The sequence below is a fragment of the Rothia mucilaginosa genome (genome assembly GCF_901875305.1).
Classification (GTDB): domain Bacteria; phylum Actinomycetota; class Actinomycetes; order Actinomycetales; family Micrococcaceae; genus Rothia.
This window is the reverse complement of the sequence record NZ_CABFLY010000007.1, coordinates 1-115,343: the sequence shown is the minus strand read 5'-3', so window position 1 is coordinate 115,343 and position 115,343 is coordinate 1. Positions and strand designations below refer to the sequence as shown.

The following is a 115,343-nucleotide window of genomic DNA, read 5'->3' as shown; positions in this document are numbered from 1 at the left end:
AAGCCCGATTTCGCGTGGCGCGGCATCGGCCTACGCGAAGCCTCCAAGCTCGCCGCATGGACCCTCGCCTCCGGCATCATCTCAAACCTGGCCTTCCTCTACATGACCAAGGTCGCTGCCGGCATCGTCGGCCAGCGCGAGCACTACGCCGCGATGGGCATCCAGATTCCGGGTTTGCAAGCCCTCAACTACGCTTCCATGCTGTACATGCTGCCGCACGGCGTTATCGGCATCTCCATCGCCACCGTGCTCTTCAACCGTATGAGCGCCTCCGCTATCGCCGACGACAGCGACAGCGTCATCTACGCCCTCTCCCACGGCCTGCGTAACGCCGCCGTTGCCACCGTCTTCTGCATGGTCGGACTCATCGTGCTGGCCGGCCCCATCGCAGTACTGTTCAGCGGCGGCGACCCCATTGCGGCCACTATCATCGCCCGCCTCATCGTCATCACCGCGCTCGGCACCCCCACGCTCACCATCAACTACCTCTACAGCCGCGTGCTCTACGCCCGCGAAGACGCACGCACCCCCTTCCGCATCCAGGTATACTCCGCCATCATCATGGTCGTCATGAGCTTCGCAGCTTCCATGCTCGACGCCCAGTACACCGTGTACATGCTCGCCTGGATCTACCCCATCCACAACATTCTGCTCATGTTCATCAGCCACTACATGGTGCGTCGCCGCCTCGGCTACTACGGCCAGCGCGGCATCGTCAGCGTCTACGCGCGCACGATTCTCGCCTCGCTCTTCGCCGGCGCGATTGCCGCCATCGCCCTGTGGCTGCTCGGCGGATACCAGCTCGACGGCTTCGCGTGGTCCTCCAAGATCACCTCCATCATCACTCTGGTGGTCTGCGGCTCGGTCATGGGCCTCGCCTACCTGGCGGGCGTGCAGATTTTCCGCGTCAAGGAAGCTAACGCGCTCCTGGCACCCATCACCTCCAAGCTCGAACGCCTGGCCCGCCGCTAGGCCCGCAGGCGCCCGGTACGTCACGAACTATCACTCAACCACGGCCTATTGCAAAGCCGGGTAGAATCTATTAGCAGAGCCCGCCATACGGCAGGCACCTTGAAACCACCTCGGGAGAACACGTTGTCGCAACAGATTCCGGTCGGATCGGTCCTCGGCGGCCGCTACGAAATTACCGCCCACATCATCATTACGGCAGAGTCCGATATGGTGCTCGAAGGCATCGACCAGATCCTTAACCGCAAGGTCTCAATCGTCGTCGCCTCACCCAGCCGTAGCGCCCTGCTGGAGGCTAACTCCCGTGCGCTCGCCACCAATTCCCGAGGCAACATTCAGATTCTCGACCTGGGCATCACCCCCGAGGGAAGCCGCTACCTGGTCACCTCGCACATCCGCCCGGATACCCTGCTCGACACCCTCCTCGTCGAGAACCACGCGCTCTCCAACGCAGAGGATGCATTGGGCACCGAAATCTTCGGCGATTCCGATGCGGAGCGCTCCCCCAACTCCTACGAGAAGGTCTCCTCCGGCACCGCCAGCCAGGAAACCATCAGCGCTTCCAAGAGCTGGAACTCCGGTGAGAGCGGCACCGTGACCGCCTACTCCGAGCCCACCAGCATCTACGAGGATGAAGAGGACGAAGACGAAGGCGGCAGCCGTGGAACCTGGGCCGTCGCCCTAGCCGCCGTCCTGCTGCTGGTCATCGTTGCAGGTGGCGTGCTGACCTCTCTGGGTGCCCTGGGCTCCAACCAGGCAGCTGCGCCGCACACCCCGAAGGCTTCGGCCAGCGAGACGGCCAGCGCAGAGGCTTCCCCCTCGGCCACCTCGACCGCCAAGGCCTCGAACGCACCCGCGAAGATCGCATCCGTGGCGCGTTTCGCCCCCTCGGAACCCACGTTCATGAGCGACATGGATTCCCTGATTCCGAACCTGACCGACGGCAACGCCAACACCGCCTGGATTAGCTACGGCTTTGGTACCGCCAACTACGCCGGTTCCATCAAGGACTTCGGCCTGGCAGTGAAGCTACAGACCCCCACCGTCGTTTCTAAGCTGACCATCCAGCAGAACACCGGCACCGGCGGTTCCTTCACCGTCTACACCAACAGCTCCGCATCTCTGAGCGGCGCGGTTGAGGTCGGCAAGGGCACCTTCGAAGGCAAGGATGCGGTCGTCACCCTGGACACCTCCAAGCAGAGCGCGGAAAAGGGCGCCTACGTGATCATCGTGGTCAACGAGCTGCCCCGCCTCTCCCTGCCGATTGGAGCTTGGAATTACGGTCTGCGCATCAACGAAATCAAGGTGGACTAGTAGCCGGTAGAGACTCATCCTCGGATGATTCATCCTCTCTTTTGTGGCGGGGTCGCGAACCGATGTGTACGGTTTGCGACCCCGCCCTTTTGTTACCCTTTGTGTCCCTTTATGGCGTTCGAGACGCTCGCGAGCCCGCACCACGAGGGATATCTGGATAAGGGTCCCCCAAGATGGAATAATCAAGGGTAATGCCCCGTTACACGGGGGTATACGATAAGACCTTCTACAGAAGAGATACGCAATGACTGAGAACCTGGGAGGCCTCTTCGGAGGCGCCGCTCTGGGCAATCTGAACCTCGCCTCCGCATCCGCAGAGGAAGCACCCACGAAGGCCGAGGTAGAAACCGACTCGACGATCCACGACGTCATCATCGTGGGTTCCGGCCCCGCCGGCTACACCGCCGCAATCTACGCTGCACGTGCCAGCTTGAAGCCGGTCCTCTTCGCCAGCTCGCTCGCCCCCGGCGGCTCCCTCATGAACACCACCGAGGTGGAAAACTTCCCCGGATTCATCCAGGGTATTCAGGGCCCCGAGCTTATGGACAACATTGGCCAGCAGGCTGAGCGTTTCGGCACCGACATTCGCTACCAGGACGTCGACAAGGTCGAACTGACCGGCGACGTGAAGAAGGTGTACACCGCAGACGGTGCGGTACACCTGGCCAAGACCGTCATCATGACCACCGGTTCTCAGGTGCGTAAGCTCAACATCGAGGGCGAGGATCGTCTCTCCGGTTATGGCGTTTCCTGGTGCGCCACCTGCGATGGCTTCTTCTTCAAGGACAAGGAAATTGCTGTGGTCGGCGGCGGTGACTCCGCGCTGGAGGAGGCTCTCTTCCTGACCACCTTCGCATCCAAGGTGTACCTGGTGCACCGCCGCGACGCTTTCCGTGCCTCCGAGATTATGCAGGAGCGAGTCTTCAAGAACCCGAAGATTGAGGTTGTCTGGGACTCTGCCGTGACCGCTGTGCACGGCGAGAGCAACCTGGAGGCGGTAACCCTCACCAACACCAAGGATGGCTCGGAGAGCCGCTTGGAGGTCCAGGGTCTGTTCATTGCTATCGGTTCTGACCCTCGCGTGGAGCTCGTTCGTGATCAGTTGGAGATTACCGAGAACCACACGATTGCGGTTCAGGGTCGTTCTTCGAAGACTTCCGTTCCCGGCGTGTTTGCCGCGGGCGACGTCATTGACCCGACCTACCGCCAGGCTATTATCGCTGCGGGCTCTGGTGCCGTCGCGGCCCTGGACGCCCAGCACTACCTCGAAAACCTCTAAGAACTGACGGAGAGTTCCTCTCCCCCACACGAAAGGAGAGTCCTGTGAGCAACGCACAGCAGGCAACCGATGCAACTTTTGACGAGCTGGTACTCGGCAACGACAAGCCGGTTATCGTTGATTTCTGGGCCGAATGGTGCGGCCCCTGCCGCATGGTGGGTCCCATCATTGACGAGATTGCCGACGAGTATGCCGGCCGCGTCGACGTAGTCAAGGTGGATGTTGAGGCCAGCGGTGACACCGCTATGAAGTACGGCATCACCTCCATCCCGGCCATCTATCTCTTCAAGGGCGGCGAGGTCGTTAAGAAGACCGTGGGCGCCAAGACGAAGTCCGCCCTCCTTGCTGAGTTCTCCGAGCACCTGGGTTAATCTCAAGAGGCTAGAGAAATCCCCCGGTAATGTTTCACGTGAAACATTACCGGGGGATTTCTGCATATTCAACTGATTTCAGTTGTTATAAGTACTTTTCCAATGGGTATTACCCTGAGAAATCAGAGTCCAAAACACGGATAATACGGTTCAAGTCCTCCACGTTGGCAAACTCAATCGTCATCTTGCCCTTGCGGGCTCCCAGAGAAATCTTCACGGAAGTATCGAGCTTATCGGCGAAAGCCTCCGCAATGTAGTCCAGGCGCTCGCGATGCTTCTGCGGCCGGGGAGCCTTGCGCACTTTAGGCTCCTCCGCGCCGGAGGTGGCAGCCACGAGCTCCTCGGTGGCACGCACCGACAGTCCCTCATTCACGACCTTCTGAGCAACGGTCTCGATCTGCCCCTGGTCACTCAGGACCAGGAGCGCACGGGCATGGCCGGCTGAGAGAATCCCTGCGGCAACGCGACGCTGCACGAGGGCTGGCAACTTCAGCAGGCGAATCGTATTCGAAATCTGGGGACGGGAACGACCAATGCGCTTGGCGAGCTGCTCCTGGGTGGTGTCGAATTCCTCCATCAGCTGCTGGTAGGCCGCCGCCTCTTCGATGGGGTTTAGCTGGCTACGGTGCAGGTTTTCCAGTAGGGCGTCACGCAGTAGGTCTTCGTCATCGGTCTCGCGAATAATCGCGGGAATCGTCGAGAGGCCAGCCGCTTGGGTAGCGCGCCAACGGCGCTCGCCCATGACCAGCTCGTACTTCTCTGCCCCATGTTCGCGAGAGGGACGCACCACGATGGGCTGCAAGACACCAATCTCGCGCACCGAGTGGATGAGCTCCTCCATATCCTGCTCATCGAAATCGGTTCGCGGTTGCTTGCGGTTGGGGTGAATATCGCGCACATTGAGCTCAGCAAACTGAGCGCCGGGCACCGGCACCAGGTTAGACTCCTCCTGCTCATCTGCACCGGGCACAGGGACATCTTCGCCAAAGAAGAAATCCACCGGGCGGCGGGTCAGGGTCGTGTTGCGCAGGGCTGCACCCATATCGACGCGAGACTTTTTCTTCGATGTTTCACGTGAAACATCCTGCACAGAATCGGTGTGGCGAGGTTCAGATTGAGCGGGCTTTACAGGCTCCTTAGGGGCCTCCGACTTAGGAGCTCGACGAGGCTTCTCAGGCTTAACCTCATGAGCCATCTCAAACAGGCCGTCACTCACAGGCTCACCTACGGGAGCGGGAGCAACCACCTTCGACTGCGGGGTGACCTCGGGCGCTACCTCTTGCTTGGCCGCCTTCTTCTCGGCGCTTCCAGAATTCTTCGTGCTCTGGGGAATCAGGGCCCCCAGACCACGGCCCAAACCACGTCGCTTCTCAGCCATCGTCACTCCTTTGGACTCCCGGATGAGTCCGCTCATTTTACTTCTTTATCTAGTGTAGACGAATCACGCGACATTCAGGGAGAGGTTTAAGGAGCATCCAAAAATTTTAAAATATATCAAAGATAAAACCATTACAGGGTGTTTTCTAAAGAATTTTAGCTTTTTATCAATAGAAACATCCCCTCCACACACCTCATAAACAGTGTGGAGGGGATGTTTAAAATACGGATAGCGACATCACGTCCCGTATTCAAAATACAGATTAGGCCAAGCGACTCGAAAGCTCCTGAGCAGCCTCTCGATAGGCACGAGCACCGGTCGAGGAGGAATCATAGGTAATAACGGTCTGCTGGTAGCTGGGCGCCTCGGAGATGCGCACAGAGCGAGGAATCTTCACACCCAGGGTTTCCTGCGGGAAGTGTTCGCGCACCTCCTCCGCCACCTGGAACGCCAGGTTGGTACGGGCATCGTACATGGTGAGCAGAATCGTGCTAATGCGAAGCTTCGAGTTTAGGTGCTTCTGAATCATCTGAATATTCTTGAGTAGCTGGCTCAGGCCCTCGAGGGCGTAGTACTCACACTGAATCGGAATTAGGATTTCCTCGGCGGCCACGAAGGCATTCACGGTAAGTAGGCCGAGGCTCGGCGGGCAGTCGATGAATACGTAGTCGAGGCGAGGCATCCCCTGCTTCTCGCGCCACTCCGTGTAGTCCACCAGCGCGTTCTTGAGGCGAGTCTCTCGCGCCACGAGAGAGACCAGCTCGATCTCAGCGCCCGCAAGGTCGATATTGGCGGGCGCACAGAATAGACCGGGCATATCGGGGCATTCCTGAACAATTTCAGCGAGAGGCTTGTCTTCAATGAGCACATTGTAGACGCTGGGCACATCCACGCCGTGCTCGATACCCAGGGCAGTCGATGCGTTGCCCTGCGGGTCATTATCGATGACGAGGACGTTCAGGCCGGCTTCTGCGAGCGCGGCGGCAAGGTTGACGGCGGTGCTGGTCTTTCCAACGCCACCCTTCTGATTCGACACGGTAAAGACACGCGTATGCACAGGCTTGGGGAGTAGATCTGCGGCCGCTTTCTGGGCGTGATGAGTCATCGGGTGCCTTCCGTAATCCGAGTCGTAATTCGCATTGATGTTTCTGGGAGGGGTGCCTCAGGTAGGTATGGTCTACATCAGTACCCACCGTAGGAGCTAACATGAACCCCCACGTGTGCCAGGCGCCAATGTTTCACGTGAAACATTGCAGTCTTGGCTACGCGTGATGTTTCATGTGAAACACCGCAGTGCACAAGCACGCTCCTGAGGGCTACACAGGGTGCGGCAGATCGCCTGTCGCCATCCAATCATTGCCGACCTCAGCCTGAAGTTCAACCCCTCCTTCAAGGGTACCCGTCGCGGCGGCAATACTCCACGTGAGGAGTCATTCTGGATACATGCGCCGGATACAGGTGCGTCAGACGTAGAAAGGTGGCGCCGCACCGAGCGAGTGTTTCCACTCCCCTGGCGCAACGCCACCTTTCGATAAGCGTCCGCAATCCTTCACGGGGTATTTATATTTACGTTTCTGCAATACCCCAACCCTGCAGTACTAGAGGCGTACGCGCACCACCGTGGTCGGCTCCTCCAACAGATCTGCACCCGCCGTCAGAATCTCAGTCTCGCGGGCGCCGTAGCGGTTCAGTTTCTTCTTCGCCTTGGTAATCTCCTCAGCGGCACTGCGCCCCTTCAGGGCCAACAGCTCGCCGGTGCCGCGCAGAATCGGCAGGGTAATATCCAGCAAGCCCACCAGAGCGGACACGGCGCGGGCGGTGACAACATCCGCATCCACGGCCCCCACGGCCTGCTCGGCACGCGAGCGCATCACGGTCACGTTCTCCAGCCCCAGATCCTCAATCACCTCGTTGAGCCAGATAACGCGACGCTCCAGCGGTTCAATCAGGGTCAGCTTCAAATCCGGGCGGGCTATGGCCAGGCAAAGGCCCGGCAAGCCCGCACCCGAGCCAACATCGGCCACAGAGGTATTCGGAGCAATATACTCCTGCACCACGGCACAGTTGAGCACGTGGCGGGCCCACAGGCGCGGCACCTCGCGAGGACCGATCAGGCCACGCTCGATGCCGGTCGTCGCCAGGTGCTGTACGTAGCGCTCCGCCAGAGGCAAGCGCTCACCAAACACGGCCTCGGCGGCGGCGCGTTCGTTCTCGTTCAGAGTTACCTTCGTTTCCTCCACCTTAGACTCCTACCTCGGGGAGAGAAATCACGACGTGGCGACGCGGACCCTCACCCTCCGACTCGCTGTACAAGCCGGCGGCGGCTACCACGTCGTGCACCACTTTGCGCTCGTAGGGGCTCAGCGGCTTCATGTGCTCGTCGCGGCCGGTGGCTCGCACCTTCTCGATAGCCTCGGCGGCAATCTTCTCCAGGTACTCGCGACGCTCAGCACGGTAACCTGCAATGTCCAGAATCAGACGCGAACGGGTGCCGTTGCCAGCCAGAACGGACAGGCGCACCAACTCCTGCAGGGCATCCAGCACCTCGCCGTGGCGACCCACCAGGTGACGCAGCTCTTCGTTGTCATCGTCGTCGTTGACGACCGAAAGATAGATGCGGTTATTACGCACCTCAATGTCAATGTCGCCATCCAGGTCGGCAATGTCCAGGAGCTCCTCGAGGTAATCGGCGGCAATATCGCCTTCTTCCTCGATATCGTCGATCTCCTCGTAGCCTTCGGCGGCTTCGTCCACGAACTGCTCGTCGCCGAGCTGCTCCTCATATTCCATAGCTTCAGTCACGATAATCCTCGGGTGTTTGCGGGTTTTAGGGGTACAAAGTATCTCATACACGGCGCCGGGCCCGCGCCTTACGCGGCGTGAGCCCGGCCCGAATGGGAGGAAAGCCTACTACTTTCCGTTTTGCTTATTGCGCTGCTGCTTCTGACGCTTCTTACTTACCGGCTGCTGGCGCTGACCGGCTGCGGCACGCTCGCGAGCCTCCTGCAGGTCCTTCTCGTGCTGCTCGCGGGTCTTACCCACCGGAGGCAGGCCCTTCGCTGCACGGCGAGCGTTCAGCTCACGCTCCGCCTGAGAACCGGGGGTCGGGTTATTGCGGATAACCCACCACTGCTGACCCAGCGACCAGAGGTTCGAGACGGTCCAGTAGTACATCACACCGAGGGGGAAGTTAATACCGGAAACAGCGAAGATGATCGGGAAGATGTACATAATCATCTGCTGCTGACGGAACATCGGGGAGTTCAGAGCAGCCTCAGACATGTTCTTCACGCTCAGCTGCTTCTGAATGTAGAACTGGGTGGCACTCATCATCACAATCATGATGGCAGCCTGAACCACCGTCGCGGTGGCGTCACCGGCACCCGGGTGCATCATGGTCGCAAACAGCTGAGCACCAAAAATCTGGGAGTCGTTGAACTGGTGCACCAGTTCAGCCGGCAGCATGAGCACGCCCTGGTTGCTCTGCGCCGCGGTGGGAACGCCCATCAGCACCTGGTACAGACCGAAGAAGATCGGCATCTGAGCCAGAATCGGCAGGCAGGATGCGAAGGGGTTCGTACCGTGCTTACGGTACATTTCCATCTGCTCCTGAGCCATCGCCTGGCGGGAGAGCTGGTCCTTCTTACCCTTGTACTTCTCCTGCAGCTTCGCCATATCGCCCTGCATCGCGGTCATACCGCGCATAGCCTTAATCTGCTTGACGAACAGCGGGATGGTCAGGGTACGCATCACCAGAGTCAGGAAGATGATGCACAGAACCCAGGTCAGGCCGGAGGCGGGGTCCATACCCACCGCGGTGAACAGCGTATGGAACAGCCATAGGACCACGGAGACGATCCATTTAAACGGCCAAAGAATCATGTCGATAGGATTCACGAAGAATACTCCTTAAAGACCTTACAAAGTCGGTAAGTCGAAGGCGCCGCCTATTCGGGGCGGGCGCAAGAGGTGTGAGATGGCATATAACGGTCGGGGTGGTTGAGCAGAACAATCTTTGGTTCCGCTCCCGGGGCGAAGACTCGCCGCCCCGCAGGAACCGGATCAACACCACCGGTCGCCCAGGGAACGCACCGCAGGATGCGCCGCACCGTCAGAGAAAGCCCACCCAACGCACCGTGAGTTGTAAACGCTTCCAGGGCGTACGCCGAGCAGGTCGGGTAATAGCGGCACACGTTCCCGTAGAGCGGGGAAACGACCGTACGATAGGCCTTCATGCACGCAATCAGCAGGTTCTGCGGCAGAACATAGAGGGCCTGCAGAAAAGATTCAGGATGCACGAACTCGTTGGGGGCTAATGCCAACAGCTCGTCGGGGCCAATGAGGGGCTCCCTGGCGCTATACGTGCCGCTGTGATGGGGGTGAAAGCATTCATCGCGGCGTGAAGTACGGGAGTGGCTCATTGCTCTCCCTCGGTCGATGAGGGTCGGTTGAGCTTGGCGAGAGTCGTTTCGAGGGCAGATTCGTAGTCTTTGCGGAGCTGATTCCAGTCTGCCTGTGCGGAGGCGGGAAGCGCCCGCACCGCGATGGCGTACCCTTCCGGATGCGCGGCGCAGGTGAGCGCGGCAAGCTCACGCAACCGGCGCTTAACCAGGTTGCGTGTCACCGCGTTGCCCACCGCCTTCGACACGATGAAACCTACCCGGGTTGTTTTTCCGGGATTTTTCGCCGTAGATATAACGATGTTCCGGCGTCCACTGCGGATGCCGGAACGGAAGGCGTGGGAGAATTCAGCGCCGGTGCGCATACGGTGCTGTTGAGGCAGCACGTCTCCCCCTTTACATAGTGGGGAGGCCGGCAGGGCCGGCCTCCGTATTTCTACGCTTAATGATAGTTCGCCCGCCGATGCGTGTGCATTGGCGGGCGAACTATATGCCGTAATTAGGCCGAGAGCTTTGCGCGGCCCTTACCGCGGCGGTTCGACAGAATCGCGCGGCCTGCACGGGTGCGCATACGCAGACGGAAGCCGTGCTTCTTGGCGCGACGGCGGTTGTTCGGCTGGAAAGTACGCTTGCTCATACTTTGTCTCCTTGATTTTTGCGGTTCGTGCCCTCACGGGGTATCGGAACCGTACGCTTCTTGGTGCACGGAGGTATCGCGACTATTCGCGGTAGGCGGTGCACACACAACAGCACAACTTTAGAAGAGTGGCGGGCGTAAATCAAGTTCTTTTCGCTTTTTTCCGCGTGATTCCGGGCTCCTTTGAGATGAGTGTCGGGGCTGGTGGGGGACGGTTTGTGGCGGTTGGGGTTGACGGAGGGCGCCGCGGGAAATGGTGGAGGGGATACACAGGATTCCGTGCAGCTGCTTCACCATCTCGACTTTTCCTGGGGATAACACAACGCGACAGCCATCCACCGCGGTGCATATCCTGTCAGTACAACACTTTGGATACCACTTATCCACAGGTGCACACGCTCGCAATATTCCCCGTCATAATAGGAAAGACGTCGATTTCTCCACCCTTTTCCACCTTTCATCCACATCTGTAATTACAACTTTTCCACCGTGTGGAAAACCGTTGTGGATAACGTCAATCGCCTGTGGATTAAGCGGGTAGAATCTTAATGACCTGCGGAAGGTTTCGGCATTGTTGGCGCTCGTTTGAGTAGTCAGCATCTTCTGCGGCAGATTGAGCGGAGGTAAAGACCCCTATGACCGAGTCACTTCAGGCGCGCTGGGCGCATCTGCTGTCTATCCTGAGCAGCGACCCGAACGTCACGGCACGTCAGCGTGGCTTTGTGAATCTTGCCCGCCCCCAGGGCCTGATGGGATCTTCGCGCCTCATCATCGAGGTGCCCAATAAGCTCACCCGCGCCGTGTTTGAGGAGCAAATTACCGCCCCCTTCCGTGCAGCATTGCACGAGGCATTCGGCCCCACCACCACCGCACTTTTTGATGTGAATGAGACAATGGTTCCCATTGAAAGCGCAAGTCAGGACGTTAATGAGTCGGAGCAAGCCGCACCCGTCGAGCCTACAACTGTAGCGGCGCACCAGGTGCCTGCTGAGCCTTCTGATTACCCCGGTGGTGTGCCCTACGCCGAGCCGACCCATCGTGAGCCCCCCACTGGTTCCCGAGCTTTCGAGTACTACACCGAGCCGCATCCGGGTCCGGATTCCGAGGCGCACGTTCCAGCTGATGAGCGGGTGACTCGCCCCTCGTTGCAGACCCTAGAGGCGGAGCGAACCGCTTTCCACACCGCGCATCATAAGGCTCCTGTTGAGGCTCCGGCCGCACCGGCTGCACCCCCGCACGAAGACCCGGAAAACGCTCCGACGTGGGATAGCTCTGCCCGACTGAACCCGAATTACACCTTCGACACCTTTGTGATTGGCCAGTCCAACCGTTTTGCCCATGCAAGCGCCTTCGCCGTAGCTGAGCAGCCCGGCATCGTGTACAACCCGCTGTTCATCTACGGCGGTTCGGGTCTGGGTAAAACCCACCTGCTACACGCGATTGGCCACTACACCAAGTACCTTTACCCAAATCTGCGGGTTCGCTACGTGAATTCCGAGGAATTCACGAACGACTTCATCAACTCGATTCGCGACGACGAGGGTTCGTCGTTCAAGCAGATTTACCGCAACGTTGATGTGCTTTTGATCGACGATATTCAGTTCTTGGCGGGTAAAGAGGCGACGATGGAGGAGTTTTTCCACACCTTCAACGCACTCTACAACCACCAGAAGCAGATTGTGATTACCTCTGATTTGCCGCCGAAGCAGCTGACCGGATTTGCCGAGCGGATGCGTTCGCGCTTCGGCTCGGGATTGAACGTGGATGTGCAGCCTCCGGAGTTGGAGACCCGTATCGCGATTCTGCGCAAGAAGGCTCAGAGCGAGATTCTGCCGGTGCGCGATGACGTTATGGAATACATTGCTTCCCATGTCACGGCCAATATTCGCGAGTTGGAGGGCGCTCTGATTCGCGCGAGCGCCGCCGCCTCGATGAAGAAGCCTCCGGAGCCCATCACGCTGGCTGAGGCGGAGACCTATCTGAAGGATTTGCTGTCCGATACGGGTGGTGCCGAGATTACCTCGGCGCTGGTGCTCTCGACGGTGGCGAAGTATTTCGACGTGTCCATTGAGGATATGCAGTCGAAGTCTCGCACCCGCACGCTCACGAACGCCCGCCAGGTGGCGATGTACCTGCTGCGTGAGCTGACTGAGATGTCTCTGCCGCGCATCGGTAATGATTTGGGCGGCCGCGACCACACGACCGTGATGCACGCGGTGCGTAAGGTGAGCGCACAGATGGCCGAGCGACAGACGATTTTCAATCAGGTGACCGAGTTGACGAACCTGATTCGCCAGGAGCAGCGCGCTGCCGGCTAGGCTCACGGGGCCGTACGTATCCTCTATACATCTCTGACAAGGTGTTTTATAGGGGATGCGGGGGCGGCTCGAGGGGTAAAGGGGTGTTTGCGACCACGAATTATTAGGTGGCAGATTCCCAAAATAGGGGGTGTGGATAAGCTGTGCTTTAACTCCGGCGCTCGTGTGGACGTTAAGTGCATGAATATTCAAAAGATGTGGAAGAGAGTAAATGTATAAATATCCATACACAATGCATCCTCAGCCCAAGGGGAATTCCTCCACTTAATATCCACAGGCTACTTCCGCGTCATTGCGGGGTTTCAACGGGTTTTCCACCGTTTCCACAAGCGTTAATAATACTACTGTACTTAAAGAAAAAATCCTCTCCATAACATGAAGCATTGCCCCGCCCCGGGGCTACCGGGAAGTTTGATATGCATTTTGGGCTGCTCGGAGCATTCATCCGGTATGGTTTCTGGAAATACTGAGCAAAAGTAAGCGCTTCACTGGTTCCTTGCCCCTGTTGGTTTTGGTGAAAAACCCACATCTTCGAAGGCGTAATTTCGAATCTATTTTCGATGCTTTTTAAGGGATTTTCCGCAGTTCTTTGTAATTACAAAAATGCGCAGCTAGTGACCCGAACAGACCAGCCGCATTCCTCGTGAATCCCTGTAATTACAATTCGTCTGGATTCCGGTAGGATGGATAGACGCGCGCGCACGGGCACCGCGCACTGGAGCAGGCGAAACCTTCCGGCTCTCTCGCAGTTCATCTTTACGTGCGCCACAAACCAAATCTCTACCACCGTGAAAGGCGCCTTCTCGATGAAATTCACCGTTGAACGCGATGTCCTCGCCGAAGCAGTCGGCTGGACGGCACGCTCCCTGCCCTTGCGTCCTACCTCCCCCGTGCTCAACGGTCTGCTGATTACCGCCTCCGCAGGCGAAGTCAGCATCGCAAGCTTTGATCACGAGACCAGCGCCCGCCAGGTTATCGCCGCCGATGTTCAGGCCGAGGGCGTGTGCCTTGTTCCCGGTAAGATTCTGGCTGAGATTTGCCGTTCTCTGCCGAACGCCGAGGTTGAGTTCACCGCCGATGAGTCCGTGATTCGCCTGCACTGCCGTTCCGCAAACTTCCAGCTGGCCGGCATGCCCGTGGCCGATTACCCCGAGCTGCCTGAGCTGCCCGAAGTCTCAGGTACCGTCGACGGCGCCGAATTTGCCGAAGCCGTCAAGCAGGTTCAGATCGCGGTATCCAAAGACGAAACCTTGCCCCTACTGACCGGTATCCGCGTCGAGATCAACGGCGACACCATAACCCTGCTCGCCACCGACCGCTACCGTCTGGCCATGCGCGAAATCAAGTGGAACCCCACCAACCCCGATGTTCAGGCAGCTGTGCTGCTGAAGGCCAAGACCGTTTCCGAGGTCGGTAGCACTCTCTCCGGTTCCGGCGAGCTCTCCATTGCGCTACCCGCAGCCGGCGAGCTGATCGGTTTTGCCGCCGGTACCCGCCGCACCACGAGCGTTCTGATGGACGGCGACTACCCCAACATCCGTGCGCTCTTCCCCGAGCAGACCCCCATTCACGCGGTGGTTCGCACCTCCGACCTGACTGAGGCGGCTCGCCGTATCTCGCTCGTGGCTGAGCGCAACACCCCGCTGCGCCTGAAGTTCACCCAGGGCTCGGTCGCCATTGATGCGGGCCGCGGCGACGAGGCTCAGGCCTCCGAAACCCTGCAGGCTCACCTCTCCGGCGACGACATCACCGTGGCGTACAACCCCTCCTACCTGCTGGACGGCCTGAAGGTGTTCGGCACCGAGTTCGTGCGCTTCTCCTTCACCGATGCGCCCAAGCCCGCCGTGATTTCGGGCCAGGACGAGCCGCTGGCTGAGGACGACCGCAACTACCGCTATCTGCTGATGCCGGTGCGTCTGCCCTCGAACTAGTAGCTTGCCGCCCCGCGCGCATCCCGAGGCTCTGCCCAGGGAAGGCTCGCGGGGCTGTGCTTTTCCCCGTCCGCGCCTATCCCTCCCCTCGACCGAACCGCACGAAAGGAGCCGTCCGGTGTACATCGACCATATCTCGCTACTGGATTACCGCACCTACGCGCTGCTCAATCTGCCTCTGTCGGCCGGGGTGACGGTTTTTCTGGGTTCGAATGGCGTGGGAAAAACAAATATTGTGGAGGCCATTGAGTACGCGGCGGCCCTCTCTTCGCATCGGGTGAGCCACGATGGGCCGCTGGTGCGAGTGGGCGCCGCTCGAGCCTACATTCGTACCCGTGCTGTGCGCGGCTCGCAGCAGACCGTGACCGAGTTTGAAGTGGCACCCGGCCAGGCGAACCGTGTGCGCATTAACCGGGCCGCCCCGGTGCGCGCTAAGGAGGCCCTGGGGATTGCCCGCACGGTGCTGTTTTCTCCCGAAGATTTGCAGTTGGTGAAGGGCGATCCCGCCGGTCGTCGTCGATTTGTGGATGAGCTGGCTGTCTCTCTGCGCCCCGCGGTGGCGGGGTACCGTAGCGAGTATGAGCGGATTTTGCGGCAGCGTAATTCGCTACTTAAGTCGATGCAGCGCCGCGCTCGCGACGAGAACGCGCTGAGCACCCTCGCCGTGTGGGATGACCAGCTTGCATTGATGGGTGCTCAGCTGCTCTCTGCACGCTTTCGCCTGCTGCAGGGCCTACTCCCCCAACTGCGTCGCGCCTATGCAGGTCTGACGGACGGTTCTAAAGAAGTGGGTTTCACCTACGAGTCCACCGTCTTTGCGAGCATGGGTGAGCGTTCTCTCGAACACGCGGCCCTTATGAGTATCGAGGATTTAAGGGAGGCGCTTCTGCATGGTTTTGCTGAGCGGCGCGCCGAGGAGATTGAGCGCGGTGTGACGCTGGTGGGCCCGCATCGCGAGGATGTGACCCTGCTGTTGGGTGGTCTTCCGGTTAAGCATTTTGCCTCGCACGGTGAGAGCTGGTCGTTTGCATTGGCCCTGAAGTTGGCTTCGTGGTTTGTTCACGTGGAGGATGATTCTTCGCCGGGGGCCTCCCCCATCCTGATTCTTGATGATGTCTTTGCCGAGCTCGATTCGGCGCGCCGCCATCGCCTGGGCGCTATGGTTGCCGCTGCGGAGCAGGTGCTCATTACGTGTGCCGTGCTTACGGATATCCCGGAGGAGCTAGGGGAATACCGCCTGGTGTCTGTGACTCCCGGCCATGCGGAGTACGTGCCGGTGCCCGGCGCCCGCGGTGGGGAATCCGAAATCCCCCGTGTAACCCCTGCCGAGGGAAGCGGCGAAGTGCAAACCGAGAAACCTGTTGTCGGTGAGGATCATGAGTAGCCACCCCGGAGAGGATTCCACTTCCCTTGCCGCACCTTTCGGTGACTCCTTGTCGAGGCCTTCCCCGACCCCCGATTTTCGTGAACTCGACGGCACTGTTTCACGTGAAACATCGATGTCTGGCGGCGAGGTTGATAGCTTCGGTGAGTTCTATCGAGACGAGGTGGACGCCCCCGCAGCCCTACTGACCCGTATGCGTGTGGCCGCCCAGGAACGCGGTGAGGCGCCCCTCAATGCTTTCTCGGCGCGGAAGATTATGCGCGAGTTCGGTGCTGCCATGTCAGGAACTGCCCCTAAGAAGCGTCGCGAGCGCGCGCAAGGGTGGGATCCCCGCGTTATGGGTGGGTACAGCGGCCCCGGTGAAAGCTCCCGCGATCCCAAGCTGCTCGGGGGTGTCGTGAGCTCCCTGATTCGCTCTCGAGGCTGGAAGGAGCCCGTGGCTGTCTCGAGCGTACTGGCTCGCTGGGCTGAACTTGTTGGCCCTGAAATTGCCGCGCACACCAAGCCCCTCAGCTTCGAGAACTCCATCGTTCAGGTGCAGTGCGACTCTACTGCATGGGCCACTCAGCTACGCCTGATGCACGGGCAACTAATCGACCTCTTCCGCCGCGAGCTGGGTGAGGGTGTGGTGGCGCAGGTGCGTATCCTGGGTCCGAATAACGGCCGATGGAACCAGCGCGGGTATCGACGTGCCTCCGGTATGCGTGGGGTGCGCGACACTTACGGGTAGGAGAGTCGGCGGTGTGCGCGGAACGAACCTTTGTCTCGACACCGGAATAGCCGGAAGGTTGCAACCTTGGAAGTGCCCGCATCCCAGCCGCTTATTCGGGGTGTATCCCCCCTCACCGGGAAGGGGGTTGAACGTCTCTCAGAGGCCGTTACAGGCGTTTGAGAGGGTGGAATATGGGTGAATTACCCCAAATATGGCGCTCTGGATGGCTTTAACACCCCCTTGCTCGGTAAAATAAAGGGGACAATGCGTTAAATGCGCCCATATGGGCGTTACCGGCACCGCGAGTCATATGAAGGCGCTTTAAGTGCCGCGTCGAGGCGTTCTAGGCTCCCCTCGTCGCCGATTTGGCTCCTATGACGGGCTGGTGCCGCAAACTGACATTTGGAGCCTATTCAAGGAGTTCTCCCTCGTGGTACCTGAGCAACCCCATGAATACGGTGCATCCGATATTACCGTGCTGGAAGGTTTGGAGGCGGTTCGTAAACGCCCCGGCATGTACATCGGCTCGACCACCGAGCGCGGTCTGCACCATCTGGTCTACGAGGTCGTTGATAACTCCGTGGATGAGGCGCTCGCCGGTTATGCCTCCGAAATCGACGTGACCATCCAGGCTGATGGCGCGGTGCGCGTCAAGGATGACGGCCGCGGCATTCCCGTGGATGAGCACCCCACCGAGCACAAGTCCACCGTTGAAGTCGTCATGACCGTGTTGCATGCCGGCGGTAAGTTTGGTGGCGGCGGCTACTCGGTCTCCGGCGGTCTGCACGGCGTGGGTATCTCCGTGGTGAATGCCCTGTCGACCCGCGTGATTACCGAGGTGCACCGCCAGGGCTATGCATGGCACATCTCCTTCTCCAACGGTGGCGTGCCCGACGCTCCCCTGCGCCGCGGCGAGCCTTCCGATAAGACCGGTACGATTCAGACCTTCTACCCGGATCCCGAGATTTTTGAGACCGTCGAGTTCGATTTTGAGACTCTGCGCGCTCGCTTCCAGCAGATGGCCTTCCTGAACAAGGGCCTGACCATCACCCTGACCGATGAGCGCGAGAAGTTTGTTGCTGATGAGGTGACCGAGGACGAGAAGAAGACCTCGACCCTGAACCGCGTGGGCGCTAACGCCGAGGGCTACACGACCGTCACCTACCGTTACGACAACGGCCTGTTCGACTACGTGCACTTCCTGAACGCCGGCGCGAAGACCATCGTGAACGAAGAGATTGTCTCCTTCGAATCCGAGGATTCCGACCGCAACATGAGCCTGGAAGTGGCCATGCAGTGGACCGGTGCGTATAAGGAATCCGTCTACTCTTACGCGAACACGATTAACACTCACGAAGGTGGTACCCACGAAGAGGGTTTCCGTGCCGCGCTGACCTCCCTGGTGAACCGTTACGCCCGCGATAACAAGCTGTTGCGCGATAAGGACGATAACCTCACCGGTGAAGACGTGCGTGAGGGTCTGACCGCGGTCATCTCGATTAAGATTTCCGAGCCGCAGTTCGAGGGTCAGACGAAGACCAAGTTGGGCAACTCGGAGGCGAAGTCCTTCACCCAGCGCGAGGTGAACGATCACCTGAGCGACTGGTTCGACCGTAACCCCGCCGTGGCTAAGGACATCGTGCGTCGCGCGATTACCGCAGCCCAGGCGCGCATCGCCGCCCGTAAGGCACGTGAGACGACCCGCCGTAAGGGCTTGCTGGAGACCAGCTCCATGCCGGGTAAGCTCAAGGATTGCTCCTCGAAGGACCCGTCGATCTCTGAGATTTACCTGGTGGAGGGTGACTCTGCGGGTGGTTCAGCGGTTCAGGGTCGTAACCCGAACACCCAGGCTATTCTGCCGTTGCGCGGTAAGATCCTGAACGTCGAGCGCGCTCGCCTGGATCGTGCCCTGTCGAACGCTGAAATTCAGGCAATGATTACCGCCTTCGGTACCGGCATTGGTGATGACTTCAATATCGAAAAGGCTCGCTACCACAAGATTGTGCTCATGGCTGATGCGGACGTGGACGGCCAGCACATCACGACCCTGCTGTTGACCTTGCTCTTCCGCTTCATGCGTCCGCTGATTGAGGCTGGTTACGTGTACTTGGCTCAGCCGCCGCTGTACCGCATCAAGTGGTCGAACGCTCCGCATGATTACGTCTACTCTGATGCTGAGCGTGATGAGGCTCTGGCACGCGGTGCGGCAAATAACCAGCGCTTGCCGAAGGATAACGGTATTCAGCGTTACAAGGGTCTGGGCGAGATGGATTACACCGAGCTGTGGGATACCACCATGGATCCGGCACGCCGCACCCTGTTGCAGGTGAAGATGGAAGACGCGGCTGCCGCGGATCAGATTTTCTCGGTGCTGATGGGCGAGGACGTTGAGGCTCGCCGTGAGTTTATCCAGCAGAACGCAAAGGACATCCGATTCCTCGATATCTAACCCGCACGGCATATTCCTTATGGGGAATATGTGGAGCAGGTTATATAACCGAGTGATTTATTGAGGGAAATAATGAGCGAAGAACAGCAGAACGAAGTGACTGGGGCTGACGTTGTCGGTACCGGTGACGCCGAGATTGTGGATCACCACGGTCACATCGAACAGGTGGACCTGCAGACCGAAATGCAGCGCTCCTACCTGGACTACGCGATGGCCGTCATCATCGGTCGTGCCCTGCCGGATGTCCGTGACGGCCTTAAGCCCGTGCACCGTCGCGTCATCTACGCAATGTATGACGGTGGTTACCGCCCGGACCGTGCTTTCAACAAGTGCGCCCGCGTGGTCGGTGACGTCATGGGTCAGTTCCACCCCCACGGCGACAGCCCCATCTACGACACCCTCGTGCGTCTGATTCAGAGCTGGATTATGCGTTACCCGCTGGCGCTGGGACAGGGTAACTTTGGCTCTCCCGGTAACGATGGTGCTGCGGCTCCCCGATACACCGAGACGAAGATGGCCCCCATCGCCCTGGAGATGGTGCGCGACATCAACGAGGACACCGTTGATTTCCAGCCGAACTATGACGGCAAGTCTCTCGAGCCGACCGTTCTGCCCTCTCGCATCCCGAACCTGCTGGTTAACGGCTCCTCGGGTATCGCCGTGGGTATGGCGACCAACATCCCCCCGCACAACCTGCGCGAGGTGGCCGAGGGTGTGGAGTGGTTCCTGAAGAACCCGCACGCTACTAACGAAGAGCTGCTGAATGCTCTCATCGCCCGCATCAAGGGCCCTGACTTCCCGACCGGTGCGCAGATTTTGGGCACCAAGGGCATCGAAGATGCGTACCGCACCGGCCGCGGTTCGATTACCATGCGCGCCGTGGTTAACGTTGAGGAAATCCACGGACGTACCTGCCTGGTGGTCACCGAGCTGCCCTACCAGGCGAACCCGGATAACCTGGCCATCAAGATTGCCGAGCTTATCAAGGACGGCAAGGTCACCGGCATCGCTGACCTGCGCGATGAGACCTCGGGTCGTACCGGTCAGCGCCTGGTGATTGTGCTCAAGCGTGATGCTTCCCCGAAGGTTGTGCTGAACAACCTGTACAAGCACACCCAGCTGCAGGAGAACTTCTCCGCAAACATGTTGGCCATTGTGGATGGCGTGCCCCGCACCCTGTCCCTGGATGCGTTTGTACGCCACTGGGTCAACCACCAGCTGGACGTTATTGTCCGCCGTACTCGTTACCGTCTGCGCCAGGCGGAGGAAGAGGCGCACATCCTGCGCGGTCTGCTCAAGGCCCTGGATGCCCTGGACGAGGTCATCGCTCTGATTCGCCGCTCCCCCACCGCGGACGAGGCGCGTACCGGCCTGATGGAGTTCCTGCAGATTGATGAGGCTCAGGCTCAGGCCATTCTGAACATGCAGCTGCGTCGTCTGGCTGCCCTGGAGCGTCAGAAGATTCAGGATCGCCACGATGAGCTGATGCGCATGATTGCTGAGTACAACGCGATTATTGCTTCGGAGACTCGCCAGCGTGAGATTATCTCTGAGGAGCTGGGCGAGATTGTGAACCGCTACGGCGACGAGCGTCGCACCCAGATTATGTACGGCTACAACGGCGACATGTCCATGGAAGACCTCATCCCTGAGGAGGAGGTCGTGGTGACGATTACTCGCGGCGGCTACATTAAGCGCACCCGTAGTGATCAGTACCGCAGCCAGCACCGCGGTGGTAAGGGCATTAAGGGTGCCTCTCTGCGTGGTGATGATGTGGTGGAGCACTTCTTTGTGACGACTACACACAGCTGGATTCTGTTCTTCACGAACCTGGGCCGCGTGTACCGAGCGAAGGGCTATGAGTTGCAGGAGGCCGGCCGCGACGCGAAGGGCCAGCACATCGCGAACCTGCTGGAGTTCCAGGGGGGCGAGCGTATCGCTCAGGTTATGGAGCTGAAGAGCTACGAGGATGCTGAGTACCTGGTGCTGGCAACTCGCGGCGGCATGGTGAAGAAGAGCCGCCTGAGTGATTACGACACGAACCGCACCGCGGGTCTGATTGCTATTAACCTGCGCGAGGGTGACGAGGTGGTCTCGGCCTTTACTGTTTCGGCTGCCGATGACATCCTGCTGGTTTCTCGTAACGGTATGTCCCTGCGTTTCCACGCGGATGATGCCTCGTTGCGCCCCATGGGTCGTTCGACTTCTGGTGTGACCGGTATGAAGTTCCGCGATGGCGACGAGCTGATTTCTGCCAACGTGGTCACCGAGGGCTCTTATGTCTTTGTAGTGACTGAGGGCGGCTACGCGAAGCGTACGAGTGTGGATGAGTATCGCGTTCAGGGTCGTAATGGTTTTGGCATTAAGGTTGCTAAGCTTGTGGAGGATCGTGGCGCCCTGGTGGGTGGCCTTATCGTGGATGAAGAGGACGAGGTCCTGGTCGTGATGTCCAGCGGCAAGGTTGTTCGTTCGAACGTGGATGAGGTTCCTGCGAAGGGACGCGATACCATGGGTGTTATCTTTGCAAAGCCCGGTGAGGGCGATTCGATTATTGGTGTTGCCCGTAACCAGGATCGTCAGCTGGACGACAGCGATGATGAAACCACTGAGAATGCCGAGGCGGCAGAAGATGTTTCTGTTGCTCCCGGCACGGATAACGAGGGTGAAGCGGCGGCTGCCGACCTCACCGCTACTGGAGGTAACTAATGAGCAGCACTTCCGCGAGCTCCTCTTCCGCGTCAGCGCAGCGTTCGGCAGCAGCTGGTGCGTCTAAGAAGGGGGCCCCTAAGTCTGGTGCCCGCCGTCCCGCTCAGGCACGTTCGGGTCAGGCCCGTCCCGGTGCCGCTAAGCGTCCTGCCGGCAAGCGTCCGGTGAATGCTAAGCGTCCGACGGGTTCGCGTCGTCAGCTGGTTCGCCCTGCGCCTCGTTCGAAGATTCGTCGCGCACGTTTGGTGGTGCAGAAGGTTGATACCTGGTCGGTGGCGAAGCTGATCTTCTTGCTGTCGATTGCTCTGGGTATTGTGACTGTTGTGGCTTCGGTGATTCTGTGGTTGTTCCTGCAGGCTTCGGGTGCTTTTGCTGGTGTGAACCAGCTGATTAGTTCGCTGGGTACCGGTTCGACCACTGTGGATATTTCGCAGATGATTTCGCTGGGTCAGGTGGCTTTGGTAACCACGATTTTTGCTGTGGTGAACACTGTGGTTTTCACTCTGTTGGGTATGATTGCCGCTATTCTGTATAACCTGGCTGCAAAGCTGGTGGGCGGTGTGACTTTGACTCTGAGCGACGAGTCTTAAGAACGCTCGACTATGAGTTTGAATTGGGCGGTATCGTCTCCGTGCGGAGGCGGTGCCGCCCTTTTTTGTGCTATTTTCCGTGCTCTGCGGGGTTGTGGGTGGTACGGTTCGCCTTGATGTGGAACCCCCTCACATATATGTGATGCATAACATATCATTTTGATTTGGTGTTCCCGCCAAACACCTGTATAGTTATATCTCGTTCTACGGAAGGAATTCCGCAGAGGGAGGGCGTATAGCTCAGACGGTTAGAGCGCTTCGCTGATAACGAAGAGGTCCCAAGTTCGATTCTTGGTACGCCCACTCCACACTGTGAAAGGCAGAAATGAAGAAGGTTTTTCTGATGATTGCGCTTTCAAGTGTTGTCGTGATGGTGCTGGTAAAGCGCCAGAATGACGAGGTTGCTAAGGCCTGGAAGAATAACTAAACAGTGGTTTCCGCTGAAGCGGGGGCGTGGCGCAATTGGTAGCGCATCTGCTTTGCAAGCAGAGGGTTAGGGGTTCGAGTCCCCTCGCCTCCACTTTCCGGTGATTACAGCAAGAGGGAAACGCCTGGTCCCATTCCGAACCCAGAAGCTAAGACTCTTCGCGCCGATGGTACTGCACTTTTGTGGGTGTGGGAGAGTAGGTCGTTGCCGGTTTATTTTTGAAGAAGACCCCGTATCGAAAGATACGGGGTCTTTTGTTGTATGTGCTGCCGGTGTGTCTACTGTGCCAGTCGTGGAGCTGAATGGTGGGTGGTGAGGGGGAGGGGGTAAATACTCGATGGGGCACGGATGCGAGGCGGGTAATAGACGCGCATCACAAATAGAAATCTGGGAACTGCCTGAAAGTGAACACTAGATGAACTCACCTCGGCACTTGGTATGCGGTATGCCGCTCGTCGTCCCGGTCTGGCAGAGAATCCACATAAAACAACTTAATGATGCTGGCGGGTGCACCGTTTTTGCCTAGTGATAGCGGGTTTTTTGGGGTGGTAAATGAATAAGTCCATAAAACACGCACCCAATCGTGTGGGTTTGCGTGTTATTTCGTGTTAAAACCGAATACTTTCGATTTTTGTGGAAGCGACAGATAATTTTCTTGTGACTACAGAACTCATTATTCTCGTGATCGTGGTGCTGACCGCGCTCGCCTTCGACTTTACGAATGGCTTTCACGATACCGGTAACGCGATGGCTACGTCTATCGCTACCGGCGCGTTGAAGCCGAAGACAGCCGTGGCTCTCTCCGCATCCCTGAACCTGGTGGGTGCCTTCCTCTCTGTTGAGGTGGCTCGCTCGGTCGGTAATGGCATTGTGAACCTGGACCGTATCGATGTGACATCGAACGGCTCAGCACTGATGCTGATTGTCTTTACCGGCCTGGTGGGTGGCATCCTCTGGAACGTGCTGACTTGGTTGCTGGGCCTGCCATCCTCTTCGTCACACGCACTTTTTGGCGGCCTGATTGGTTCCGCCCTGGTGGCCATCGGTTTTGATGGTGTGCAGTGGATGGGTGTGCTCTCCAAGATTATTGTTCCTGCGGTTCTCTCCCCCGTCATTGCTGCAATCGTGTCGGCAACCGGCACCTGGCTGGTGTACCGTATCGCGGCTCCGGTTGCTGATGAGCGCAAGCACAGCGGCTTCCGCAAGGGTCAGGTGGCTACCGCATCCCTGATGTCTCTGGCGCACGGTACGAACGATGCGCAGAAGACCATGGGCGTGATTTTCTTGGCTTTGGTGGCTTCGGGTTCTCTGAAGAGCGATGACGCTATTCCCCTGTGGGTGAAGGCAGCCTGTGCACTCGCTATTGCTTTGGGAACCTACTTGGGAGGCTGGCGTATTATTCGCACCCTGGGCAAGGGCATCGTTGAGGTAGATACTCCGCAGGGTGTGGCCGCAGATGGTGCCTCCGCCGCGATTATCCTGACTTCTTCGCACTTTGGTATGGCGCTGTCCACCACCCACGTGGCCTCCGGTTCGATTCTGGGTAGTGGCCTGGGTCGAAAGGGCGCCGAGGTGCGCTGGTCCGTGGCGGGTCGTATGGTGGTCGCTTGGTTGATTACTCTGCCTGCTGCCGCAATTGTGGGTGCTCTGACCTGGCTGATTGGTACTGGTATGAATAAGCTGACCGGCACCCAGTTCGTGGGTGAGATGACCGTATTTGCTCTGCTGGTTATCTTCTGCTTCTGGATGTGGCGCCATTCCCAGAAGGACAACATTGACGCCTCGAATGTGGCCGGCGACTGGGATGAGAAGGAAGGCGCCGCAGTCACCGGCGCTGAGACATCCGCTGATCAGACTCTTGCTACTGAGAAGGCAGGTTCGTAAGCCATGGCATATCTGTTGGATATCGTGAACAAGATTATTCCGGTACTCATGGCCGGTCTCTTCTTTGGTGCGGGTCTTCCGGCGCTGTATGCGCTCGGTCTCCGCTTTGTAGCGGGCCGCACTGAGTACACGGCGGATGGTCAGTTGGTGGAGATTGAGCCGCCGAGTACGGTGGCTAAGATTGCCGCTGGGGTTGTTTTTGCTATCATCGTAGCAATCGTAATCATCGCCATTCTCTGGGTTGCTAAGGACTTTATTCACCACACGTTCGGCTGGAATATTTTCGGCGTCACCGGTGGAGGTCACTAGAACCGTGAAACACACAGTGAATATGATGATGACAGTATCGAAGGAGGGGCTCAATGCCTGATAAGGGCATCATCTCTCGAGTAATCGACTGGCTGAGCGTTGGGTATCCCAAGGACGTCCCTGTTCAGGACCGTGCCGCCGTGATGGCCATCCTGAAGATGCGTCTGACGGATGAGCAGTTGCAGGAAGTGGTCCGCCAGCTCATGCAGTCCCGTGCCGCTCGTGGTGAGGCGTATGTGAGTGACCAGCGAATCAACGAGTATATTCGTCGCGTGGTTGACCACACTCCGACCCCGCAGGATATTGACCGAGTAGCTAAAATTCTTGGCGCACACGGCTTCCTGATTGCGGAGAATCACGTGAATGAGGATGCTGAGCCTGCCGGTCGTACGGAGTACGTGCCGTACGAGGATCCGACCACCGGTGAAATCCGCATCGCGGAGCTGGCTGCTGAGTCGGCGAATGTTGCATCACCGCAAACCGCTGGGTCGGATGACTAAAATTCGAGGGTTGGCTGAATAGACAACCAAGAGGCCTACGGGGCGAGTATTTCGCACCGTAGGCCTCTTCTATGTTGAGGCTCTCAAGTGAGGGTCCGCAATCTTGGTGCCTAATCGGTGTATTCTTACTCCACTATCTCTCACTCTGGGTGGTTTTTGACCGCCGCTCACCTTTGGAGGCCCAATGTCTTCTTCGCAGGTTCCTGAATCTCAGCATCCTGAAAAATCTACCGGCACGCGAGGCCGCTTCGCGGCCGTAGGGGACGCCGCAAAGCGGCATGGGCGCAACCTGGTGGTTCCCCGCCGCTCCCTGCTGTTGACTGGAGGCGTTATTCTGGCGGGTGGGCTAATCGCAACGGCACCGCGCATTGCAGCCACCGGCCTCTTGGGCGAGGATGCCGCAGCTACGGTTTCTGTGGAGAAGCTACTGGCCCGCCGTGAGCATCGAGTGCGGGAAAAGATTGATACCCGCTATTTGCGTATTGAATCGCTGGGGCGCATCAATGTGGGCAAAGAGAAGAAAGAGCAGAACCTGCGATTGGTGGGCTCCCTGGCGCTCACGGAAGCCGCGCAGGCGGATTTGCCGGCTGCTGCGGAGGCGCTGACCCAATTATCGGTTTACGGCTCAATACAGCGTCTGAGCGTTACCTACGGTGGTGTAGACCCGTTTAATGACCCGCAAGGGCGTGGTCAGCGAGCTGATACCCCTGTTCCGCCGTTGCGTGTGAACGACTCGGCCACTCTTGATCGGGAGCAGTGGCTCAAGCTTCTTAATGCATCCGCGGCTCTGGGAACCAACGCGGACTATACCCAGGGTGTTGCCCTGGCGGATGAGCTACGCCTGGCTGCAGTTATCGAAGAAGGCGAGTATGCTGACGTGGCCCGCCGTTTCCGAGCCTTCGGTCATCTGGGTGCCTCAGAGGACCGGGTGAAACAGGTGCGGCTCTACGCTCGGATTGCGCTCTCCAAGGCGGTGAGGGTACCTTCGGGGGCTGAAACGAAGATTGCTGTTAGTGTTGCGGAGGCTGCCCGAGTGGCGGTAGCCGCCGATGCTCTAGACAAGGCGGTTACGCCCGCTGATTTGAGTCTCCTGACAGCTTTCACACTTACGTGGAATGCTCGTCAAGAATATCCGACGGATGGACGGAATGATGCTCTTAGCCTGGGGTTTAAGGCCCCTTCATCGAAGGATGAGCAGGTGAGGGAGAAGCTAAAGGAAGCTATGCGCCGTTACCTGAAGGAGCAGTCGGGGCCGCTGAGCGCGGTGTCTAAGCGTGAGGCCAGCATGCCCGGTGAGGTTATCAAGGGGTCGTAATGCGACCTGCCCCTTTTCTGAAAGATGGTAAGCAGTGCTGTGACGGGTCTTACGAAAAAAATTTCCGTGAGGATTTGGTGATGTGCGAATCGCTGGTATAGACTGGTTAAGCACCACGGGGGCGTGGCGCAATTGGTAGCGCATCTGCTTTGCAAGCAGAGGGTTAGGGGTTCGAGTCCCCTCGCCTCCACTTTCCGGTGATTACAGCAAGAGGGAAACGCCTGGTCCCATTCCGAACCCAGAAGCTAAGACTCTTCGCGCCGATGGTACTGCACTTTTGTGGGTGTGGGAGAGTAGGTCGTTGCCGGTTTATTTTTTGAACCGAGGACCCCATGTCGAAAGGCATGGGGTCCTTTGCATATCCGGGATACCGCTACGGCGAAGCACGGAGGCGGCATCGCACGCGAACATGGCCGCGCATCCGCGTATATCCCGCACACGCGAAACGGCCGCCCTTCGAATGGATCTCCGGAGAGCGGCCGTTGAGGCTAGATACGTGCTTGAGACAGAAGAATGTTTAGGCGTTCTTCCAAGGGTCCTCAACGGGGCGAGCCGCGTTGTAGGCGGCGGCACCTGCGACGCCCAGCGCTACAACCAGGCCCAGGAAAGCCAGACCCTTGCGGGGACGCTTGCCGCCGTTACGCTCAATACGAGCCAGTTCCTTCTCAGCAGCGCGAACGGTCTTCGCGGTGACCTTACGTGCCTTCTTCAGTGCCTTCTTGTTACCGGTCAGCTTCTCAGCGAACAGCTCAGCGGTCTTGCCTTCCAGCGAGGACTCAACAGCAGCCAGGGACGAAACAACAGCCTGGGCCTTAGCAGCCTTGCGGGCCTTACGCTTCTTGCAGCAGAACATGGGGTGACCTCCATCGGTTGGGCGCCGCGGCGGCAAAACCGTCGAGACGCGCGTAGTGTTCACCTCTCAGGATATTCAATTCCGGCCTAAAAAGCCCGCCCGACAGTGCGCCCGGGGCGAAAAAACACGTTGTATGGCGAATGAGCGCCAGCCCGTGCCACAATAGAGCCATGACTAATGCAACTGCTAAGGCAACTATCCACACCAACTACGGTGACATCGTCGTGAACCTGTTCGGTAACCACGCACCCCTGACTGTCGAGAACTTCATCGGCCTGGCCGATGGCTCCCGCCAGTGGAAGCACCCCCGCACCGGTGAAATCATGAACACTCCCCTGTACAAGGACGTCGTGTTCCACCGCATCATCAAGGACTTCATGATTCAGGGTGGTGACCCCTTGGGCATGGGTGTTGGCGGCCCCGGCTACCAGTTCAAGGACGAGATTCACCCCGAGCTCTCCTTCTCCAAGCCCTACCTGCTGGCAATGGCTAACGCCGGCCCCGGTACCAACGGTTCCCAGTTCTTCATCACCACCGTTGAGACCCCCTGGCTGAACGGCCGCCACACCATCTTCGGTGAGGTCGCTGACGAGGCATCCAAGAAGGTCGTTGACGCTATTGAGAGCGTTGAGACCGGCTTCCAGGACCGCCCGGTCAAGGACGTCGTCATCTCCTCGATTGACGTCGAGAAGCTCTAAAACGCCTTCAGAAGGCTCGTGGAGCGTTCTACCTAAAGTGCAGAGAAAGCACATATAGTTCCAGGGGCCCGCCAGGATTCTTCCGGCGGGCCCCTGCACTTATAGGCCTGTACACCGTTCTGAACCATCCGGCACAACAATCTTTGGAGATTCAGTGGAGAATTATCCCAACTACTCCGGCTACGGGCAGACCCCCACGGTCTGCGCCAACCACCCCACCCGCGCCAGCTATACCCGGTGCGGGCGATGCAACCGGGCGATCTGCGGCGAATGTCAGGTGAACCAGGGAGCCGGTACAGTCTGCCCCGAATGCTACCGTGAGCTCAACGGAGGCACCTCAAAGCCTAAGGGCTCCTTTATTGCCCGTCACTGGTACCTTACGTACACGCTCATTTTGATAACCGCTGCGATTTACGGTCTGCAACAGATCATCCCCAACCAATGGGTGGTTAAACATGGCGCCATCTGGTGGCCCTACGTCCAGCACGGCGAGTACTACCGCATCATCAGCTACGGTTTTCTGCACGCACAAAATGACCCGATGCACCTGGTGTGGAACATGATTAACCTGTTTATCTACGGTGTGTCCCTTGAACGCATGATGGGTCGCTGGAAGTTCCTTGTCGTGTATCTGGGCTCAATCGTCTTTGGAGCCTTCGGCGTGTATGTATTGGCTCCTGGAACCAGCGTGGTGGGTGCCTCCGGAGGTATTTTTGGTCTCATGGGTTCGTTCATGACCTTGCTGATCATCATGAAGCAGAAGGACACCGCCCGCGTATTTGCCCTCATCACCGCGGCGAACGTTATCTACAGTCTTTTGACGCCGTCAAATATCTCCCACGCATGCCACGCGGGAGGCTTTGTGGGCGGTGTGCTACTGACTCTGCTGTTCGTTCCGTTCGTGAAGAAGCCCGAGTCTTCGGAACCGCCGCAGCAGAGTCCGCAGCAGTAGCTCAACGGCCGATACTGAGCCTCAGACCCGAGGAAATTCGCCACGAGAGCAGGTTATCCACAGAGGTTTTCCACACTGTGCATAACTACATTCGTGTAATTCCATGAGTGTGAGTAGATGTTTAAAACCTGTGGATACAGGCTAAAACAGTCGAATCACACCGCATGAATTACATCGGTGTAAGAGTTTTCCCCAGATTTCTCCACAGACGTGGAAAACCTTAAGTACCAGGCTGTGTGTAATTACAAAAAATTCCCCGGCGCAAAGCGCCGGATAAAACCAAGAGGGCCCGGAAGGATTTGTCCTTCCAGGCCCTCCGTACGTCGCGCCCCTTACGGGACGAAGAAGCGGTGGGTGCAAAACTAGTTCGCCTGAGCCTCCGCCTCCTCAACCTCCTCAGGAGTGAGCTCCACACCGGTGTACAGACGGAACTGCTCAGCAGCCTGCAAGGCAATCACCTCGCCGCCGTGAATCACTTCCTTACCCGCCGCACGAGCCGCACGAATCAACGGAGTCTCAACGGGCATGGCCACCACATCAAAGACCACCTGAGCCTCAGCGATAGTTTCCTCCGGGAAAGCCAGTTCCTCGCTCTCCTCACCACCAGCCATGCCAATCGGGGTCACGTTCACCAGAATCGGTGCGCGCAACTTACCCACCTCCGGGGCCCACGCATACTCATAGCACGCAGCCAAAGCCGGACCGGTCTGCTCATTACGCGCAATAATCATGCCCTGCGCAAAACCAGCATCAAAGAAGGCACCGGCCACAGCGGCGGCCATACCGCCCGACCCACGCAGCAGGAAGGGCAGAGAAGGATCCACGTTGTGTGAACGCAACAGCGAAGCCACCGCAATCACATCAGTGTTGTAGGCTTTCAGAAAGCCGTCAGTGTTCACAATAGTGTTCACTGCACCAATCACCGCAGCCGAGTGGTCCAGGTCGTCCACCAGGGGAATTACCGCCTGCTTGAAGGGCATCGACACCGAGCAGCCACGAATACCCAAAGCACGCACACCGGCGATAGCACCCTCAATATCGGTGGTAGTCATCGCCTTATACAGGTAATCGAGCCCATGCTTCTCATACAGGTAATTGTGGAACTTAATACCGTGGTTCGACGGGCGGCCCGATAGAGAAATGCAAACAGTCGTATCGCGATTTAGCGGAGGACGACCCATCTTAAGCCTCGCTACCGGAATCGAGAGTATTCTCAATCAGCTTCTTCACCTTATTACGGCTCACCAAGTCAGCCACCACGAAGTGGGTATCGCCGGTATCAACCGTAGGCACAATGGCGTTGCCCTCGTTAAGCGCCTTGACATGCTCCTCAGCCTGCGAATCCTCCCAGATATTAACCCAGGTAGCGTGGTCACCGAGCTCGCCCAGCTTAGAATCCAGAGCCTCGCAATAAGGGCAACCGGGACGCCAATAAATAACAACACCGCCGTTCTTCATCACTTCGCGGGCCTGTTCCTGGCTGGACTGCTGACGTTCGAGCATCGTTCCTCCGTGTGTTGGATGCGCCGGACAAATCGTGTGAACCACGAGGGAAAACCCAGCCCGGGCGCGCTAATACTTACCGCTTAAAGCATATCCCGGCCAGCAGAATTGAGCTTACGGATTTTCTAAAGGGGAACTTCTGCCGACGAATGATTACCAACAAACAGGAAAGCGGAAGTGTTAACGGCGCACGCCCCGTGCTCCAAACCGAATGGGTAGGGAACGCGGGGCGTGCACAGAGCGCGAGACATCGCGAGTACCTGTGAGAGTGAGAGATGAGAAGGAGAGCGATACATGGCATAAACATGCCGCTGCTGAGTGATGCCTCGGGTACAGCATCGATGGGAAGCACCCGAAACGAGGTGGAAACCCCACCATTGGAGGTTGAGTGAAAAACTAGAGGGGACGACCCGCCAAAAAAGCCGCCCACCGGATGCGGTGGTGCTCAACTGCATCCGAACAGAAGGGCTCTCCAGGGCTGTAAGCCCCAATCATGCGGAGCTCAATACCCTGGAGAACCGGGGGATTCCATACGTGGAATCCCGAAATAACCGCAAAATGCGGAACGAAGCTTACTTGTCGCCGAGCTTCTGAGAAACTTCGTCAATCTTGCTGTTGATGACGTCCTCAACCTTTGCAATGTGCTCATTGCTCACGACGTCTTTACCAGCCTTGTCGTTAATCGTCTCCTGAGCCTTATCCAGACCGTGTTCAACGGCTTCCTTGACCTTGCCGAGGTTCTGCTCAACAGCGTCCTTGAAGATGTCGAGGCCCACGAGGGTCTCCTCTCTGCGCGTTTGCGCGCTCTCAAATGAGGGATATTCCAAATTCGCGAGGGAACTGGAATGCGATAGGCGAAGGGGCCTGCTGCTTACCTCGCTGGGCGGGTGCCGCGGTGGAACTTTACGGTTCACGGGCTGACCTTCTCGATAAGTTTACCCACGCGGGAAAGTGCTAAAAACCAGGTTTTAACGCGGAGAATTATTTCTTAATCGCCAACAGAATAATTGTGGCTTATCCAGAGGTTATTGTGATGCGAGGGAGCGAAGCGGCGAGATAAAACTCGCAGGAAACTTTCAGATAAGAATAGCGTTCAACACCGCTATACCTATCTACAGGACGGGCTAATACCCGAAAAACGGGGCTCCCGCGAGCCTCAACACCAACCGCGACGAAGACACCTCGCAAGCACCTAATTCACAGGAATATCGGTCATATCGGCCGCCGCCGACCAGTCATGCGAAGCCGCAAAACCCGCCGTCATCGGCAAAAACCGCGGGGCCGCATAGCCGTGCAGCGCATAACTCGTCGCAACCGCCTGAGCCGCCTCCTCCAGGCGCTCGGTCGAGATGAGCGCCATCACCGCACCACCAAAACCACCGCCCACAATGCGCGCACCCAACGCCCCATACTCCAGGCACACACGCACCGCCTCGTCAATCTCCGGGCGAGAAACACACAGCTCATCGCGCATCGATACAAACGACTCCGTAAAGATACGGCCAGCCTCATTGAAAGCCACCAAGCCCAGCTCATCAGCATGTTGCAGAAGATAGCTCGCACGACCCACCAACGTCATATCGTGAAAAGCATGACGCACCCAGCCGCGCGGGAACAAACAAGGACGCCCCGAATCCTCCAAAGCATCCAGGGCACGGTTCACCGAAGAATCCACCAGCTCGGCACGCCAAGCCTTCGCGGAACGCGCATCCATGCCCTCACACGAAAGATCCTCAGGCAGAGCATCACGCAGAAAATGCAAGCCCAAGGCCTCAGCACACGCCTCAGAGGCCGCGCGCCGCGCCGTGAATCCACCGTCCGTCAGCTCGTGCGGGGTGTTCGTATCAATCACCAAAAAGCTCAGACCGTGCTGGGCAATATCCACCCGCACCGGCTCAATCGAAAAGTCTCGAAAATCAATCACCAATGCCTGCTCCGGATGCGAACGCAACGAAGCCGTCTGATCCAGGCCACCCGTCTGCGCACCAGCCACCTTATTCTCAGCCGTAATACACACCTGAGCCAGACGGGCCCGCAGATCATCATTATCAGCCGCCGCCTCATCTGTTTCCGGACAGTCCGGACGCAAAGGGCAAGAAAGCTCAAGCAACGCAAGCGCCGTCGAACACTCCAAAGCCGCCGAAGAAGACAAACCACCACCCACCGGAACACGGGAATTGATAAGAAGGTCCGCTCCGAACGCGTCGGGGAGCATGATGTCGCGTCCGCCCTCCTGATTCATCGCCCAAGCCACGCCCGCCACATACGTGAACCAACCCTTCAAATGACCAGGCTGAATATCACGCACCACCACCGTGCGCTCATCCCCCGGCATCTGCAGCGAGGAAGCGCGCAGCACCCCATCACGGCGCAGAGCACCCGCAATATATGTGCGGTAGGGCAGAGGCATCGGCAAACACGAGCCCCCCAGAAAATCAATGTACTCGCCCAGCAGGTTCAGGCGGCCCGGCGCCGACCACACGCCGTCCGGCTCATAGCCGTAGGCGGTAATAAACTCCTCACGGACGCGGGCAATCTCCGCGCTGTGGCTGGGGAAGGCCGCCCACTGGGCGGTAGCGGTCATGGACATCGGGACACCTCGCTTGCGCCCCGCAGGGCATACGGAATCTGTGCGGTACCTCTTTGCGCCGAATGCGCCCGGAACGCGCAACATAGTCTAGAGGTATCCCCTCTAGACTACGGCAGAAGGGCCACCCGGCTCGAGTCATGAGCGGTTTTGGGGCGGTGCCGACAGTAAACACTCGGATACCGTGTCACGCCACGGGAGGCGAAACACAACGCAAAAGCCCCGCACCATAACGATGCGGGGCCTGCACAATAGATGCTGAGAAAGCAAATACGAGGGTTAGCTCTCCTGAACGTACGGGGGCTGCACGACCATCATCACGTCAATAGCCGACTGCAAATCCCTGCGATAACGGTTAAAAGCATTCTCGATGAGCGGAACATCGCCGCTAGCTACCGCCTCCTGAGGAGAAATGAGCGGCAACGTCTGGTACTCTTCCACCAGACTCAGTGCGGTGTGGGTCAGCAGACGGGCACGGCGCAACGCCTCCGCGTGACCCATGCCCAGCGACTGAAATTCGTGAGCCATAGCCACCACCGGCTTCAGCTCCCGCGGGTGCAGAGTCAAGCTTAGACGGACCACCTCGGGGCACTCACGGATGGGGTACAGCAACGAGAAGAGCGTGTCACCGCGACGAATCATGGAAGCGCGCACGGCCTCTACCGTCGGCTCAGCCTCTTCATACATCGACTTCGGGGCGCGGGCCAAGATATAGTCCGCCAGCAGGATGAGCAGTTGCTGCTTGTTCTTCACGTGGTAGTACAAGGCGCCGGGAGCCACGTGAAGCTCCTGAGCGAGTCGGCGCATCGAAAGGTCCGCCAGGCCGTAGGTCGCCAAGACCTCGTAGGCGGTATCTAGAATCTTTTCACGGGAAAGTACCACATCTCTATTTTAGGGTGTTTGATGTACTGCCCCCGACATCATGCGCCGACTGGAAAACAGGAAAAGCGTAAATCATGCGAGAGAAGCATCGTAATAATTGGTGATTCTCACGGTTGAGAGATAAATGTTTCGCGTTCTATAAGCAACTTCAATATTAGGTGCACTTAAGAATATAGGTAGCGCGAGACATACCACGCTCTGGGCATAAAAATGCGTTTAAAGCCCCTAAAAACCGCCAATGCAGGGGAACCTTGCGAGCGCACTTATAGCGCGCGGGTGTTTAATAGCCGTTATGAGCAATGCATTTTCTGAACTAATCGAGCGGGCAGGCTCCGAACAGCCCCTGACCCGCGATGAGATCCACACCCTCCTGGTGGACGGGGAGGGCCAGGACTTCGCCCTCATCGAAGCTGCCTCCGTCGTACGCCGCAACGAATTCCGCAACATGATTGCAGTCCACACCGAGAACGAGGAACTTGCCGACGCTCTAGGCACTCGCTCCATCGCCGTGGACTCCTACGACGTTCTTGACATCTCCCGCGACATCGACTCTGAGGAACTGGCCGAAGCTATTGAGCGCATTGCCGCTTCCCCTGCTGTTGGTGTGACCGTGCTCCTGCCGAAGAACGCAGTGCCCATGATGCTCATGCGTGTGCTGTCGATTCTGCGCCTGGCTGCCCCCTCTAAGGTGATTCACCTGCCCGAGGGCTACGAGCAGTCCCTGCGCTCGCTGACTTCCCTCGCAATGCACGTGGTCAGCGCCATTACCATTACCGACGATATTGAGCAGTGGCCCATGGTCAACGAGATTCTGAAGTCTCTGCGTCACGGCGGCATCGTTATCTCCGGTACCGGTGGGCGCGATGCCCTCGCCGGCTACCTGCGTTATCTTTCCGACCTGGGTGTTGATCTGATGGGTCACCGCGAAGCCCGCGGCTCTGCATGCGGCTCCGTGGGCGGCGGCTGTGGCTGCGGCTCGGGTGGATGCGGCGGCCACGAGGAGCCTTCCTCCGGTGGTTGTGGTTGCGGTGACGGTGGATGCGGTTCCTCCGCTGAGGCTGAGGGCCACGGCCACTCCCACGGTGAGGGCGGGTGCTGCGGTGGCCACGACGAGCCTGAACCCGTTGCTGAAGAAGCTCCCGCTGGTGGCTGTGGATGCGGTGCTGGTGGTTGCGGCTCTAAGTAGCCCACCAAAGCAGCTCTCCTCGAGCAATATATTCTAAATATAGAAAGTTTCCCCTAGGTGCCTCATGCTAAACAGAGGTGCCTAGGGGAAACTATATATTCCGTATTGGGTATTGGGCTGTAAGGTGAAAGAAAAGGGGGATATGAGCGCCAGAATCACCTCACCCCAAAAGCCGTGTATCGCCCTCCGGTAGAGTAGTAGATATAGCCGACTGAACCTAGCCGTGCGAAAGGAACAATACCGGACCAATGCTTTATCTTTCCGTCATCGTCATCATTTTGCTGGCGACCGTGTTCATGGTCAGCGTGGGTGACCGTCTAAACCTTCCCTGGCCGGTCATGATGACCCTGCTGGGTGCCGCCGCGCTCTTCATCCCTAACCGTCCGGAGCTGACCATCGACAGTGACATCATCCTGCCGATCTTCCTTCCGCCGCTACTGTGGGCTATTGGTATCAAGTTCTCCTGGGGAACCCTGCGCCGCCGCTGGAAATCCGTCCTGCTCTACTCGGTCCTGCTGACCTTCGTCTCCGCCCTGGCTATTGCCGGTGCCGCCATGTGGTGGGTGCCCGGCATGACTATCGCCGTCGCCCTAGCCGTCGGCGCTGCCGTCTCCCCGCCCGACCCCGTCGCCGTGGAGGCAGTCGCCGAGCCCGTCGGCATCCCCCGCCGACTCATCGGCACCCTGCAGACCGAGGGTAGCTTCAACGACGCTATTGCAATCGTTCTCTTCCACGCCGCAATCCACTCCATGACCAACGGACATCACATCGACCCGCTTTCCGTCCTCAAAGACTTTGCACTCGGTTCAATCCTCGCGGTCATCATCGGCTACGTCTTCGGCTGGCTTGGCGGCTACGTGCGCCAGCGCGCCCACGACGTGGTCACCAGCAATGCCGTGACCCTTGTGATCCCCTTCGGCGCCTACCTCGCGGCTGAAAGCGTGCACGCCTCCGGCGTTATTGCCGTGGTTATCGGCGCTATCCAGTTCACCAGCACCAAGTACATGGCGGCACTCGAAGCGGAAGAACGCCTCTCCTCCACCTCCTTCTGGCAGCTGATCGAGCTGCTCATGACCGGCGTGGCCTTTGGCCTCATCGGCCTGCAGGCAAGCAACATCATTGCTACCGCCGACTCCACCCGCATTACCAGTCTCTTTGTCGACGGAGCTATGGTCGCGATGGCAGCCATCCTTGTGCGCCTCGTCTGGTTCACCCTCATATGGCTTGCGGGACGCAAGAACCCCATCCACGAGGGAGCCCCCGAAAGCTTCGCCGAAGTTATCGTCATGACCTGGTCAGGTATGCGCGGCCTCGTGACCCTGGTTCTGGCCTTGTCTATTCCTGTGGTCAACGGCACCGAACAGATTCGCCAGGACGCTATCGTCATGATGATTTCGGTCCTCTTCTTCACCCTCGTGCTACCCGGACTCACCCTGCCTCTGCTCGTGAAGGTTCTGGGCGTACGGGCCAACCACGAGGAAGAAACCGCGGTGCCCGAGTTGCTCAAAATTGCTCAGGCCGCCGCCTTGGATGCGCTACAGGCCGAAGCTAAAACCACCACCGACCCCGAAACCTATGCCCGTCTGAAGGAAATGTGCGCCGCCATTACCCGCCGTGACGAAATCAGTGAGGCGCTACCCGAAGAGTACAAGCAGCATATGCAGAGGCTGAAGGATAAGCGCAGTGACTTCGTGCGATTGCGTGACGCCGCCCTGACGGCCGCGCAGAATGAGGTGATTGCGGCTCAGGACCGCTACGATGCCCACGACGTGACCCGTGTGGTCCGCAAGCTGGATATCCTGGCCCAGGCGGAGAGTATCCGCTCATCGGGTGCGTTCATTCTGCCCGCTATGACGGCCGGTGCGGTGGCACTGGAGCGTTACAACCTGTGGAAGCAGTATCAGGATGCCCCGAGCACCCAAATCATCCCGGTTGTGAAGAACGCGCCTTCTTCGCCTCTGCCCTCCGCGGGGGAGAGCGCCTAACCCTCTCAGGGAGGCTAACAGCAGGACGGCAGGTCTGCCGGTGCTTGTGCCGGGGTAGATATGCCCTGGAGCTGGGAAAAGGAAGACTAACGCTCAACCATCACCTAAAATGAGACAGGAAGCGTTGAACACGCTGTAGCTCTCTCAAACTCACATTGCATTGAAAGTAGACATGGACTTCAAGACTCTCTCGCCCGCGTACCTGACCTCCCTTGGCGCGATTTTTTGTGGTGCGCTCTTGATCGGCTCCTCAACCCCCTGGGTTCTGTGGCTGGGATGGATTCTGCTGATTGCCGCCTTGTGCCTGAACGTTGTGGCGGTGCTGCTCTCGGTCGGTAAGGCGAAGGGTGACCCCGTTCCGGCGCTTGTGACGAACCTGGACGGGCTGGAGTCTACCGTTGAGACCCGCATCCGTGAGCGTGCCGAGCAGCGCCGCGAAGACCGCGAGCGCCGCGAGGAAGAAGAAGCTCGCGCTGCCGAACAGCCTTCGGAGGTGCAGGATCAGGAAGCCGAACAGGATCACTCCGCGACGGCTCAGGACGAGGCGCGCGAAGAGGAACCCACCGAGTCCCAGCCGGTCGTGCAGGCTCCCGCTGGTCGCCTGGGCGTGCTACCTTCTCGCGCCCGCGCCGCCGGTCGTGCCCCGAAGCCCCGCTCGAACGTTCGCTAGGTGGGCGTCATGAACACGAAGTTTCTGCTGTCCCCGGCGTACCTGGTCTCTATTGCTCTGTTGCTTGCGGGTGCGGTGCTTTCGGGTGGCCGATTCATGCTCGTCGGGTGGATTTTGTGCATCTTGGGCGTGGGCCTGAACGCCATGACTCTGGTGGTGCTGACCAACCGCGAGCAGCTCTACGCGATGGATGCTCGCGCGGCCGCCGGTGCGGTGCGCCGCGGTTTCTCGGAGCGTTCGGCACCCGTGGTGCAGCGCGTTAAGCCCGCCTCTGAAGGGCCTGCTGAGGGTCCCAAAGAGCAGGGTACCTCGGCCGTAGAGGAGAGTCGCTAAAGCGTCTCCGGTCGCGGGACTGACCTCGGTTCGGAGGTCGACCCAATAGCTATCGTGAAGGACCCCTTCGAGCTAAAAGGCTCGAGGGGGTCCTTCACATCATTTATTGGTCGCCGGCACGACAAGCGTAGGCTCCGTGGTGGCGCCGGTCTGGCGGCACTTCGCCAGAAACCGCAAATTTTAAAAATTACTCGACGCGCTAACGCGCGACAGGGGCACCTGCCAAATCAGATATTCATAATTCTGGACACTTACAACACGCTAAGCCGCGTTCAACGGCCACGCCCCGGCCGGTGTCGTCCGCTACTCCTGGATACCCCACATTTCGCGGGCCAGGCGGGCGATATGAATGGTCAGATAGGTCAGCTCGTCCTGGGTTAGCGAATGGTTCAGCTGCATCTGCAACACCAGCAGAACCCTCTGCGCGCAGGCGAAGGCGCGAGGCGCGTCCGCGCGCAGGGCCGCTAGAAGGCTCGGCTGTGAGACGCTATCAATTTCTGGGGATTCGCCCTCGCGGCTCGCCCGTACGAACAGGTACCGCAGGTGCGTGATAAAGCGTGCCGCGCTCACAGAGTCCGGGTCGAGTGTGCGTTCGTAGCTGGCCTCGATAATCTCGAAAACCTGCGCAAACACTTCCGTCATGCGGAACGCCTGTGACATGTCCGCCGTCGCAAATTGCGCGTTGACCAGGTGTAGTGCCAGCGGAATGGCTTCGCCGGGATCCACCTGAACCTGCAGGTGCTCGTGCACCGCGGCAATTACCGAGCGACCGTACTCTACCTCGCGCGGGTACAGGAGCGTCACCTCGGGGGCGAGCGGGTAGTCCACCCGCACCCCCTCGCGGGCACGTATCACCGCGTAGTGCAGGTGGTCGGCCAGCGGAATAATGAAGGAGTTCGAGAGCTCCAGCACCCCGTCAGCCCGCACGCGCGATTCCAGTCCCGTGGCAATAGACAGGATTTCGGCGGGAATCTCGGAAAGGGTGAGGCTGAGGCGCTCACCCGACATGCCCCGCTCGGGTACAAAAGTTTGCTCAATCGCGGCAGAATCAACAACCTGGCCTTTACGCTTACCGAAGGCAATACCGCGACCAATCACGACGGCCTCCTGGCCCAGATGATTCACGGTGAGGGCGACATTGTTGTTGTAAATACGGCTGATGCGCATACGCCCTCCTTTGCGATGATGCGACGGTTGTGCGATGGTCGTCTATTGGTGCGTAACGTTCGGGAAAAACACCGATGGTAGCGCCTCGACACGTAATTGAGTGTTACCTAATCTAGTACAAATTTTACAGAAGAGAGCGGCCGGCTGAAGAAGGCACAGACTGGTTTGCCGGAAGATTGCCGGAAGAGAAACTCCGCAATCTGTGCCTCAGCTGTGACCGACACATGCGTTCCGTATGTTTGTCGCGAAAATATACATTCGGCGCACCCGCGTGAGAATCCTCGCGGTACCCTAGACCTATGAGCAGTAAAGCAACCGAAATCGCCAAGAACCTTCCCGCCCTCGAGCACCCGGACGGCAGCCCCATCCGTGCCCTCGTCGTCGACGATGAGGAGATGCTCAAGGAACTCGTCAGCATGGGCCTGAAAATGATCGGCTGGGATGTGCAGTCCGCCGGAGACGGCCCCTCCGCCCTGGCTATTGCCCGCGATTGGCGGCCCGATGTGCTGGTGCTGGACATCATGATGCCCGGCTTCGATGGCCTGGAGCTGCTCAACCGCATCCGCAAGTTCTACCCCGAGGTGCCCTGCCTGTTCCTGACCGCTAAGGATTCGGTGGACAACCGCATCGAGGGTCTGGCGGCTGGCGCCGATGACTACGTGACCAAGCCCTTCTCGATGGAAGAAGTCATGATCCGCCTGCACCGCCTGGTGCAGCGCTCCGGCGTTGCCGCCATTGACGACGCGGAGCTGGTGGTGGGTGATCTGGTACTGAACCAGGACACCCGCGAGGTCACCCGTGGTGGCGAGCAGATTAACCTCACCGCAACCCAGTTCGACCTGCTGCGCTACCTCATGGAAAACGCGAAGCGAGTGGTGTCGAAGAGCCAGATTCTGGATAACGTCTGGAACTACGATTTCGGCGGCCAGGCCAATATTGTCGAGCTGTACATTTCGTACCTGCGTAAGAAGATTGACGTTGGTCGCGAGCCGATGATTCACACGGTGCGCGGTGCTGGTTACGTGCTGCGTCCGGCGCTGTAATTCGACGTAGTTTTTCAAGGTATCGGAACGGGCTGATGCTGTCCGTTCTGCATTATCTGCTCAGATGGCGCGGTATGTTCCGGAGTATCCGACTATCCCCGGAAATACCGCGCCATATCAGTTGTATTCCGTATTGAGAATGTAGAAAGAAAGGTGTTTATGAGTGCCTACACGCCCGGCGACTCCGGCTCCCCCGATGCCGAGCCCACCCGTCGCCTCCGCACCAGCGATACTCGCGCTGAATGCACCGGTATTGGGCACGTCGCCTCCATGAAACACCTCTACATTCGCTTTCGTGCGGCCTGGCGTAGCATGAAGAACCCCGAGGCTTCCCCCGAGGAAATGGGGTACGTGCCGCACCTGCGCTCGCGCCTCATTGCCATCCTGGTGATGGCGCTCGGCGTAGCCTGCCTCATCATTGGTCTGTCGACCTATGTCACCTTGCAGAACTCCCTCTACCAGCAGGCCGAGAGTAACCTCGAGGAAACCAGCCATCGCGTGGCGCACCCCACCTCACGCGACGGCAAGCAGCAAGAAGTGGAATGCGACAACCTGAAGAAGGATAAGTCCACCTTCGCGCCCGGTCAGGCTTCGGGAACCCTCATTACCTGCGTGGACTCCGAAGGGTCGATAGAAATCGCCAGCAAGCTGGGTAGTGACGGTACCATCCGGAGCCTCTCGCCCAACGACCAGGTAACCCTCGGGACGCTGGCTCTGAACTCCAGTAAAAGTGAAGAGCGCGAGGTGACCTTGGAGGCGGGCACCTACCTTATCCAGATCACCCCAAAGGCAAATAGCAGTTCCGACGCCCAGGTGGTCGGCATTCCCCTCAGCAACGTGCAGCAGACCCTCACCATCTTTGTGATTGTTGTGTCTATTGGTTCAATTGCCGTGATGGTGGGTGCGGGCGTGGCTGGATCCTATATTATTCGCCGTACCATGAAGCCGCTCGAACGCGTTTCTGCTGTGGCGACGGATGTGGCGCACCTGGACCTTGAGGAACACACGATTTCATCGGCTGTGCGCGTGGACCCTCGTGATTCTGATCCTCGTACTGAGGTTGGCGCGGTGGGTTACGCCCTCAATCAGCTGCTGGATAATGTGAACTCGGCGCTGGAGGTGCGTGAACGGACTGAGCATCAGATTCGTGCCTTCATTGCGGATGCCTCGCATGAGCTTCGTACGCCGCTGGCGGCCATTAAAGGCTACTCCGATATGCTCCGATGGACTGAACCGCTCAGTGAGTCGGGTCAGTCTTCGCTCGCGCGTATTGATTCGCAGACCGAGCGCATGTCTCGCCTCGTGGAGGATTTGTTGACCCTCGCGCGCCTGGATGAGGGGCGCGAGCCTAAGCTGGAGACCGTGGACCTGACGGAGCTGCTCGTCGAGTGCACTTCGGATATGCAGGCGGCTGCCCGCACCCATGTGTGGCATTTGGATGTGCCTCACGAGCCTGTCGAGGTGGTGGCGGACCGCTCGCAGATGCAGCACGTCATTCTGAATCTGCTTTCAAATGCGCGTAAGCACACGGATGAGGGAACGCGTGTGATTGCGGGGCTTTCGGTGGATCATGCTCACCGGGAGGCGGTGGTTTCGGTGGCGGATAACGGACCGGGTATTGATCCGGAGTTCTTGCCGAAAATTTTTGATCGTTTTACGCGCGCGGATAAGGCGCGTTCCGGTTCGGAGGGAACGACTGGCCTGGGTTTGGCGATTGTTCAGGCTATTGTGCAGGCGCATGGCGGTTCGATTCAGGTGCAGAGTCAACCTGGGCATACTGTCTTTATGGTGCGGTTGCCTCTGGAATCCGCCGAATCGTAGGGTGCGGCGGGGTCGGGGCGGTAAATCCCGGATGAACATTGCCGTGTAAAGTTTCAAGCTACACCTGAGAGTTATTTCCCAGAGTGCAGATATGTGGTGAATCTAACCCGCTTATTATTTGCTGGCAGTGCAAATTGCACGTATTGTGAAACTATGGCAAAACTCGTTGAATCCCCCGCAAACATTGCAGATAAGCGCTCTGCCCGCAAGGCGGAGAATCGCATCGCAATTGTCGAAGCTGCAGAATCCCTCGTCCTTGAAGGCGGCTACGGTGCGCTGAACGCCGAAGCGCTCGCCGAACGCGCCGGCGTCTCCCGCCGCACCATCTTTAACCATTTCGCGTCCGTCGACGACGTGTTGGTTACCCGCCTTAACCAGTACTTCAACCGCATCTTTGAAGAATGCGACTTCACCATCTCCGGTGAAAACGCAAGCATGGAAGCCGAAATGCTCTCCATCGCCCGTAACGTTTTCATGAGCAGCACCCTGGAGGAGTACATCGCTCCCTTCGCCCAGCTGCTCTACGCGCTCGAGATGGACAGCCCCGCAAAGTTCGAGGAATACTCCCACGTCATCCTAGAACGCACCTACGACATCTTCTTGGAGAAGTACCTCGAGGCCTACCCCGACCTGCCCTACCTGCGCGTCGCCGTGTTCGCCTCGAACCTCTCCGAAACCATCGGTGAGGGCGTCTACTACTACCTCACCCGCGCCGAAGAAATGACTGCCAAGGTCGCGGCAGAAGCACCCGAAGGAACTCCCGTTGAGGCGCTCGCCATTGAAGCATTGCGTCAGTGTGTGCTTGAGGCCCTCGGCTACCTTGGTCGCCTGGTTCAGGGCGAATTTGCGGCCTAGAATCCCGCAAGGTTAACGCTGAATATTCTCACCCCGGGGGCCTCGCCATGAGGTTCTCGAGGTGGGGTATTTTTTACCCCAAAACCAGTACCCAAAACCAGGGAACACCAGCGTTCATGTCATGGGGAAACCATAGAATAAGACACCGCGTCTAGAGGCGTCGAATCTGCCACTCCATTCCACAAACCACTCAGCTTTCAAGGAGTATTTCATGGCAACCTGGCTCTACCGTATCGGTGAAGCCGCTGCCCGCCGCGCCTGGGCGGTTATCCTCATCTGGGTGTTCATCATTGCCGGCGTAGCGGGTGCCTACGCCACGTTCCACGGCAAACTCAGCAACACTTTCACCATGCCCGGAACGCAAACCCAGCAGCTCTCCGATGAGCTCGCCCAGCGTTTCCCGAGTGCTAACCGCGGCTCCGGCCAAATTATTCTCACCACGGGCAACGGTGCAGCCCTCACCGAGGAGCAGAAGCAAGCATTCTCCATCGCACTGAAGAAGCTCACTAGCGAGGTTCCATCCGTGGACGCGGTCACCGACCCGTTCACCACCACCTCCAAGCTTGCGGAGGCAAAAACCCAGCTCGACGAGGCGCACGCCAAGATTGATGCCGCCCCTTCCCAGATTGAGGAGGGTAAAAAGCAGTTGAGCACCGCCGCCTCCCAGATTGAAGAGGGTACCAAGCAGATTGCCGAGAGCGAGAAGAAGCTCGACGACTCGCAGGCGCAGATTACGTCCGGGCAGGAGCAGCTCACCTCCGCGCAGAAGCAGCTGGATGACACGCAGGCGCAGCTGAAGAGCGGCTACACCCAAGCGGAGGCGGCAGGCTCACCCGCCGACACGATGGAACAGCTCAACACCCAGCAGGCGCAGCTGACCGAGCAGCAGAATGCTCTCAACCAGCAGCGTGACACCCTCGCCGAGAGCCAGAAGCAGGTCGATGCGGGCCGCGCAGAAATCGCCTCCAAGAAGGAAGAACTGGCCGAAGGTCAGAAGAAGCTGGATAAGCAACGCGACCAGCTGCAGAAAAGTGAGCGTGAACTGCCGGCGCAGCGTGAGCAGCTGGAACGTCAGCAGAAGCTGTACGACTTCGCTGTCGGCTACCGTATGGTCTCGGAGGATCAGTCCACGGCGATTGCGACCGTGTCGTTCAAGAAGAAGATTTTTGAGGTTCCATCAGCTGACCTGCAGAAGGTCATGTCTGATATCGAGTCGGCGAACCTGCACGGGGCGATTGTCCACTTCGACGCGAACCTGAGCGAATCTGCACTTGGCGGCGGGTCGCACACCGGCGAGGTGGCGGGCATGGTCATCGCCTTCATCGTGCTGATGGTTATGCTCGGCACCCTCGTGGCGGCTGGCCTGCCGATTCTCATGTCCCTGGTGGGCGTGGTGGTGGGTGTGCTTGGCACGCTCTCCCTGTCCTCCATCGTTCAGATGAGCTCCACCGCCTACACCCTGGGCCTGATGCTCGGCCTGGCGGTCGGCATCGACTATTCCCTGTTCATCCTGAACCGCTACCGCACGAACCTGCTGGAGGGTATGCCGAAGAACCGGGCGATTGCCCTGGCGAATGGCACGAGTGGTAATGCTGTGATTTTTGCGGCGAGCACCGTGATCATTGCACTCGTGGCGCTGAACGTGACCGGTATTCCGTTCCTGGGTGTGATGGGTAATGCTGCCGCGTTCTGTGTGGTTGTTGCCGCCCTGATTGCGGTGACTCTCACCCCGGCGGTGCTGTCCCTGGCGGGCACTAAGGTGATGCCGAAGAAGCTGTGGGCTTCCATCGATACCCCACAGAAAATTGTGGAACGTCGCGCGCAGGATGCGGAACGCACCGAGAAACCGAACGGTTGGTTGCGCCTCGTGCTGGCGCGTCCGCTACTGACTCTGGTGGCCGGTTCGCTGGCGCTGCTGGCGGTTGCAGCCCCCATGTCTCAGATGCGCCTGGGCCTGCCGGACGCCTCGAACTATCCCTCCGATAGCGCCGCGTACAAGTCGTACGCGCTGGTCAAGGACAAGTTCGGTGAGGGTATGAGCGCCCCGCTGGTTGCGGTCGCGCACACCCCCGCGAACATGAGCGAGGAGCAGGCTCAGCAGGCGCAGATTGATATCGCCTCTGCGGTGAAGGAGCGCGGTGGTGCGAACGTGCAGGCCGTGGTTCCCGGCGGTATGACCGATGATCGTACCCTCCTGATTTTCCAGGTGATTCCTGCCCATAGTGCAAGTTCCGTTGAGACCGAAGAGCTCGTCCACGAGCTACGTGCTGTGACCGTTCCGGTTCAGGGTTCCGAGGTATCTCTCGGCATTGCGGGTCAGACGAGCGGCAATATTGATGTCTCTGAGGTGCTCGCCCAGAAGCTACCCCTGTACCTGGGCGTGGTGATGGGCCTGTCCTTCTTGGTGCTGATCCTGGTGTTCCGCTCGATTATGGTTCCGCTGGTTGCCTCGGTGGGCTTCCTCTTCTCGGTGCTGGCGAGCTTCGGTGCTGTGGTGTCGATTTACCAGCTGGGCTTCATGGGTTCTCTCTTCGGGGTGGATCACCCGGGTCCGGTGCTGTCCTTCCTGCCGACCCTGCTGATCGGTATTCTCTTCGGTCTTGCTATGGATTATCAGATGTTCTTGGTGACCGGCATGCGTGAAGCGTACGTGCACGGTAAGGATGCGGTGACCGCCATTGTGAGCGGCTACAACCATGCTGTGCGTGTGGTGGTGGCTGCCGCGATCATCATGATTTCGGTGTTTGGTGGCTTCATTTTTGCTGATTCGACGATGATCCGCCCGATGGGCTTCGGTCTGGCGTTTGGCGTGCTCGTGGATGCGTGCATTGTGCGTATGACGCTGACCCCGGCGGTTATGGCGCTACTGGGCGATAAGGCGTGGTGGATGCCGAAGTGGCTGGACCGCCTCACCCCGAATATGGATGTTGAGGGTGCCGCGCTGAGTGAGAAGATGCGCGAGAAGATTCAGTATGAGCGTGAGTCTACCTTCGATGGCTCAGGGAACCGCTAAAGTAATAGTGTTGCGTTTGTGCGCCATAGCGCACTTTGAAGACTAATACGAGACGAAAGGGCAGGTGCAGGGCGATGAGGAACCGCGCGAGTATCCGGCAGAGGATAGGAAGCGTTCTGAATCGTGTGCCTGCCCCTTTTCTTGTCTTTCTGGGCGGGGGCACGGGTGCGCTGTGCCGCGTGTATACTCCCGGCGGCGTGCTGGTGGCGAACCTGCTGGGCTCATTCACGCTGGGCCTGCTGACGGTGGTGTGGAATGCCTACGCGCGCCGTGACGGTGAGGAACAGATTCATTCGTTCCGCCTGCTTTTTGGTGCCGGTATGATGGGCGGTTACACAACCTATTCTTCAATTGCGGCCGTGGTAGCGCAGACGATTTTTCTGCCGTACACGGTGCATAGCGGGTATATGGTGTTGGCGGTGCTGGTGTTGCTGGTAGGCGGTTTGGTGGCTGCGGCTGCTGGAATGCTGACTGGGCGTCGGGTGGCATCCCGTTTGGTGCCTGCCGGTGCTGCTGAGGAGGGGCGCTAATGTTTTTCGCTCTGATGATTTTCCTCTGCGGCGGTTTGGGTGCGATGACCCGTTTCTTCTTGGATAAGGCGATGTCTCCTCGCCTGCGTACTGAGTCGTCGATTATTAGCCCGGTGTTTGTTATTAACCTGGTGGGTTCGTTTCTGTATGGCCTGCTGATTATGCCAGTGTCTAATCCTCGTGCGCTGGGCGTTCACTACAACGCTACGGATCAGGTGGCGTTTTGGTGCACGGTGATTACGACCGGCCTGCTGGGTGGTTTTACGACCTTCTCGACCGCCATGGTTGAGGCGTTGACCGCCCGTTCTGAGGGCAAGATGGTGAAGTTCCTGATGCTCTGGCTGGTGCAGGTTGTGGGTGCGATGGTGGCTGCGATTGCGGGTGCCTTCGTGTTTGTGCTGCTGTTTGGGCGGTATATTGCGCCGGTGTTCCCGCTGGATGTTCTGTACTGACGGCACCGATTGTGGTGGTTTGCGTGGAGTGTTAGGCACTGTACAGCTTTTTCACAGTTTCGCCTAGGGTGAGCCATAGAGCTGTCTTTTACACTGATGGTGAACGATATGCGGCGGGCATGAACAGACACCCGCTATACACCACCAAAATACATGCTAGAAAAGGCATATATACATGTGGAAGGCATATAATTCACTCTCACGACACAAGGAACACACAGCATGCAGGAACTTTTTAACAAGCACATGATTAGCACCTTCGCCATCGAGATTGCGGCGCTCACCATCGTGCTCTCCATCATCGGTTTTATCGGTATGCGCCTGCGCGCCCAGAAGACGGGACGAGCGCATCACGCGAAACAGTACGTGATAACTGCCCTGTTCGCCCTGTTCCTGTCCTCGGTTCTGTCGCTGACACTCACCCCGATTGGTGACGCGAACAGCGTAAGCAACCCCGAACTGTACTACCCGCGATTCTATGTGGGCTGGAGCTGGCAGCAGGCGTGGGAGCTGACCCGCGGCATGGGGTTGCGTCGCTTCGCCACCACTGTGTACGCGCAGCTCTTCTTTAATATTGCGATGTTCATCCCCCTGGGCTTCTTCACCGCGGGTTGCCTGCGCTGGGGCCTGCGCGCCACGGCTCTGAGCGGCTTTGCACTGTCGACCTTCATCGAGTTGAGTCAGCTGACCGGTAACTGGGGCTTGGCGGGCTTTACCTACCGCACCTTCGACGTGGACGATATCGTGAACAACACCGTTGGTGCGGTCCTGGGTGCAGTCTGCGTCTGGATGGTGCGCGCAATTCGGAAGCGCCGCGCGGCCAAGCATGAGCGGGCGTTGTCGGTGTCTGCCGCCTCGGCGTAGTATTCTCCCGGGTTGCCCGGGATTGTAGGTGATAGAAAACTGCCCGGGCCCCTCAATTGGGGGCCCGGGCAGTTTTCTGTGGGCCGACGCGGTCGATTCGGTCTAGCCTCCCTACGCGGCGCGTGTTACTTTGCGCTCGCCCAGCCGAGGATAGCCTCGAAGAAACGCTCGCATTCGCTCAGCTGCTCCAGCTCAATCCACTCGTTGGGGGAGTGCGCCTGCGCAATATCGCCGGGACCGCAGATAATGCTCTCCACACCGGCACGCTGGAACTGGCCCGCCTCGGTGCCGTAGGTGACCTTCTGCGGCGCATCGTCGGTGCCCAGCCACTCATGTGCCAGGCGGACCAGAGGAGCGTCGTCATCGGTGCCGAGGCCCGGCACGGCGGCGAGCAGTTCGTGCTTCACACCCACGCGGGAGGTGAGGCTGCCGGGCTCCGCGCCGGTCAGCTTCTCAGCGCGTGCGGCGCGCGCCTGCAGGTCGGGCAGGATTACATCCGAAAGCTCACGGTCAATACGCTCCACAAAGGACTCGGTGGTCACCTGCGGCAGGGTGCGCACATCGTACTCCACGACCGCCTGCTCGGCGACGATGTTGTACTGCAGGCCGCCGTTGACGAGGTTGACGCTGCCGGTGGAGTGGGGGATGATGAACGCCTCGTCGAAGGGGCCTTCTTCTTCCCACTGGTCTGCCATGTCGGTGAAGAAGGTGATGAATTCGCCGGCGGCGGCGACAGCGTTCACGCCGTGGGTTGCCAGGGAGCCGTGCTTGGGTACACCGGTGAAGGTGATGCGGCCGCGGTGCGCGCCCTTGTGCGCGTCGATGATGCGCATGCTGGAGGGCTCACCGACAATGGCGTAGTCGGGGGCGAGGTTGCGGGCCACGAACTCCTCGATGAGGGAGGGCGCACCGACGCAACCGATTTCCTCATCGTAGGAGAACGCGAAGTGCAGGGGAGTGCGCAGTTTTGCCTCCGCCACGCGCGGTAGCAGCCAGAGCGCCACGGCGAGGAAGCCCTTCATATCGCAGACGCCGCGGCCGTAGGCGCGGGTGCCCTCAATACGCAGGGTGAACGGGTCTGTGTCCCAGTCCTGACCTGCGACGGGCACGACGTCCGTGTGGCCAGAGAGGATGAGGCCGCCGCGGGTTGTGCCGTCAGCGGCGGGGACGGTGATGAAGAGGTTGGCGCGGGTGCGGTCCTCGTTGTAGGTGCGCACGCCGCTGTAGCCGTATCGGCCGAATTCGGCTTCGAGAAGCTCGATGAGCTCTAGGTTAGAGCTACCGGAGACGGTGGGGATAGCGACAAGTTTTTCGAGCCAGGGGAGGGACGCCGGCTGAGTGGTTTGTGCGGTCATGGGGAACCTTTCTGCTGTGCGTTGATGCTCGGGGTGGTTACGTTCAGGGTACGCCGCGGGGCGGTATTCGTCGCGTGGTTGCCGCCGAATACCGCCCCGTGAATGGCCTGAGCGGCTGGGTTAGATGACGTAGTTGTTGACGTTGGAGTGCTCGCCGAGTGCGTGGAAGTTGCGCGAGTGGTAGACCAGCGGGGTGCCTTCGCAGTCGTTGCGGATGAATTCTTCAACCTGTGCGGTAAAGACGAGTGCCGGGCCGGCCTCAACGCGGCTGAGCGGGGTTGCGCGCAGTACGCGGCGTACACCGTGGACGAGGGGCTCGCCGGTGGAGACGAATTCCCAGGTGCTGGTGTCCGCGAAGCGGGGGTAGTCGTGGGTTGCGAAGTTCTTGGCGATGGTGACATTCTCAGCGTCGAGCATGTGCACGAGGAAGGAGGATGCAGCCGCAATCTTTGCTGCGGAGCCGCTGTTGGCCTTGAGGGAGAAGGCGATGATGGGCGGTTCGGCGGCGACGGAGGTGAGGGAGGAGGCGGTGAAGCCTGCGGGTTCGCCGTTTTCATCGGTTGCGGTGATGATGGCGACGCCTGCGGGCTGGTGGCCGAAGGCGAGCTTGAATTGTTCGCTGGTGTCGGCGAGGGGTGCCTGTGTTGCGGTGGTTTCGGTCATAATCGACCCTTTCTTCTGCGGCTGCGTGGGTTCGGCCCGGGTGTGTGTGCGGGCGGTTCCCGTGAATAGGGGAGACATGTTCAGGGTAAAGCTTTGGTGTAGTGAACACCTTATTTATTGCCCTATGTTTCTTAGGTGTACCTTTCATGACATTGAGCGTGAAATATTACGTCATAATCTTCGTCTTTTGGGAGCTCCGAAGATGCACTCCGCCGGTTGCCCCCTTCGGGGTCTGAGTAGCGCGTTGTAGGCGCTATCCCTCTCTCTTCTGCGGGGTTTCGCGGGGTGTAGAGGCCTCTAAGGTATCCTTGCTGGGTACACGAAAGCGCGCCGACCCCTATGTTTGAAAGTTTTCGGCGCGTGAACTGTGGGGAAATGAGGGTTAATGAGCTGGTTGGCAACTATTCCGCTGCTCCTTTTCGCGGTCGTGTTGGCTTTTGGCCCCGGCTATGCGATGGGCTGGGCGTTGCGTGTTCCTGCACGTCTGCGCGTTTTTTATGCGCCGCTGCTGACTTTTGCCCTGGTGGCTGTCTCTGCGATTGTGCTGGGTAAGACCGGTATTCCGTGGAGTCTGATTTCTTTTGTGTCGGTCGCTGCTGTGTTGGTGGCTGCGGCTGCTGGTCTCATGTGGCTGGTGGGTCGCCGTTGGCCTGCTCTGGCGTCTGCTTCGTGGCCGGGTAATGATGTTCCTGTCGCGTGGCCGGTGGTGGGTGCAGTATTGGGGGGTTTCCTGGTGCTGCACATGACCGAGGACATGGTCTACGGGCCTGAGGCGTTCTCGCAGAGCCTGGATAATTCCTTTCATATGAATGCGATTCGCTGGATTCAGGAGCACGGCGACGCGTCGAGCCTGACCCTGGGCGCGGTATCTGCGGCAGACCAGCAACCGGCATTTTACCCGGCGGGTTGGCATGATTTTGTGTCCCTGATTTATAGCACTACGGGTACGAGCATTGCGACTGCCACCATCGTGACCGTGTTACTGGCCTCCGGCATTTTGTGGCCTTGCTCGCTGGTAGCGTTCAGCTTGAGCATTCCGAAGCTTCGCCGCCTTCAGGCGCTTGCCATCCCTGCAATAATTGGTGGTTTTGCAGCGTTTCCCGGTCTCCTCCTGCGTTGGGGTGTTCTCTTCCCGAACCTTCTGGGGTATGCTCTGCTACCTACGTTTGTGGCATTAATGGCGCATTTGGTTCAAGCTCTGTTACGTCGCGAGTTCTCGGTCCTGCTCTCTCTGGGACTGTCGGCGCTGGTGGGCATCGCGGGTCTAGCGCTCGTGCATCCGAATGCTGTGGTGTCCGCCGTGGTCTTTGCTCTACCGATGTTGCTAGCCGGTGTGGTGCAAGTATCGCGCTCGCACGAGTTGGCTTTGCGGCAGAAATGGGTGGGTAGCCTTCTGCTGGTAGGTGTATCAATCGGATGCGTGGGCGCCTGGTTGGTGCTACGTCCCGGCGCATCTGCCAGCAACACGTGGGAGCCTATGCTCACCGAAGGTGAGGCGCTCTACCAGTTCCTCTTCTTGGGCCTGGAGAACGCCAATCAGTTGAGAGATACGTTCAATCCCTCGTATCTGGCCGGTTTCCTGGCCCTGTGGGGCGCGGGGTACCTGCTGTACAAGCACCGCAACCTGTGGCTGATTGCCAGCTGGGTGCTGATTGGTTACCTGTGGATTATTGCGGCTACTGTGCCGCGGGGTGACTTCCGTCTGCTGATGGTGGGCCCCTGGTACACGGATCATTTCCGCTTGGCGGCGCTGGTGGTATTCCCCTCGGTGATTCTGGCTGGTATCGGCTTGGGCGGCTTCGTGGAGGGGCTGCTCACCTGGATAGTCCGTCGCGTTCCACGTACGGCGCGTCTGAATGTGGCGACCGTCGGCATGGGCGTTGCGATGGTTCTGGTACTGGTAGTTGCTGGTCTCTCTTCGCGTGTTCCTTCGGTACAGGAGACAACGTTGGCTGTGTCGAAGGAATATCGGGTAACGCCGTCTTCTGTGGTGCTGAATCAGGACGAGATGAACGTCATTAACGAGATCCCGAAGATTGTGCCCAAGGACGATGTCATTGTGAACAACCCCTGGGACGGTAGCGCCTATATTTACGCGCTGGCAGATCGTCACCTGACGGGATACCACTTCGAGTTTGAAACCTCACCCAAGTACTCGGCGATTATGCACAACCTCAAGAACGCTCGTACAAATCCGGAGGTGTGCCGCGAAGTGAACAAGTACAAGGCCCACTGGTACGTTCACCTGGAGAACCAGTTGAACTTCGGCCCAGACGCACAGAAAAACTATGACGGCCTCGTGGCTGCCATTGGCACGGACGTGCTGACCCCGGTGTATTCTTCGGGTCCGATGACGCTGTACCGCATTAGCGCTTGCGATTATAGCTAGTATCTGGTGCTTATGGGTCGTTCGATGTGTTGCGGGAGTGGCGTAGAGATTATGTCGCCCTCGCAATGCGATTTCGAGCGTCGTTAAGAGAGTGCTGATAAGATGTAAAACCGTATGCCTTTGTGTGCATACTAACTTCCGTATGCCATACACACAAGAGATAGCACCGCATGGAATCAGAGACTTTTACGCAGACCCCTCGGCCCCTCATCATTATGCCCGCGTGGAATGAAGAGGAAGTTATTGGGGGCACAATTGAAGAACTTTTCCGCATGATGCCTGAGGTCGACTTGGTGGTCGTCAATGATGGGTCCACCGACCGCACCTCTGAGATTGCGCGCGCTGCCGGCGCTTTCGTGATTGATCTTCCCTACAACATGGGTATCGGTGGCGCTTTGCGCACCGGTTATAAGTATGCTCGCCAAGCCGGTTATGATTGCGCAATTCAGGTTGATGCCGATGGCCAGCATGACCCGAAGGGTATCCGCACTGTGCTTGCTGGCCTGGAGGATGTCAACATCTCGATTGGTTCCCGCTTTGCTGAGGCGACGAACTATAAGGTGTCTGGTCCACGTAAGTGGGCGATGGTGGTTCTGGCCCGTATGTTTACGATGATTTCAGGCGAGAAGTTCACCGACGCCACCTCCGGCTTCCGTGCGGCAGACCGCAAGGCGATTGAGCAGTATTGCGAGCATCTACCTGCTGAGTATCTGGGTGACTGTATCGACGCCTGCGTGATGGCGATTCGTTCTGGCTTGACTGTAAAGCAGGTGCCGGTTGAGATGCGTGAGCGCCAGGGCGGTACTCCTTCTTCGAGCCCGTGGAAGTCTGCGGTGTACCTGGTTCGTTCTTTCTTCTCGTTTGGAATGTCGATGACTCGCCAGAAAACGAATGTGGGGTCTAAGTAAATGAGCGCAAATATTTTCTTCCTTCTCATCGTGGTGGTGATGGAGGTTCTCGTTCTGGCGCAGGTACGCAACCAGAAGATGAAGGAAAAGTACGCCGCACTGTGGCTTATTGTTGGCGTCATCATGATTGTGCTAGCGCTTTTCCCGAAGCTTTTGGATGCCCTCTCGCGTCTGGTGGGTATTGAGACCCCGGTCAACCTGCTGTTCCTACTGGCGATTATTATGCTGATGGGTATCAGCCTGCACTTGACCCTGGCTATCTCGAAGATTACGGATGATATGCGTACCCTCGCTGAAGAAGTTGCGATTATGAAGGCTCTTCAGCGTCAGCCGCAGGGTGCTTCTCGCGCTACGGAGCGAGAGCAGAAGAAGCCCTAAAGCCCCTGATTTTTATACGTCTCTACACGTTTGAGCTTGGAGTAATACCTCATGACCGTTGATATTCTGTTCCCCTACTACGGCGACGTTGCCATGATGAAGCAGGCTGTGCTGTCTGTGGTCGGTCAGACCAACCCGGACTGGCGCATGATTGTTATCGATGACGGCTACCCGGATGATTCGATTCCCGGCTGGTTCGAGTCGCTCAAGGATGAGCGCATCACCTACATGCGTAACGAGAAGAACTTGGGCGCGAACGGTAATTACCGTAAGTGCTTGACCTTCGTAGAGAACGAACTGGTCACCGTTATGGGTGCTGATGATGTCATGCTCCCCAACTATGTGCAGTGGCTGGTGGATTCGGCGGCGAAGCACCCTGAGGCATCCATTTTCCAGCCTGGCGTGGTCGTGATTGACGAGCATAATGCCCTGTCAAACACTTTGGTGGAGCAGACTAAGGCGTTCTACCGCCCCAAGGGTGAGGCTGTGCTGAAGGGTGAGGAGCTGGCTACCTCCCTGCTGCGCGGCGCATGGTTCTACTTCCCGTCCTTGGGTTGGCGTAAGGACGCTATTGTGGGAACTGGCTTCCGTGAGGGCCTGAACGTTGTGCAGGATATGGCGCTGATTCTGGACATTACGATGCGCGGCGGCTCCCTGTACTACGATCCGCAGGTTGCGTTCATGTACCGTCGTCACGGTGGTTCTGACTCGTCCTGGCGTGCCCTGGAGGGTACCCGCTTTGATGAGGAGCGCCGCTACATGAACACCATTGCTGATGAGATGACTGCCCTGGGTTGGTCGAAGGCTGCCCGCGTGGCCCGTATCCGTTTCTCCTCGCGTGCTCACGCGCTGACTCTATTGCCGAAGGCAGCCCTGGCGAAGAAATGGCAGGGTGTTAAGAACCTTGCCGAGCATGTGGTGAAGTAAACCTATATTTGTGTACGGTGCGTCGTACATCCTGCGGTGGATGTGCGGCGCATCTGCGTATGTAATGATGGTTTGTGTTGGCGGCTAGGAACGAGGAGGACGCGGTGAGCAAGTCGGTACAGTACCCCGAAAAGAACGAGGCGGAGGAACAGTCCTCCCAGGAGGCTCAGCCTTCGGGTACGGTCACCCGCTACCAGTCCCTGGCGCTATTGGGTTCGTCCCTGTTGGCGGCGGTCTCCACGCTGGTGGTGACGATGATTGCTCAGCGTGCCCTGACTGGTTCGGAGCTGACGGAGTTCCTGCTGTTTTGGGCGGCGCTTTTCACGGTGACGGGTATTATCACGGGTATTCAGCCGGAAATTACCCGCGCGGTAGGTACGGCGCGTACTCAGACGGTATCTGCTGAAGAATCCTCTCTGCAGGGTGCTGGAGCCCGCGTGGTGACAGTCGCGGCAATACTGGGTGCTATTGCTGGTGCGTTGGTGCTGGTGAGTTCGCCCCTGTGGGCGGGCCAGCAGATTCCGCACTCGGCGGCGGTTGGCGTAACCGTCATGGCGGTGGGTGTGTTCCTCTACGCCCTGCAGGCGACTATGAGCGGCGTGACCGCTGGTGAGGACCGCTGGTACCTTTTCGCGGCGGTGGGCGGTCTGGAGTCTGCCGGGCGCCTCATCCTCATGCTTGCGGCGGCCCTACTCATTCCTTCCCTTGCCGGTCTTGAGGCGGCAACAGTTATTCCGATGGGCCTGTGGCTCATCCTGGCGTTCGTGACCGTCTCTGGTCGCCGCCTGTGGGTTGCCCGCGCCGATGTGCCCGCGCGCCGACTGACGACCAATATCCTCTGGTCGTTTCTGTCCTCTGCCGCCGCGGCGGTGCTGATGATGGGCTTCCCGAACGTGCTGAAAGCGAGCGGCGCCGCGGAGAGCGAACCGGTCGTGCTGGGCACCCTGATCCTGGCGATTTCCATTACCCGTTCGCCGATTATGATTCCCCTGCAGGCGTTCCAGGGTGTGGCGGTTTCTGCCTTCTTGAAGCAGCGCCACCGCCCCGTAGCGGCGTTCATTAAGCCTGCCGCCGCAGTGGTGGCTGTGGGCGCCGTGGGCGCGTTGGCGGCCTATTTGGTGGGTCCGCTGCTGTTCCGCCTGATTTACCCGCCTGCCGCAGGTGCAGAGTCCGCGTACGAGGCGGCCGCCTCCGGCATCGCCCTGGGCGCGCTGGTCTTCGCCTCGGCGTTGCTGGCGCTCATGACCCTCTCGGGCAATATGGCGCTCGCCGTGAACCAGCACCGCATCTACCTCGCCGGTTGGGTGGTTGCCGCGGCGGTGACCTTGAGCTTGGCGTTCCTGATTCCCGCGCCGCTGGTGCCGCGCGCTATCGTGGCGTTGGCGGTCGGCCCGGTCTGCGGCTTCGTGGTGCACATGGTGGGTGTATCTGTCACCGCCCCCAAGGGATAATCCTGCATTAAGAATGCCCCTCGGCTGACATTCAGCGGAGGGGCATTCTCTGCGTAGCGGCTAGGTTGCAGACTGGACTGTAGGCTTCTTACCTAAAACCAAAGGGTTACGGGCGAGAGCCATGGCCCGCTTCTCAACAAAGGTCCAAGAAAGCCATGCTAGGCCGAAGGTGATGATGGCGTCGAGGATGATATTAACCGAGATTCCGAGGGAAACGCTTCCCAGGAGTACAAGAATCTGTTGTACCGGCCAGGCATAGATATACACGCCGTAAGAGATATCGTTGGTTCGCCCCAGAGGAACGTTAAGACAGGTGCCTAGGGCAATAATTCCGAAGGCCAGAACAATCTGAGTCCACTGCATAATGTTGGCGTGAGGAACGAGCCAGGTGAAGTAGAACCCGGCGAGAGTACAAATTGTAGCCAGGAGCGGAGTGATTACCGGACGGAGCGTGATACGGTGGCTCACGAGGTAGAGTAGAGCCCCGGCAAAAAAGAAGGGGTAGAGGCGTGCTGAAGCCTTGAGGTTTCTAGGGTCGAGGCCCAGCGCCCAGGTCATCCAATCGTAGCCAAGTACCTGAATGAGTACGTAGTAGCTGAGGCTCACAAGGTAAGCAAGAGGAATAAAAACCTTTAGATGCCGGCGAACGAACGGAAGGTAGAAGATGGGGAGAAGTAAAAGGTAGCAGAAGAACTCGTATTCTAGCGTCCATGCAGAACCGTTCCATGAAGGGGAGGTAAACGGCACGTCGGCCGGTCCGTTAAAGAGTCCGTACTGTAATTGGGAAAGATCCCAGTTGTTGCGGAAGTATAAGATGGCGTTGGGGATGTCCCAACCCATGGGGGCGTGGCCTGTGAGGACGGAGAGCGTTCCACCAATGAAAATTACGAAAAGGATAGAGACCCAGTAACCGGGGAAAATACGCAAGATACGCTTCACCAGATATGATCCCGCGGAACTCCGGTAGGCGCTGTGCGCAATTAAAAATCCCGAGATGGCGAAGAAAGCATTGACTGCAAAATCGCCAAAGACATAGAACTCTTTCCACAGAGGGTTTTCATCAACCTTTACACCCGCCACAATGTAGGGCGTGTGGGAGAAAATCACAAAGGTCGCGAGGACTAGACGAATGAAGTTGAGAGAATTTGGCCGCTCAAAAACGGCGGAATAGAGGGACGGATACTCCGGTGCTGTATGTGCCATAAGTTTCTAGGGGATATGTGGATGAATATGTAATGTGAGTGCAGTGTTGGGTTAGCACAGAGATGAAACCGAGAGTAGAATCCCCGTGCTTTGTTCCAGCAGATATATGACTAACGCCTAACGTCAAAGTGTCTGGGATTAGAGGTTATAGACCCGCTTAACGTACGTGCCGTACAGTACGCGATACAGCGCCGTGCTGGTCTTCAATAGCAGACCGGCGGCACCAAACACCGGGCGGATGCGCAACGCAAGCAGTGCATCGCGCACCGTAAAACCACGGCGGCAACCCGCCAGCACAGCCGGTGCACCCTCGCCCCCGACAACGAGTGCCTGCTGAGCGTTATTCAGGTACGCAAGAACTCGGGCAACGGTCAGCGCCTCCTGACCGGCAGGCAGATGATACGTGCTCGTACGCTGCAGAGACTTCTCAAAATACTCAAGCAGACGACGAGTTTCAGACAGGGGAGTAATACGGCTCCAGGTCAGGCTTCCCGCGCTCACAGCGTACGCGTACAGCGGCTCATCAATGACGGTCACGCTCTGCGCTCGCAGGTAGCAGTCCAGTAGCGCGCATTCGTCCTCAGCACGTTCAATCTGGGGGTACCTGACGTTCTCAAATAGTTCGCGGCGAATAATCTTATCCCAGGCGTAAGGAGACAGTTCGTCCTTGAGTAGAGCAAATGCCGCCTCCTGACCGGTCATGGTGCCGGGGGAGCCTTTCAGACGCTTCCTGTTAGTACCATTGGTTGCCACCATATTGTGGGCGCAATTGACCACCTGCGCACCAGTACGCTCGGCGTGGTAGTGCAGGCGCTCCAGGAAGGTCGGGTAGAGAGCATCGTCAGAATCGGGGAAAGTCACCCACTCGCCGCGTGCCTCATCCAGGCCCTGGTTACGCATCGCGGACAGGCCCTGATTCTTGGGGTTATTGAACACACGAACTCGCTGATCGGGGTGCTTCTCCAGATACTGCTCAATAATCTTGGCGGAGTTGTCTGGTGAGCCGTCAATCATAATGAGTAGCTCAAAATCAGGATCCGACTGATTAAGAACCGACTCGATGGCCTTAACCACGGTGTTTGCGGTCTTGTAGACCGGCATAATGATGCTGGTACGGGGGACAGTCTGAGAGGTAGGAGGCATGGGGGCTTAACCTTCGTAGAAGTGATGGGAACGGGCTACATGCCGTAGGTGCGCTTAATATATGCCCGATAGATGGGGTAGTAGATTGTGGGTAGGTACTTGAAGAGCGCTCCCGCAATCCCAAAAACAGACCCGGAGGAAATCGCCAAATACAGGGTACGGGGTGTAATTTCTTGGCGGCAGCGACGTAGGAATTCTTTACCCCCGGGAGGGTTCTGTCGCAGGATACTGTTACCGCTGTTCACGAAATTGATGATGCGTGAGATGGCGAGTGCGGTCCGAACCTTCTTGCTGACGTGGGGGGCACCTACCGTTACATCCACGTAATCCATGAAGGCGACTAGATCCTCGAAAGGAGGAGTCGAACCCCAAGTGATAGATTCGGGGTTAACGGAGTAGAGATTCAAGGAATCGGGGATAACCTTCAGCGCGCGGGATACGGTGCAGGCCGCGATGCTATATCCGGCGTCTTCCACTCGGTTAAAGAGAGGGAATCGGATATCTTTGAAAGGGGCACGACGGAAAATTTTGTCCCATGCGAAGGGCGCGATGCGACTGCTAAGAACCCGTGCCAGCGCGTCATCACCGCTAAAGGTACCCGCCTCACCCATGAGACGGTACTGGGTTGATCCGTCCGGGTAGTAGATATCGTGGGCACAACCGACGATATCAACGTCATCGGTAGCGGCGGCGTGCATAGTTTCAAGGAAATTGGGTTTGTACGCATCGTCAGAGTCGAGGTAAGCGAGCCAATCGCCGTTCGCATGGTTGAGTCCGACATTGCGTGCACCGGCCAGCCCAAGATTCTTTTCGTTGACGTGGTACGAGATGCGTGAGTCCTGGAGTTTCTGGAGATACTCCTGAATTACACGGTGAGAATCATCCGGGCTTTGATCGTTGATGATGATGAGTTCAAAATCCGGGTCGGTTTGAGAGAGCACGGAGTCGATAGCCCGAACTACAGTGTCAGCTGTGTTGTAGACCGGCATGATAATGCTGGTGCGGGGTGACGACATAGTACCTCTTCGGAATGCGGGGGGTGGAACTTTATATAGGTACATCATACGGTGGGGGCGGTAGGGAATCGAAATATGTTCCACCGCCCCCACGGTATGTGACGGACCTACTGATGAGGAGGGATATGCGTAGTATTGCGGGGCTTGCGAGTATGGTCGGTGTTAGCCCAAGCCATCCACAAACCCCAGAGGGCTATCGCGAGACCAGCCCACACACTAGCCTGCTCCTGCGTAAGGATTCCGTAGGTTTGCAGGACGGCAGCGGTAGCTGGAATGACCGCGTACAGCTGCTTACGCCATCCTGGACGGTGTCTAAGCATGGCGCTTTGACTTTGCGAGGTTCTCGATATCTTCAATACGCTTAGCGATGAGAATCATCTGATGGTCGAACCATTCCACAACGGTTCGAGTGTTGACAGTAGCGTTGCCAAATTTAGCAACCGCAAGATTACCTTCTCGAACAAAAGGCTCGTTATACACATCGGTTAGGGCTCGATGCGCTGCGCTGTAGGCGGATGCTTCAGAAATAGGTGCCATGATAATCTCCTTGGCGGTTGGGCGGCTATGGTAGCCGCGGTTTAACAGAAAACCCCGCCAGGATAAACCCGACGGGGTGAACTACAGCAGTGAAATAACAGCTTCATGCGGTAGTTTTATCTGCCCGGGAAAATGGTGTAATCCTACTGGATTGGTTACCTATGTTCACAGGCAGAAGCTTAATAGTGGACGATGTTAGTCCTGGCTATGAAGTAGCAGGGCTAAAGCCTGCATTCCTTCTAGCCCTTCCCACGTAGCAGAGCAAGAACGACAAGATGCCCTTTCTGCGGTGTAATACAGTGCGGATCTGCGTATCGAAGTTAATTCGTCACAGCTTGTTTTCGTAACTTCCTGCTCCCCGCAGTTAGGGCAAAATCCCTGCAAATCATGACTGGGATGGCGCAACGCAACAATGGCTCGAATCCAACTAGTCGTTATTGCCAACGCCTCATCCTGGAGTTCCTGATGCGAGTGATTGCGAATCCACGCAGAAACCTGATTTTTCAGCGGTGCACCGGGGAATGAGCCCATAACAACGGAACGAATAGACTCTTGAACTTGTAGTGCATTAGCAGAAATCGGCATACGACATCCAAAACGGCTGGTGCTGGATGCTCCTCCGGTACGTGAACCACCAGCTACATAATCTGCCAACTCATCCAATAACGCCTGATGGCGCGGAATACGGAACTTTTGGCGGTGCAGACATTGACGGTCTGCGTCCTTCACTGGTGTGCCCACGGTTAGAGCAATCAGATGCTGTTGTAGCTGCTCGCCAGACGAAATGGTAGCCATAATGATGTAGCCTCTCTGTTAAATGAGTGAATTATTGATATCCGCTACAGGGCGGAAGGTGTACGGACCATAGTATTGGTCATACATTGATTTGCTCTGCTTCTGCTTCGTGGCAGCGAAGCTGAAGCATGTGACAGACGCTTTCTCCGTGCGTGTAGGAATGATGCTAGGCTGGCATCATGGACGACCAATTCACCCTGTTTGTTCTTCTTACCGATTGGATTTACTTCAGTGTCCTGGTGCTCGTTCTGTCGCTTCAATTGCCGGTAGTGCTTGCGGCACAAAGGATGCCCGGCATGTCGAGAATCCGCATCTATTGGTTTCTCGCAACGCGTGCAATGAGAAAGCGCAAGAAAAAGAACCGGATTTGCTCGCGAAGGGTAAATTCGTTGCTTTGAAGTTCGTCGAGCTCTAGGGTTGACAGGAAGATAGACCCGAGGTGAATCAAGAGGGACGGTGCCTCGTGGAGCGTGAATACATGCACGACAGATGGAATAGATAGGATTCCACTGATTCTCTATTACGAGCGGTTGCCCGTAGTTTTCCGGGCGTACGCTACTTGCCGGTAGGGGGAGACCTGCCGTACGCCAACACCGGGGGCATATTGAATGCCCCTGTGTTAGATAAGGGCTATCGTGTGTCTGTATAGCACGGCGCCGCGCCTGGCAGGTGCGGCAATCCTCTCTATAGGAACTGGTTGGCTCCCTGCATCCTGCGCAGGGGCGGGGTAGGTGTTTCATGGTTTCTCCTGAATATTATGCCTAGTCAAAAGTGTAAACAGATACTTTTCAATGTTCTAAATCGTCCTTTAATATTAGGTCATGGGGGGGGGGGGTATTTGAAGGTAGATGAGGATATTTGATTGATAAATCAACTTATACTGGTTTATTTATCGGTAAATATTCATTAGGTGAAATTTTGTAATCTAGTGAATGCGATATATTTAAAGTCTTATAGGTGTTTGGGGTAGGGTCTAGGGATCCTACCCCAAACACCCTGATGGTTATCTCTTTTGTTCCAGTAGATAAATCTAACTAGAGCGCACGCACGGCTTTTTCTGCCTCGTCGAGACGCTGCTGAAGGTACAACATGGAGTTGTCAAACCAGTGAATCACGCCGCGCAGGCCAGTGACGCGGTTGCCGAATGCCTTTTCTGCGAGCTCTCCCTTGCGGATGAAAGCTTCGTCATAGATTGCATTCATTGCATTCTTGGCAGCACGATAGATAACCTCTTCTTCGTTCACTTCTGCAGGGGGACGATAAATCGTGATTGCGGGAGAACCGTTGTACAACCAAATCGTGTCGTGCGGATTGATAGAAATGCCATTGTGTCCAGCGTTGCAGTGGATAATCGTGTCGTGGTCATCGTAGAAAATGCCGGTGTGACCCGCTGCGCCGTTGGTGTATCCACGGCGACCCCAAATAAACACATCACCACGTCGCGCCGGATAATTACCCGATGCATCCGGGTGAACCTGAGTCCAGCCGTTACTCTCCAAATCGTGGAAGAGCGTCTCGGTATTACCAATCGCAATATTGGAGGGAAGTAGGCCAGCTTCTCGCAGTGCAAAGTAAACAGCAGATGAGCAATCATAGGAATTCGGGCCCATGCGGTAGCTCATAGAGTAGGTTACATGACCCTTACGCTGCTCCATCCATGCGATAGCCTGATCAATCTTGGACATAGCAAATCCTTTCGGAAAGGCAGTAGCCCCACACCATGAACCTCCCGGGAAGTCCATAGTGCGGGGCTACCGCAAATGAATTGGACACTAAAAACGCCGACCAGCTTTATCCTGGTCGGCATGATTGCTCAGCAGGCACACTCCTGCCGAGGTGATATTCACTTTACGGGGTTGGGGTGCGAAAGTCCTGTCGCGTATTTTTTGAAATTACAAATTTCTTTATCATTCACCTGGTCTCCGTATTTCTTCCTACTTCAAACCCTGGGAACTTAGGTTAACCTATGGAAAACAGGTGGTGCGCTCCCTACACTGGAAGGGCACATTGACAGACCGCACGGGCCGCCCACAGGCGACCCCGCCCCTCCCAACGGGTACACCACCGAAGGAGCCACCCATGAGCCGACGCACCGACGCGCCCGCCCGATCACCACGACGAGCCGCCCTCGCCAGCTGGATAGGCTCCGCCCTCGAATACTACGACTTCGCCGTCTACGGCACCGCCGCGGCCATCGTGCTCAACCGCATCTTCTTCCCCGAAGACACCGCCGCCATCGGCATCCTCAAATCCATGGTCGTTGTGGGTGTCGCCTACGTTGTGCGCCCCTTCGGTGCCATGATCGTTGGACCCCTCGGTGACCGCTATGGCCGCCGATTCGTCCTCATGCTCACCCTCTTCCTGATGGGCAGCGCCACCTTCTCCATCGGCTGCCTGCCGACCTACAGCCAGGCGGGCATTCTGGCCCCCACCCTACTGGTGGCCTGCCGTATGCTTCAGGGCCTCTCCGCCGCCGGTGAGCAGGCAAGCTCCATCTCCATCTCCCTGGAACACGCCAACGAGCATCAGCGCGCCTTTACGACCAGCTGGACCCTGCAAGGCACCCAGTTCGGCTCGCTACTAGCGACCGCCGTGTTCATCCCCTTCGCCGCCCTGCCGGACGAACACCTACTCAGCTGGGGCTGGCGCGTACCCTTCTGGCTCTCCGCCTTCGTGGTGGTGACCGCCTGGTTGATTCGCCGCACCCTCTCCGAGCCGCCCGCCTACCTGCAGCGCGAAAAGCTCACCGAATCCCCGCTCAAGCTGGTCTTCAAACACCACAAGCGCGCCGTACTCACCATCGCCGTATGCGCCATGGTCAACACCGTGAACATGGTCTTCACAACCTTCGCGCTCTCCTTCGCCACCAAGGGTTACGGCCTTGACCGCAGCACCATGCTGCTGGTGCCGGTCGCCTCCAACACCCTCGGCCTGATTGCGATTCCGCTCGCCGCGATGCTCGCCGACCGGATCGGTCGTAAGCCCGTGTTCATGACCGGTGCGGTGGCTTCCTCCCTGGTGATGTTCCTGTACCTCGGCGCGATTACCGAGGGTAACTGGGGAGGTATCTTCGCCTACGGCGTGCTCATGCACGGTGCGCTTTACTCCATGGCGAACGGCGTGTGGCCCGCCTTCTACGCCGAGATGTTCCCGACCCGCGTGCGCGTGACCGGCCTGGCGCTGGGCACCCAGATTGGCTTCGCAATTTCTGGAGGCGTCGCCCCCGCCGTGGCGACCAGCCTTGCCGGTGCTAATCTGCATAACGCGGTGCTGCCCGCCGTGTTCACGGTCGCCATGTGTGTGCTCGTGGCGTTGGGTGCGCTGACGGCTCGTGAGGGGTATAAGAAGTCCCTGGCTGAGCTGGATGCATAACCCAAACAATATATTCCGTATATAGAATAAATATAGGTGGGCCTGGATAGAATACCTATCCAGCCCTACCTGTGTGTGACTTGTATATGGTTGTCTAAACCCCCTGCTGAGCGGCAATCAGCGCCTCAAAATGTGCCGCCATATGTTCCGCATTCGGTTCCAGTCCGGTAAAGAGGCGGAACGCATCCACCGCCTGACCCACCGCCATGTAGCCGCCCGTCATCACCTCGCACCCGGCGGCACGCGCCGCGCGTACCAGCTGCGTCTCTTGCGGCAGGTAGATGACATCCGCAACCCACAGGCCCTCACGCAACACCCCGGCAGTCTGCACCGACTCGCTCAACGGCATACCCGGATGCACGTGCATACCCACCGGGGTTGCGTTCACCAAACCCTGAGCCTCCAGTAGAGCTTCAATCAAGTGCTCATCGTCGCTCAGCACCTCGACCCGGGTTTGCGGGAAGAGCTCACTCAGCTGCTCCGCAAGCCCCTGCGCCTTCGCCGCGTCACACTCAAAGAGGCTCAGGTGGCGCACCCCCAAGCGGCACAGCGCGTACGCCGTGGCACTACCGGCACCGCCAGCACCCAGCTGCACCACGTGCTCCAGGCGCGCCGGATCCTCCGCCACCTGCGGCAGGCCGCGCTTCAGACCCGCAATGAACCCCGAATAGTCCGTGTTATCGCCGTAGAAGCTGCCGTCCTCACCAATCACCACGCAATTGACCGCGCCCAGGGCGCGTGCCGCATCCGAAAGCTCGTGCAGGTGCTCCATGACCGACTGCTTGCACGGGTGCGTGATGTTGAAAGCGTTAAAGCCGAGTAGCGCCGCCGCGTCCAATAGTGCCGGTGCGGAGGCGCCGTCCAGGCCCAGCGCGTCCAGGTCGACGGGGCGGTACAGGTAACGCACCCCGTGTGCGTCCGCTTCCGCCTCGTGCATGGGAGGGGTGAGGGAGGAGGTGATGCCGTCACCAATGAGGCCCACCAGGAAAGATTCAGTACGCAAACTCATGGTTTCACTCTACGGGTCGGCGCCGGGTGAGGGAACCGGGTCCCCAACAAATTCACCGAGCAACTTCGCAGGGTTACTTCATGGGGTGGCTTCACCGAACCACCCCGCCAGGCTCTATATTCGGGTGGTTGAAGGCTGCAGAACGAGTATTTTCCGATAAGATTTTGGCCCCGTCGAGCGAATATAGCGAATATATCTGACATCTTCACCGTAAGGGTATAAGCTGGAGATAGCCCATTTGGGCGGTGCAGACCGCGTGACCTGCGCGGAGTTGCACAGACACCGTCACAGTGAAGTGATACCTACCTTCGGAGGATAGATTGTCAATGACTGACAAGACTATGGCACGCTTCGCTGGCGCCGATGCATGGATCGAGCAGTATTTTCTGAACAGTCCTGACGATGAGCGTGAAGAGTTCACTCCGGCAGAATTAGAGGATTTGGCTCGCACCCATCGTGCGCTAGCTGAAATCCGCGCCTCTAAGACACCCATCGTTGCTGCGCGCAACGACGACTATAACACCACGCTGTACGTCGCAACCGACGACATGCCGCACATCGTGAGCTCCCTGACCGCCTACCTTTCGGCGCATTTCGGTGGGTTCCTGGCGATTTTCCACCCCATTTTCTTGGCTGAGCGTAATGCCGATGGCAAGCTCATCAGCCTGCGCGGTACCGGTACCCGGGCCAACTTGGCCAGCGGCGACACAGCCGCAGTCGGCATGCCCTCCCTGCAACTTTCTGAGGGGGCGCCTGAAGGGTCCACGGTCACCATTGAGTCCTGGATTGCGATTCGGCTGACCCGCTACCTGGGTGAAGATGACCTGCGCCTGCTGGAGCACGAGGTGCGTCGCGTGCTCGATGACGTGCGTGCCTGCTACACCGACCTGGATGGCATGGTCGCCGCGGTCTTCGATATCGCCCAGGCCATGTATGAGCTGCGTGGCGCCACCCTTGGCCACGGCGAGGAATCCTACGCCGCTAATCCGCGCGGTGTGGAGCCCGCCTCCCGCGTGGAGGTGGCTCAGGACTTCCTGCACTGGCTCACCCGCGGTAACTTCGTGTTCATGGGTGTTAAGGAGCGCGTGCTCGACGGCACTTCCGGCGCTATCGCCTTGGTGGATCGCCCCGGATCCGCTCTCGGCATTCTGCGGTCGACGGAGGGTAAGAGCCGCATCCAGCTCTCCGGTGACACTCTGGACCGTGCCCTCTTTCCCCGCCCCGTGTACATCACGAAGGCGAACTCCCGCTCTACTGTAGCCCGCAACGATTACCTGGACTACATTGGGGTGCGCCGCTTCGATATGAGCGGCCGCGTCATCGGCGAGTACGTGATTCTGGGCCTGTTCACCCGGCAGGCCTACTCGTTGCCCGCCATCGAGACCCCCCTGGTGCGTGAGCGAATCGCCATGGTGCGCCGCCGCCTGGGTTATCACCCCGGCTCCTACTCGGATAAGGCTCTGCTCGGGGCGCTGGAAGACTACCCGCGCCTGGAGCTGTTGCAGGCCTCGGTCAATGAGTTGGCTGAGACGTTCAGCGGCATCATGGGCCTGGAGGAGCGCCGGAAGACCCGCCTCTTCCTGCGCGCGGACCGGTTTAACCGGTTCATTACCGCCGTGGTGTACCTGCCCCGCGACCGCTACAACACTGACGTGCGGTACCGCATCGAGCAGGTATTCCGACAGGAATTTGATTTAAGCGCCATCGACTATGAGGTGTACCTGTCTTCCTCGTCGCTGGCCCGCCTATTCTTCCGTATTCGGCTCACCAACCCTAACGATGTGCCGACCACGGATCATCAAGCTCTCGAAAAGCAGATGCAGCAGGTCACTCGCTCCTGGGCGGAAGCCACCGCAGCTGCCATTGAGGCATGGAAACCCGGTGCGGAAGGCCGCCGACTCGCGTCAGCCTGGGCCGACGCAAGCAGCGCAGCTTACCGAGCCGATTACACAGTAGAACAAGCAATCGAGGATATCGTGATTCTTGAATCTCTCTCGGGCAAGAAGCCCGCCGCAATCAAGGTTGAAGCAGGCGAAGCCAACACTACCCGACTGAAGACCTACCTGTCCGCACCTCACACCCTCACCGAGCTCCTGCCGGTGATGCAGAACATGGGCCTGGTCGTTGTGGATCAGAAGCCCTACGAGTTCAAGCCTGAGGACGGCGAAGAGTACGGCTACCTCTACGACTTCGGAGTAGAGTTCCCCGAGGGTGTGGACCCCAACGCCGTCGCATCCCTTTACGAGGACGCCCTGAACGCCTACCTGCTCGGTGAGCGCGAGTCCGATACCCTGGACCGCCTGATTCTCTCTGAGGGCCTCACCTGGCAGGAAGCCCGCCTGTTCCGTGCCCTAAACCACTACCTGATTCAGCTGGGCCTGGGTTACACTCCTTCGTTCATGTCGAACACTCTGCTTGCTAACCCGGCCATCACCAAGCACCTGGTCGAGTTCTTCAACGTCAGCTTCGACCCGAACAATGGCCTGAACGACGAGCAGCGCAACGCACGCCGTGAAGATCTTGAGGCTGCCCTGGTTGAGGAACTGAACAAGATCCCCACCCTGGATGCTGACCGTTACCTGCGCTCCCTGAGCAAGGTAATTCGCGCTATCCTGCGTACTAACGCTTACCTGGGCCGTGAGGCATTTGCCATCAAGGTTGCACCGCAGCAGATTGATTTCGCACCCCTGCCCCGCCCCAAGTTCGAGATTTTCGTCTACTCCCCGCGCGTTGAGGGTGTTCACCTGCGCTTCGGCGATGTCGCACGAGGTGGCCTGCGCTGGTCCGACCGCCGCGACGACTTCCGCACCGAGGTGCTGGGCCTGGTTAAGGCTCAGATGGTGAAGAACGCCGTCATTATCCCCACCGGAGCGAAGGGTGGCTTCTACCCCAAGCAGCTACCCGACCCCGCCGTGGACCGCGACGCCTGGATCACCGAGGGCCGTGAATCCTACAAGGTCTTCATCCGCTCCCTGCTTGACGTCACCGACAACCTTGCGGTGGGCACCGACGGCTCCGAGACCGTCGTGCGTCCTGAGGGCGTCATCGCACGCGACGAGAACGACTACTACCTGGTGGTCGCAGCGGACAAGGGTACCGCCGCATTCTCCGACACCGCGAACGCAATCAGCCTCGAGCGCGGCTTCTGGCTGGGCGACGCCTTCGCATCCGGCGGCTCCGTCGGTTACGACCACAAGGCAATGGGTATCACCGCACGCGGTGCCTGGGAGTCCGTCAAGCGTCACTTCGCCGAGCTCGGCCACGACGCTCAGACCGAAGCGTTCACCGCTGTCGGTATTGGTGACATGTCCGGTGACGTGTTCGGTAACGGCCTGCTCCGCTCCAAGGCAACCCGCCTGGTTGCAGCGTTCGACCACCGCGATATCTTCCTGGACCCGACCCCGGACGCAGCCGTCTCCTTCCAGGAGCGTCAGCGCCTGTACAACCTGCCCCGTTCCTCCTGGCAGGATTACAACCGCGAGCTAATTTCCGCCGGTGGTGGCGTGTACTCTCGCGGCCTGAAGTCCATTGAGATCACCCCCGAGGTGCGCGAGGTTCTGGGCCTGGACGAGTCCGTCACCGAGCTCGCACCGGCCGAGCTGATTTCTGCCATCCTCAAGGCACCGGTTGACCTGATTTACAACGGCGGTATCGGTACTTACGTGAAGGCCTCCACCGAGACCAATGCACAGGTTGGCGACAAGGCTAACGACGCACTGCGCGTCAACGGTAAGGACCTGCGCGCCAGGATTGTGGGCGAGGGCGGTAACCTCGGCTTCACCCAGCTGGGCCGCATCGAGGCTGCACGTAACGGCGTTCTCCTCAACACCGATGCTATCGACAACTCCGCAGGTGTGGAAACCAGTGACCGCGAGGTTAACATCAAGATTCTGGTGGACCGCCTCGTGGCTCGCGGTGAGCTCTCCAGCGAGGAGCGTGCTTCCTTCATCGAATCCCTGCAGGACGAGGTTGGCGGTAAGGTCCTCGAGACCAACGTCGACCAGAACGTGCTACTGCAGGGCGAGTTCCACGGTTCCTTCCTGGGCACCAACCTGTACAAGCGCCTCATGCACGACCTGGAGGAGCACGCCGGCCTGAACCGCGCCGTCGAGTTCCTGCCCACCGACGAGGAGCTGGACGAGCGTCTGGAGACCACCGGCGACCGCCTGACCCGCCCCGAGCTGGCTGTCCTGGCTGCGTACGTGAAGATTTACCTCACCCACGCCCTGGAGCAGACCGACTTCGCCGACGACCCCTACCTGGAAGGCGTGCTGCGCACCTACTTCCCGGCAGCACTGGTCGAGCGCTTCGGCCAGCACCTGGACTCGCACCCGCTGCGTAAGGAAATCATCTGCACCCGCGTGGCCAACGAGCTGGTCAACATCGGCGGCATCACCTTCGCGTACCGCATCATGGAGGAGTTCAACGTCGGTATCGACTCCGTGGCCCGCGCCTTCATCGTGGCCCGTGAGCTCTTCGAGCTCGGCACCGCCGCTAAGCTGCACAGCGAGCTGTCCCCGAAGACCCCGCTGGACGCATGGTTCACCGTGCTACGCGACAACCAGCGTGTACTGGACCGCGCTGTTCGCTGGTTCATCACCGAGCGTGGCGTGGTTGCTGGCGCAACGATTTCCGAGCTGCTCGAGAACTTCGGTTCCGTCGTCGAGATGCGCCGCAACCTGCCCGAGTACCTCTCCGATACTTCTCGCGCTCGCGTCCGTGCAAAGCGCGACGCAGGCGAGGCTTGGGGCCTGCCCGAGGAACTCATCGTCATCTGGATTCGCGGCTTCGAGGGTTACGCCCTGCTGGACGTGATTCGTTCGGCTGCCGATCACGATTTCGAGGCAACCTCGCTGGCACCGGTCTACTTCGCCACCTATGACCGTTTCAAGGTGGACGAGCTGCTTGGCCTCATCACCGAGCTGCCTCGTAGCGACCGTTGGGAGATTCTGGCACGCCAGGCAATGCGCGGCAGCCTCTACGAGACCGCTGCAAGCCTTGCACTGTCCGTGGCTGAGGGCACCGAGGGCGACTTCTCCACTATCGATGGTGCGCAGAAGGCTCTGGCTGGCTGGATTGAGAACCACCCGACCCGCGTGGGTAACATTGACCGCATCCTTGACGAGATTGCTGAGGCAGCTCCGGATGTCACCGGTCACCCGCGACTGGCTGTGGTTTCGGTGGCTCTGCGTACTCTCGCAAGCGCATCCTAAACGCAAGGCGGTAGCTGCGCCCTACCGTCATGTAGCGGCGAATTTGGTGCAGTAACCGCACGTGAGCATCCCGGCTCCTTCCTGCTGGAAGGGCCGGGATGCCCTGTATATGCCTCAGGAGGCATATGGTCTTATAGATGAAATGTGTTTCAAATCGCCTAAAATTCAAGTCGAGCTTGAATAAAAGTTCAACATTTTGCTTGACGCGTACAGTATATTGATGACGGCGGCATCGTTGCGTACATGAGCCCCACGCCAAATTAGGCGTAGGGGAGGGGCTCTACACGTGATGTTTTGGATGCTCGCCCAGCCGAAGAAACCCACCTGGTGGGTGCGGCTGATCCGGCACGCATGGACGGCGCGAATCCGACGGCCTAACCGGCCACCGCGAGGGACATCATCCGTGCACTACATAACGCACGACACCATCATTCACTCAACGTTACCTCCGGCTCGTACGCGAGTCGGGCCCGCATACTCCATATTTTCGACTGAAAGTCTTCAACGTTGTCCACCAACCACGGTAGCGAGGGGCAGCACACCAGCGCGTGGCGCCTCCTTATCAACTTTCTGCTATACGTCTCCCCGGTCGCGCTACTGACCACCGTCTTCCCCATCGTCACGCCCACCATCAACCGGTACAACCTGGATGGTGTGCCCCTGATTCAGGTGATTCTGGCTGCATCCATCACCGTGCCCTGGCTTAGCCAGGCTGCCTGTCTGCCGCTCTATCGAGCAATTCAGATGGAACACAAGAAGATCGCGGACGCCCGCGAAGGCCTGCGCATCCAGGCTGAGACTCTCGAGAATCAGCTCAAGCGTGCTGAGGCGAGGGCTACCCGCGCGCGTTTGGATGAACCCCAGTTCCAGGACATTAGCGACCTGGCCGCGTTTAGCCGCAACTGGATTTACCTCTTCTTCGTGACCATGCCGCTGGTGGTGCTCTTTGTTATTCCTGTTGCCCTTGTGCTGAAGTGGAACGCGACTGCCATCGGTGCCTTCTTCGTACTCGGCGTACTCAACATTGCCTTCGCGCAGCTGCTGGTGATTCCTAACCTTGCGAAGAACCGCATCATCTGGTTCATTGCCTGGCTCGGCTATACCTTGGCGCTGTACTTCTTCCCCATCGTGTGGTTCCTGCCGCCGCTTGTTGGTTCGCTTATCCTGCTGGTCGGCTTGGGTAAGAACTTCGTGTATCTTTTCCACTTTGCGCATATTCCGCTGAAGGACGTTGCTACGGATGCTCTGCGTGGCTTCCTGACCGGCTCCATTATCTGGGCGGATAAGTACATGCTCTTTTTGGCCACCGCCGGTGAGATTAACGTCGTGGCGATTTACATGAGCCTCATCCCCTGTGTGATTGCCTACAACTACTTCTTCGTGGTGGAGGCCGACCGCGTCAACGATGCGATTCAGTACCTGTGGACCGTGTTCGAACGCCTGCCCTACAACCGTGTTCGAGAAGAGGCGCACAAGGCTACCCGCACCTCCGACCGTTCGATCCGCAACTCCCTGTTCGTCTATATCGGTAGCGGCATCATTACCGGTATTCTGATGTTCATCTTTATGCCGGATTCCTTCCCGCTGGCGTTGATGGGTCTGGTCGTCGCGTTCCTCTTCGTGGCTATCGCCCTGCTCATCTACCAGATTGAGTACATGACGATGTTCAAGACCGTGCAGGTGCTCTCCGCAGCGCACCTCATCTTGCTCATCATCTGCTTCGCAATTCTGCCGAACGAGACCGGATACCTACCCATCATCGTGGGCGAGGCGGTCCTTGCGTACGCCTGCTACCGGGTGTACCGTCAGGCTTGGCAATCACCCGAATACTCTCTCTTCTGGCGCCGCGCCCTCGCCTGGTAACGCCTGCCCGCATGCCGGGCCCGCAGATACCGCTCTGCGGGCCCGGCCGAGAACACACCACGTAGCACGGTCCGCGAAAGACACAACCAATGACTGAACAGATGTACCGAAACCACTATGCTCCTCTACAGCTTCCGGAGCCCGGGGAGCACTATACCGACCCCGAATACCCGGATGTCGATGTTGCCATCATCATGGAGTCCACCTACCCCTACCTCAAGGGTGGCGTCTCCGCGGTGGTGCACGATATCGTCTCTGAGAACCCTGATCTCTCCTTCGGCATTATCCACATCGCGTGGGATAAGAACTCGCCGCATGAGGACCTCTACGGCATGCCCAAAAACGTTAAGTGGGTCAAGGTGATTTACCTGAGCCTCGACGTCAACCGTGCCGCCTTTGCCGCCGAATGCGACCCCGATAACCTGCACATGAAGATGCCGCAGCGTCGTGAGCTGGCTGATCGACTGATTCAGGGTTTCAACGCGCTCATTGCCGGCGACGTCAACCCCCTCTGGAAGCTCTACGACGAGGGCATCAACCCCGCTACCCGCACCTATAACCTTTTTGGACTCTTCGGCACCCGCGAGTTCATGCAGGTTATCGCCAACCTCGGGTTCTTCAGCGAGGTTCCCTTCGGTGAGCTTTTCTGGAAGGTGCGCGACTTCGTCTCCATCCTCTTCGCGCTGCTACACGAGCGGATGCCCCACGCCCGCGTGTACCACGCCCACACTACCGGCTATGCGGCCCTCATTGCCGCCGCCGCGGCCCGTGATCACGGCACCAGCTTCCTGCTGACCGAGCACAACCTGTACATTCGCGACACCATCAACACCAAGCTTGAGCGCAACATGGCGAAGCCGATTACCACCGACTACGCCTTCCTCGCTGAGGAGCGCGAGCACCCCGGCCTGGGCCCCGTCACCCTTGACGAGCGAGCCTGGTCCGTCTGGTTCCTTGAGACGGGCCGCTTCTGCTACCCGAGCGCCGACATGGCCACCTACCTGTACCCCAAGGCGCTGGAAGAGGCACGCGGCATTGGCGCACCTATCGACCAGATGAACGAGGGTGAGAAGGACCGCGCCATCATCCTGCCCAACGGTATGCTCATCGAGTCCGTTGCCGAGGCCTACTACGCCCGCCAGGCGGCCCGTGCGCGCATCCTCGCTGAGGGACGCGGTCACGTGTGGCGCTTCGTATTTATCGCCCGTGTGGTGCCCATTAAGGGCCTCACCGACCTGATTCGCTCCCTCGCAGTGCTACGCGACCAGGGCCTCGTGAACTTCCACCTGGATGTGCTCGGCCCCAAGGATCATCTGCCCGAGTACTACGAGCTGTGCCTGCGCACCATTGACGAGCTCAACATGGGCGAGTACATCACCTTCCACGGAACTGTGAACGTGCGCGCCATGCTGGACCGTTTCGACCTGCTGCTCATGCCCAGCTACAACGAGGGCCAGCCCATTGTGGCCCTGGAGGCGATGGCCGCCTCCGTGCCGCTGGTCAGCACCGACGTGGGTGGTATGTCGCAGCTGATTGACGATGTGCTGGTCGCCCCCGACGGTCACGAGATTGGTAACTGCGGCATCCTCACCATCCCGGGTGATATTGAGGGCTTCGCGGCCGCTCTGCGCACCATCATGGAAGAGCCCAGCATTTACGAACGCTACTGCGTGAACGCCTATGACCGTATCGTGAGCTTCTTCCAGCTGCGCCTGGTGATGGACCGTTACAACGCCATTTACCGTGAGCTGGGTAAGATGCCTCCGCGTGACCCCGAGTTCTCTCCGGAGTACGATGGCCACGAGTAAGTTTGAACGACTCGGCGGCCCCGGGAAGTTCGGCGCGTGGGTTCGCTACGGCGGCAAACCCATTACTCGGCAGCAGCTCGATTTCGCTATTAAGAATTACTCTGTTGCGATTCTGCAGCCCTGGGAGCTGGATGCGGCCCGCTACCTCAAGAAACATGCCCCGCAGATGGTGGTTTTGGCTTATAAGTGCCTGTCCTCCACCCGCTCCTATGAGCCGGGTCCTATCTACTCTTCGGGGTTGTCCTTCGCGCAGGCTGTCTCGCTGGCGAATTCCGGTAAGGACTTCTTTGCGCACCGCCTCAACGGTGACCGCATCGAGTGGAAGGGCTATTCCAAGCACTATCAGATGCAGGTGTGGAACCCCGGCTACCGCTGGTACTGGGTGGATTCGGTGGTGCGTGAAATGCGTAACTCACCCTTCGACGGGGTCATGGGTGATAACGACGTGGAGAACGACTACTACGGCTTGAATCTGCCCATTCAGGGTGTACCGTCCATGACTACGGTTCGTGATGGTTTGGATCGCCTGGTGGCTTCTGCTGGTGCTGAGCTGAACGGTATCGGCAAGATTTTGGTGCCCAATATTGCTGAGTCGCGCCTGCGCTGGGGCAAGTGGGAGCACCACAGCGCCTACGGTGGCGGATTTGAGGAGGTGTGGCTTGGCTGGGGCCCGAATGATTACCTGGCTTCGCCCTATGCTGTGATGCAGGGCCGCGATATTGCGCGTGGTTCTGAGGGTGATGTGTCGCTCGGGGTGTACCTCACCGGTCTGAAGCGCGGTGCCTCCACGCAGAAGAAGGTGACGATTCTGCGTACTCCGCTGAGCGGCCGGAGGTCACCTTTGACTGGCACTGATGAGAATTTCCTCTATGGCCTGGCTGGTTTCTGGGTTTTTGGTGGGGGAACTTTCACCGGTATTAGTGCGACCCACCATGACGCCTACGATGAGCTCCCGCACGCCCCCGAGCTTGCCTTTGATTTGGGGGATGCTGCGGGTGGCATTGTGGTTCAGGGAACTGTGCAGACCCGCACGTTTACGCGTGGCTGGGCTGCGCTGAATACTGGCGATCGGGAGGTATCTGTGACGGTCCCAGCCGGGATGATTGATGCGAAGGGTGTTTCGGTACCCACTACCATCAAGTTGGCTGGCCACCGTGGCTTGGTGTTGCGCCGCCGCTAGATGACGGGCCGAAATTCTAAAACGAAACCCACCGGTGTATGTAGTCAATAAGCTATATACACCGGTGGGTTTGTTATATGCGTGTTAGATGAGCGGGGGTAACCTACTTCGCGGGGTAGGAGGGGACGTCGTAGCCGCCCATGCGCTCCAGAACGCGAATCACCTGGCAGGAGTAACCGAACTCGTTGTCGTACCAGACGTAGACAATCGCGGAGTCATCGGTCACTACGGTAGCCAGCGAGTCCACAACACCTGCGGTGCGGGAACCCACGAAGTCGGTGGAAACCGCCTCGGGGGAGTCTGAGTAACCCACCTGGCGGCGCAGAGCACCGTCAATGGACTCACGGAGGAACAGCTCGTTCAGTTCCTCAGCGGAACCTGCGGGCTTGGTCAGCTTCACGTTCAGGATTGCCATGGAGACATCCGGGGTGGGAACGCGGATAGCGTTACCGGTCAGCTTACCCTCCAGCTGCGGCAGAGCCTTCGAAACAGCCTTTGCCGCACCGGTCTCGGTAATCACCATGTTCAGCACGGCGGAGCGGCCGCGGCGGTCACCCTTGTGGAAGTTGTCAATCAGGTTCTGATCGTTGGTGAACGCGTGAACGGTCTCAACGTGGCCGCGCTCCACACCGTATGCGTCATCCAGAACCTTCAGCGCCGGAGTAATCGCGTTAGTGGTGCAGGATGCTGCCGAGAGGATCTTATCCTCATCAGTGATGATGTTGTCGTTCACACCGAACACGATGTTCTTCATGTCGCCCTTACCGGGAGCCGTCAGCAGAACACGGGAAATACCCGGACGGTTCAGGTGCTGCTCCAGGCCCGGGACATCACGCCAGCGGCCGGTGTTGTCCACCAGCAGGGCATCCTTAATGCCGTACTCGGTGTAATCGACGGTGGCCGGGTCGGAGGAGTAAATGAAGCGAACCGGAACGCCGTTAGCGATGATGGTGCTGTTCTCTTCATCCACCTCAATAACGCCCTTGAAGGGGCCGTGAACCGAGTCGCGCTCCAGCAGGGACGCACGCTTCACCAGGTCCTTATCGCCGTTCTTACGCACCACCACAGCACGCAGGTTCAGGCCAGAACCCAGCGGCGAGGAGGAACGCTCCAGCAGAATACGAGCCAGAAGACGACCAATACGACCGAAGCCGTACAGCACAACATCCTGCTCCTTCGGCTGGTCACCCTGGCGGTTCACGGAGGCACCCAGCTGCTCGGGTAACCACATGGTCAGCTCGGGGGAGCCAGCCTCACGGTGAGCCTTGTGCAGGGCGGCAATGTTAACCGAGCATGCCCCCAGGTTCAGCTCAGTCAGAGCACGCACCAGCTCCAGGGAATGTGCAGGGTTCAGGGGCGCACCATCGATGTGAGATACGAAATCGTGCAGCTTCAGCAACTCAATGACAGACTTGTTCACCAGGCTACGGCCGTGGATGCTCAGCACCACACCGTTCTCACGGTGCAACTTACCAATGAGGGGAATCAGCTCCTCAGCAGTGGCCTCACGGTTAACCCAGGTAGTGGTTGCAGTCGTCACGTATGACCTTCTTCCTAACTTCGTTGTTGGAGGGTAGGCGCGACGATGCTGTCGCGTCAATACCGGAGTCGGGCCTCCATAGGCCCGGCGCTGGTTTAAGTCTAACCTGTACTAATCCCCGGAACGGCGAAAACTAGGGGTAATCGGGCTAAAAATCACGGAAGGGGATAGGGTGGAAGAGTCTCACCCTGACAAGCCAACATAACCCGTCAAAAGGGAAAGCAAAACCACTTTAAATCCCCACAAAAACACACCCCACGACACAGGAAAACATAGGTAAAATTGGAACCATGTTGACTGTAATCGGTGAAGCACTCGTAGATGTCGTCCACCAGCACGACGGCGAAACCCGCGCCTACCCCGGCGGATCGCCCATGAACGTCGCCGTCGGCGCGCGTCGCCTCGGCCACCCCACCAACTTCGTCGGCCACTACGGCCCGGACGCCTACGGTGAAAGCATCAACGCGCACCTGAACGCCTCCTCAGTGCAGTTGCCCTTCGAACCCACCGCCGAGCGGACCTCCGTCGCTCAGGCCACCATCGGTGCTGATGGCGCCGCAGAATACGAATTCGATATCGAATGGGCCCTGGATGCCATCGCCGACCAGCTGGCCGAACTGGCCCGCACCTCCGATGCAGTACACACCGGCTCCATCGCCGCCATGCTCGAACCCGGCGCACAGGTCGTCGCGGACGCCTTCGAAGCCGCCCGTGACAGTGCCCTGCTCAGCTACGACCCGAACTGCCGCCCCACCCTCATCCACGATGTGGAGCAGGCACGACAGTGGGCCGAAAAGTTCGTCTCCCTCTCCAGCGTCGTCAAGGCCTCTGACGAGGACCTGCAGTGGCTCTACCCGGACCGTTCTCTCGCCGACACCGCCCGCGCCTGGCTGGACCTCGGCGCCGAGCTGATGGTCATCACTCGCGGTGGAGACGGCCCCATCGCCTACAGCAAGAAGTACCCTGAGGGCATCAGCCAGCCTGCGCACCGCGTGGAGGTTGCGGACACCGTCGGTGCCGGCGACTCCCTCATGGCGGCACTCATTGCGGGTCTACTCGACCGCGGTATTGCCGGCCCCGAGGCCCGTGCCAAGGTTGCCGCGCTAACCGCCGAAGACATCGCCGACCTGCTACGTTTCTCCGCAACCGCAGCCGGCATCACCGTTTCCCGCGCGGGCGCTAACCCGCCCACCCGCGAGGAACTCGACGCCGTTCTAAACGGCTAAAAAATAACGCACAGCCAGCGGATAGCTCACCCTATCCGCCGGCATCGTCATATACACGGCCCCTACCCCGTGAAAAATTAACCCAACCATCACGAGAAAACACAAGGAGAACCATGAGCTCCATTGGCTCCGCACCCCTGCCCCGCGAACCCTACGCCGGTCTGCCCGAACTGCCCGAATTCACCCTGACCTCCACCGACATTCAAGACGGCGGCACCGCCCCCGAATGGATGCGCTCAGCCCTCTTCGGTGTACCCGGCGGCCAGGACCGCTCCCCGCAACTGTCCTGGAGCGGCTTCCCCGAAGGCACCAAGTCCTTCGTGCTGACCTGCTTCGACCCGGATGCGCCGGTCCCCAGCGGCTTCTGGCACTGGACCCTCTCCAACATTCCCGCCGAGGTGACCAGCATCGACGCCGGTGCGGATGCCCCCGCCGGCGCCCTGACGCACCGCAACGACGCCGGCGTGGCGGGCTTCCTGGGGGCCGCGCCTCCGGCTGGCCACGGCCCGCACCGCTACATCTTCTGCGTCACCGCAGTAGACGTGGAGAAGCTCGACATTGACGAGAATGCCACCCCCGCCGTCGTGAACTTTAACCTGCTCGGTCACGGTCTGGGCCGCGCGTTCCTGACCGTCACCTACGCGGAACCAGCCGAGTAGCCTCCGCCGTGACGCTTCCGCACATCACTCTCGATTCCATCAACCGAAGGCAACAGACCGCATGATTAAACTCATCGCCAGCGACCTGGACGGCACCCTCATCGGGCACGACTTCCGCTTCCGTCCGCGCACCCTGCGCGCCCTGGAGGCCGCCCGAGCCGCCGGAATTGAGATTGTTTTCGTCACCGGCCGCCCGAGCCGCTGGCTCGCGCCGCTGCGCGAGCAGACCGACTTCGATTCCTACGCTATCTGCTCCAACGGCGCCGTGGTCTTCCACCTGGGCGCGAACGAGGTGGAAGAAATCAACGGCGCAGACCCGGCGGTGATTGCCCGCGCCCACGAACTGCTGGAACCCATGTTCCCCGACGCCACCTACACCCTGGAAACTGTGGATACCGTCTTCATCCAGGGCCCGTACGAGGGCGGCGAGGTGCTCGAGGGCGCCCGCGTGGTGGAAATGAGCATCGTCGAAGCACTCGAACGTATTGGCTCCACACCGGTCATTAAGTACCTGATCCGCGTGCCCGGCATGGACCCGGATATCCTGCAGGCACGCGTGCATCAGGCGGTAGGATCGCTCGTGGCCGTCACGCGTGGCGTGGTGGGTGAACCCCTGGTCGAGATGGGTTCCAAGGACGTCAATAAGGGCCGGATTCTGGAGAAGTTCGCGGCCCGCCACGGCATTGAGGCGCACGAGGTAATGGCCTTCGGCGACATGCCGAACGATGCGGAGATGCTCTGCTGGGCGGGGGAGGGCTTCGCGATGGCCTCGGGTCAGCCGGCGCTCATTGCGAAGGTGGGGCGCACCTGCCCGCCCTTCCACGAGGACGGTGTGGCGCAGACGATTGAGACGATGCTCGCCGAGCGGTCCTAGCGGCCTAGTATTAGCCATCCAACGTTAGCGGCTGGGTCAGCTTCCGCAGACATAACTCAGACATAACTCAGACATAAACTTTTATGTCTACACATAAAAAATTTGAGTCTAGACATAAAAATTTATGTCTAGACTCAAATTTTTGTGTCTGATTTATATCTGATTTATGTCTGAACAAAATAGCAGTTGCGTGTAACGCCAAGAAGACATGAAAGCGGCCCGGATGGAAACCAATCCATCCGGGCCGCTTTTCTACAGCCTACGCCTCAGGAGTAGCATTCCCAACGGGCGGTCAGGCGCCTAGTGCACCTCAGTGCCCTTCTCAGGGTCGAAGGGCTCCAGCGGGTCGCCAGCAGCCTTCGTGTACTTCGCAATGAAGGTCATCAGGTGGAAGATGATCAGGGTTGCTGCGGTACCCAGAGCAATACCGGCGAAGGACAGCTCACCGAAGGTCCAGGTGTAGTCCGCGATACCCACGATCAGCGCCACAGCGGCGGTGGTCAGGTTGATCTGGTTCGAGAAGTTCACGCGGTTCTCGCTCCAAATACGTGCACCGAGCATACCGATCATGCCGTACAGAACGGTTGCGGCACCGCCCAGAACACCCGCCGGGACGGTTGCAATTGCCGCACCGAATGCGGGGAACATGGACAGCGCAATCGCGAAGATAGCAGCCACCCAGTACGCCGCGGTGGAGTACACCTTGGTCGCAGCCATCACGCCAATGTTCTCAGCGTAGGTGGTGGTACCTGAACCGCCGCCCATACCGGCGATGGTGGTTGCCAGGCCGTCCGCCATGAGGGCGCGGCCCGAGTAGTTGTCCAGGTTCTTGCCGCTCATCAGAGCAACAGACTTCACGTGGCCGATGTTCTCAGCCACGAGCACCAGAATCACGGGGATGAACAGGCCTGCGAGCTCCCAGTGGAACTCGGGGGTCTGGAAGTGCGGCAGGCCAATGATGCCCTGAGTCTGCACAGCCTTGTCAATCTTAGAGAAGTCCACTTCGCCGCGAATCACAGCGGTGATGTAGCCGATGCCCACACCCAGCAGGATGGACAGGCGGCCAATGATGCCCTTGAACAGCACCGAAATCAGGATGATGGAGCACAGGGTCACCAGCGCGGTCACCGGTGCCACCATGAAGTTGTCCTTAGCGCTCTTCGCCAGGTTGAAACCAATCAGCGCCACAATCGAACCGGTGACGACCGGGGGCATGAGCTTGGTCAGCCAGCCGGTGCCAGCAAACTGAACAATCAGACCCACCAGGAACAGAGCCACACCAGCCATGACGATGCCGCCGAGGGCACCAGCCGGGCCGTGCGAGTTCATGGCAGCCGCCAGGGGAGCAATGAACGCGAAGGAGGAGCCCAGGTAGGAGGGGACGCGGCCGCGGGTAATCAGCAGGAACAGGACCGTGCCGAGACCCGAGAAGAACAGGGTGGTTGCCGGAGGGAAACCGGTAATGATTGGCACGAGGAAGGTTGCGCCGAACATTGCGACCACGTGCTGTGCGCCGATACCGATGGTAATCGGCCAAGCAAGGCGCTCATTTGGGGCGACGAAGGAACCGGGCTTGATGCTGCGGCCGTCGCCGTGGATCGACCAGTCAAAGCCGAGAAGCTTAGAGATGCTCAAAGGGAGCTCCTGAGGTGAATGTGATGGTGTATAAAATTCCACATTATTCTACGCGTATACAGGTGCAGGTCCCAGCTAAATACATATAAATATGAGCAGGGATACCCCTAAACCGCCTATATTCCCAATCTGCTATCTAATTGATGGAGGTGGGGGTACATAAAAATACCGTCACCCCTTATATGCAATATCTTACATATAAAGGGTGACGGTACTGATGAAGACAGCGTCGCTAACGATTAGAGAGCTTCCTGAAGAGCCTCAAGGTGATCGTACTTCGACAGCTCGTAGCGCAGGTGACCCTCAGTCGGGGACTGCACCGGCAGGAACGAAGCCTCACGCAGACGACGAGCCGTCGGGGACTCAGCCACGTAACCGGCGCCTCCCACAACCTGCAGCTCAAAGTGAGTAGCAATGGTTGCGAAGTGCGAAACACCCAGGCGCAGGCTCAGCAGGTCGCGACGCTCAGCGCGCTCCGGCTCAGACGCCAGGCGAATCAGCTCCTCCCGCAGGCTTTCATACTCGGAGAGAATCAGCGGGAACTCGGGGCGGAAGATACCCTTCGACACGTCCAGGTGCTTAGCAGCCTCCTGCAGAGCACCCGCGGCCAGGCCTAGGCAGAAGGATGACTGAACCAGCAGGAACGGTGCGGTGACATCGTGCAGGAAAGCCTCGAGGTTATCGCTCAGAATGTCCTCGCTCGGTACGAAAACGCCCTCGAACTTCAAGGTGCCTGACTCGGTGCTGTTGAGCGCCAGCAGGTCACGGTGGTAGTAAATCTCCAGGCCCGGCACATCCTGGCGAATCGTCACGATGTAGCGGTCCGGGTGACCCTCGGGAGCGTTCTCTACGGCCACCGGTAGAACAATCACGCCGCTCGGGTACAGGTTCGACGCCCAGGAGATAGAACCGTTGAGCTTCAGGCCGCCCTCAACGAGGGTGCCCTTCACCTTGATTGGCTCCAGACCCGATGCCTCCTTGTACGCTGCCGCCATGGCGGTGGTGCCACTGACGGTTGCCTCCGCCAGACCGGCGGGAAGCTCGCGGCCCACAGCGTCAAAGAACGCGATGGTGGAGCGGTGAGCCCACAGGGAGAACGCCGTGGAGGCGTCCTCGGTGGCAAGGTCGAAAGCTACCGAAACCTGGGGGACCAGGGAGCTGCCGTCGCGGCCCAGGGTAATCAGGCCGTCCTTAGCAATCTCGCGGAGGGTCTCGAAGGGCGAACGCTCGCCGCGGTCAACGGCCTCCGCGTTGGTGCGAGCGAGGGCGAGGACCTGCTCGCGCTGAGGGTAGTCGTACAGGGGTTCCAGGGTGAAGTCGGACATGGGGTTTCTCCTAAGCGGGGAGCACGTGTCTATGCGTGCAGCTTGAACAGTCGGTCAATGGGGGTGCTGACGGCCTTGCGGGCGCGGACGACAGCGTCTTCGTCGGGTGCGTCGTAGAAGCACAGGCACTTGGCGGTGTCTTCACGAACGTAGGTGCGCAGGAAGGAAACCTCGGGCACCTCGGCGTACTTGGGGGCGTTTGCCTTCTTGCGGGTCAGGTACTGTTCCATGGTGATCTCTGCGGGGATGTCCCACTCGACCAGGTAGTCTGCGTCCTTCTTGAGCTTCTTGATGTCATCGAGCTCTGCGCCGACCAGGCGGACTGCGTCGGGGCCTGCAATGGCTGCGCGCTCACCGATTGCTGCGGTGAGGTCGGGGCCGAATGCGGTGTTCTCGGATTCGATGATGACGAAGACGATCTTGTGGTCTGCGGAGACCTGGGTTTCGATGAGTTCCGCGCCGTGGCTCAGGGACGAGTTGACGGTCTCGATGAGTGCGGTTGCCTTTTCCTTGGACGGGTTAGCGGGGGTCAGTTCTACCAGGTACAGTGCCATGATGTTCTCCTTGGGAGGTTGTGTTGGGGTGGCCGGCCGCGTGTTGTCCGGCCGTTCTGGAATCACCTTAGACCTGTAGTTGAGAGCTGTCTAATAGATGTCCGTTCGTGGCGTAATGAGTCCTTTTTTGACTCTGATTTCCGTCACGCGCGTTCACGGGGAGACATAAATCGTCACAGTTCCGCACATCAGAACCCACCTGTCACAGAAGGGATGCTTATTGAGACAATTGCCCCCGATTTTCTTATTAAGGCGCTTTAATAAGAAAATCCGCGCGGATTGTCTCATTAAGGAAAGCGCCCGGAACGCCCATCCTCAACCTTCCCCTCCTGAACATTCCGGCGCCCCGGCTGCCGGGAGCATACACCGAGGCATGTACCAGGGCATACAGCAGGGGCCCCGAACCCTTGGTAACTCAAGGATTCGGGGCCCCTGGCCTATATGCTCTAAACCTATATACGCTCGTCTACACGCTTACGCTACTTGAGGCAGCAAGTCAGCAGTGTAGACAAGCAACTTTGCGGTTACTTCACGCCGCGCATGAGCTTCTGGACCGGCTTGTGCACCAGGAACAGCAGAATACCGGTCGCGATGGTGATGATACCCATCCAGGTGAAGTAGGGAACTTCAGTCTCCATGGTGTAGAACGGAGCCAGCCAACCTGAGAGTACGGTACCCATTGCCACGGAGGTGAAGTACAGAGCCATCATGTTCACACGGTGCGCCTTCGGGGCGAGCTTGGTCGCCAGCGAAATACCGACCGGCGAAATAATCAGCTCAGCAATGGTGCAGACGAACAGAATCAGCACAATCCAACCCACGTTCACGCTCTTAACGCCCGCCTGGGTGAGGAAGATCCAAAACGCCAGACCGATGATAATCAGCGCTGCGGAGAACTTCAGGGTGGTGACCGGCTGGCGGTCGCCCCACTTGGTCCACAGGGCGGAGAACATCGCACCGAAAATCACGATGAAAATCGGGTTGATGGAGTTGACCAGGTTTGGGCTCAGCTCCATGCCCAGGATGTGCCAGTCGAGGCGCTCATCCGAGTACACCGCCATCACGGTGAACTGCTGCTGGTACAGGGCCCAGAATACAGAGTTCGCAATCCACAGGGGGATGAAGGCGGTGACGCGGGAACGTTCGTCGGAGGTGACGTCCTTAGCACTCAGCATCTGCACGAACAGGGCGATGGCGCCAATGAAGATGAAGGCCATGACCCAGTTCTTGAGGTTGGCCGCGGTCATCAGGCCGGTGCCCAGTAGGATGCCGATAATCACCACGACGCCGATCAGGGCCAGGAAGAAGTTACGCTTCTGTGCGCCGGTGAAGGGGGTGGCAATCTCGTGTACGGATGCGGGCAGGTTCTTGCGGGTCAGGGCGTACTGGATCAGGCCGGCGGCCATACCGATTGCGGCAAAACCGAAGCCCATGTGGAAGCCCCAGGTGCTCCAACCCCAACCGGTCAGGATTGGGCCGAGGAGCGCACCGGTGTTAATGCCGATGTAGAAGATGGTGAATCCGGCGTCGCGGCGGTGGTCACCGTCCTTGTAGAGAGAACCAACCAGCACGGAGGCGTTGCTCTTCAGACCGCCGGAACCAATCGCAACCAGCAGGAGGCCGATGATGACGCCCGGCACGCCGGGGATGAGGGAGAGGGAAATGTGGCCGGCCATAATACCGATTGCGGAGTAGAAAAGGGTGCGTTCGGGGCCGAGGAGGCGGTCACCGAGGATGCCGCCGAGGATGGTCATGAGGTACACGACTGCACCGTATGCACCGATAACGCCGGTGGCCATGTCCTTGTCTAGGCCCAGGCCGCCTTTGTCTGCGGTGTAGTACAGGTAGTAAATCATGATGCCCTGCATGCCGTAGAAGGAGAAACGCTCCCACATTTCTACGGTGAACAGGTTCGCGAGCATGCGCGGGTGGCCGAAGAAGGTCTTGGTTTCCTTGGGTTCGGCACCTGTGGTGGTGTGAGACATGGTGGAAATTCTTTTCTGTCGAGCCCGGCGTTCTATGTGACCCGGCTAATATATTCTTAAGTCTATACCCTTTTAAGCGCATATGTATACATGAGTGTGCTTGTATGACGTATGGTTACCTTCTGTGTAATGCATGAAAAATCATTTCAATTTTTTCGTGTACACCCTATTGGACACTCAAAATACGCTAAAAATCGGTCCAGATGCGCCCCGCACCCCCGACGCGCTAGAGTGGAACCACAACTATGCCCGCAGCGCACCCGCCCGTGCCATCCGGTGCATTTTTAACCACTTCAAAGGAGAACCCCATGACTGCTGTACCCCAGGTCGATCCCCGCGACGTTCCCGCAGGCGCAACCATCATTGACGTGCGTGAAGACTACGAGTGGGAGGGCGGCCACGTCACCGGTGCTAAGCACATCACTCTCGGCACCCTCACCGAGCGTCTGGCAGAACTGCCCGCACCCGGCGAAGACTTCTACGTCATCTGCCACGGCGGTGGCCGTTCGAACCGCGCGGCAACCTTCCTGCGCGAGCACGGCTACGCCGCACACAACATTGCGGGCGGTACCAGCGCATGGTTCGCCGCTGGCCTGCCGATGACCAGCGAGAACGGCGAAGCACCCGCGGTCGTTCACTAAACCGCCGGTTCGCCTGCACGCCATACAATGGAGTCCGTGACTGAAACTTCTGCGGACCGTATTTTTTCTACCCCGAACGCTCCCGCTTCTGTGCCCGATTCCCCTGCCCTGCCGAGTATTCTGCAGAGCATCCCGTGGGATGCGCAGACGCGGGAGCTTGCCGTGCGCCCGCTTCCTTTCGCGGTGAACTGCGAGGACGCGTATCCGCTGCTGACTGCTGGTGCCGAGTATTCCTTCTGGCTGGATTCGGCGCGCGAGGAGTCGCCCATGTCGGTCGCCTCGTATGTGGGCGTGGTTCCGGCGGACCTGTCGCCCCTGCGCGTGGATTCGGCGCGTGCGGCGGCTGAGTCTGGCGGGGAAGACCCCTTCGCCCAGCTGGAGGCGGCGCTCGCCTGCGCACCTCGCGTGCACCCGGATACCGCGGCGGCGACCGGCCTGCCTGCGGGTCTGCGCGGCGGTTACGTGGGCTATTTCGGCTATGAGGCGCGTGCCGCCATGGGCATGGAGCACGGCCACCCGGTGCCCGGCTACCTGCCGGCGTATGAGGCGCCGACCCCGGATTCTCTGTGGCTGCCGGCGGTCCGCTACCTGGTGCATGAGCATGCCCGCTCGGGGGCTGTGGCGCGGAGCTGGCTGGTGGGCGATGAGCCGTGGTGTGAGGCGGCGGAGCGGCTACTGAGCGCGGCGCTGGCTCCGGTGCTGAGCGCGGCGGGGGAGTGCGCCTCCGAAAATACCCCTGAGCTTGCCGAGCCGCTGCTCTTCACGGCGCCCGCCGCGGAAGCCTATATGGATTCTGTTCGGGCTAGCCAGCACGAAATCTACGAGGGAAACAGCTACGAGGTGTGCCTGACCGCGCAGACGGTCGCGCGCATCCAGAATCCGAGCCCGGAGCTCTTCTTTGAGCTGTACCGCCGCCAGCGCGCCCACAACGCGGCGCCCTACGCGGCGTACCTGCGGTGTGGTGATTTTTCGGTGCTTTCTTCTTCGCCGGAGCGTTTTTTGAGTGTGGATACGCACCGCAACGCGCAAACCAAGCCGATTAAGGGCACGGTGCCGCGCGGGGCCACCCCGGAGGAAGACGAGGCAGCTGCAGTCTGGTTGCGTAGCGACCCGAAGACCCGCGCCGAGAACCTCATGATCGTGGACCTGCTACGTAATGACCTGTCGCTGGTTTCCGAGCCGCACACGGTGCGCGTGCCCGTGCTTATGGGAGTGGAGAGCTATTCGACGGTGCATCAGCTGGTGTCTACGGTCAGTTCGCGTCTGCGTGAGGGCGTGAGCGCGGTGGCTACCGCGCGGGCGTGCTTCCCGGGCGGTTCGATGACGGGTGCCCCGAAGCCTTCGACCATGCAGATTATTGAGGGCCTGGAGGGTCGCGCTCGCGGCGTGTATTCGGGTGCCCTGGGTTTTGTGTCGGCGGATGGTTCGGCGAACCTGTCGATTGTGATTCGCACGCTCGTGGTGCACGATGAGGGCACGGTGACTCTTGCCGCCGGTGGTGCGGTTGTTGCTGATTCGGATCCTGCTGCCGAGTATGAGGAGATGCTGACGAAGCTGCGCGCCGCGTTGCCGCCGTCGGTGGGCCGCGTGGTGGAATAACCTAGCGCTGGAATAGCACAGGGAATAGCCTGCGCCGCCTGCACGTGAGCCGCTACACTTGAACTATGACTAAGCTTTCTGAAAACCTCCCCATTGAAGAAGCCCGTGAGCGCCTGCGCCAGCTGATTATGGAGCTGGCTGTGGTGCGCGGGCACGTGGTCCTCGCCTCCGGCAAGGAAGCCGACTACTACGTTGACCTGCGCCGCATCACCCTGCACCACGAGGCTTCTCGCCTGGTCGGTCAGGTCATGCTGGACCTGCTGGATAAGAACGGCATCGAGTTTGAGGCCGCTGGCGGCCTGACCATGGGTGCTGACCCGGTGGGTACCGCGATTATGCGTGCCGCTGGTGATCAGGACCGTGCGATTGACGCGTTTGTGGTGCGTAAGGCTCAGAAGTCTTACGGCATGGGCCGTCAGGTGGAGGGCCCCAGCGTTGAGGGTCGCCGCGTGGTTGCTGTTGAGGACACCTCCACGACCGGTGGTTCTGCGCTGACTGCTGTTGAGGCGCTGCGTAAGGCTGGCGCTGAGGTTGTGGCGGTTGCTGTGATTGTTGACCGTGCGACCGGCGCTAAGGAGCATGTGGAAGAGGTTGCGGGCGTCCCGTGCCTGTACGCGTACTCGAAGGATGAGCTGGGCCTGGACTAGTCTCTACTGGTTTGGACTAGGACCTCGTGAATTTTTAAGACGTTCCCGTTGCGGCGGGTAAACCCGTGCCGCTGGCTACTGTGTGTGGCTGGTGGCGCGGGTTTTTGTCTGTAAGATGGCTCTGTGGGCGCCGGAGTGGCGCTGGTTGTTGGCGTGAAGGTGGTTGTGATGGTTGAGAATCGTGAGGCGGCTGAGGCTGTGCCTGCGGAGGCGGCTGAGGCTGAGGCTGTTGAGGGTACTGAGCAGGGTACTGCCCGTTTTGAGGTGGGTGTGGGCCCGTGGGAGGGCCCGTGGCCTGAGGGTGACCATTGGGATGAGGAGCTGCTGCGTGAGGGCGACCGCCGTAACGTGGTGGATAAGTACCGTTACTGGTCGATGGACGCGATTATTGCTGACCTGGATACGCGCCGCCATGATTTTCATGTGGCGATTGAGAATTGGCAGCATGATTTGAATATTGGCACGGTGGTGCGTACTGCGAATGCGATGTTGGCGAAGGAGGTCCATATTATTGGGCGTCGCCGTTGGAATCGTCGTGGTGCGATGGTGACGGATCGTTATCAGCATGTGCGTCATCATCCGACGATTGAGGATTTTGTGGCGTGGGCGCAGGCTGAGGGTCTGGAGATTATTGGTATTGATATTTTTCCGGATTCGGTGCCGCTGGAGACGTATGATCTGCCGAAGAAGTGTGTGCTGGTTTTTGGTCAGGAGGGCCCGGGCCTGTCGGAGGAGTTGTATGCGGCGGCTAGGGATACTCTGTCGATTGAGCAGTTTGGGTCGACGCGTTCGATGAATGCGGCGACGGCTGCGGGTATTGCGATGCATGCGTGGGTTCGCCGCCATGTGTTTGGCCAGATTCCGTCGTAGCCTGGCGACTGTTTGTTGGGTGTTTAAAGGTTCCGATGCGTTGTGTGCGCGTCGGAACCTTTTTGTTGGGGGTTTTTATTGGGGTATTGGGTGATTTTTTGTTTGGGTGGGGTGTTGAGTTTTTCACATGAATGTGGGTACCCACGGGGTTTGATGCGTTGTTTGTGGTGGGATTGTGTGATGTTATCTGGATTTTTTGTCTTATAAATGTAGTAAATAATATTTGAATATATCTAAAGCGGGTAAATCACATATTATCACATAAGTGATTCAAGTCACTAAATAAATTGCCTAGGTGTGTTAGTGTTAATTCAAGTCACAGGGAATATGAGAATCGCACTCTCAATTTCAGTTTGGGGCATGCGAGATTTCCTGACTTCGGCTCGCTAATGATTGCGGGTTGTGGATATGAATGACCGCGGCGTCATTCTTTTGAAAGGAGATTCTGATGAGGATCTTTAATAAGTCTCTTGCTGTTGCGGCCTGTGTGGCTGCGGTGACTTTCGGGGCGGTAGCACCTCCGGCACATGCGGGTGTTACTTTCTATTCGGACGCAAATTTCCTTGGGTCCCGCATGTACACCTGGACTAACCCTCATCTGGGATGGATGAGTGACCGTGCATCTTCATTGCATTCTGATGGGTGCCGGTGGCGCTATTGCGAAGACAGCTACTATGCGGGTCGCAGGTTTGAGTCTTCTTCCGACCTCAACTATCTTCGCGGTCTAAGCCATGCGGGTCTCCATTGGGGTGAGACCTGGGATGACCGAATTAGCTCCGTTATGTATGTGTATTGCTAAGTGAATGGTGCTAGAGAGACAAGATGCTTTCCAGCTTTAAGTTTCTCGTCCACTCTGAAAGGAGGGTGTGATCTTGCATAAAAGTAGTGCATTCACAATCACTGCCCTAGCAGGCGCGCTTTTGCTATCTTCATGTGCTCAGGGAGGTGCCTCAAGTTCTGAATATAAAGCCAAGCTCGATTACCCGAATAATTTGATTACTCTTCCCCTGGATGAGTATGACTATGACGATGCGTCAAGGGCTGTAATTAGTGAGGCGACCGCCCGTATCCTGCAAATATGTTACGTAGCTAAGGGATACTCTGATGCTGTCCCTGCGTTCTCTGGTGATCAGAACAGCAATATATATGGTGCCTGGAATGTTGAATATGCCAAGAAGTATGGATATTTCAATGAAGAAAAGGCTCGAGAGGGTGCGCAGACGGCAGAGAAAATACCGGCAGATATTAGGCAGCAATGTCGTAAAGAAAATGCCAATCAGCTGAAAGAAATTGAATACGAGAATGATAATGACTCTTTCGCTTACCGGCTTAGACAGGAAGCCTACGCGAGTGCGAAAAGTAATCCGGAATGGAATAAAGTTCGCTCTGAATGGTGGAGCTGCTTAGAGAGCAATGGGCTAACACCACGCAAGGGTGACCATGAGTGGACTAGTCAAGAGGCGTTCAATATTGACGTAAGTTCTAAGAGTGAGGAGGAAAAAACTCAAGAAGCGATTCGCCTCGCAACGGTTGAAGCGGAATGTAACCAGAAGGTGGGTATGGCTCAGCGTCTGGGTGATATTGAGGCGTCCTATCAGGGGCCTCTCATTGAGAAGAATCAGGCGCAGCTCAACCAATTGAAAGAAGAGAAAGAAAAGCATGTGGCGAAGGCGCGTGAAATTATCGCCACTAGTCAATAACACATTCTGTTTGAACTGAACAGTACAACTAATAATTGTGATGGAGGAGCCCAATGTTTGTGGGCTCCTCCTGACTTTCCCGATTGAAAGGAGTCGGTAACAATGAAGAAATCTGCTACCCTACTCGCCTGCTTTGCTTTAGCTTTAAGTTCCTGTGCCGCTGCGCCTAAAGATACTAGCCTCAAAGCCCAGCTGGATTTTGAAAATAACTATATTACTCTTCCGCTCGACGAATACGACAGGAGTGACCAGGCCGAAGATATAACGGTTAGGGCGTCATTGTTGATTCTTAAAGAGTGCTATGCGAAAAAAGGCTACGATTTTGAAATTCTAGAAAACGGCTGGGTTTCTGGCGACGCCTCCCAGTACGGCTCCTGGAATGTGAAGCATGCGGCGAATCATTTTACGTCCAGCAAAGTCAGAGAAGAGCAGTATAGGATTTATGAGAGCATCCCTGAAGACGTCAAGGCCAGCTGCCGCGAAGAGCATCGGGAAGAACTGAATGCGCTCAAGTTTGATGAGGAAAAGTACCGCCCCGTCGGTCGTATCAGTGGCGAAGCGTACCAACGCGCGCAGGGTGACCCTGAATGGAAGAAAGCCCGCTCAGATTGGTGGGACTGCCAGCGTGAGAAAGGGTTGACGCCTCGCACCGGGGACGGTGAATGGTCGAGCAAAGAAACGGCCAATCTGAATGCTGATGATCCCAAAGTGTTGGAGGAGGTTATCCGCCTGGCAACCATTGAAGCTCAATGTAGCGAGAAGGTGAGGCTGGCTCAGCGTTTGGGTGATATTGAGGCGTCCTATCAGGGTCCTTTGATTGAGAAGAATCAGGCGTTGCTGAATGAATTGAAGGCCGATCGTGACGCGAAGATAGCTAAGGCGCGCGAAATTATCGCAACCCGCCAGTAGGCATCAGCGACAAGCAGATAGCAGACCTTGGGATAATTGGGGTAACTCCGTTTGAACGCTACAACGAGGTATGGAGGAGGAAAAGTCTATGCGTAAGGCTCTCTCTGCGGTAGCAGTATTCTGCCTGCTGGGGGCGTGCGTATCCTGCTCCAACAGTGCCGAGCGGGACACCTCACGAAAAGCTGTTCTTGATTATTCAAAGAACTACGTACACCTTCCACTGGACGAGTACGCCTTGGATGAACTAACACTCCGTACGGTGAGCACGGCGTGGCACACGCTCATGTCCGAGTGCTATGCGCACCACGGGCAGTCCTACGCCGTACCCTCAATAGACACCCCGCAACCGGGAGGCCTATACGGCAACTGGAACGTTGAGTACGCCAAAAAGTACGGGTACTCCCAGAAGGAATCCCGAGGCTCAGACGATTCAGCAGTGGACGACATCAACACTCGGTGCCAAGAAGAGGTGAAAACCGTATTCTCTGACGTCGAACTGGACGAAAAAGAATACCGGTTTGTAGGAGAGCTAAACTCACAGGCATACACCTACGCCTCCCAAACCGATGAGTGGAAAAATATTCGCTCAGAATGGTGGACCTGCCTGCGTGAACGTGGGCTAACCCCCAGAGAAGGAGAAGGTGACTGGATGTCCGAAGAAAGCGCACATCTCATGGCTTCCTCCCAAGATAACGAAGAATCTAAGCCGGAGGAAATTCGCCTCGCAACCATCGAAGCTGAATGTAACCAGAAAGTGGGTATGGCTCAGCGTCTGGGTGATATTGAGGCCTCCTATCAGGGTCCGCTGATTGAGAAGAATCAGGCGAAGCTCAACCAGCTGAAAGAAGAGAAAGAAAAGCATGTGGCGAGGGCGCGTGAAATTATCGCCACCCATCAGTAGCCACACCCGCTGAAGGGCAGAACGGGCGAACCAGCCGCAGAATGCCCACAAGAAAATTACCTAAAAGAAGGAGCCGGGGAGTGTCACCACTCCCCGGCCCTCACTATTTACTCTCAACCTCGCAGCCTACGCCGGCGCACCTTACAGGCCCGCCAGCTCAAGGCCACTCAGCGTCAGGCTATTTAGCCCTTTTAGCCCACCGGAACGTTAACGTTCACCAGCGAGTACAGATCCTTCGGATCATCCGGGCTAGCAACCAGGTCAATGAACTGCTGCAGGTCGGTGTCCTGCGTAGCCGCACGGGCATAACGCAGACCCGAGAAGTCAGAAATCGCGAAGCCCACCGAGTCGAACAGGGTAATCTGCTCATCCGACATGCGGCCCGGCTCCTCACCGGTCAGAACCTTCCAGAACTCCACCACCGGGAAGTCCGGGTCCTTCTGCTGAATCTCGCCCTCAATGCGGGTCTGCGGCGGGAACTCAACAAACACGGTGGAGCGGTCCAGAATTTCGCTTTCCAGCTCAGTCTTGCCGGGGCAGTCGCCACCAATAGCGTTCAGGTGCACGCCGGGCTTCACCTGGCGGTCCAGCAGAACCTTCGCCTGCTGCTTATCGGCGGTGCAGGTGGTAATAATATCGGCACCCTCAACAGCCTCGTCCACGTCCTTAGCCAGGTGGATGCGGAAGCCCAGCGGCTCCAGGTTACGGCGGAACTTCTCCATCGCGTGCGGATCAACGTCGTAGACGGACAGGTCCTCAATGCCGAGCACAGCGCGCATACCCAGCGCCTGGAACTCAGACTGCGAGCCGGTACCGATCATCGCCATCTTCTTCGAATCCTTGCGTGCCAGGTGCTTAGCAACCATGGCGGACACGCCTGCGGTACGCAGCGCGGTCAGCAGGGTCATCTCAGCCAGGAACACGGGGTAGCCGTTGTCCACGTCAGCGAGCAGACCGAACGCGGTCACGGTCTGGAAGCCGCGTGCCGGGTTCGACGGGTGGCCGTTCACGTACTTGAAGGAGTAGGTGATGTTATCGGAGGTGGGCATCAGCTCAATCACACCGAAGGGGGTGTGGGAGGCGACGCGCGGAATCTTGTCGAAGCTCTGCCACTTCTTGAAGTCTTCTTCGAGGAAGTCGACCATGCCGGCAATGATGTTGCCTACGCCGTCCTTCTGAATCCACTTCGCCATCGAGGCGACGTCAACAAATTCCACCGCGTGTGCGCTAGGACGTTCAGTCATGATTTTCTCCTTTGAATAATTATGCTGCAAACAATGCGTTGGCAGTGAGTGTGTTTAGCGCGGATGTTAGCAATAATTATGCCAAAAATATTCCAGAACACACTCTTACAAAATGTATTTTGTGTTTTTGGCGCGTGCACGGTGCGCATGAGCTACGCACCGTGCACGCGAGTGGGTTGGGCGTTAGGGCTTGTCGTGGTGGCCCTTATGAGTGGTGCCGTGGTCTTCATCGTCGACAAATTCGTCGAGCGCGATGTGGGTGTGCGGCTCCGAAATGAGCTTCTCCACCACGGGGCGGGCAGCAATCACAGGCACAGCGCCGGTGTAGCCTTCACGGACGCGAGCAATCTCATTGACGCGGTCACGAACCGTGTACCAGCCGATAATCAGCAGCGGGATAACCACCAGCAGAGATGCCAGAGTGTAGGTGCCCACCGGGTAATCCAGTGCCATCAGCACCATCACAACAGCGAGGAAGACCATCACAGCCCAGTCGCTGAAACGGCCGCCGGGTGCGCGGTAGTTGGGGCGCTTGTACTTACCCTCACCGACCAGCTTCAGGTACTTCTGGTGCGACATTGCGATAGCCGCCCAGCTAGCCATGGTGCCCACCGACGCGATGTTCAGCACGACCTCGAACGCTTGCTCGGGAACGAAGAAGTTCAGCACAACACCGAAGAGGCCCACCACACCGGTCAGCAGAATACCTGCCACCGGAACGCCGGAGCGGGACACCTTAGTGGCGAACTTCGGGGCCGAACCGGCAACACCCATCGAGTGGAGAATGCGGCCGGTGGAGTACAGGCCAGCGTTCAGTGAGGAGGCAGCGGCGGTAATAACGACCAGCTGCATAATCGGTGCGGTGCCTTGAATGCCGATAGCGTCGAAGAAGGTCACGAAGGGCGACTCTGCGTCCTTGTATGCGGTGTAGGGCATGAGCAGGCAGAGCAGAACCACGGAACCAACGTAGAAGATTGCGATACGCCAGATCACGGTGTTGATAGCGCGGGGGATAACCTTCTCTACGTTCTGGGTTTCACCACTGGTGGTGCCGACCAGCTCAATACCGGCGTAGGCGAACACAACACCCTGAACCACGATAAGAGCAGGAAGGACGCCGTTGGGGAAGAAACCGTCGTGCGCTGCGATGAGTTCAAGGCCGGGGCGGATGCCGTTGATGGGTTCACCGAAGACCAGGTACCAGATACCAACTGCCATGAAGGACAGCAGGGCAAGAATCTTAATGAGTGCGAACCAGAATTCCAGCTCACCGAAGAGCTTCACGGAGATGAGGTTCAGGGCCACAGTGATGACAACGATAATGAATGCGCTGAGCCACTGGGGAATGTCTGCGAAGAACTGGTTGTATCGACCGAACCAGCTGATATAGATGGCGATTGCGGTGGCGTCTGCAACGGCGGTCATTGCCCAGTTCAGCCAGTACAGCCATCCGGAGACGAATGCGGCTTTTTCGCCGTAGAATTCGCGAGTGTATGAGACGAAGGAGCCCGAGGAGGGGCGGTGAAGAATCAGCTCGCCGAGGGCTCGCAGAATCAGGTAACCGAAGAAACCGATGACGCCGTAGATAACGGCGAGCATGGGGCCTGCGTCCTGCAGACGGCTACCGGTGCCTAGGAACAGGCCGGTACCGATTGCGGAACCGATGGCAATCATCTGGAGCTGACGTGCGCCAAGCCCCTTGTGAAAGCCTTCCTGTTCGTGTGCGAAGGGGTCGTCTGTTGGGGGCTTCACGTGCGGGTCCGCTGCGGATGTGTGCGGGTTCTTGTTCGGTGAGGTGCTCATGCTATACCTCCTTGGATAGTTATATCTGAAGCACGTGCTGTAAAAATGTGGTTGGAAACACGTCTATGGGCTGTAATGACTATAGCATGGTAATTCGAGTAAATATATCCTGCATCACGCAATAATTTTTATGCATCATATGAATATTTCATGTATATATTTGGCTTATGTTGTATTGTGTGGTTTTTATTGTTTTATGAAATAAGTCAAATATTTTTATGTATAAAAAATAAATTCTCTCTTCACCGCATAGCACAAGAGCACCCACGATGGGGTGCTCCAGCAGGTCATTCAGCGCAGGGTTTTACCTCTCCATCAGACAGTCAATCTTCGCGCGCAGCGCGCGCTCACGGCGGTTCAGCCACCACCAGCTCGGCCAATGCAGGAACGACCGGCGACCCACCTGCACGACCGAGGGCAGCTTTGCCTTCGCCAGCGCCTCATCAATCTGCGGGTCCTTCGCGCCCTCGGCGCGCATCCGCTCGATAAGCGCCAGGGACTTGGCAACATCGCCGTGACCCATCACGTGGCGGCTCTTGCGTTCCAACACTGCGTCCAGGCGGGCGCGCACCGGGGCAATAGCGGCGGCGTTAGGATGCTCCCGCTCGGCTCGACGCTGCGCCTGGCGCGCCCGCTTTTCGCGGTTCAGCTCGCGCCGCTTCGCGCTATTTTTTGCTTTTGACGCGCCCATGAGAGTCCCTTTCGGTGCCGCAATATCGCGTGCGTTATCCCCGTAGCGGGTCGGGCTGGAGGTTGAACCGCTGGCCAAACCCCACTCGAGGCATTAGGTCATTAATACCTCTACTTTACCGCGCAATTCCGCGGAATCTCCGGCCTAGCAACCCCCAAAAAACCCCACAAAAAGATAGAGCTTCTTAGTTATGCCTTGGTAAAATAGTGCGAGTAGGAGGCGCCCCGCGCGCCAACATAATGGTGAACCGGTCCAGTAGGTGTCCGGTCGCATCGATTCAAGGAGTCAGCATATGGCTATTGCAACCCCCGAAGTCTACGCAGAAATGCTGCAGCGTGCGAAGGAACAGGGCTTCGCATACCCCGCAGTGAACGTGACCTCCTCGCAGACCCTGAACGCCGCAATCCGCGGCTTTGCAGAGGCTGGCTCGGACGGTATCATCCAGGCATCCACCGGTGGTGCAGCATACTGGTCCGGCGCTTCCAAGAAGGACATGGTCGTTGGCTCCCTGGCCTTCGCAGCCTACGCACGCGAAGTTGCTAAGCAGTACGACGTGAACATTGCACTGCACACCGACCACTGCCCCAAGGACAAGCTGGAGGGCTTCGTTCTGCCCCTGCTGGCAGAGTCCGAGAAGGCTGTCGCCCGCGGTGAGGACCCCATCTTCAACTCCCACATGTGGGACGGTTCCGCAATTGACCTGGACGAGAACCTGAAGATTGCATCCGAGCTGATTGAGCGTACCTCCAAGGCAAAGATTGTGCTCGAGGTTGAGATTGGTGCCGTCGGCGGCGAGGAAGACGGCGTTGAAGGCGCTATCGACGACTCCCTGTACACCTCCGTTGCAGACGCAGTGAAGACCGTTGAGGCCATCGGCCTGGGTGAGAAGGGCACCTACATGGCAGCCCTGACCTTCGGTAACGTTCACGGCGTGTACAAGCCCGGTAACGTGCACCTGCGCCCCGAGCTGCTCAAGGAAATCCAGACCGAGGTCGGCGCCAAGTACGGCAAGGGTGACAAGCCCTTCTACCTGGTGTTCCACGGTGGCTCCGGCTCCACCGAGCAGGAGATTGCAGACGCAGTGTCCTACGGTGTTATCAAGATGAACATCGACACCGACACCCAGTACGCCTTCACCCGCCCCGTTGCTGGCCACATGTTCAGCAACTACGACGGTGTGCTGAAGGTTGACGGCGAGGTCGGCAACAAGAAGACCTACGACCCCCGCGTCTGGGGTGCCGCTGCAGAGGCAGGCATGGCCGCACGCGTGGTCGAGGCTTGCCAGCAGCTCGGCTCCGTCGGTACCTCCCTCAACAAGTAAGGTACTGTTCACCCGCTACGGCTCCCGTAGTCGTTGCCGGGTCTGAACCTAAGCTTCGTTAAGCGAAAGCGGTGCCCGCTTCCTCTTCGTGAGGAGGCGGGCACCGCTCTTTGTGTATGTAGCTAGAACCGGGCGAACCTAGCATTTACGCCGGCCTAGCATTTGCACCGGGTCTTAGCTGGGCAGGTTTACTTGCCGCCGCAGCCGCAACCGCCGCATCCGCAGCCGCCGGACTTCACAGCCACCGAACCGGAGGTGGGAATGCCGTCGCCGGTGTCGCCACCCATGAGGTTCACGCGGTTGCCAATCTCGGGGCCGCCGACCGGCTGGGCGGTCTTGCCGGCCAGGGTTGCGGCGAAACCTGCAGGTTCTGCCAGGGGGCTCAGGTTCGGCACCATGGAGGAGCCGGACGGGCCGCACGCAGCCGCCGCTGCGTTAGCCTTCGGCTGAGCCACCAGGTGGGCGCGGGAGAAGCGCTTAATCTGCTCGGCAGTCGGGTAGGTGAAGGACACCTTCACCTCACCGTTGACGAGCATGAGCGGCAGCACCTCGCGGCCGTTCATCTCAATCTGCTCGGCCACCGGGGCGCACTCTTCAAAGGCGGAAGGGTAGGAGTCGGTGGAGTACACCTCAATGTCCACGCCTGAATCCAGTGCCTCCTGCGCGGCACCCAGGAATTCGGAGCGCTCCATGTCCTGCGGATCCTCCGGGTTCTCGCCCGGGCCCGGAATAAATACTTCAAGAACGGTCTCGGTTGCCGTTTCGGTCATCGTGTAGCCTTCTTACTCTTTCGGCGCTCGCCTGTTCGCGGCGCCAGTCCTCCCCTAAGTGTACTCGTGCGCTATCCGCGTATTGAAGCGGGGCTAAAATGCCAGATTTGCGGAATATTTGCAGAAATTCGCTGAAACTGATTGCGATTCATATGCGGCGACCTCGGGTGCGGTATTCTGAGTTCATATGCACCGGAGTGTCTAGAGCGGCTTCCCTCAACGGGCCTCCCCGAGAGCCCCGGTGCGGAATCCATCAGGCAATGACGCCGCATCCGTCGCGGACGAGCCTGCGCTACGAAAAATACGCTACCCCTTAGCGCTAGAGAAGGAGCATACATGTTTGGTTTCGGCAAGAAGAAGAAGGAAGCCGTCGCACAGGAAGCCGCATCCGCAGACGTTTACGTCGCACCCGTCACCGGCGAGTACCTGCCGCTGAGTGAGGTCTCCGACCCCGTCTTCTCCCAGGGTGTTATGGGTGACGGCTATGCCGTGAACCCCACCGCTGGTACTATCGTTGCCCCCGTCGCGGGCACCATCGCCCTGATTCAGGACACCCTGCACGCCTTCATGCTCCGCACCGACAACGGCGGTGAGGTGCTCGTGCACATCGGTATTGACACCGTCGAGCTCGGTGGCGAGGGCTTCACCAAGATCGCAAACGTGGGCGACAAGGTGGAGGCAGGCGCCCCCATCATCGAGGTGGACTGGGCAGCTATCGAGGGCCGTATCCCCTCCAAGGAGACCATGGTGATGATTACCAACACCGCAAAGTTCAACATCTCCAAGGACTCTGAGGCACGCCGCCCCGTCACCGCTGGTGACCGCGTAGCCCAGGCCACCAAGAAGTAATCGAGGCCATTCTGTTGGGTGAAAACCCACGCAGTGACCCTGCGAAAGGTCGCGTTCTGCAGGCTCGCATGAGTCTAGAACGCGGCCTTTTTCGTTATTCGAGAAATTTTTAACGCTCACGGGGCGTTAAACCTGAAAAGCCACGGAAAAGGTGAAACGCCCAACCGCCCCTTGTGCCGGAGGTACAAGGGTGTGGATGGGGTACCTCATATGCCCTAAACACTCGTGAAGAAACGCTAAAAAATCGTTATGCTACATAGAGTTGCAGTTTGAGTTGAGAGAATCCGGCATCTCAGCTATAAACGGAAACTCCGAATTCAACCACATACATAAAGCTCAACTCACTACAGAAAAAAGGACCACTACGGTGACCGTACTCTCGAACACCACCAAGAAGATGAGCCGCCGCGGCTTCCTCGGTGCCTCCGCACTCGTCCCGGCAGCCCTCGCATTGCAGACCGGCGAGGCCCACGCAGCCGCCAACACCCGCGCACAGTATGCAGCGGTACACAGCGGATCCCCCGCGCACCAGCTGCTGTACAAGACCGATGAATTCTTCATCGCGCACCGCGGTGCGGGCAACATCAACCCCGAACATACCGCCTACGCTTACGCAGAGGCAGTACGCCGCGGCGCCCTGGCCGTCGAAATCTCCGTGCGCACCACCCGCGACGGTAAGTTTGTCTGCATGCACGACGCCAACATCAAGCGCACCACCGGCGCCAACCTGGTCGTCCGCGACACCAACCTTGACGAGCTGCGCCGCCATCAGGTTGACATGCGTGAAAACCTGGGTGAAAACATCGGCCTGTACACTATCCCCACCCTCGATGAGGCTATTGACGCCATTGAGAACGTGCCCGAAGGCGGCGAATACGCCTCCGTTGGCGGCAAGAAGGTCGTGCTCTTCATTGAGGCGAAGGACAGCCAGGCACAGCAGGGCCTGCTTAAGTTCATCACCGACCGCGGCCTGCAGCGCCGCACCGTCATCAAGATGTACCGTGACGGCAACGGCGGCTTCAACCCCACCTCTTACTTCCTGAAGCTCGTGAACGCTGCGGGCTGCGGCACCTGGTGCTACTTCGATGGTAGCGACCCCGTCGACAAGATTTCCGCCATGGCTCGTCACGAGAACGTGGACGCCCTCGGTGTGCCCTTCTACGAGAAGCCCACCGGCGCAGGCTACGGCTCTATGAGCGAGGATGCCGTGCGCACCCTCACGGGCCTCGGCAAGGCCGTCATCGTGTGGGAGGTCCACCGCCGCTCCGTCTACGAGAAGTACAAGGCGCTCGGCGTGAAGGGCTTCATGTGCCCCGACCCCTACTGGGTAGTCGGTGACCCCTTTGACTCCAGCGTGAAGATTTACTCTGGCCGCCGCCAGCACGGCATCCTGCCGGCTGACCCCTCCATCGCGGCGGACATGCCCGAACTGAACGGTGCGGCTATCGTGCACCGCCAGCGCTACGACGAGTCCGTGTTGCTCGGCCCGCTGGCGAACTACACCACCCACGACAAGTACACCCTTGACTTCTCCATGAAGTGGACCGGTGAACTGCCCAAGGAACAGAGCCACTACGGCTACATTGCCTTCGGCCGTACGCACGACGGCGCCTTCGGCATCGGTAAGAAGTTCGCCGCTAAGCAGGATGACGGCACCTACGTGCTCGCCATCCGCCCCTCATACCGGGGTGGCTCGATTGCGCAGATTCTCTGCTTTGCCCCCGGCCAGTCCTCCCCGCGCGTGCTACACAGCATGAAGTTGCGTAAGATTACCAGCGGCCAGGCGTTGAACTGCAAGATCGTGGTGAACAAGAACAGCTTCTACTACACGATCAACGGCCAGTACTCCAGCCCAATCAACCACAGCGCCTACCGCGGCCCGTACGTGCACTTCGGCCGCTTCCACGGTACGAATGACGGCGGTCCCCTGGAGCTGACCCGTATTGAGGCACGCCAGTCCTGGATTTGAGAGCGTAGGTGGGCTTAACCACCGCCGAGCGCCCTGCCCCTTACGGCTCACCACCGCAGAGGGCGAGGCGCAGGGCTTCGCGGATGCGTACCGAGCATCCTTTCCGGGCTAGGCCTCCCATAATCTCCAATTAGGGTGCTCGCGTACCGCACGAGAATCCATCCCCGAAGGGGGCTGCATCCACGATGGATGCGGCCCCCTTCGGTGTGCTTGGGGCGCTTGGGGCGCTTGGCTGAGCTAAGTTGGTCGGGCGGGGGGAGAGGGGCACCGGAGGCGCGCGAAGGGTACCCTGCGCGACCCCGCACGCGTTGTGGGGCATGTGTCGGGGGCGCGTAGCGGGCCGCGGGGCTGGGGAGCGTGCGGGACTAGAATTAAAAGCGTCAGAGTCGACCGCACCGGCCGCCCCAACCCGAAAGGCACGCCATGACCACATCACCCGAAAACGCCACTCCCGAAAAGACCGTTGCGAAATCCGCCCAGCTACGAGGCCGCACCGAACCGCACAAGCAAAGCATCAACATGCCACAGCGCGAACCCATCGACCCCTACGAGCGGCCCTCCTACCCCTTCTTCTACGTGCCCACCGACCTGCTCATCGGCGGCAGCTGGGTCACCGGCGACAACGGATCCTTCCCCGTGCACAACCCCTCCTGCGGCCAAATCCTCGCGCACGTAGCCGACGCCAGCATCGAACAGGGGATCGAAGCCCTCGACGCCGCCTGCGACGCCCGCACCAGCTGGGCGGCAACCAGCCCCCGCGAACGCGCCGACATCCTCAACCGCGCCTACACGCTCATGACGCAGCGCACCGAAGTCATCGCCCGGCTCATGACCCTCGAAATGGGCAAGCCCCTCGACCAGTCCCGCGGCGAAGTCGCCTACGCGGCAAACTACCTGCGCTGGTACGCCGAAGAAGCCGCCCGCAACTTCGGCCGCACCGCCGTCGCTCCCGAATCGGGGCTACAGATTACCACCGTACGCCGCCCCGTCGGTCCCTGCCTGCTGATTACCCCCTGGAACTTCCCGCTCGCCATGGCGGCACGCAAGGTCGCCCCGGCGCTCGCGGCGGGCTGCACCGCGGTGCTCAAGCCCGCCTCCCCGACCCCGCTCAGCTCCCTGTATTTCGCGTACCTGATGCGCGAGGCGGGTCTACCGGACGGCGTGCTGAACGTAGTAACCACCTCCCGCACCAGCGAGGTTGTCTCCGCGCTGATGGCTGATGAGCGCCTGCGGAAGGTCTCGTTCACCGGCTCCACCGCCGTGGGCCGTACCCTGCTCGCGCAGGCCTCGCAGAATGTTCTGCGCACCTCCATGGAGCTGGGCGGTAACGCACCGTTCATCGTCTTCGAGGACGCAGATATCCCCGCTGCAGTGGAGGGCGCCTACGCGGCGAAGATGAGGAATATGGGCGAGGCGTGCACCGCCGCTAACCGAATCATCGTGCACGAGGACATTGCCGAAGAGTTCACGGCCGCCTTCGTGGAGCGCATGGAGGCAACCGTTATGGGTGACGGAACCGTCGACGGAACCGAATGCGGACCGCTTATTCAACCTTCAGCGGTTGAATCCATGCTTTTTATGGTGGAAGACGCCCTGGGCAAGGGCGCGCTCCTCGCCTGCGGCGGGTACGTTCCCGAGCTTGAGGAGAACGTTCCGAGCGATACCGGCGGCATGCCCAAGAATCTGAACAAGGGCAACTTCGTGACCCCTACCGTACTGACTGGCGTGACCGATTCGATGCGCGTGTGGCGTGAAGAAATCTTCGGCCCCGTCGCCCCGATTGCCACGTTCAGCGGCTACGGTAAGGAGGGTGAACGCGCCGCCCTGAAGCTCGCCAACGACACTGAGTACGGCCTGGCGGCGTACGTGTACACGAGCAACCATCCGCGCTTTACGCGCATGGCTGCGGGTCTGGAGTTCGGCCTGATCGGTTACAACTCCGGCGTTATCTCGAACGCCGCGGCACCCTTCGGCGGCGTGAAGCAGTCCGGCATGGGTCGCGAGGGCGGCCCCGAAGGCCTGGAAGAGTACACCGAACTGCAGTACATCGGCGCACCGAACCCGTTCACCGGATAAGCCTGTTCGCCGGGTACGGCAAGATGCCAGCTACGCCGAACCCTGAATACAGCGAGCCTCGGCGGGTACCCGAGAAGGTACCCGCCGGGGCTTCACTCTGTTTACATCATGCGCGGGTGCTAGAACTGGCTCTGCCTAGAGCTGGCACAGGGTTTATAGCTGGCGCAGTGCGAGCAGCTCGCGGCTGAAAGCATCAGCAGGACCCTTGCCGCAGGAGTTGGGGCGCGGCTCAAGGGTGACTCGCTCGAAGAAGGTGACCCAAGTGCGTCCGTCGGTGTGGGAGGTGAGTGCCGCCTCCATGGTGGGGTGTTCGGCGGTATCTACCGCGGGGTCGATGCCCGCCTCGAGGAGTGTACTCAGTGCCTCCGTTGCGGATGTTTCACGTGAAACCAAACCGCCAGAGGTTACTTCTTCACCCTTTTTCTCCAGTTCGAGGCGTAAGGCAACCTCCGCCGCCTGCTCCACCGGAGTATCCGTGCTGCGGCCTCGCAGACCGTGCAGCGACGGAATATCGCGGCCCGCCAGCGACAGGTACGCCGCCAGCGCCGAAGGCTCCGAGAGGCGACCGTAGGTGTAGCCGGTGGGCAGCATAATACCGACCGGGGCAAAGCGGTGACCACCCGTATGCGAGCACTCCCAGACCGCATTACCCGGCAGGATATCCGCCAGGTGCGCCGCAATGGGTCGACCGCGCAGGGCGCAGCAGCGGTCGCGCTTGGAGTGGGTACACACGAGAATGGCGGGGGAGTCCATGAGCTGTGCGCCCGTCGCCTGAATCAACTCCTGGGGGTTGCCCAGGGGCAGGTCGAGGAGCTGTTCGGGGGTGCTCACGCTGAACGAGTAGAGCTTTTCCTCACCCCGGGTGCAGAGCGCGTAGAGCACCCGGTGGGTCGGGTTGCCGGAGGCATCCGGCGCGCCGTGCAGTACACGCCCCTCCCTGCCCGCCTGGCGAATCAGCAGGAACTTTAAACCCGCCTGCGAGACTGCCTCGCCCAACGCCTCCGAAAGCTCCTCGCCGAGGGCGGAGCCGTCCAGCACGTCGCGACCCCAGTGGCCCACGTGCTCGAGTGCCAGCCAGGCGGTGGCGCGTCCGGCGGTGCCGCCGAGCGCCTCGTCGTCGTAGAGGGAGCAGGAGTCCGCCGGGATGCTCGTGGCGCGGGTGCGTGAAGAGAGCTCATCGGCGTGTGCGGCACGCAGATTCTTCAGCTCTGCGGGGTTGGTGGCGCGCGGCTCGGGGGTTGCGGGGGTGCAGGATTCAGTCATGGTTTCTCGATTCTACGCCTGCAGACTGTGAGGGTGCTATAGTGCCCAAAAATCGCCGATAAACCCAAAAGACAACCGCTCAAGGGTGATTTTCAGGGTCTATCGGGAGGTCAACTACTCGGGAAGGAGAGTCAAAGCGACGCGGTAGAGGTGGTCTTTTTCCTCGGGGGTGCCAAAGAAGGAACGAAGCATGTAACCCTGGAAGATCATCATGAGGGCGTCCGTCGTATCGCGGGCGTAGTCGGCAATGAGCGCCTCCTGCTCGGGAGTACGTTGCTTCGGGTCGGGGTTGATTTCGTGCAGAACGCTCAACTGTTCAATCGCCCAGGGGGTGAGGGTCTTAGTAATAAGATCCTGCAATAGAGAAATGACCTCCGTGGTCGCCTTGGCGATTTCGGGTGCGTGGAGCGCTTCAAGGCGGAGGCACAGCATGGCGGAGAAGTTCTCGTTAACCAGCTGGTTGGTATAGATGGTTTCGAGGATGTCTTGGGGGCCTGAGCCTTCAGGGAATGTGCCGCAGAACTCCTTGAGATGGTTGAGACGCTCTTTAATGGAGCCGATGAGGATATCTTCTTTGCCGGAGAAGTGCGAGTAGATGGATCCGGAGGACAGGCCGGAGGCCTTGATAATGTCGCTCATGGAGGTGTTGATGTAGCCGCGTTCGAGGAAGCAGTTAATGGCGGCTTCGAGAATCTGGGCTCGGCGTGCGGCTTTGGTGGCGTCTGTTAGTCGGGGCATGGTTCCAGTCTACGGGGTGAGGGACCCGGAAGGCACAACGCTAATTCTTTTTGTGACATTGCAAACAAAATAGATATTTTGTTTGCTTGCAACAAAAACCGAGGGTAGAGTTCTATCTCGTAAGCGAAATAAGCATTTTGTTTGGAGATTGTCGTGAACAACGAAACCAGTGCTGCAGTCACCGCGGAACCGGTGACCCCGGCAGCCCCCGAGCGCTCCTCCTGGATTAAGGTCATCAGCACCTCCCTGCTGGCATCCCTGATTGTTGCGCTTGTTATCCTCGCCTTTACCTGGCCCACCAAGACCATGGAGGCAAAGATTCTGCCCGTCTCTATTGCGGGCCCCGAGGCGACCGTCAGCCAGTTTGAACAGTCCCTCAAAGACAGGGGCATTGAGACCTTTGAACTGAAACAGGCCTCCTCCCGCGAAGAGGCTGAACAACAGATCAGGCAGCGTGAAACCTATGGCGCAATCATCTTCACCGAAGGCGCCGCACCCGAGGTGCTGACCGCCCCCGCCGCCAATGCCGCAGCAACCCAGATGCTCAACGGTGTAGCCACCCAGCTGAACGCGCAGATTCAGCAGAAGGCACTCACCGCTAAGACTGAAGCCCTCACCCAGGCAGTGCAGGCTGGCGGTGAGCGGGGTGCCCAGGCCGCCGCGCAGCTGGAGCAGATGAAGGCGCAGGCCGAGCAGGCCTCTGCCATGACGGTGAAGGCCACCGCCGTGGTGCCCCTGAGCGAGAGTGACTCCTCCGGTACCGGCCTGACTATTGCCGCTTTCCCCCTGGTTATAGGTGGAATCCTCGGCGGCGTGCTCTCCCTGAACCTCATCAAGGGCACCTGGCGCCGCTTTGCTACCGCAACCCTGTATGCCGTCATCGCCGGCGCTCTGACCGCCCTGATTCTGAGCACCTGGTTCGGTTTCATCCCCGGTGATTTTGCAACCCTGTGGGCAGCATTCGCCGCAACCTATTTGGCGACCGCATCCTTCATGATTGGTATGGGCGCCCTACTGGTTCCCGCCGCTGGCTTGGGCCTGGGTGTGGTGGTGACCATGTTCATCGGTAACCCGATTTCGGGTGCAAGCATGCCGAGCGCGTTCCTACCCGGTGCGTGGGGTCAGATTGGTCAGATGATGGTTCCGGGTGCCTCCTCGACACTGCTGCGTTCCATCGCGTACTTCCCGGAGGCTGCAACGAGCGGCCAGTGGCTGGTACTCGGCTCCTGGATTGCGTTCGGTCTGCTCGCCGGTGTGATTGGCTGGGCTCTGAAGGAGCGCCGCACCGCAACGGTGAAGGCATAAGCGCCGCGGGTTAGGTTGCCGCTGCAACGTAGCCGGTGCAACGTAAGAAGGGTGTGTGCCGTGTTCAGTGAACACGGCACACACCCCTTTCGGCATACCGACTATTACCGACTGCTATTCGCTGTTACTGGTTGTCGAGAACGTACTGCTTAAACTGCTCGTCCCGGCGTTTGAATTCTTTGAGCTCATTCTCCAGGGCAGCCTGGTTCTTGGCGACGAGCGGCTTCTGGTACTGCGCCTCCAGGTCGTAGAGCTTCTGCGAACGGCCTACATCCTGATTGCACTGCGCCTCGATGGTGGCGATTCGAATTTCCTCTTCTGAGGGGGTGGTGCTACGAGGAATATTCTTTTCTTCCTTGACGGTCATCTCACTATTGGGAGTGAGGCCCTTGTCTTTGACGCATCGCTTCCACTCGTCGTCGAGGGATTTTTTGAGCTGTCGATCCCCTGCGGCGTTTCGAGCATCGGTTTCCAAACGCCTATACGTGGCGGAGCCGAATGGGATCTCTCCAATTTGCTTCATCTCATCGCTGGCGCGCTGATAACATTCGGTGCTGACATCCTTCCCAGGGTCGGATGAGGGCGCAGGGGAGGACAGATCCAGCGTATTCGATTCGTCGCTCTTGTGGAGGCCGTATTTTTGGGCGTACTCAACGTTCCAGATTCCGTAGGTCCTGCCGAGGTTCCTGCCGGATCCCTCGGTGCGGACGAACATCTTGTAGTGCTGCCCGTGTTCGGCAAAGCACTTTTTACGGGCGAGCTCAAGGGCCTTGGTGAAGTATTCGTCCTTGCCGTCGGTGTTGTAAGCGTCCAGGGGTAGGATCACCTTGTCATTCTCTACGTCGAAGATTGCGCGGGCGCTTTCATCCTTCTCTAGAGAAGGGCCGAAAGAGCAAGAGGACAGCACAGTGCTGATGAGGGCAGCCGCCAGGAGCTTTTTCAAAGCTGACATGGTGTGTCTCCAATCTGTTACGGGGAGCCCGTGGCGTCGCGGCCACAACCCCCCCCGTAGACCACGCAAACTAGGTGGTCTTGAGAACACTTCTTGAGAAGGTGACTTAACAATACCCCTAGTGGATATGGGTTTGCGCTCAAAAGGGAGGTGCGTGCAGCAGAAAATTTTCTGCCGTATGGCGGTCCGGTGCCGGTTGCGGATTTACCCGGTGAGATTGCGGCGAAATTGCGAAGGACGGGCGGGCACACCTGATTTGGTGCCCCGCCCGCCTCGCGCCACAATGAACACATGACCGCAGAAGACACCAACGCACTAACCAGCGCCAGGCTCGACCTCTGGCTCTGGTCGGTGCGCATCTTTAAAACCCGCTCCCTCGCCGCCGATGAATGCAAAGGCGGCCACGTGTGCGTCAACGACGCCCCCGCCAAACCCTCCCAAAAACTCAAAAAAGGCGACGTGGTGCGCGTGCGCTACCCCGGCTGGGAACGCGTCTTCAAAGTCGAAAAACTCCTTGTCAAACGCGTAGGCGCACCCATCGCCGTCACCTGCTACGAGGACCTCTCCGGCCCGCGCCCCGCCTACCTCTCCATGCCGCCGGTCGCTAAACGCGAACGAGGTAGCGGCCGCCCCACCAAGAAGGAACGCCGCGCCCTCGACGAACTGCGCGGCCGAGGCGTCTGATTGCGCTTATCTCGCAGAGTGCACCCCGCCCCGCGTGCAGGAACCCGCCGCGGCGGCGGGGAGTAGCCTAGAAGGATGAGCACACAGAAGCCCCCGAATACCGAACCCGGCGATACTGCACCTGCCGTGCCCGCGAAGAATACCGCCGCGAGCCCCAGCGCCAATGCTGGCGCCAACGCCGCCGAGCCTTCGCTGAACCGGCGCATCCTCGTACTCGCCGTACCCGCCTTCGGCGCGCTCATCGCCGAACCCATCTTCGTGCTCACCGACTCCGCCCTCATCGGCCAACTCGGCAAGGCAGAACTCGCCGGCATGAGCATCGCCGCCACGCTCGTCACCACGGTCGTGGGCCTCATGAACTTCCTCGCCTACTCCGTCACGCCCGCCGTGGCGCGCGCCTTCGGTGAGAAGAACCTGCGCCGCGCCTGGCAGATCGGTGTGGACGGCGTGTGGGTCGCCTTCGGCCTCGGCATGCTCCTCATGATCGCCGGATACGCCTTCGCGGACCCGCTGCTGCGCGGCCTCGGCGCGACCGACGAAACCATGAGCTACGCCCTCGACTACCTGCACCACTCACTCTGGGGTATTCCGCCGATGATGATTATCCTCGCGCAGGTCGGCACGCTCCGTGGACTGCAAGACACCGTCACCCCGCTCAAAGTCGCCACGGTCGGCACGCTTGTAAACATTGTGCTGAACTGGCTGCTCATCTACCCGGTCGGCTGGGGCGTTGCCGGTTCGGCGACCGGCACCTCCCTCACCCAGTGGGGCATGGCGGCTGCGCTCGGGGCGGTCATGATGCGCGGCACCCGCGAATACGCCGTCCCCTGGGCACCCGACACGACCGGCATGCGTTCGGTGCTGTCGCTCGGCTCCTGGCTCATGCTGCGCACCCTGTCCATGCGCATCGCCTCCCTGCTGACCGTGTTCGTCGTGGCACGATTCGGCACCGAACACACCGCCGCCTACCAGCTCGGCATGGGCGTGTTTAACCTCTTCCTCTACGCCCTGGACTCCCTCGCCATCGCCGCCCAGGCGCTACTCGGCAAGGAACTCGGCGAACGTAACCTGAACGTAGAATCTGAGCGCGTGAAGGTGCGCCAGCTGAAAAACCGGCTGCTGCGCATGAGCCTCATCTACGGCGTTATTACCGGCCTGATCTGCCCGCTCATCGGCTTCTTCGGCTCCTGGATTTTCACGCAGGACGCGCAGGTGGCGTTCCTCTTCACCATCGCTACCGTCATCATCGCGCTCGGCCAGCCCATCGCCGCGTACGTGTTCACCCTGGACGGCATCCTCATGGGTGCGCAGGACGTGAAATACCTGGCGATTGGCTGCTTCATCATGCTGGTGATGTACGTGCCGGTCATGCTCGGCCTGCACTGGGCTGTCGGCGCCGGTGCCATGGATGCGCTCGCCGGGTATTGCGGCTTGTGGGCGGCGTATATTCTGTACTTCCAGGGAATCCGCGCGGTCATTTTCGGTCGCCGCGCTGCTTCAGACGTGTGGATGAAAGCCGGTGTCGAGTAGGGGGTAGGTACCGGCGCTCGCGCATATTTTCTGCGGAGTATTTCCTGCGGGCGTAACTCGCCACATTTCGTACCGCCAGCACCCGCCGCGGGTATAACATGACGGGGTACTGAAACCCTCGTGTAAAGGATGAAACCGTGACTGTAACCCGCGAAGAAGCTCTCGAAATTTTTGCCCGCCGCCGCGCAACCCGCGCCTACGACCCCGACCGCCGCGTCAGCGATGAAGACTTCGCCGCAATCCTCGAATTTGCGCGCCTGTCGCCCAGCTCCGTTGGCACTGAGCCGTGGAAGTTCCTGGTCATCCAGAACCCCGAACTGCGCGAAAAGCTCAAGCCGATCGCCTGGGGCATGGCAGATCGGCTCGACGCCGCAAGCCACCTGGTCGTACTGCTGGCGAAGAAGGGTCTGCGCTACGACACCCCGTGGATGCGCCGCACCCTCGAGGGTCGCGGCCTCACCGAAGAGCAGATGCAGGCTGCACTCGAACGCTACAGCGACTTCCAGAAGAACTACATAAAGGTTCTAGAAAGCGACCGTGCGCTCTTCGACTGGGCCTCCAAGCAGACCTACATTGCCCTGGGCAACATGATGACCGGCGCCGCAATGCTCGGCATTGATTCCTGCCCCATCGAGGGTATGCACTACGAGGCAGTGAACGAGTTGCTGGCTTCTGCTGGCTTGTTCGACCCGGAGGAGTTCGGCGTGTCCGTGGCTGTGACCTTCGGTTATCGCGCCCGCGAGATCGCGCCGAAGAGCCGCCGCCCCATCGAGGACCTGGTCACCTGGGCCTAAGGTTCTGCCGGGCTGTTAGCTCGGGCTTTCGGACTCGGGCTATCGGGTGGGGCGTTTGCGCTAGATGTTTGTGCTGGATGCTCAAGCTAGGTGTTCAAGTTAGACGTTCTAGCCGCCACCCGTGAAAACTGAAGATAAAGAAATGCACCGCCTTTACACGGGCGGTGCATTTCTTTATATCTTTTACCGTGCGAAATGCGCGGCGAGATATGCTTTTGAATTTTTCGTTTAGGCTTTTGAGGAGCTAACGCTCGGGCAATTTCTCGCCATATTTCGCTACTTCCTAAACGCCGTCAGACGCAGGGAGTTCAGCACCACAAACACCGAACTAAACGCCATTGCCGCACCCGCAATCATCGGGTTCAGCAGGCCCGCCACGGCGACCGGAATAGCCGCCGAATTGTAGGCGAACGCCCAGAACAGGTTCGACTTAATGGTGCGCAGCGTAGCGCGGGAGAGGCGCAGTGCCGTCACCACCGAAGCAACATCCGAACGGGTCAGCACAATATCGGCAGCCTCCGCGGCAACGTCCGTGCCCGAACCCATCGCAATGCCCAGCTCCGCAAGAGCCAGCGCCGGGGCGTCATTCACGCCGTCGCCGACCATCGCCACGCGGTGACCGGCCTCCTGCAACTGGCGCACCACCTGCGACTTACCCTCGGGGGTCACGCCGGCGTACACGTTATCTGCCGAAATGCCGACCTGCGAGGCGACCGCCTGCGCAACCTGCGGGGCGTCACCGGTGAGCAGGATGGGCTCCAGGCCGAGCTCGCGCAACTGTGCCATGGTCTCGGCGGCCTCCGGCTTGGGGGTGTCGGCAACCGAAATCATGCCGATCGGCTGCGGGGCGGGAGCATCTTCTGCGGCCTCATTGTTCGGTGCCTTGCCACGGGCGACAACCACCGTCGTCAGACCCGCCCGGCGAGCCTGGTCCAGCAGGGCCAACTGGCCCTCGCTCAGCTGTGCACCGGCTGCCTGCAGGTACTGGGGGGTACCCACCAGAACCAGCTGGGAGGAGCCGCTTTCGGCATCTCCACCCGCGCTGCTCAGCACGCCGCGCACGCCTCCGGGAACACCCTCAAAGCCGCTCACACTCGGTGCCGAAGCGCCCTCCGCCAGCACGCCCTGCTCACGGGCAAAACCGGCAATCGCGCGAGCAATCGGGTGCTCACTCAGCGCCTCCACGGCGGCGGCATCACGCAGAACAGACAGGGAACGCTCGTTCTTGGAACCAGCGGAATCCGGCGAAATACCGGACAATTCACCCGCCGACTCATAGTCACCAAAGGTGCCGTAGAAAGCTACAGACATCTCACCAGTCGTCACCGTACCGGTCTTATCCAGCACCACGCGATCAACCGTGCTCGTCGCCTCCAACACCTGCGCATTACGAATCAAAATGCCCAACTGCCAGCCGCGACCCGTACCCGCCAGCAGTGCCGTCGGGGTCGCCAGGCCCAGGGCGCACGGGCACGCCACCACCAGCACTGCCACCGCCACTGCCACCGCCGTCGCACCGTCACCAGACACCAGCCACCAACCGACCAGGGTCAGCGCCGAAATCGTCAAAACCACCGGCACAAACACCGCAGAAACACGGTCCGCCAGGCGGGCAATAGGAGCCTTTGTCTCCTGCGCGCTCGCCACCAGCTCACCCATCTTCGCCAGGGTCGTCTCAGCGCCCACGCGGGTGGCCCGCACCGTCAACGAACCAGACGTATTGACCGTGGCACCCGTGACCGTATCGCCCGGATGCACCTCTACCGGCACAGACTCACCCGTCAACAGGGACGCATCCACCGCCGACGAACCCTCAACCACCACGCCGTCCGTGGCGATCTTCTCGCCCGGGCGCACCAGGAACAGGTCATCCGGCATGAGGTCCTCCACCGGAACCTGCACCTGCTTCGTCACGCCCTGCTTATCGGTGCGCAGCAGAGTCGCCTCCTTCGCGCCCATGCTCAGCAGGGTGCGCAGCGCCTCCGAAGAACGGTGGCGGGTGCGGTGCTCAATCGCGCGACCAATCAGCAAGAACAGCGTCACCGTGGACGCCGTATCAAAATACAGCGACGCATGGTTGCCGGTAAATATCGACCAGAAACTACCGTCCGTATGATGCACATGCGCCGTCAACGCCGGGTTCATGAGCAGCTGCGCCAGCGAATAGAAATACGCCAACAACACGCCGAGAGACACCAGCGTATCCATCGTGGACGAGCCATGACGCGCATTAATCAGCGCCGCACGGTGGAACGGCGCGGCACACCAAAACGCAACCGGCGCCGTTAGAACCGCCACAACCCAACCCCAATTCGGGAACTGGAGCGACGGGAACATCGAAATCAAGAGAACCGGCACACCCAAAATCGCCGCATAAATAATGCGTTTAGTGAAGCCGTCATTCATGCTCGGGGTGCTGTGATGGTGGCCGCTGCTGGATGCGCTCGCGTTCGTTCCAGCGCCCGCGTGCGACCCGTTCCTGAGGTGCGCCGTGTAGCCGGTACTGTTGATGGCCTCAACAATCTGCTCGTCGCTCACACCCTCGGGCACGATGACGCGCGCCGACTCCAGCGGCAGGTTCACCGCCGGGTCAACACCGGGGATTTTGCGGAGCTTACGCTCCACACGACCCACACAGGATGCACAGGTCATACCCTGGATATCCACGTGGATGATTCGGGTGGACTCCGTTGATTTTACGGTCGTTCCGGCGGTATTAAAAAGAGAGCGCTCACTCTGTGATGAAGGCTCACGGGTGGTTGGTGAAGGCTGTGTAGAAGACACAATACTTCCTTAAAACTCAAAAACGGGGGGGGGTAGAAAAAAGGTACACCAAGCCAGGGGAGGGGCCCCGAAGGACCCCGCCCCGGACGGTGTATGGTGCAGTGTTTAGGGCGCAGTACTGAGGGTGTCGCGGGAGTGAAAGCCGTGGGTAAAACCGTGAGGCTGTGAATGTGGCGGCTCAGTGGTCGCCTGGCAGCCCATCCGGCCTGCTCGTGTGCGGGCGAATACCGGTTACCTTCGCGCCACGATCAGACACACCGTACGCACGCTTCACGGCAGTCCGCGGGAACGGCGAAGTGTTCGCCTTCTCACGCGCCTTCAAGCCCTGCTCGTGCTCGGCAGAACGCTTATTCGCGCTCGTGCCGCTACGTCGCGCGGCGCCGGGCGCATCCTCACGCGCCGTATATTCGGGGCTCTGCTTCACCCACGAATCGACCAGCGCCGCATCCAGATTCATCTGCCTGGCCACGCGGGTAATCGCGTCGCGCAGGTGCATATTTTCGGCGCCGACAAGGGTGCGGACCGCGCCGACAACCATCGCAATGTATTGCGGAGGGTAAGCCATGATGACTCCTAATCGAGTCGGCTGCCGCGCTAGACGGCGGGGGTGTAGCCAGCCTCCACAATAGCGTCTGCGACAGCCTGAGTGTTGAGGGTGCCCTCGTGCTCAATGGTCACGGTGGAGACGCCGCCCTTGACGACGTCCACGGTCACGCCGGTCACGCCGGGAACTTCGCTGACTTCTTCGCTGACGCTCATAGCGCAGTGGTTGCAGGTCAGGCCGGTTGCCTTAACGGTGGTGGTGCTCATGATGATTTCCTTTCGGTAGTGGGTTGAAAAATTGGGTCCGCCCGGTGTTTAGGTGCGAGGCGTTTAGCTACGCATGAGGCGGGAGATTGCGGCGGTTGCCTCTTTGACCTTGGCTTCTGCGATGGTCGGGTCGCCGGTACGTTCGGATTCGACGGCGGCGCCGGTCACGCAGTGGCCGATGTGCTCTTCGAGCAGGTTCAGGGAGACGGCGTGGAGCGCCTTGGAGACCGCGGCAACCTGGGTGAGGATGTCGATGCAGTATTTATCTTCGTCGACCATGCGGGCGATGCCGCGGACCTGCCCTTCGATGCGGCGCAGACGCTTGAGGTGTGCCTCTTTGTTGGAGGCGTAACCGTACTGGGTTTCGGGTGCCTCGCCGCTACAGCATGCGCCGGTGTGCGCCTTGGTGGGCTCCTCAGTGGGGGCGCCGGATGCGCTGCTGACCTGGGCGGATGTGCTGTGGCAGCACTGGTTGCTAGTGGTTTCCATGACTCCAGTATATACCCTAGGGGGGTATTACACAAGGGGGTGTTACGGGTTGTTACGCGGTGAGGGTGCGGGGGGCGTCGATAGGTTAGTGACTTTAATGCGGGTTAAAGACCCACGGTGAAGACACTAACCTATAGAAGAATTCCCACACCTCCCATATAAACGGCGAAAAGCCACATGTGTTTCGAGAAGCCACCAAAGAAGTGGCTTTTCGAAACACATGTGGCTTCTCAACCTAAGACCCACGGGGCTGATTTACATGTCGGGCCAGTCGCGGTGTAACGAATACTCTGTATCCCCGTCGCCGCTATCGTTCAGGTGCCAACGCTGACCAGTGCGAATATCGGCCTTGCGAAGGCGCGGGTTCGGGTTATCCGGCCTGCCCATCGTCGGATCGTTCTTGCAACCCCATCTGGTGTCGTCGTAGCTGCAGTCACCGGCTACGCGTCCCACGTCAACCCACCAGACACGGATCAGCAACGGGTCGACAGTTTCCTTCGTCAACACAACATCCAACGCCTGCCAGTCGCCGCCGTTCACGCGGAAACGGCCAGAGTATGACACCGTTGCGTAGGCATGGAAGTTGCCTGAGCGTTTGTACACATAACTGGTGGCGGTCTTGCGTGACTCTTCGCCGCGTGCCCTGCTGACTGGCTTACCCATGGTGTAGAAAGTATCCTCGTCGCCGTTGCCGTATTGGATGGTCATTTGGGTGGGGTAGGATTCGAT

Annotated in this window: 97 protein-coding genes, 3 tRNA genes, 2 rRNA genes and 1 pseudogene (1 of these 103 running past the window's edge); 61 read left to right on the top strand and 42 right to left on the bottom strand. The window is 59.0% G+C overall.

Annotated elements, in window-relative coordinates:
* The 4 genes from murJ to trxA all read left to right on the top strand — a co-directional run.
* Positions 1-972, top strand: partial view of a murein biosynthesis integral membrane protein MurJ gene (gene murJ / locus JX292_RS08530; protein WP_204863382.1) — the 3' portion only. 693 nt of this gene lie to the left of the window's left edge; 972 of the gene's 1,665 nt are visible here — the last part of the coding sequence; its start codon lies beyond the left edge, outside the window; it ends in the stop codon at positions 970-972.
* Positions 973-1,095: 123 nt separating this feature from the next.
* On the top strand, positions 1,096-2,283 hold the full coding sequence (locus JX292_RS08525; protein WP_204863381.1) for a serine/threonine protein kinase: 1,188 nt from the start codon (positions 1,096-1,098) through the stop codon (positions 2,281-2,283).
* A gap of 244 nt (positions 2,284-2,527) precedes the next feature.
* Positions 2,528-3,562 carry a thioredoxin-disulfide reductase gene (trxB, locus tag JX292_RS08520; RefSeq protein ID WP_204863380.1) on the top strand — a complete coding sequence of 345 codons (1,035 nt, stop codon included), beginning with the start codon at positions 2,528-2,530 and terminating at the stop codon, positions 3,560-3,562.
* Between the two features lie 44 nt (positions 3,563-3,606).
* Positions 3,607-3,933, top strand: a complete 327-nt coding sequence (gene trxA, locus JX292_RS08515) for a thioredoxin (RefSeq protein ID WP_204863379.1) — start codon at positions 3,607-3,609, stop codon at positions 3,931-3,933.
* A 109-nt stretch (positions 3,934-4,042) separates the two neighbouring features.
* Here trxA and JX292_RS08510 read toward each other — a convergent pair whose 3' ends face one another.
* The 8 genes from JX292_RS08510 to rpmH form a co-directional block, all read right to left on the bottom strand.
* The gene (locus JX292_RS08510; RefSeq protein ID WP_204863378.1) at positions 4,043-5,311 is read right to left on the bottom strand and encodes a ParB/RepB/Spo0J family partition protein; all 1,269 of its coding nucleotides are present in this window, start codon (positions 5,309-5,311) and stop codon (positions 4,043-4,045) included.
* Between the two features lie 262 nt (positions 5,312-5,573).
* Complete coding sequence (locus tag JX292_RS08505; RefSeq protein WP_204863377.1) at positions 5,574-6,416, bottom strand: ParA family protein; 843 nt, start codon at positions 6,414-6,416, stop codon at positions 5,574-5,576.
* Positions 6,417-6,909: 493 nt separating this feature from the next.
* A complete protein-coding gene (gene rsmG / locus JX292_RS08500) occupies positions 6,910-7,551 on the bottom strand; it encodes a 16S rRNA (guanine(527)-N(7))-methyltransferase RsmG (RefSeq protein WP_204863376.1) in 642 nt (213 codons plus the stop codon).
* 1 nt (position 7,552) lies between these two features.
* Positions 7,553-8,113: a protein jag gene (locus tag JX292_RS08495; RefSeq protein ID WP_049332228.1), complete on the bottom strand. Its 561-nt coding sequence runs from the start codon at positions 8,111-8,113 to the stop codon at positions 7,553-7,555.
* A 108-nt stretch (positions 8,114-8,221) separates the two neighbouring features.
* The gene (yidC, locus tag JX292_RS08490; protein ID WP_204863375.1) at positions 8,222-9,208 is read right to left on the bottom strand and encodes a membrane protein insertase YidC; all 987 of its coding nucleotides are present in this window, start codon (positions 9,206-9,208) and stop codon (positions 8,222-8,224) included.
* 50 nt (positions 9,209-9,258) lie between these two features.
* The gene (gene yidD, locus JX292_RS08485) at positions 9,259-9,732 is read right to left on the bottom strand and encodes a membrane protein insertion efficiency factor YidD (protein ID WP_204863374.1); all 474 of its coding nucleotides are present in this window, start codon (positions 9,730-9,732) and stop codon (positions 9,259-9,261) included.
* A complete protein-coding gene (gene rnpA / locus JX292_RS08480) occupies positions 9,729-10,097 on the bottom strand; it encodes a ribonuclease P protein component (protein WP_204863373.1) in 369 nt (122 codons plus the stop codon). The genes yidD and rnpA overlap by 4 nt, the downstream gene beginning before the upstream one ends.
* Before the next feature lie 113 nt (positions 10,098-10,210).
* Positions 10,211-10,348, bottom strand: a complete 138-nt coding sequence (rpmH, locus tag JX292_RS08475) for a 50S ribosomal protein L34 (protein WP_049332235.1) — start codon at positions 10,346-10,348, stop codon at positions 10,211-10,213.
* A gap of 635 nt (positions 10,349-10,983) precedes the next feature.
* Here rpmH and dnaA point away from each other — a divergent pair.
* From dnaA to rrf (JX292_RS08395), 16 genes are all read left to right on the top strand, one after another.
* The gene (gene dnaA, locus JX292_RS08470; RefSeq protein WP_204863372.1) at positions 10,984-12,666 is read left to right on the top strand and encodes a chromosomal replication initiator protein DnaA; all 1,683 of its coding nucleotides are present in this window, start codon (positions 10,984-10,986) and stop codon (positions 12,664-12,666) included.
* Between the two features lie 806 nt (positions 12,667-13,472).
* A complete protein-coding gene (gene dnaN / locus JX292_RS08465; RefSeq protein ID WP_204863371.1) occupies positions 13,473-14,597 on the top strand; it encodes a DNA polymerase III subunit beta in 1,125 nt (374 codons plus the stop codon).
* A 118-nt stretch (positions 14,598-14,715) separates the two neighbouring features.
* Positions 14,716-15,981: a DNA replication/repair protein RecF gene (gene recF / locus JX292_RS08460; RefSeq protein WP_239653708.1), complete on the top strand. Its 1,266-nt coding sequence runs from the start codon at positions 14,716-14,718 to the stop codon at positions 15,979-15,981.
* A gap of 115 nt (positions 15,982-16,096) precedes the next feature.
* Positions 16,097-16,711, top strand: a complete 615-nt coding sequence (locus JX292_RS08455) for a DUF721 domain-containing protein (RefSeq protein ID WP_204863395.1) — start codon at positions 16,097-16,099, stop codon at positions 16,709-16,711.
* A gap of 412 nt (positions 16,712-17,123) precedes the next feature.
* Positions 17,124-19,142 carry a DNA topoisomerase (ATP-hydrolyzing) subunit B gene (gene gyrB / locus JX292_RS08450; protein WP_204863370.1) on the top strand — a complete coding sequence of 673 codons (2,019 nt, stop codon included), beginning with the start codon at positions 17,124-17,126 and terminating at the stop codon, positions 19,140-19,142.
* A 72-nt stretch (positions 19,143-19,214) separates the two neighbouring features.
* Complete coding sequence (gene gyrA / locus JX292_RS08445; RefSeq protein ID WP_204863369.1) at positions 19,215-21,848, top strand: DNA gyrase subunit A; 2,634 nt, start codon at positions 19,215-19,217, stop codon at positions 21,846-21,848.
* Positions 21,848-22,438 (top strand): DUF3566 domain-containing protein, encoded by a 591-nt coding sequence (locus tag JX292_RS08440; RefSeq protein WP_204863368.1) that lies wholly within the window; start codon positions 21,848-21,850, stop codon positions 22,436-22,438. The genes gyrA and JX292_RS08440 overlap by 1 nt, the downstream gene beginning before the upstream one ends.
* A gap of 229 nt (positions 22,439-22,667) precedes the next feature.
* Positions 22,668-22,741, top strand: a tRNA-Ile gene (locus JX292_RS08435).
* 144 nt (positions 22,742-22,885) lie between these two features.
* Positions 22,886-22,958: transfer RNA gene (locus tag JX292_RS08430), tRNA-Ala, on the top strand.
* 3 nt (positions 22,959-22,961) lie between these two features.
* A 5S ribosomal RNA gene (rrf, locus tag JX292_RS08425) occupies positions 22,962-23,078 on the top strand.
* Positions 23,079-23,522: 444 nt separating this feature from the next.
* Positions 23,523-24,749, top strand: a complete 1,227-nt coding sequence (locus JX292_RS08420; protein WP_204863367.1) for an inorganic phosphate transporter — start codon at positions 23,523-23,525, stop codon at positions 24,747-24,749.
* A 3-nt stretch (positions 24,750-24,752) separates the two neighbouring features.
* Positions 24,753-25,058, top strand: a complete 306-nt coding sequence (locus JX292_RS08415; protein WP_204863366.1) for a hypothetical protein — start codon at positions 24,753-24,755, stop codon at positions 25,056-25,058.
* Positions 25,059-25,111: 53 nt separating this feature from the next.
* The gene (locus tag JX292_RS08410; RefSeq protein WP_204863365.1) at positions 25,112-25,558 is read left to right on the top strand and encodes a DUF3349 domain-containing protein; all 447 of its coding nucleotides are present in this window, start codon (positions 25,112-25,114) and stop codon (positions 25,556-25,558) included.
* Positions 25,559-25,742: 184 nt separating this feature from the next.
* Positions 25,743-26,873, top strand: a complete 1,131-nt coding sequence (locus JX292_RS08405; protein WP_204863364.1) for an acetamidase — start codon at positions 25,743-25,745, stop codon at positions 26,871-26,873.
* 117 nt (positions 26,874-26,990) lie between these two features.
* A tRNA-Ala gene (locus tag JX292_RS08400) sits at positions 26,991-27,063 on the top strand.
* Between the two features lie 3 nt (positions 27,064-27,066).
* A 5S ribosomal RNA gene (gene rrf / locus JX292_RS08395) occupies positions 27,067-27,183 on the top strand.
* A gap of 207 nt (positions 27,184-27,390) precedes the next feature.
* On the opposite strand, the gene JX292_RS08390 is transcribed toward rrf (JX292_RS08395), so the two are convergent.
* Positions 27,391-27,726: a hypothetical protein gene (locus JX292_RS08390; protein ID WP_204863363.1), complete on the bottom strand. Its 336-nt coding sequence runs from the start codon at positions 27,724-27,726 to the stop codon at positions 27,391-27,393.
* A gap of 170 nt (positions 27,727-27,896) precedes the next feature.
* Between JX292_RS08390 and JX292_RS08385 the strand changes: the two genes are divergently transcribed.
* Positions 27,897-28,424: a peptidylprolyl isomerase gene (locus tag JX292_RS08385; RefSeq protein WP_204863362.1), complete on the top strand. Its 528-nt coding sequence runs from the start codon at positions 27,897-27,899 to the stop codon at positions 28,422-28,424.
* 154 nt (positions 28,425-28,578) lie between these two features.
* On the top strand, positions 28,579-29,376 hold the full coding sequence (locus JX292_RS08380; RefSeq protein ID WP_204863361.1) for a rhomboid family intramembrane serine protease: 798 nt from the start codon (positions 28,579-28,581) through the stop codon (positions 29,374-29,376).
* A gap of 362 nt (positions 29,377-29,738) precedes the next feature.
* Here JX292_RS08380 and JX292_RS08375 read toward each other — a convergent pair whose 3' ends face one another.
* The 5 genes from JX292_RS08375 to JX292_RS08355 all read right to left on the bottom strand — a co-directional run bounded on the left by JX292_RS08375 (position 29,739) and on the right by JX292_RS08355 (position 34,348).
* Positions 29,739-30,557, bottom strand: coding sequence for a shikimate 5-dehydrogenase (locus JX292_RS08375; protein WP_204863360.1), 819 nt, complete (start codon positions 30,555-30,557; stop codon positions 29,739-29,741).
* 1 nt (position 30,558) lies between these two features.
* Positions 30,559-30,879, bottom strand: a complete 321-nt coding sequence (locus JX292_RS08370; protein ID WP_204863359.1) for a glutaredoxin domain-containing protein — start codon at positions 30,877-30,879, stop codon at positions 30,559-30,561.
* Between the two features lie 572 nt (positions 30,880-31,451).
* Positions 31,452-31,655, bottom strand: coding sequence for a ribosome recycling factor (locus JX292_RS08365; protein ID WP_239653707.1), 204 nt, complete (start codon positions 31,653-31,655; stop codon positions 31,452-31,454).
* 416 nt (positions 31,656-32,071) lie between these two features.
* A complete protein-coding gene (locus JX292_RS08360) occupies positions 32,072-33,469 on the bottom strand; it encodes a galactokinase (RefSeq protein ID WP_204863358.1) in 1,398 nt (465 codons plus the stop codon).
* Positions 33,470-33,745: 276 nt separating this feature from the next.
* Complete coding sequence (locus JX292_RS08355; protein ID WP_204863357.1) at positions 33,746-34,348, bottom strand: TetR/AcrR family transcriptional regulator; 603 nt, start codon at positions 34,346-34,348, stop codon at positions 33,746-33,748.
* A 292-nt stretch (positions 34,349-34,640) separates the two neighbouring features.
* On the opposite strand from JX292_RS08355, the gene JX292_RS08350 reads away from it, so the two are divergent.
* The 4 genes from JX292_RS08350 to JX292_RS08335 all read left to right on the top strand — a co-directional run bounded on the left by JX292_RS08350 (position 34,641) and on the right by JX292_RS08335 (position 38,522).
* Positions 34,641-35,534, top strand: a complete 894-nt coding sequence (locus JX292_RS08350) for a biotin synthase (RefSeq protein WP_204863356.1) — start codon at positions 34,641-34,643, stop codon at positions 35,532-35,534.
* A 248-nt stretch (positions 35,535-35,782) separates the two neighbouring features.
* Positions 35,783-37,519: a cation:proton antiporter gene (locus JX292_RS08345; protein WP_204863355.1), complete on the top strand. Its 1,737-nt coding sequence runs from the start codon at positions 35,783-35,785 to the stop codon at positions 37,517-37,519.
* 172 nt (positions 37,520-37,691) lie between these two features.
* Entirely contained in the window at positions 37,692-38,189 is a 498-nt protein-coding gene (locus JX292_RS08340; protein ID WP_204863354.1) for a hypothetical protein, read from the top strand.
* A gap of 9 nt (positions 38,190-38,198) precedes the next feature.
* Positions 38,199-38,522: an ATPase gene (locus tag JX292_RS08335; protein WP_204863353.1), complete on the top strand. Its 324-nt coding sequence runs from the start codon at positions 38,199-38,201 to the stop codon at positions 38,520-38,522.
* A gap of 303 nt (positions 38,523-38,825) precedes the next feature.
* Here JX292_RS08335 and JX292_RS08330 read toward each other — a convergent pair whose 3' ends face one another.
* Positions 38,826-39,689 (bottom strand): PRD domain-containing protein, encoded by an 864-nt coding sequence (locus JX292_RS08330; protein WP_204863352.1) that lies wholly within the window; start codon positions 39,687-39,689, stop codon positions 38,826-38,828.
* Between the two features lie 299 nt (positions 39,690-39,988).
* Between JX292_RS08330 and JX292_RS08325 the strand changes: the two genes are divergently transcribed.
* The 7 genes from JX292_RS08325 (at position 39,989) to JX292_RS08295 (ending at position 48,267) form a co-directional block, all read left to right on the top strand.
* The gene (locus JX292_RS08325) at positions 39,989-40,732 is read left to right on the top strand and encodes a response regulator transcription factor (protein ID WP_204863351.1); all 744 of its coding nucleotides are present in this window, start codon (positions 39,989-39,991) and stop codon (positions 40,730-40,732) included.
* Between the two features lie 159 nt (positions 40,733-40,891).
* The gene (locus JX292_RS08320) at positions 40,892-42,553 is read left to right on the top strand and encodes a sensor histidine kinase (RefSeq protein WP_204863350.1); all 1,662 of its coding nucleotides are present in this window, start codon (positions 40,892-40,894) and stop codon (positions 42,551-42,553) included.
* A 153-nt stretch (positions 42,554-42,706) separates the two neighbouring features.
* Complete coding sequence (locus tag JX292_RS08315) at positions 42,707-43,408, top strand: TetR/AcrR family transcriptional regulator (protein ID WP_204863349.1); 702 nt, start codon at positions 42,707-42,709, stop codon at positions 43,406-43,408.
* Positions 43,409-43,619: 211 nt separating this feature from the next.
* Complete coding sequence (locus tag JX292_RS08310) at positions 43,620-46,421, top strand: MMPL family transporter (protein ID WP_204863348.1); 2,802 nt, start codon at positions 43,620-43,622, stop codon at positions 46,419-46,421.
* Between the two features lie 125 nt (positions 46,422-46,546).
* Entirely contained in the window at positions 46,547-46,951 is a 405-nt protein-coding gene (locus JX292_RS08305) for a fluoride efflux transporter FluC (protein ID WP_239653706.1), read from the top strand.
* Positions 46,951-47,403 carry a fluoride efflux transporter FluC gene (locus JX292_RS08300; protein WP_204863346.1) on the top strand — a complete coding sequence of 151 codons (453 nt, stop codon included), beginning with the start codon at positions 46,951-46,953 and terminating at the stop codon, positions 47,401-47,403. Before JX292_RS08305 ends, JX292_RS08300 begins: the two co-directional genes overlap by 1 nt.
* A 222-nt stretch (positions 47,404-47,625) precedes the next feature.
* Complete coding sequence (locus JX292_RS08295) at positions 47,626-48,267, top strand: VanZ family protein (RefSeq protein WP_204863345.1); 642 nt, start codon at positions 47,626-47,628, stop codon at positions 48,265-48,267.
* 125 nt (positions 48,268-48,392) lie between these two features.
* Here the strand turns inward: JX292_RS08295 and argE are convergent, their stop codons facing one another.
* On the bottom strand, positions 48,393-49,622 hold the full coding sequence (gene argE, locus JX292_RS08290) for an acetylornithine deacetylase (RefSeq protein ID WP_204863344.1): 1,230 nt from the start codon (positions 49,620-49,622) through the stop codon (positions 48,393-48,395).
* Between the two features lie 120 nt (positions 49,623-49,742).
* Positions 49,743-50,285, bottom strand: a complete 543-nt coding sequence (locus tag JX292_RS08285) for a flavin reductase family protein (protein WP_204863343.1) — start codon at positions 50,283-50,285, stop codon at positions 49,743-49,745.
* 385 nt (positions 50,286-50,670) lie between these two features.
* Here JX292_RS08285 and JX292_RS08280 point away from each other — a divergent pair, with 385 nt between their 5' ends.
* The 5 genes from JX292_RS08280 to JX292_RS08260 all read left to right on the top strand — a co-directional run bounded on the left by JX292_RS08280 (position 50,671) and on the right by JX292_RS08260 (position 56,338).
* On the top strand, positions 50,671-52,674 hold the full coding sequence (locus JX292_RS08280) for a DUF6541 family protein (protein ID WP_204863342.1): 2,004 nt from the start codon (positions 50,671-50,673) through the stop codon (positions 52,672-52,674).
* 170 nt (positions 52,675-52,844) lie between these two features.
* A complete protein-coding gene (locus JX292_RS08275) occupies positions 52,845-53,582 on the top strand; it encodes a glycosyltransferase family 2 protein (RefSeq protein WP_204863341.1) in 738 nt (245 codons plus the stop codon).
* Positions 53,583-53,960 carry a DUF2304 domain-containing protein gene (locus JX292_RS08270; protein ID WP_005507976.1) on the top strand — a complete coding sequence of 126 codons (378 nt, stop codon included), beginning with the start codon at positions 53,583-53,585 and terminating at the stop codon, positions 53,958-53,960. It begins immediately after the preceding gene.
* A gap of 51 nt (positions 53,961-54,011) precedes the next feature.
* Entirely contained in the window at positions 54,012-54,887 is an 876-nt protein-coding gene (locus JX292_RS08265; RefSeq protein WP_204863340.1) for a glycosyltransferase family 2 protein, read from the top strand.
* 104 nt (positions 54,888-54,991) lie between these two features.
* Positions 54,992-56,338, top strand: coding sequence for a hypothetical protein (locus tag JX292_RS08260; protein WP_204863339.1), 1,347 nt, complete (start codon positions 54,992-54,994; stop codon positions 56,336-56,338).
* Between the two features lie 60 nt (positions 56,339-56,398).
* On the opposite strand, the gene JX292_RS08255 is transcribed toward JX292_RS08260, so the two are convergent.
* From JX292_RS08255 to JX292_RS08230, 7 genes are all read right to left on the bottom strand, one after another.
* On the bottom strand, positions 56,399-57,541 hold the full coding sequence (locus JX292_RS08255) for an acyltransferase family protein (RefSeq protein WP_204863338.1): 1,143 nt from the start codon (positions 57,539-57,541) through the stop codon (positions 56,399-56,401).
* Positions 57,542-57,679: 138 nt separating this feature from the next.
* Entirely contained in the window at positions 57,680-58,684 is a 1,005-nt protein-coding gene (locus JX292_RS08250) for a glycosyltransferase family 2 protein (RefSeq protein ID WP_204863337.1), read from the bottom strand.
* 35 nt (positions 58,685-58,719) lie between these two features.
* Positions 58,720-59,700, bottom strand: coding sequence for a glycosyltransferase family 2 protein (locus JX292_RS08245; protein WP_204863336.1), 981 nt, complete (start codon positions 59,698-59,700; stop codon positions 58,720-58,722).
* A 107-nt stretch (positions 59,701-59,807) separates the two neighbouring features.
* The gene (locus JX292_RS09140) at positions 59,808-60,020 is read right to left on the bottom strand and encodes a phage holin (RefSeq protein ID WP_430538717.1); all 213 of its coding nucleotides are present in this window, start codon (positions 60,018-60,020) and stop codon (positions 59,808-59,810) included.
* Complete coding sequence (locus JX292_RS08240; RefSeq protein ID WP_204863335.1) at positions 60,013-60,237, bottom strand: hypothetical protein; 225 nt, start codon at positions 60,235-60,237, stop codon at positions 60,013-60,015. The genes JX292_RS09140 and JX292_RS08240 overlap by 8 nt, the downstream gene beginning before the upstream one ends.
* Before the next feature lie 195 nt (positions 60,238-60,432).
* The gene (locus JX292_RS08235) at positions 60,433-61,032 is read right to left on the bottom strand and encodes a hypothetical protein (protein ID WP_204863334.1); all 600 of its coding nucleotides are present in this window, start codon (positions 61,030-61,032) and stop codon (positions 60,433-60,435) included.
* A 1,034-nt stretch (positions 61,033-62,066) separates the two neighbouring features.
* On the bottom strand, positions 62,067-62,717 hold the full coding sequence (locus tag JX292_RS08230; protein ID WP_204863333.1) for a peptidoglycan amidohydrolase family protein: 651 nt from the start codon (positions 62,715-62,717) through the stop codon (positions 62,067-62,069).
* Positions 62,718-63,111: 394 nt separating this feature from the next.
* Here JX292_RS08230 and JX292_RS08225 point away from each other — a divergent pair, with 394 nt between their 5' ends.
* Positions 63,112-64,404, top strand: coding sequence for an MFS transporter (locus JX292_RS08225; RefSeq protein WP_204863332.1), 1,293 nt, complete (start codon positions 63,112-63,114; stop codon positions 64,402-64,404).
* Positions 64,405-64,498: 94 nt separating this feature from the next.
* Here the strand turns inward: JX292_RS08225 and JX292_RS08220 are convergent, their stop codons facing one another.
* Positions 64,499-65,413: a shikimate dehydrogenase gene (locus JX292_RS08220; RefSeq protein WP_204863331.1), complete on the bottom strand. Its 915-nt coding sequence runs from the start codon at positions 65,411-65,413 to the stop codon at positions 64,499-64,501.
* A 326-nt stretch (positions 65,414-65,739) separates the two neighbouring features.
* Between JX292_RS08220 and JX292_RS08215 the strand changes: the two genes are divergently transcribed.
* The 4 genes from JX292_RS08215 (at position 65,740) to JX292_RS08200 (ending at position 75,477) form a co-directional block, all read left to right on the top strand.
* Positions 65,740-70,626, top strand: coding sequence for an NAD-glutamate dehydrogenase (locus JX292_RS08215; RefSeq protein WP_204863330.1), 4,887 nt, complete (start codon positions 65,740-65,742; stop codon positions 70,624-70,626).
* Between the two features lie 507 nt (positions 70,627-71,133).
* On the top strand, positions 71,134-72,489 hold the full coding sequence (locus tag JX292_RS08210; protein ID WP_204863329.1) for a hypothetical protein: 1,356 nt from the start codon (positions 71,134-71,136) through the stop codon (positions 72,487-72,489).
* A gap of 89 nt (positions 72,490-72,578) precedes the next feature.
* Complete coding sequence (pelF, locus tag JX292_RS08205) at positions 72,579-74,297, top strand: GT4 family glycosyltransferase PelF (protein WP_204863328.1); 1,719 nt, start codon at positions 72,579-72,581, stop codon at positions 74,295-74,297.
* Entirely contained in the window at positions 74,284-75,477 is a 1,194-nt protein-coding gene (locus tag JX292_RS08200) for a putative glycoside hydrolase (protein WP_204863327.1), read from the top strand. Before pelF ends, JX292_RS08200 begins: the two co-directional genes overlap by 14 nt.
* Positions 75,478-75,580: 103 nt before the next feature.
* Here JX292_RS08200 and JX292_RS08195 read toward each other — a convergent pair whose 3' ends face one another.
* Positions 75,581-77,017, bottom strand: a complete 1,437-nt coding sequence (locus tag JX292_RS08195; protein ID WP_204863326.1) for a glyceraldehyde-3-phosphate dehydrogenase — start codon at positions 77,015-77,017, stop codon at positions 75,581-75,583.
* Positions 77,018-77,307: 290 nt separating this feature from the next.
* Here JX292_RS08195 and JX292_RS08190 point away from each other — a divergent pair, with 290 nt between their 5' ends.
* From JX292_RS08190 to JX292_RS08180, 3 genes are all read left to right on the top strand, one after another.
* The gene (locus JX292_RS08190) at positions 77,308-78,243 is read left to right on the top strand and encodes a carbohydrate kinase family protein (protein WP_204863325.1); all 936 of its coding nucleotides are present in this window, start codon (positions 77,308-77,310) and stop codon (positions 78,241-78,243) included.
* A 113-nt stretch (positions 78,244-78,356) separates the two neighbouring features.
* The gene (locus JX292_RS08185; RefSeq protein ID WP_204863324.1) at positions 78,357-78,902 is read left to right on the top strand and encodes a YbhB/YbcL family Raf kinase inhibitor-like protein; all 546 of its coding nucleotides are present in this window, start codon (positions 78,357-78,359) and stop codon (positions 78,900-78,902) included.
* A 61-nt stretch (positions 78,903-78,963) separates the two neighbouring features.
* Complete coding sequence (locus JX292_RS08180; RefSeq protein ID WP_204863323.1) at positions 78,964-79,776, top strand: HAD-IIB family hydrolase; 813 nt, start codon at positions 78,964-78,966, stop codon at positions 79,774-79,776.
* Positions 79,777-80,076: 300 nt separating this feature from the next.
* On the opposite strand, the gene JX292_RS08175 is transcribed toward JX292_RS08180, so the two are convergent.
* The 4 genes from JX292_RS08175 to JX292_RS08160 all read right to left on the bottom strand — a co-directional run bounded on the left by JX292_RS08175 (position 80,077) and on the right by JX292_RS08160 (position 85,275).
* Positions 80,077-81,411, bottom strand: a complete 1,335-nt coding sequence (locus JX292_RS08175; RefSeq protein ID WP_204863322.1) for a uracil-xanthine permease family protein — start codon at positions 81,409-81,411, stop codon at positions 80,077-80,079.
* Between the two features lie 239 nt (positions 81,412-81,650).
* Positions 81,651-82,736 (bottom strand): acyl-CoA dehydrogenase family protein, encoded by a 1,086-nt coding sequence (locus tag JX292_RS08170; RefSeq protein ID WP_204863321.1) that lies wholly within the window; start codon positions 82,734-82,736, stop codon positions 81,651-81,653.
* Positions 82,737-82,765: 29 nt separating this feature from the next.
* Positions 82,766-83,290, bottom strand: a complete 525-nt coding sequence (locus tag JX292_RS08165) for a DUF4242 domain-containing protein (protein WP_204863319.1) — start codon at positions 83,288-83,290, stop codon at positions 82,766-82,768.
* Between the two features lie 524 nt (positions 83,291-83,814).
* Positions 83,815-85,275, bottom strand: coding sequence for a peptide MFS transporter (locus tag JX292_RS08160; protein WP_204863317.1), 1,461 nt, complete (start codon positions 85,273-85,275; stop codon positions 83,815-83,817).
* Positions 85,276-85,583: 308 nt separating this feature from the next.
* On the opposite strand from JX292_RS08160, the gene JX292_RS08155 reads away from it, so the two are divergent.
* The 7 genes from JX292_RS08155 (at position 85,584) to JX292_RS08125 (ending at position 92,542) form a co-directional block, all read left to right on the top strand.
* Positions 85,584-85,916 (top strand): rhodanese-like domain-containing protein, encoded by a 333-nt coding sequence (locus JX292_RS08155; RefSeq protein ID WP_204863315.1) that lies wholly within the window; start codon positions 85,584-85,586, stop codon positions 85,914-85,916.
* A 27-nt stretch (positions 85,917-85,943) separates the two neighbouring features.
* Positions 85,944-87,515, top strand: a complete 1,572-nt coding sequence (locus JX292_RS08150) for an anthranilate synthase component I family protein (protein ID WP_204863313.1) — start codon at positions 85,944-85,946, stop codon at positions 87,513-87,515.
* Between the two features lie 65 nt (positions 87,516-87,580).
* Entirely contained in the window at positions 87,581-88,162 is a 582-nt protein-coding gene (gene pyrE, locus JX292_RS08145; protein WP_005504234.1) for an orotate phosphoribosyltransferase, read from the top strand.
* A gap of 168 nt (positions 88,163-88,330) precedes the next feature.
* The gene (locus tag JX292_RS08140) at positions 88,331-89,032 is read left to right on the top strand and encodes a TrmH family RNA methyltransferase (RefSeq protein WP_204863393.1); all 702 of its coding nucleotides are present in this window, start codon (positions 88,331-88,333) and stop codon (positions 89,030-89,032) included.
* 866 nt (positions 89,033-89,898) lie between these two features.
* Positions 89,899-90,732 carry a hypothetical protein gene (locus JX292_RS08135; RefSeq protein WP_204863311.1) on the top strand — a complete coding sequence of 278 codons (834 nt, stop codon included), beginning with the start codon at positions 89,899-89,901 and terminating at the stop codon, positions 90,730-90,732.
* A 102-nt stretch (positions 90,733-90,834) separates the two neighbouring features.
* Complete coding sequence (locus JX292_RS08130; protein WP_204863310.1) at positions 90,835-91,641, top strand: hypothetical protein; 807 nt, start codon at positions 90,835-90,837, stop codon at positions 91,639-91,641.
* 88 nt (positions 91,642-91,729) lie between these two features.
* A complete protein-coding gene (locus JX292_RS08125) occupies positions 91,730-92,542 on the top strand; it encodes a hypothetical protein (protein WP_204863309.1) in 813 nt (270 codons plus the stop codon).
* Positions 92,543-92,733: 191 nt separating this feature from the next.
* On the opposite strand, the gene JX292_RS08120 is transcribed toward JX292_RS08125, so the two are convergent.
* From JX292_RS08120 to JX292_RS08110, 3 genes are all read right to left on the bottom strand, one after another.
* Positions 92,734-93,786 carry an ornithine cyclodeaminase gene (locus JX292_RS08120; protein WP_204863308.1) on the bottom strand — a complete coding sequence of 351 codons (1,053 nt, stop codon included), beginning with the start codon at positions 93,784-93,786 and terminating at the stop codon, positions 92,734-92,736.
* Positions 93,787-93,969: 183 nt separating this feature from the next.
* Positions 93,970-95,589, bottom strand: a complete 1,620-nt coding sequence (locus JX292_RS08115; protein ID WP_204863307.1) for an amino acid permease — start codon at positions 95,587-95,589, stop codon at positions 93,970-93,972.
* Between the two features lie 304 nt (positions 95,590-95,893).
* Complete coding sequence (locus tag JX292_RS08110; RefSeq protein WP_204863306.1) at positions 95,894-96,280, bottom strand: cobalamin ABC transporter ATPase; 387 nt, start codon at positions 96,278-96,280, stop codon at positions 95,894-95,896.
* 292 nt (positions 96,281-96,572) lie between these two features.
* Between JX292_RS08110 and fbaA the strand changes: the two genes are divergently transcribed.
* Positions 96,573-97,601: a class II fructose-bisphosphate aldolase gene (gene fbaA, locus JX292_RS08105; protein ID WP_204863305.1), complete on the top strand. Its 1,029-nt coding sequence runs from the start codon at positions 96,573-96,575 to the stop codon at positions 97,599-97,601.
* A gap of 188 nt (positions 97,602-97,789) precedes the next feature.
* Here fbaA and JX292_RS08100 read toward each other — a convergent pair whose 3' ends face one another.
* Entirely contained in the window at positions 97,790-98,371 is a 582-nt protein-coding gene (locus JX292_RS08100; RefSeq protein ID WP_204863304.1) for an arsenic metallochaperone ArsD family protein, read from the bottom strand.
* Between the two features lie 336 nt (positions 98,372-98,707).
* Between JX292_RS08100 and JX292_RS08095 the strand changes: the two genes are divergently transcribed.
* The 3 genes from JX292_RS08095 (at position 98,708) to JX292_RS08085 (ending at position 103,265) form a co-directional block, all read left to right on the top strand.
* Positions 98,708-99,220, top strand: coding sequence for a PTS sugar transporter subunit IIA (locus tag JX292_RS08095; RefSeq protein WP_204863303.1), 513 nt, complete (start codon positions 98,708-98,710; stop codon positions 99,218-99,220).
* 367 nt (positions 99,221-99,587) lie between these two features.
* Positions 99,588-101,189, top strand: a complete 1,602-nt coding sequence (locus JX292_RS08090; protein WP_239653704.1) for a glycerophosphodiester phosphodiesterase — start codon at positions 99,588-99,590, stop codon at positions 101,187-101,189.
* 423 nt (positions 101,190-101,612) lie between these two features.
* Positions 101,613-103,265, top strand: a complete 1,653-nt coding sequence (locus JX292_RS08085; protein WP_204863302.1) for an NAD-dependent succinate-semialdehyde dehydrogenase — start codon at positions 101,613-101,615, stop codon at positions 103,263-103,265.
* 153 nt (positions 103,266-103,418) lie between these two features.
* Here the strand turns inward: JX292_RS08085 and JX292_RS08080 are convergent, their stop codons facing one another.
* Both JX292_RS08080 and JX292_RS08075 read right to left on the bottom strand, forming a co-directional pair.
* Positions 103,419-104,528, bottom strand: coding sequence for a sucrase ferredoxin (locus JX292_RS08080; RefSeq protein WP_204863301.1), 1,110 nt, complete (start codon positions 104,526-104,528; stop codon positions 103,419-103,421).
* A gap of 114 nt (positions 104,529-104,642) precedes the next feature.
* A complete protein-coding gene (locus JX292_RS08075; protein WP_204863299.1) occupies positions 104,643-105,266 on the bottom strand; it encodes a TetR/AcrR family transcriptional regulator in 624 nt (207 codons plus the stop codon).
* Positions 105,267-105,419: 153 nt separating this feature from the next.
* On the opposite strand from JX292_RS08075, the gene JX292_RS08070 reads away from it, so the two are divergent.
* The gene (locus JX292_RS08070; protein ID WP_239653703.1) at positions 105,420-106,571 is read left to right on the top strand and encodes an ABC transporter permease; all 1,152 of its coding nucleotides are present in this window, start codon (positions 105,420-105,422) and stop codon (positions 106,569-106,571) included.
* A gap of 124 nt (positions 106,572-106,695) precedes the next feature.
* Here JX292_RS08070 and JX292_RS08065 read toward each other — a convergent pair whose 3' ends face one another.
* Positions 106,696-107,523 carry a UDP pyrophosphate synthase gene (locus tag JX292_RS08065; RefSeq protein WP_204863295.1) on the bottom strand — a complete coding sequence of 276 codons (828 nt, stop codon included), beginning with the start codon at positions 107,521-107,523 and terminating at the stop codon, positions 106,696-106,698.
* A 291-nt stretch (positions 107,524-107,814) separates the two neighbouring features.
* Here JX292_RS08065 and JX292_RS08060 point away from each other — a divergent pair, with 291 nt between their 5' ends.
* From JX292_RS08060 to JX292_RS08050, 3 genes are all read left to right on the top strand, one after another.
* Positions 107,815-108,207, top strand: coding sequence for an RNA-binding S4 domain-containing protein (locus JX292_RS08060; RefSeq protein WP_204863293.1), 393 nt, complete (start codon positions 107,815-107,817; stop codon positions 108,205-108,207).
* Positions 108,208-108,282: 75 nt separating this feature from the next.
* Positions 108,283-109,737 carry an MATE family efflux transporter gene (locus tag JX292_RS08055; RefSeq protein WP_204863291.1) on the top strand — a complete coding sequence of 485 codons (1,455 nt, stop codon included), beginning with the start codon at positions 108,283-108,285 and terminating at the stop codon, positions 109,735-109,737.
* Between the two features lie 137 nt (positions 109,738-109,874).
* Positions 109,875-110,531 (top strand): NAD(P)H-dependent oxidoreductase, encoded by a 657-nt coding sequence (locus tag JX292_RS08050; RefSeq protein ID WP_204863289.1) that lies wholly within the window; start codon positions 109,875-109,877, stop codon positions 110,529-110,531.
* A gap of 276 nt (positions 110,532-110,807) precedes the next feature.
* Here the strand turns inward: JX292_RS08050 and JX292_RS08045 are convergent, their stop codons facing one another.
* The 5 genes and pseudogenes from JX292_RS08045 to JX292_RS08025 form a co-directional block, all read right to left on the bottom strand.
* A complete protein-coding gene (locus tag JX292_RS08045; RefSeq protein WP_204863391.1) occupies positions 110,808-113,318 on the bottom strand; it encodes a heavy metal translocating P-type ATPase in 2,511 nt (836 codons plus the stop codon).
* Between the two features lie 175 nt (positions 113,319-113,493).
* On the bottom strand, positions 113,494-113,880 hold the full coding sequence (locus JX292_RS08040) for a chorismate mutase (RefSeq protein WP_204863287.1): 387 nt from the start codon (positions 113,878-113,880) through the stop codon (positions 113,494-113,496).
* Between the two features lie 29 nt (positions 113,881-113,909).
* Positions 113,910-114,125, bottom strand: coding sequence for a heavy-metal-associated domain-containing protein (locus JX292_RS08035; protein ID WP_204863285.1), 216 nt, complete (start codon positions 114,123-114,125; stop codon positions 113,910-113,912).
* Positions 114,126-114,188: 63 nt separating this feature from the next.
* Positions 114,189-114,614: a metal-sensitive transcriptional regulator gene (locus JX292_RS09105; RefSeq protein ID WP_204863283.1), complete on the bottom strand. Its 426-nt coding sequence runs from the start codon at positions 114,612-114,614 to the stop codon at positions 114,189-114,191.
* 255 nt (positions 114,615-114,869) lie between these two features.
* Positions 114,870-115,343 (bottom strand): annotated as a pseudogene (locus JX292_RS08025) (peptide ABC transporter ATPase); the annotation flags it as partial.

What these genes read in the sequence shown, in the direction of transcription:
- JX292_RS08200 (WP_204863327.1), top strand. Translation starts at nt 74,284, where the DNA reads ATGGCCACGAGTAAGTTTGAACGACTCGGCGGCCCCGGGAAGTTCGGC.
- JX292_RS08220 (WP_204863331.1), bottom strand. Translation starts at nt 65,413, where the DNA reads ATGAGTTTGCGTACTGAATCTTTCCTGGTGGGCCTCATTGGTGACGGC.
- JX292_RS08150 (WP_204863313.1), top strand. Translation starts at nt 85,944, where the DNA reads ATGGAGTCCGTGACTGAAACTTCTGCGGACCGTATTTTTTCTACCCCG.
- JX292_RS08340 (WP_204863354.1), top strand. Translation starts at nt 37,692, where the DNA reads ATGGACTTCAAGACTCTCTCGCCCGCGTACCTGACCTCCCTTGGCGCG.
- JX292_RS08055 (WP_204863291.1), top strand. Translation starts at nt 108,283, where the DNA reads ATGAGCACACAGAAGCCCCCGAATACCGAACCCGGCGATACTGCACCT.
- JX292_RS08125 (WP_204863309.1), top strand. Translation starts at nt 91,730, where the DNA reads ATGCGTAAGGCTCTCTCTGCGGTAGCAGTATTCTGCCTGCTGGGGGCG.
- JX292_RS08235 (WP_204863334.1), bottom strand. Translation starts at nt 61,032, where the DNA reads ATGGCTACCATTTCGTCTGGCGAGCAGCTACAACAGCATCTGATTGCT.
- JX292_RS08385 (WP_204863362.1), top strand. Translation starts at nt 27,897, where the DNA reads ATGACTAATGCAACTGCTAAGGCAACTATCCACACCAACTACGGTGAC.
- JX292_RS08360 (WP_204863358.1), bottom strand. Translation starts at nt 33,469, where the DNA reads ATGTCCATGACCGCTACCGCCCAGTGGGCGGCCTTCCCCAGCCACAGC.
- dnaN (WP_204863371.1), top strand. Translation starts at nt 13,473, where the DNA reads ATGAAATTCACCGTTGAACGCGATGTCCTCGCCGAAGCAGTCGGCTGG.
- JX292_RS08240 (WP_204863335.1), bottom strand. Translation starts at nt 60,237, where the DNA reads ATGGCACCTATTTCTGAAGCATCCGCCTACAGCGCAGCGCATCGAGCC.
- JX292_RS08335 (WP_204863353.1), top strand. Translation starts at nt 38,199, where the DNA reads ATGAACACGAAGTTTCTGCTGTCCCCGGCGTACCTGGTCTCTATTGCT.
- trxB (WP_204863380.1), top strand. Translation starts at nt 2,528, where the DNA reads ATGACTGAGAACCTGGGAGGCCTCTTCGGAGGCGCCGCTCTGGGCAAT.
- JX292_RS08375 (WP_204863360.1), bottom strand. Translation starts at nt 30,557, where the DNA reads ATGGGTCGTCCTCCGCTAAATCGCGATACGACTGTTTGCATTTCTCTA.
- JX292_RS08115 (WP_204863307.1), bottom strand. Translation starts at nt 95,589, where the DNA reads ATGAGCACCTCACCGAACAAGAACCCGCACACATCCGCAGCGGACCCG.
- JX292_RS08245 (WP_204863336.1), bottom strand. Translation starts at nt 59,700, where the DNA reads ATGTCGTCACCCCGCACCAGCATTATCATGCCGGTCTACAACACAGCT.
- JX292_RS08255 (WP_204863338.1), bottom strand. Translation starts at nt 57,541, where the DNA reads ATGGCACATACAGCACCGGAGTATCCGTCCCTCTATTCCGCCGTTTTT.
- JX292_RS08060 (WP_204863293.1), top strand. Translation starts at nt 107,815, where the DNA reads ATGACCGCAGAAGACACCAACGCACTAACCAGCGCCAGGCTCGACCTC.
- JX292_RS08230 (WP_204863333.1), bottom strand. Translation starts at nt 62,717, where the DNA reads ATGTCCAAGATTGATCAGGCTATCGCATGGATGGAGCAGCGTAAGGGT.
- JX292_RS08140 (WP_204863393.1), top strand. Translation starts at nt 88,331, where the DNA reads ATGGTTGAGAATCGTGAGGCGGCTGAGGCTGTGCCTGCGGAGGCGGCT.
- JX292_RS08505 (WP_204863377.1), bottom strand. Translation starts at nt 6,416, where the DNA reads ATGACTCATCACGCCCAGAAAGCGGCCGCAGATCTACTCCCCAAGCCT.
- JX292_RS08130 (WP_204863310.1), top strand. Translation starts at nt 90,835, where the DNA reads ATGAAGAAATCTGCTACCCTACTCGCCTGCTTTGCTTTAGCTTTAAGT.
- pelF (WP_204863328.1), top strand. Translation starts at nt 72,579, where the DNA reads ATGACTGAACAGATGTACCGAAACCACTATGCTCCTCTACAGCTTCCG.
- argE (WP_204863344.1), bottom strand. Translation starts at nt 49,622, where the DNA reads ATGACCGCACAAACCACTCAGCCGGCGTCCCTCCCCTGGCTCGAAAAA.
- JX292_RS08080 (WP_204863301.1), bottom strand. Translation starts at nt 104,528, where the DNA reads ATGACTGAATCCTGCACCCCCGCAACCCCCGAGCCGCGCGCCACCAAC.
- rpmH (WP_049332235.1), bottom strand. Translation starts at nt 10,348, where the DNA reads ATGAGCAAGCGTACTTTCCAGCCGAACAACCGCCGTCGCGCCAAGAAG.
- JX292_RS08315 (WP_204863349.1), top strand. Translation starts at nt 42,707, where the DNA reads ATGGCAAAACTCGTTGAATCCCCCGCAAACATTGCAGATAAGCGCTCT.
- JX292_RS08280 (WP_204863342.1), top strand. Translation starts at nt 50,671, where the DNA reads ATGAGCTGGTTGGCAACTATTCCGCTGCTCCTTTTCGCGGTCGTGTTG.
- JX292_RS08325 (WP_204863351.1), top strand. Translation starts at nt 39,989, where the DNA reads ATGAGCAGTAAAGCAACCGAAATCGCCAAGAACCTTCCCGCCCTCGAG.
- JX292_RS08345 (WP_204863355.1), top strand. Translation starts at nt 35,783, where the DNA reads ATGCTTTATCTTTCCGTCATCGTCATCATTTTGCTGGCGACCGTGTTC.
- JX292_RS08165 (WP_204863319.1), bottom strand. Translation starts at nt 83,290, where the DNA reads ATGGCACTGTACCTGGTAGAACTGACCCCCGCTAACCCGTCCAAGGAA.
- fbaA (WP_204863305.1), top strand. Translation starts at nt 96,573, where the DNA reads ATGGCTATTGCAACCCCCGAAGTCTACGCAGAAATGCTGCAGCGTGCG.
- dnaA (WP_204863372.1), top strand. Translation starts at nt 10,984, where the DNA reads ATGACCGAGTCACTTCAGGCGCGCTGGGCGCATCTGCTGTCTATCCTG.
- pyrE (WP_005504234.1), top strand. Translation starts at nt 87,581, where the DNA reads ATGACTAAGCTTTCTGAAAACCTCCCCATTGAAGAAGCCCGTGAGCGC.
- JX292_RS08275 (WP_204863341.1), top strand. Translation starts at nt 52,845, where the DNA reads ATGGAATCAGAGACTTTTACGCAGACCCCTCGGCCCCTCATCATTATG.
- JX292_RS08270 (WP_005507976.1), top strand. Translation starts at nt 53,583, where the DNA reads ATGAGCGCAAATATTTTCTTCCTTCTCATCGTGGTGGTGATGGAGGTT.
- JX292_RS08170 (WP_204863321.1), bottom strand. Translation starts at nt 82,736, where the DNA reads ATGTCCGACTTCACCCTGGAACCCCTGTACGACTACCCTCAGCGCGAG.
- JX292_RS08040 (WP_204863287.1), bottom strand. Translation starts at nt 113,880, where the DNA reads ATGGCTTACCCTCCGCAATACATTGCGATGGTTGTCGGCGCGGTCCGC.
- JX292_RS08100 (WP_204863304.1), bottom strand. Translation starts at nt 98,371, where the DNA reads ATGACCGAAACGGCAACCGAGACCGTTCTTGAAGTATTTATTCCGGGC.
- JX292_RS08285 (WP_204863343.1), bottom strand. Translation starts at nt 50,285, where the DNA reads ATGACCGAAACCACCGCAACACAGGCACCCCTCGCCGACACCAGCGAA.
- JX292_RS08410 (WP_204863365.1), top strand. Translation starts at nt 25,112, where the DNA reads ATGCCTGATAAGGGCATCATCTCTCGAGTAATCGACTGGCTGAGCGTT.
- JX292_RS08110 (WP_204863306.1), bottom strand. Translation starts at nt 96,280, where the DNA reads ATGGGCGCGTCAAAAGCAAAAAATAGCGCGAAGCGGCGCGAGCTGAAC.
- gyrA (WP_204863369.1), top strand. Translation starts at nt 19,215, where the DNA reads ATGAGCGAAGAACAGCAGAACGAAGTGACTGGGGCTGACGTTGTCGGT.
- JX292_RS08390 (WP_204863363.1), bottom strand. Translation starts at nt 27,726, where the DNA reads ATGTTCTGCTGCAAGAAGCGTAAGGCCCGCAAGGCTGCTAAGGCCCAG.
- JX292_RS08120 (WP_204863308.1), bottom strand. Translation starts at nt 93,786, where the DNA reads ATGACTGAACGTCCTAGCGCACACGCGGTGGAATTTGTTGACGTCGCC.
- JX292_RS08320 (WP_204863350.1), top strand. Translation starts at nt 40,892, where the DNA reads ATGAGTGCCTACACGCCCGGCGACTCCGGCTCCCCCGATGCCGAGCCC.
- JX292_RS08300 (WP_204863346.1), top strand. Translation starts at nt 46,951, where the DNA reads ATGTTTTTCGCTCTGATGATTTTCCTCTGCGGCGGTTTGGGTGCGATG.
- JX292_RS08510 (WP_204863378.1), bottom strand. Translation starts at nt 5,311, where the DNA reads ATGGCTGAGAAGCGACGTGGTTTGGGCCGTGGTCTGGGGGCCCTGATT.
- JX292_RS08225 (WP_204863332.1), top strand. Translation starts at nt 63,112, where the DNA reads ATGAGCCGACGCACCGACGCGCCCGCCCGATCACCACGACGAGCCGCC.
- JX292_RS08155 (WP_204863315.1), top strand. Translation starts at nt 85,584, where the DNA reads ATGACTGCTGTACCCCAGGTCGATCCCCGCGACGTTCCCGCAGGCGCA.
- JX292_RS08310 (WP_204863348.1), top strand. Translation starts at nt 43,620, where the DNA reads ATGGCAACCTGGCTCTACCGTATCGGTGAAGCCGCTGCCCGCCGCGCC.
- JX292_RS08085 (WP_204863302.1), top strand. Translation starts at nt 101,613, where the DNA reads ATGACCACATCACCCGAAAACGCCACTCCCGAAAAGACCGTTGCGAAA.
- JX292_RS09105 (WP_204863283.1), bottom strand. Translation starts at nt 114,614, where the DNA reads ATGGAAACCACTAGCAACCAGTGCTGCCACAGCACATCCGCCCAGGTC.
- JX292_RS08440 (WP_204863368.1), top strand. Translation starts at nt 21,848, where the DNA reads ATGAGCAGCACTTCCGCGAGCTCCTCTTCCGCGTCAGCGCAGCGTTCG.
- JX292_RS08065 (WP_204863295.1), bottom strand. Translation starts at nt 107,523, where the DNA reads ATGTCAGCTTTGAAAAAGCTCCTGGCGGCTGCCCTCATCAGCACTGTG.
- JX292_RS08295 (WP_204863345.1), top strand. Translation starts at nt 47,626, where the DNA reads ATGCAGGAACTTTTTAACAAGCACATGATTAGCACCTTCGCCATCGAG.
- JX292_RS09140 (WP_430538717.1), bottom strand. Translation starts at nt 60,020, where the DNA reads ATGCTTAGACACCGTCCAGGATGGCGTAAGCAGCTGTACGCGGTCATT.
- JX292_RS08250 (WP_204863337.1), bottom strand. Translation starts at nt 58,684, where the DNA reads ATGCCTCCTACCTCTCAGACTGTCCCCCGTACCAGCATCATTATGCCG.
- JX292_RS08095 (WP_204863303.1), top strand. Translation starts at nt 98,708, where the DNA reads ATGTTTGGTTTCGGCAAGAAGAAGAAGGAAGCCGTCGCACAGGAAGCC.
- JX292_RS08160 (WP_204863317.1), bottom strand. Translation starts at nt 85,275, where the DNA reads ATGTCTCACACCACCACAGGTGCCGAACCCAAGGAAACCAAGACCTTC.
- JX292_RS08350 (WP_204863356.1), top strand. Translation starts at nt 34,641, where the DNA reads ATGAGCAATGCATTTTCTGAACTAATCGAGCGGGCAGGCTCCGAACAG.
- JX292_RS08370 (WP_204863359.1), bottom strand. Translation starts at nt 30,879, where the DNA reads ATGCTCGAACGTCAGCAGTCCAGCCAGGAACAGGCCCGCGAAGTGATG.
- JX292_RS08405 (WP_204863364.1), top strand. Translation starts at nt 25,743, where the DNA reads ATGTCTTCTTCGCAGGTTCCTGAATCTCAGCATCCTGAAAAATCTACC.
- yidD (WP_204863374.1), bottom strand. Translation starts at nt 9,732, where the DNA reads ATGAGCCACTCCCGTACTTCACGCCGCGATGAATGCTTTCACCCCCAT.
- JX292_RS08075 (WP_204863299.1), bottom strand. Translation starts at nt 105,266, where the DNA reads ATGCCCCGACTAACAGACGCCACCAAAGCCGCACGCCGAGCCCAGATT.
- JX292_RS08215 (WP_204863330.1), top strand. Translation starts at nt 65,740, where the DNA reads ATGACTGACAAGACTATGGCACGCTTCGCTGGCGCCGATGCATGGATC.
- JX292_RS08180 (WP_204863323.1), top strand. Translation starts at nt 78,964, where the DNA reads ATGATTAAACTCATCGCCAGCGACCTGGACGGCACCCTCATCGGGCAC.
- JX292_RS08415 (WP_204863366.1), top strand. Translation starts at nt 24,753, where the DNA reads ATGGCATATCTGTTGGATATCGTGAACAAGATTATTCCGGTACTCATG.
- JX292_RS08035 (WP_204863285.1), bottom strand. Translation starts at nt 114,125, where the DNA reads ATGAGCACCACCACCGTTAAGGCAACCGGCCTGACCTGCAACCACTGC.
- JX292_RS08455 (WP_204863395.1), top strand. Translation starts at nt 16,097, where the DNA reads ATGTCTGGCGGCGAGGTTGATAGCTTCGGTGAGTTCTATCGAGACGAG.
- JX292_RS08190 (WP_204863325.1), top strand. Translation starts at nt 77,308, where the DNA reads ATGTTGACTGTAATCGGTGAAGCACTCGTAGATGTCGTCCACCAGCAC.
- JX292_RS08185 (WP_204863324.1), top strand. Translation starts at nt 78,357, where the DNA reads ATGAGCTCCATTGGCTCCGCACCCCTGCCCCGCGAACCCTACGCCGGT.
- JX292_RS08330 (WP_204863352.1), bottom strand. Translation starts at nt 39,689, where the DNA reads ATGCGCATCAGCCGTATTTACAACAACAATGTCGCCCTCACCGTGAAT.
- JX292_RS08265 (WP_204863340.1), top strand. Translation starts at nt 54,012, where the DNA reads ATGACCGTTGATATTCTGTTCCCCTACTACGGCGACGTTGCCATGATG.